Source organism: Cupriavidus cauae (assembly GCF_008632125.1).
Taxonomy (GTDB): domain Bacteria; phylum Pseudomonadota; class Gammaproteobacteria; order Burkholderiales; family Burkholderiaceae; genus Cupriavidus; species Cupriavidus cauae.
The window spans coordinates 114288-228491 of record NZ_VWRN01000034.1; the positions used below are offsets into that span (position 1 = coordinate 114288).

General features: G+C 67.3%; 98 protein-coding genes, 1 tRNA gene and 1 pseudogene (1 of these 100 cut by a window edge). 50 read left to right on the top strand and 50 right to left on the bottom strand.

Features of this window, described 5'->3' with window-relative positions:
- The first annotated feature begins 15 nt into the window (after nt 1-15).
- From F1599_RS12780 to denD, 9 genes are all read left to right on the top strand, one after another.
- Entirely contained in the window at nt 16-885 is an 870-nt protein-coding gene (locus F1599_RS12780; protein WP_150083335.1) for an NAD(P)-dependent oxidoreductase, read from the top strand.
- 145 nt (nt 886-1030) lie between these two features.
- Nucleotides 1031-1115, top strand: a tRNA-Leu gene (locus tag F1599_RS12785).
- A 270-nt stretch (nt 1116-1385) separates the two neighbouring features.
- On the top strand, nt 1386-2090 hold the full coding sequence (locus F1599_RS12790) for a FadR/GntR family transcriptional regulator (RefSeq protein WP_150083336.1): 705 nt from the start codon (nt 1386-1388) through the stop codon (nt 2088-2090).
- A 36-nt stretch (nt 2091-2126) separates the two neighbouring features.
- A complete protein-coding gene (ltnD, locus tag F1599_RS12795; protein ID WP_395895741.1) occupies nt 2127-3020 on the top strand; it encodes an L-threonate dehydrogenase in 894 nt (297 codons plus the stop codon).
- Nucleotides 3021-3088: 68 nt separating this feature from the next.
- Nucleotides 3089-4441 (top strand): 3-oxo-tetronate kinase, encoded by a 1353-nt coding sequence (otnK, locus tag F1599_RS12800; protein WP_150083338.1) that lies wholly within the window; start codon nt 3089-3091, stop codon nt 4439-4441.
- Nucleotides 4438-5076: a 3-oxo-tetronate 4-phosphate decarboxylase gene (gene otnC, locus F1599_RS12805; RefSeq protein WP_150083339.1), complete on the top strand. Its 639-nt coding sequence runs from the start codon at nt 4438-4440 to the stop codon at nt 5074-5076. Before otnK ends, otnC begins: the two co-directional genes overlap by 4 nt.
- 91 nt (nt 5077-5167) lie before the next feature.
- Complete coding sequence (locus F1599_RS12810) at nt 5168-6490, top strand: MFS transporter (RefSeq protein WP_149316756.1); 1323 nt, start codon at nt 5168-5170, stop codon at nt 6488-6490.
- Nucleotides 6491-6544: 54 nt separating this feature from the next.
- On the top strand, nt 6545-7327 hold the full coding sequence (otnI, locus tag F1599_RS12815) for a 2-oxo-tetronate isomerase (RefSeq protein WP_150083340.1): 783 nt from the start codon (nt 6545-6547) through the stop codon (nt 7325-7327).
- Nucleotides 7328-7433: 106 nt separating this feature from the next.
- Nucleotides 7434-8405, top strand: coding sequence for a D-erythronate dehydrogenase (gene denD, locus F1599_RS12820; RefSeq protein WP_150083341.1), 972 nt, complete (start codon nt 7434-7436; stop codon nt 8403-8405).
- Nucleotides 8406-8447: 42 nt separating this feature from the next.
- Here denD and F1599_RS12825 read toward each other — a convergent pair whose 3' ends face one another.
- Together F1599_RS12825 and F1599_RS12830 are read right to left on the bottom strand one after the other, a co-directional pair.
- Entirely contained in the window at nt 8448-9044 is a 597-nt protein-coding gene (locus tag F1599_RS12825) for an alpha-ketoglutarate-dependent dioxygenase AlkB (protein WP_190286349.1), read from the bottom strand.
- 182 nt (nt 9045-9226) lie between these two features.
- Nucleotides 9227-10687 (bottom strand): efflux transporter outer membrane subunit, encoded by a 1461-nt coding sequence (locus tag F1599_RS12830; RefSeq protein WP_150083342.1) that lies wholly within the window; start codon nt 10685-10687, stop codon nt 9227-9229.
- A gap of 90 nt (nt 10688-10777) precedes the next feature.
- On the opposite strand from F1599_RS12830, the gene F1599_RS12835 reads away from it, so the two are divergent.
- The 3 genes from F1599_RS12835 to F1599_RS12845 all read left to right on the top strand — a co-directional run bounded on the left by F1599_RS12835 (nt 10778) and on the right by F1599_RS12845 (nt 15719).
- Complete coding sequence (locus F1599_RS12835) at nt 10778-11395, top strand: TetR/AcrR family transcriptional regulator (protein ID WP_149316752.1); 618 nt, start codon at nt 10778-10780, stop codon at nt 11393-11395.
- A gap of 77 nt (nt 11396-11472) precedes the next feature.
- Nucleotides 11473-12576 (top strand): efflux RND transporter periplasmic adaptor subunit, encoded by a 1104-nt coding sequence (locus tag F1599_RS12840; protein WP_150083343.1) that lies wholly within the window; start codon nt 11473-11475, stop codon nt 12574-12576.
- Entirely contained in the window at nt 12573-15719 is a 3147-nt protein-coding gene (locus F1599_RS12845) for an efflux RND transporter permease subunit (RefSeq protein WP_150083344.1), read from the top strand. Before F1599_RS12840 ends, F1599_RS12845 begins: the two co-directional genes overlap by 4 nt.
- 33 nt (nt 15720-15752) lie before the next feature.
- Here the strand turns inward: F1599_RS12845 and F1599_RS12850 are convergent, their stop codons facing one another.
- The 5 genes from F1599_RS12850 to F1599_RS12870 all read right to left on the bottom strand — a co-directional run bounded on the left by F1599_RS12850 (nt 15753) and on the right by F1599_RS12870 (nt 22988).
- Complete coding sequence (locus tag F1599_RS12850) at nt 15753-16580, bottom strand: IclR family transcriptional regulator (protein ID WP_150083345.1); 828 nt, start codon at nt 16578-16580, stop codon at nt 15753-15755.
- 72 nt (nt 16581-16652) lie between these two features.
- On the bottom strand, nt 16653-18758 hold the full coding sequence (locus F1599_RS12855) for an acetate--CoA ligase family protein (RefSeq protein ID WP_150083346.1): 2106 nt from the start codon (nt 18756-18758) through the stop codon (nt 16653-16655).
- A gap of 4 nt (nt 18759-18762) precedes the next feature.
- Entirely contained in the window at nt 18763-19554 is a 792-nt protein-coding gene (locus tag F1599_RS12860) for an enoyl-CoA hydratase/isomerase family protein (protein ID WP_149316747.1), read from the bottom strand.
- A gap of 50 nt (nt 19555-19604) precedes the next feature.
- Nucleotides 19605-20624: a tripartite tricarboxylate transporter substrate binding protein gene (locus tag F1599_RS12865; protein WP_395895655.1), complete on the bottom strand. Its 1020-nt coding sequence runs from the start codon at nt 20622-20624 to the stop codon at nt 19605-19607.
- A 249-nt stretch (nt 20625-20873) separates the two neighbouring features.
- The gene (locus tag F1599_RS12870) at nt 20874-22988 is read right to left on the bottom strand and encodes a TonB-dependent siderophore receptor (RefSeq protein ID WP_150083347.1); all 2115 of its coding nucleotides are present in this window, start codon (nt 22986-22988) and stop codon (nt 20874-20876) included.
- A gap of 247 nt (nt 22989-23235) precedes the next feature.
- On the opposite strand from F1599_RS12870, the gene F1599_RS26525 reads away from it, so the two are divergent.
- The gene (locus F1599_RS26525; RefSeq protein WP_150083348.1) at nt 23236-23865 is read left to right on the top strand and encodes a response regulator transcription factor; all 630 of its coding nucleotides are present in this window, start codon (nt 23236-23238) and stop codon (nt 23863-23865) included.
- A gap of 27 nt (nt 23866-23892) precedes the next feature.
- Here the strand turns inward: F1599_RS26525 and F1599_RS12880 are convergent, their stop codons facing one another.
- A complete protein-coding gene (locus F1599_RS12880) occupies nt 23893-24336 on the bottom strand; it encodes a GNAT family N-acetyltransferase (RefSeq protein WP_149316743.1) in 444 nt (147 codons plus the stop codon).
- Between the two features lie 296 nt (nt 24337-24632).
- Nucleotides 24633-25283: a LysE family translocator gene (locus F1599_RS12885; RefSeq protein WP_150083349.1), complete on the bottom strand. Its 651-nt coding sequence runs from the start codon at nt 25281-25283 to the stop codon at nt 24633-24635.
- Nucleotides 25284-25657: 374 nt separating this feature from the next.
- Between F1599_RS12885 and F1599_RS12890 the strand changes: the two genes are divergently transcribed.
- The gene (locus F1599_RS12890; RefSeq protein WP_223819622.1) at nt 25658-26806 is read left to right on the top strand and encodes an MFS transporter; all 1149 of its coding nucleotides are present in this window, start codon (nt 25658-25660) and stop codon (nt 26804-26806) included.
- Between the two features lie 21 nt (nt 26807-26827).
- Here F1599_RS12890 and ant(3'')-Ib read toward each other — a convergent pair whose 3' ends face one another.
- On the bottom strand, nt 26828-27628 hold the full coding sequence (gene ant(3'')-Ib / locus F1599_RS12895; protein WP_150083406.1) for an aminoglycoside nucleotidyltransferase ANT(3'')-Ib: 801 nt from the start codon (nt 27626-27628) through the stop codon (nt 26828-26830).
- Nucleotides 27629-27871: 243 nt separating this feature from the next.
- Nucleotides 27872-28792 carry a LysR family transcriptional regulator gene (locus F1599_RS12900; protein ID WP_150083351.1) on the bottom strand — a complete coding sequence of 307 codons (921 nt, stop codon included), beginning with the start codon at nt 28790-28792 and terminating at the stop codon, nt 27872-27874.
- A 118-nt stretch (nt 28793-28910) separates the two neighbouring features.
- On the opposite strand from F1599_RS12900, the gene F1599_RS12905 reads away from it, so the two are divergent.
- Nucleotides 28911-29918, top strand: coding sequence for a zinc-binding alcohol dehydrogenase family protein (locus F1599_RS12905; RefSeq protein WP_150083352.1), 1008 nt, complete (start codon nt 28911-28913; stop codon nt 29916-29918).
- Between the two features lie 116 nt (nt 29919-30034).
- A complete protein-coding gene (gene loiP, locus F1599_RS12910) occupies nt 30035-30823 on the top strand; it encodes a metalloprotease LoiP (protein ID WP_190286351.1) in 789 nt (262 codons plus the stop codon).
- A 242-nt stretch (nt 30824-31065) separates the two neighbouring features.
- Here loiP and hutG read toward each other — a convergent pair whose 3' ends face one another.
- The 11 genes from hutG to F1599_RS12965 form a co-directional block, all read right to left on the bottom strand.
- The gene (hutG, locus tag F1599_RS12915) at nt 31066-31881 is read right to left on the bottom strand and encodes an N-formylglutamate deformylase (RefSeq protein WP_149316735.1); all 816 of its coding nucleotides are present in this window, start codon (nt 31879-31881) and stop codon (nt 31066-31068) included.
- A 164-nt stretch (nt 31882-32045) separates the two neighbouring features.
- Nucleotides 32046-33437 (bottom strand): formimidoylglutamate deiminase, encoded by a 1392-nt coding sequence (locus tag F1599_RS12920; protein WP_150083353.1) that lies wholly within the window; start codon nt 33435-33437, stop codon nt 32046-32048.
- A complete protein-coding gene (gene hutI / locus F1599_RS12925; protein ID WP_150083354.1) occupies nt 33427-34728 on the bottom strand; it encodes an imidazolonepropionase in 1302 nt (433 codons plus the stop codon). Before hutI ends, F1599_RS12920 begins: the two co-directional genes overlap by 11 nt.
- A complete protein-coding gene (locus tag F1599_RS12930) occupies nt 34712-35392 on the bottom strand; it encodes a HutD/Ves family protein (RefSeq protein ID WP_150083355.1) in 681 nt (226 codons plus the stop codon). The genes hutI and F1599_RS12930 overlap by 17 nt, the downstream gene beginning before the upstream one ends.
- Complete coding sequence (hutU, locus tag F1599_RS12935; RefSeq protein ID WP_150083356.1) at nt 35389-37089, bottom strand: urocanate hydratase; 1701 nt, start codon at nt 37087-37089, stop codon at nt 35389-35391. The genes F1599_RS12930 and hutU overlap by 4 nt, the downstream gene beginning before the upstream one ends.
- A gap of 112 nt (nt 37090-37201) precedes the next feature.
- A complete protein-coding gene (gene hutH / locus F1599_RS12940; protein ID WP_149316730.1) occupies nt 37202-38794 on the bottom strand; it encodes a histidine ammonia-lyase in 1593 nt (530 codons plus the stop codon).
- A gap of 137 nt (nt 38795-38931) precedes the next feature.
- On the bottom strand, nt 38932-39729 hold the full coding sequence (gene hutC, locus F1599_RS12945) for a histidine utilization repressor (RefSeq protein WP_006579256.1): 798 nt from the start codon (nt 39727-39729) through the stop codon (nt 38932-38934).
- A 76-nt stretch (nt 39730-39805) separates the two neighbouring features.
- Nucleotides 39806-40585, bottom strand: a complete 780-nt coding sequence (locus F1599_RS12950) for an ABC transporter ATP-binding protein (RefSeq protein WP_149316729.1) — start codon at nt 40583-40585, stop codon at nt 39806-39808.
- Entirely contained in the window at nt 40582-41466 is an 885-nt protein-coding gene (locus F1599_RS12955; RefSeq protein WP_150083357.1) for an ABC transporter permease, read from the bottom strand. The genes F1599_RS12950 and F1599_RS12955 overlap by 4 nt, the downstream gene beginning before the upstream one ends.
- Before the next feature lie 15 nt (nt 41467-41481).
- Nucleotides 41482-42462 (bottom strand): ABC transporter substrate-binding protein, encoded by a 981-nt coding sequence (locus F1599_RS12960; RefSeq protein ID WP_149316727.1) that lies wholly within the window; start codon nt 42460-42462, stop codon nt 41482-41484.
- A 511-nt stretch (nt 42463-42973) separates the two neighbouring features.
- Nucleotides 42974-43939, bottom strand: coding sequence for an NAD-dependent epimerase/dehydratase family protein (locus F1599_RS12965; RefSeq protein WP_150083358.1), 966 nt, complete (start codon nt 43937-43939; stop codon nt 42974-42976).
- A 9-nt stretch (nt 43940-43948) separates the two neighbouring features.
- Here F1599_RS12965 and F1599_RS12970 point away from each other — a divergent pair, with 9 nt between their 5' ends.
- The 3 genes from F1599_RS12970 to F1599_RS12980 all read left to right on the top strand — a co-directional run bounded on the left by F1599_RS12970 (nt 43949) and on the right by F1599_RS12980 (nt 47260).
- On the top strand, nt 43949-45004 hold the full coding sequence (locus F1599_RS12970; protein ID WP_149316725.1) for a CDP-6-deoxy-delta-3,4-glucoseen reductase: 1056 nt from the start codon (nt 43949-43951) through the stop codon (nt 45002-45004).
- A gap of 354 nt (nt 45005-45358) precedes the next feature.
- Nucleotides 45359-46546 (top strand): acetylornithine transaminase, encoded by a 1188-nt coding sequence (locus F1599_RS12975; RefSeq protein WP_150083359.1) that lies wholly within the window; start codon nt 45359-45361, stop codon nt 46544-46546.
- Between the two features lie 237 nt (nt 46547-46783).
- Nucleotides 46784-47260, top strand: coding sequence for a nuclear transport factor 2 family protein (locus F1599_RS12980; protein ID WP_187829095.1), 477 nt, complete (start codon nt 46784-46786; stop codon nt 47258-47260).
- Nucleotides 47261-47342: 82 nt separating this feature from the next.
- On the opposite strand, the gene F1599_RS12985 is transcribed toward F1599_RS12980, so the two are convergent.
- From F1599_RS12985 to F1599_RS13015, 7 genes are all read right to left on the bottom strand, one after another.
- Entirely contained in the window at nt 47343-48059 is a 717-nt protein-coding gene (locus F1599_RS12985; protein ID WP_149316722.1) for an ABC transporter ATP-binding protein, read from the bottom strand.
- A 13-nt stretch (nt 48060-48072) separates the two neighbouring features.
- The gene (locus F1599_RS12990; protein ID WP_149316721.1) at nt 48073-48849 is read right to left on the bottom strand and encodes an ABC transporter ATP-binding protein; all 777 of its coding nucleotides are present in this window, start codon (nt 48847-48849) and stop codon (nt 48073-48075) included.
- 14 nt (nt 48850-48863) lie between these two features.
- On the bottom strand, nt 48864-50021 hold the full coding sequence (locus F1599_RS12995; RefSeq protein WP_149316720.1) for an ABC transporter permease subunit: 1158 nt from the start codon (nt 50019-50021) through the stop codon (nt 48864-48866).
- Between the two features lie 13 nt (nt 50022-50034).
- Nucleotides 50035-50970: a branched-chain amino acid ABC transporter permease gene (locus tag F1599_RS13000; protein WP_149316719.1), complete on the bottom strand. Its 936-nt coding sequence runs from the start codon at nt 50968-50970 to the stop codon at nt 50035-50037.
- A gap of 220 nt (nt 50971-51190) precedes the next feature.
- Nucleotides 51191-52387, bottom strand: coding sequence for a branched-chain amino acid ABC transporter substrate-binding protein (locus F1599_RS13005; RefSeq protein ID WP_149316718.1), 1197 nt, complete (start codon nt 52385-52387; stop codon nt 51191-51193).
- Nucleotides 52388-52986: 599 nt separating this feature from the next.
- Nucleotides 52987-53946, bottom strand: coding sequence for a 4-hydroxy-3-methylbut-2-enyl diphosphate reductase (ispH, locus tag F1599_RS13010; protein ID WP_149316717.1), 960 nt, complete (start codon nt 53944-53946; stop codon nt 52987-52989).
- 48 nt (nt 53947-53994) lie between these two features.
- Nucleotides 53995-54480 (bottom strand): FKBP-type peptidyl-prolyl cis-trans isomerase, encoded by a 486-nt coding sequence (locus F1599_RS13015; protein ID WP_006575659.1) that lies wholly within the window; start codon nt 54478-54480, stop codon nt 53995-53997.
- Nucleotides 54481-54589: 109 nt separating this feature from the next.
- Here F1599_RS13015 and radC point away from each other — a divergent pair, with 109 nt between their 5' ends.
- The 4 genes from radC (at nt 54590) to nadB (ending at nt 57775) form a co-directional block, all read left to right on the top strand.
- The gene (gene radC / locus F1599_RS13020) at nt 54590-55264 is read left to right on the top strand and encodes a RadC family protein (protein ID WP_149316716.1); all 675 of its coding nucleotides are present in this window, start codon (nt 54590-54592) and stop codon (nt 55262-55264) included.
- A gap of 178 nt (nt 55265-55442) precedes the next feature.
- Nucleotides 55443-55676: a 50S ribosomal protein L28 gene (gene rpmB, locus F1599_RS13025; RefSeq protein ID WP_006575661.1), complete on the top strand. Its 234-nt coding sequence runs from the start codon at nt 55443-55445 to the stop codon at nt 55674-55676.
- Nucleotides 55677-55689: 13 nt separating this feature from the next.
- On the top strand, nt 55690-55860 hold the full coding sequence (gene rpmG, locus F1599_RS13030; protein ID WP_006575662.1) for a 50S ribosomal protein L33: 171 nt from the start codon (nt 55690-55692) through the stop codon (nt 55858-55860).
- A gap of 316 nt (nt 55861-56176) precedes the next feature.
- On the top strand, nt 56177-57775 hold the full coding sequence (gene nadB, locus F1599_RS13035) for an L-aspartate oxidase (RefSeq protein WP_150083408.1): 1599 nt from the start codon (nt 56177-56179) through the stop codon (nt 57773-57775).
- Between the two features lie 143 nt (nt 57776-57918).
- On the opposite strand, the gene nadC is transcribed toward nadB, so the two are convergent.
- The 6 genes from nadC to purN all read right to left on the bottom strand — a co-directional run bounded on the left by nadC (nt 57919) and on the right by purN (nt 65301).
- Nucleotides 57919-58797 carry a carboxylating nicotinate-nucleotide diphosphorylase gene (gene nadC / locus F1599_RS13040; RefSeq protein ID WP_150083409.1) on the bottom strand — a complete coding sequence of 293 codons (879 nt, stop codon included), beginning with the start codon at nt 58795-58797 and terminating at the stop codon, nt 57919-57921.
- 11 nt (nt 58798-58808) lie between these two features.
- Nucleotides 58809-59957: a quinolinate synthase NadA gene (gene nadA, locus F1599_RS13045; protein ID WP_150083361.1), complete on the bottom strand. Its 1149-nt coding sequence runs from the start codon at nt 59955-59957 to the stop codon at nt 58809-58811.
- A 176-nt stretch (nt 59958-60133) separates the two neighbouring features.
- Nucleotides 60134-61324 carry a DesA family fatty acid desaturase gene (locus F1599_RS13050; RefSeq protein WP_006575665.1) on the bottom strand — a complete coding sequence of 397 codons (1191 nt, stop codon included), beginning with the start codon at nt 61322-61324 and terminating at the stop codon, nt 60134-60136.
- 353 nt (nt 61325-61677) lie between these two features.
- A complete protein-coding gene (locus tag F1599_RS13055) occupies nt 61678-63051 on the bottom strand; it encodes a mechanosensitive ion channel family protein (protein ID WP_150083362.1) in 1374 nt (457 codons plus the stop codon).
- A 109-nt stretch (nt 63052-63160) separates the two neighbouring features.
- Nucleotides 63161-64564 carry an RsmB/NOP family class I SAM-dependent RNA methyltransferase gene (locus tag F1599_RS13060; RefSeq protein ID WP_150083363.1) on the bottom strand — a complete coding sequence of 468 codons (1404 nt, stop codon included), beginning with the start codon at nt 64562-64564 and terminating at the stop codon, nt 63161-63163.
- Entirely contained in the window at nt 64561-65301 is a 741-nt protein-coding gene (gene purN / locus F1599_RS13065) for a phosphoribosylglycinamide formyltransferase (RefSeq protein ID WP_149316711.1), read from the bottom strand. The genes F1599_RS13060 and purN overlap by 4 nt, the downstream gene beginning before the upstream one ends.
- Before the next feature lie 195 nt (nt 65302-65496).
- Here purN and F1599_RS13070 point away from each other — a divergent pair, with 195 nt between their 5' ends.
- A complete protein-coding gene (locus F1599_RS13070) occupies nt 65497-66156 on the top strand; it encodes a response regulator (protein ID WP_149316710.1) in 660 nt (219 codons plus the stop codon).
- Nucleotides 66157-66337: 181 nt separating this feature from the next.
- Here F1599_RS13070 and F1599_RS13075 read toward each other — a convergent pair whose 3' ends face one another.
- Nucleotides 66338-68185: a hybrid sensor histidine kinase/response regulator gene (locus F1599_RS13075; protein WP_395895679.1), complete on the bottom strand. Its 1848-nt coding sequence runs from the start codon at nt 68183-68185 to the stop codon at nt 66338-66340.
- Nucleotides 68186-68358: 173 nt separating this feature from the next.
- Here F1599_RS13075 and F1599_RS13080 point away from each other — a divergent pair, with 173 nt between their 5' ends.
- The 5 genes from F1599_RS13080 (at nt 68359) to dut (ending at nt 74857) form a co-directional block, all read left to right on the top strand.
- The gene (locus tag F1599_RS13080) at nt 68359-69375 is read left to right on the top strand and encodes a bifunctional riboflavin kinase/FAD synthetase (RefSeq protein ID WP_149316708.1); all 1017 of its coding nucleotides are present in this window, start codon (nt 68359-68361) and stop codon (nt 69373-69375) included.
- A 117-nt stretch (nt 69376-69492) separates the two neighbouring features.
- A complete protein-coding gene (gene ileS, locus F1599_RS13085) occupies nt 69493-72411 on the top strand; it encodes an isoleucine--tRNA ligase (protein WP_150083365.1) in 2919 nt (972 codons plus the stop codon).
- The gene (gene lspA, locus F1599_RS13090) at nt 72411-72935 is read left to right on the top strand and encodes a signal peptidase II (protein ID WP_006578057.1); all 525 of its coding nucleotides are present in this window, start codon (nt 72411-72413) and stop codon (nt 72933-72935) included. The genes ileS and lspA overlap by 1 nt, the downstream gene beginning before the upstream one ends.
- A 90-nt stretch (nt 72936-73025) precedes the next feature.
- Nucleotides 73026-74225 carry a bifunctional phosphopantothenoylcysteine decarboxylase/phosphopantothenate--cysteine ligase CoaBC gene (coaBC, locus tag F1599_RS13095; RefSeq protein WP_150083366.1) on the top strand — a complete coding sequence of 400 codons (1200 nt, stop codon included), beginning with the start codon at nt 73026-73028 and terminating at the stop codon, nt 74223-74225.
- A gap of 131 nt (nt 74226-74356) precedes the next feature.
- On the top strand, nt 74357-74857 hold the full coding sequence (dut, locus tag F1599_RS13100) for a dUTP diphosphatase (RefSeq protein ID WP_149316705.1): 501 nt from the start codon (nt 74357-74359) through the stop codon (nt 74855-74857).
- Between the two features lie 133 nt (nt 74858-74990).
- Here the strand turns inward: dut and F1599_RS13110 are convergent, their stop codons facing one another.
- From F1599_RS13110 to clpS, 4 genes are all read right to left on the bottom strand, one after another.
- Nucleotides 74991-75845: a VOC family protein gene (locus F1599_RS13110; RefSeq protein ID WP_150083368.1), complete on the bottom strand. Its 855-nt coding sequence runs from the start codon at nt 75843-75845 to the stop codon at nt 74991-74993.
- A 65-nt stretch (nt 75846-75910) separates the two neighbouring features.
- The gene (locus tag F1599_RS13115; RefSeq protein ID WP_149316703.1) at nt 75911-76903 is read right to left on the bottom strand and encodes a tripartite tricarboxylate transporter substrate-binding protein; all 993 of its coding nucleotides are present in this window, start codon (nt 76901-76903) and stop codon (nt 75911-75913) included.
- A 177-nt stretch (nt 76904-77080) separates the two neighbouring features.
- Nucleotides 77081-79378 carry an ATP-dependent Clp protease ATP-binding subunit ClpA gene (gene clpA / locus F1599_RS13120; RefSeq protein ID WP_149316702.1) on the bottom strand — a complete coding sequence of 766 codons (2298 nt, stop codon included), beginning with the start codon at nt 79376-79378 and terminating at the stop codon, nt 77081-77083.
- Complete coding sequence (gene clpS, locus F1599_RS13125; protein WP_006578051.1) at nt 79375-79701, bottom strand: ATP-dependent Clp protease adapter ClpS; 327 nt, start codon at nt 79699-79701, stop codon at nt 79375-79377. The genes clpA and clpS overlap by 4 nt, the downstream gene beginning before the upstream one ends.
- A 470-nt stretch (nt 79702-80171) precedes the next feature.
- Here clpS and F1599_RS13130 point away from each other — a divergent pair, with 470 nt between their 5' ends.
- On the top strand, nt 80172-80378 hold the full coding sequence (locus F1599_RS13130; protein ID WP_006578050.1) for a cold-shock protein: 207 nt from the start codon (nt 80172-80174) through the stop codon (nt 80376-80378).
- Nucleotides 80379-80888: 510 nt separating this feature from the next.
- On the opposite strand, the gene icd is transcribed toward F1599_RS13130, so the two are convergent.
- Nucleotides 80889-82139, bottom strand: coding sequence for an NADP-dependent isocitrate dehydrogenase (icd, locus tag F1599_RS13135; protein ID WP_149316701.1), 1251 nt, complete (start codon nt 82137-82139; stop codon nt 80889-80891).
- Between the two features lie 265 nt (nt 82140-82404).
- Here icd and F1599_RS13140 point away from each other — a divergent pair.
- A pseudogene (locus F1599_RS13140) lies at nt 82405-83019 on the top strand (pseudouridine synthase); the annotation flags it as partial.
- 275 nt (nt 83020-83294) lie between these two features.
- Complete coding sequence (locus F1599_RS13145; protein WP_223819616.1) at nt 83295-83831, top strand: DUF192 domain-containing protein; 537 nt, start codon at nt 83295-83297, stop codon at nt 83829-83831.
- 92 nt (nt 83832-83923) lie between these two features.
- On the opposite strand, the gene F1599_RS13150 is transcribed toward F1599_RS13145, so the two are convergent.
- The gene (locus tag F1599_RS13150) at nt 83924-84409 is read right to left on the bottom strand and encodes a YajQ family cyclic di-GMP-binding protein (RefSeq protein WP_149316699.1); all 486 of its coding nucleotides are present in this window, start codon (nt 84407-84409) and stop codon (nt 83924-83926) included.
- Nucleotides 84410-84576: 167 nt separating this feature from the next.
- Between F1599_RS13150 and murB the strand changes: the two genes are divergently transcribed.
- Nucleotides 84577-85587, top strand: a complete 1011-nt coding sequence (murB, locus tag F1599_RS13155; protein WP_150083370.1) for a UDP-N-acetylmuramate dehydrogenase — start codon at nt 84577-84579, stop codon at nt 85585-85587.
- A gap of 171 nt (nt 85588-85758) precedes the next feature.
- Here murB and F1599_RS13160 read toward each other — a convergent pair whose 3' ends face one another.
- The 4 genes from F1599_RS13160 to argF all read right to left on the bottom strand — a co-directional run bounded on the left by F1599_RS13160 (nt 85759) and on the right by argF (nt 89698).
- Nucleotides 85759-86799: a patatin-like phospholipase family protein gene (locus F1599_RS13160; protein WP_150083371.1), complete on the bottom strand. Its 1041-nt coding sequence runs from the start codon at nt 86797-86799 to the stop codon at nt 85759-85761.
- An 88-nt stretch (nt 86800-86887) separates the two neighbouring features.
- Entirely contained in the window at nt 86888-87199 is a 312-nt protein-coding gene (gene ppnP, locus F1599_RS13165) for a pyrimidine/purine nucleoside phosphorylase (RefSeq protein WP_149316696.1), read from the bottom strand.
- 169 nt (nt 87200-87368) lie between these two features.
- Entirely contained in the window at nt 87369-88598 is a 1230-nt protein-coding gene (locus F1599_RS13170; RefSeq protein WP_144829900.1) for an argininosuccinate synthase, read from the bottom strand.
- A gap of 176 nt (nt 88599-88774) precedes the next feature.
- Nucleotides 88775-89698, bottom strand: coding sequence for an ornithine carbamoyltransferase (gene argF / locus F1599_RS13175; RefSeq protein WP_149316695.1), 924 nt, complete (start codon nt 89696-89698; stop codon nt 88775-88777).
- A gap of 392 nt (nt 89699-90090) precedes the next feature.
- Here argF and F1599_RS13180 point away from each other — a divergent pair, with 392 nt between their 5' ends.
- Nucleotides 90091-90390, top strand: a complete 300-nt coding sequence (locus F1599_RS13180) for a DUF3579 domain-containing protein (protein WP_006579060.1) — start codon at nt 90091-90093, stop codon at nt 90388-90390.
- Nucleotides 90391-90578: 188 nt separating this feature from the next.
- On the opposite strand, the gene rpsT is transcribed toward F1599_RS13180, so the two are convergent.
- On the bottom strand, nt 90579-90845 hold the full coding sequence (gene rpsT / locus F1599_RS13185; protein ID WP_006579059.1) for a 30S ribosomal protein S20: 267 nt from the start codon (nt 90843-90845) through the stop codon (nt 90579-90581).
- Nucleotides 90846-91173: 328 nt separating this feature from the next.
- Here rpsT and murJ point away from each other — a divergent pair, with 328 nt between their 5' ends.
- The gene (gene murJ / locus F1599_RS13190; protein ID WP_149316694.1) at nt 91174-92724 is read left to right on the top strand and encodes a murein biosynthesis integral membrane protein MurJ; all 1551 of its coding nucleotides are present in this window, start codon (nt 91174-91176) and stop codon (nt 92722-92724) included.
- Nucleotides 92725-92756: 32 nt separating this feature from the next.
- Entirely contained in the window at nt 92757-93605 is an 849-nt protein-coding gene (locus F1599_RS13195; protein WP_023263957.1) for a SirB1 family protein, read from the top strand.
- Nucleotides 93606-93710: 105 nt separating this feature from the next.
- On the opposite strand, the gene F1599_RS13200 is transcribed toward F1599_RS13195, so the two are convergent.
- Nucleotides 93711-94358, bottom strand: a complete 648-nt coding sequence (locus F1599_RS13200) for a VTT domain-containing protein (protein ID WP_187829116.1) — start codon at nt 94356-94358, stop codon at nt 93711-93713.
- A gap of 217 nt (nt 94359-94575) precedes the next feature.
- Here F1599_RS13200 and mutL point away from each other — a divergent pair, with 217 nt between their 5' ends.
- From mutL to F1599_RS13215, 3 genes are all read left to right on the top strand, one after another.
- Entirely contained in the window at nt 94576-96600 is a 2025-nt protein-coding gene (mutL, locus tag F1599_RS13205) for a DNA mismatch repair endonuclease MutL (protein ID WP_150083372.1), read from the top strand.
- 45 nt (nt 96601-96645) lie between these two features.
- Nucleotides 96646-97599, top strand: coding sequence for a tRNA (adenosine(37)-N6)-dimethylallyltransferase MiaA (gene miaA / locus F1599_RS13210; protein ID WP_150083373.1), 954 nt, complete (start codon nt 96646-96648; stop codon nt 97597-97599).
- 72 nt (nt 97600-97671) lie between these two features.
- Nucleotides 97672-98178 (top strand): GNAT family N-acetyltransferase, encoded by a 507-nt coding sequence (locus F1599_RS13215; RefSeq protein ID WP_149316690.1) that lies wholly within the window; start codon nt 97672-97674, stop codon nt 98176-98178.
- Between the two features lie 168 nt (nt 98179-98346).
- Here F1599_RS13215 and purM read toward each other — a convergent pair whose 3' ends face one another.
- Complete coding sequence (gene purM / locus F1599_RS13220; protein ID WP_150083374.1) at nt 98347-99399, bottom strand: phosphoribosylformylglycinamidine cyclo-ligase; 1053 nt, start codon at nt 99397-99399, stop codon at nt 98347-98349.
- Between the two features lie 294 nt (nt 99400-99693).
- Between purM and F1599_RS13225 the strand changes: the two genes are divergently transcribed.
- The 9 genes from F1599_RS13225 (at nt 99694) to F1599_RS13265 (ending at nt 106956) form a co-directional block, all read left to right on the top strand.
- The gene (locus tag F1599_RS13225; RefSeq protein ID WP_149316688.1) at nt 99694-100764 is read left to right on the top strand and encodes an AI-2E family transporter; all 1071 of its coding nucleotides are present in this window, start codon (nt 99694-99696) and stop codon (nt 100762-100764) included.
- A 10-nt stretch (nt 100765-100774) separates the two neighbouring features.
- Nucleotides 100775-101482, top strand: a complete 708-nt coding sequence (gene hda / locus F1599_RS13230; RefSeq protein ID WP_149316687.1) for a DnaA regulatory inactivator Hda — start codon at nt 100775-100777, stop codon at nt 101480-101482.
- A 153-nt stretch (nt 101483-101635) separates the two neighbouring features.
- A complete protein-coding gene (locus tag F1599_RS13235) occupies nt 101636-102310 on the top strand; it encodes a histidinol-phosphatase (protein ID WP_006578919.1) in 675 nt (224 codons plus the stop codon).
- A gap of 1 nt (nt 102311) precedes the next feature.
- A complete protein-coding gene (gene pcnB, locus F1599_RS13240; RefSeq protein WP_149316686.1) occupies nt 102312-103817 on the top strand; it encodes a polynucleotide adenylyltransferase PcnB in 1506 nt (501 codons plus the stop codon).
- Nucleotides 103814-104332, top strand: a complete 519-nt coding sequence (folK, locus tag F1599_RS13245; RefSeq protein ID WP_149316685.1) for a 2-amino-4-hydroxy-6-hydroxymethyldihydropteridine diphosphokinase — start codon at nt 103814-103816, stop codon at nt 104330-104332. Before pcnB ends, folK begins: the two co-directional genes overlap by 4 nt.
- Nucleotides 104296-104658, top strand: coding sequence for a DMT family protein (locus tag F1599_RS13250; RefSeq protein ID WP_150083375.1), 363 nt, complete (start codon nt 104296-104298; stop codon nt 104656-104658). Before folK ends, F1599_RS13250 begins: the two co-directional genes overlap by 37 nt.
- A 49-nt stretch (nt 104659-104707) precedes the next feature.
- Entirely contained in the window at nt 104708-105529 is an 822-nt protein-coding gene (gene panB / locus F1599_RS13255) for a 3-methyl-2-oxobutanoate hydroxymethyltransferase (RefSeq protein ID WP_149316683.1), read from the top strand.
- A gap of 9 nt (nt 105530-105538) precedes the next feature.
- Complete coding sequence (locus F1599_RS13260; protein ID WP_149316682.1) at nt 105539-106237, top strand: ABC transporter permease; 699 nt, start codon at nt 105539-105541, stop codon at nt 106235-106237.
- Nucleotides 106234-106956, top strand: a complete 723-nt coding sequence (locus F1599_RS13265; protein WP_149316681.1) for an ATP-binding cassette domain-containing protein — start codon at nt 106234-106236, stop codon at nt 106954-106956. The genes F1599_RS13260 and F1599_RS13265 overlap by 4 nt, the downstream gene beginning before the upstream one ends.
- Here the strand turns inward: F1599_RS13265 and F1599_RS13270 are convergent.
- A complete protein-coding gene (locus tag F1599_RS13270; protein ID WP_150083376.1) occupies nt 106953-108869 on the bottom strand; it encodes a chorismate-binding protein in 1917 nt (638 codons plus the stop codon). The genes F1599_RS13265 and F1599_RS13270 overlap by 4 nt on opposite strands.
- Nucleotides 108870-109235: 366 nt before the next feature.
- Here F1599_RS13270 and F1599_RS13275 point away from each other — a divergent pair, with 366 nt between their 5' ends.
- Nucleotides 109236-113261 carry a hypothetical protein gene (locus F1599_RS13275; RefSeq protein ID WP_150083377.1) on the top strand — a complete coding sequence of 1342 codons (4026 nt, stop codon included), beginning with the start codon at nt 109236-109238 and terminating at the stop codon, nt 113259-113261.
- Between the two features lie 202 nt (nt 113262-113463).
- Nucleotides 113464-114204, top strand: the 5' portion of a protein-coding gene (locus F1599_RS13280) for a hypothetical protein (protein ID WP_150083378.1). It continues 87 nt past the right edge of the window; only the first 741 of its 828 coding nucleotides appear in the window; the start codon lies at nt 113464-113466; the stop codon falls past the right edge of the window.

Here is a 114204-nt window from a genome sequence, read left to right on the forward strand (position 1 = left end):
CAAGGAGTTGTCGTCATGACTACGATCGCCTTTATCGGCCTGGGCGCGATGGGCTCGCAGATGGTGCGCCATCTGCTCGCGGCCGGACACACCGTACGCGCCTCGGTGCGCCGGCCGGAAGCCGCCGACGCGGCGCGCGAACTGGGCGCCGAACCGTTCTTCAGCCCCGCCGAGGCGGCTCGCGGCGCCGAGGTCGTATTCACCAACGTGACCTCGTCGGAGGATGTCCGCATGGTGCTGCTCGGCGAAGGCGGCGCGATCGAAGGCGCGGCGCCGGGCACGATCTGCATCGACCACAGCACGATCTCGCCCGTGGTCACGCGCGGGATCGCCCAGGCGCTCGCCGAACGCGGCATCGAGGCGCTCGACTGCCCGGTGTCGGGCGGCACGGTCGCCGCCGAGGCCGGCACGCTGACCATCATGGTCGGCGGCAAGGCCGAGGTCCTCGAGCGCGTTCGGCCGCTGCTCGCGTGCTACGGCAAGACCATCACGCATATCGGCGACAACGGCGCGGGCCAGGTCGCCAAGCTGTGCAACCAGATTGCGCAGGTGGTCAATATCGAAGGGATCGCCGAGGCGATGCGCTTCGCGCAGTCGCAGCAGGTCGACATGCAGCGCGTGCTCCAGGCGATGTCGACCGGCATGGCCGGCAGCCGCATGCTGGACATGATGGGGCCGAAGATGGTCGCCCGCGATTTCGCCGCCGGCATCCAGGCGCGCCTGCACGACAAGGACTTCGGCCTCGCCGCCGACGTCGCCCGCGAAGCGGGCCTCGCCCTGCCCGCGATGCAGGCCACCGCGGCGCAGCTGCAAACCCTGATGCGCAACGGTTGGGGCAAGGACGACACCTCGTCGCTGCTGCGCGTGCTGGAGGATCAGGGCTGAGGTCTGCGGCCGGCCAATCGGCGCCCGGCCAGTCCGTGGCCGGCCCCCCCTTGGTTGTCCGGCCAGTCGATTTGCGGCATAATCCGCTGCTCAGCGCAGTGCCTCCGCCGTTTCTCCGGCGACCCTCCGGCACGATCGCGCACCCGCCCGGGTGGTGAAACAGGTAGACGCAGGGGACTCAAAATCCCCCGCCGCAAGGCGTGTCGGTTCGAGTCCGACCCCGGGCACCATCACGAATCCATTCCCTCTTGTCTACATTGCTTGGCCAGCATCCCCCTTAGGGACATGCATCGGCGTGGGTTTTTCGCGCACCTTACTGGTCGCCTTTGCTGCCCGGTATCGAGAGGTATCACGAGGTATCACGACATTTGATACCGCGTGGCACCCAGCGGGTTCGGCTCCTTAAGCCCGTTCCCAAGGGTTGACCCCAATGGAACCCCCTCCGCCGAAATTTGTATGATGACCTTATTACCTGATAAGGCATCACACCGGTCCAAGCCATGTTCGACAAGGTTTCCGCCCCCGCGATGAGCGATACGGTCGCTCAGCAACTGCTCAAGCAGATCGAGATCGGCAGTTTTGCGGCCACCGGCAAGCTGCCCACCGAGGCCGTGCTGGCGCAGCAGTTCGGCGTCAGCCGCACGGTGATTCGGGAGGCGATTTCCCGGCTCAAGAACGAAGGCGTGGTCGAGCCGCGCCAGGGCAGCGGCGTGTTCGTCAAGGAGCATGGCGCGATCCGGCCGCTGCGCATCGACTACGCCGAGGCGGTGGAGGCGAGCTCGATGCCGCATTTGCTGGCGGTGCGCCGGGCCATCGAGGCGGAGGTGGCGGCGGAGGCCGCGCGGCGCTGCACGGACCGGGATATCGCCGACATCGACGCGGCGCTGGCCAACATCGACGAGGCGGTCGCCGCCGGGCGCGATGGCGTGGCCGAGGATGTGGCCTTCCACCGCAAGATCGCCGCGGTGACCGGCAACCCCTATTTCATCAAGACACTGAATTTCCTGAACCAGTACCTCGAGGCCGGCGTCGCAGTGACCCGCCGCAACGAGGCGACACGCGACGATTTCTCGCGCCAGGTTCGCGAGGAACACGCCGCCATCGTCGACGCGATCCGCGCACGCGACCCCATGGCGGCGCGCAATGCCGCCCTCACCCACCTGTACAACGCCGAGCGCCGGCTGTCGCAAGCCGGCATCTGCTGAGCGGCCGTAGCGGCGGCACGCGCCAACCAGGAACAGATCATGTCACGACATATTGGAGTCATCGGCCTCGGTGCCATGGGCCTCGGCGTTGCGCGTTCGCTGCTGCGCGCCGGCTTTCGCGTCCACGCCTGCGACGTGCGCGACGATGTGCTGCGGGCGTTCGCTGCCGAAGGCGGCATCGCCTGCGCCACGCCGGCCGAACTGGGCGCGCAGTGCGACGTGGTGGTGACGCTGGTGGTCAATGCCGCGCAGACCGAAGCGGTACTGTTCGGCGAGCGGGGCGCGGCGGCCCGCATGAAGCCCGGCAGCGTGGTGATCGCCAGCGCCACGGTGGCCCCGGACTTCTCCGTGCAACTGGGCGAGCGCCTGGAAGCGGCGGGACTGCTGATGCTTGACGCCCCGGTGTCGGGCGGCGCGGCACGCGCGGCGTCGGGCGAGATGACGATGATGACGTCGGGACCGGCGGCCGCCTATGCCGCCTGCGAGGATGTGCTGGAGGCCATGGCCGGCAAGGTCTATCGCCTCGGCGAGCAGTACGGTGCCGGCTCCAAGGTCAAGATCATCAATCAGTTGCTGGCTGGCGTGCATATCGCGGCCGCGGCCGAGGCGATGGCCCTCGGTCTGCGCGAGGGCGTCGATCCCGACGCGTTGTACGACGTGATAACCCATAGCGCCGGCAACTCGTGGATGTTCGAGAACCGCGTGCCGCATATCCTCAATGGCGACTACACCCCACTGTCGGCGGTCGACATCTTCGTCAAGGACCTGGGCCTGGTGCTCGATACCGCGCGCCGCAGCAAGTTTCCCCTGCCGCTGTCGGCCACCGCTCACCAGATGTTCATGAGCGCGTCCAGCGCCGGCCATGGTGGCGAGGACGACTCCGCGGTGATCAAGACCTTCCCCGGCATCACGCTGCCGCCCTCACGCTGACGACAGCCACGCTGAACGTCGCTCGTCCTCCGTCGCCCGCTGCCGCTGCCCGCTCTCCCCGTTTGCCCATGTCCCAGTCCAACTCGCCCCGCCCGCTTCCGGGCCCGCTTCTTGGTTGTATCGCCGACGATTTCACCGGCGCCACCGATCTGGCCAACATGCTGGTCAAGAGCGGCATGCGCACGGTGCAGACCATCGGCGTGCCGCCGTCCGCCGCGCCGCTGCAGGCGGACGCCATCGTCGTGGCGCTCAAATCGCGCACCATCACCGCGGCCGATGCCATTGCGCAATCGCTGGGCGCGCTCGCCTGGCTGCGCGAACAGGGCTGCCGCCAGTTCTTCTTCAAGTACTGCTCGACCTTCGACTCGACCGACGCCGGCAACATCGGCCCGGTGGCGGAAGCACTGCTCGATGCCCTCGGCGACCAGCCCGGGTTCTCGATCGCCTGTCCGGCCTTCCCGGAGAACGGCCGGACCGTCTATCGCGGTCATCTGTTCGTCGGCGATGCGCTGCTCAACGAGTCCGGCATGCAGAACCACCCGCTGACGCCGATGCGCGATGCCAACCTGGTGCGCGTGCTGCAACGGCAAACCCGCGGCAAGGTCGGTCTGATCCGCTACGACACGATTGCCGCCGGCCCGGCCGCGGTGCACGACGCGATCGGGCAGCTGCGCGCCGATGGAGTACGGCTGGCGATCGCCGACGCGCTGTCCGATCGCGACCTGCATGTCCTGGGCGAGGCCTGCGCCGACCTGCCGCTGGTGACCGGCGGCTCGGGCATCGCGCTCGGCTTGCCCGCCAACTTCCGCCGCGCGGGTCTGTTGGCCGAACGCACCGATGCCGCGCAATTGCCGCGCATCGAGGGCTACGCCGCCGTGCTGGCAGGCAGCGCATCGCAGGCCACCAATGCGCAGGTGGCGGCTTGGCGCGGGGAGACAACGAACTCCGATTCCAATACGAACTCGGCAGCAGACGCCCGCCCGAGTTTCCGCATCGACCCGCTCGCGGTGGCACGCGGCGAAGCGGTGGTGGAGCAGGCGCTGGCGTTTGCCCGTTCGCATCTGCCCGAGCCGGTACTGATCTATGCCACCGCCACGCCCGACGAAGTACGCAGCGTGCAGCAGGCGCTCGGCGTGACGGAGGCCGGCCAACTGGTGGAGGCGACGCTCGCCGCCATCGCGCGCGGTTTGCGGGAGATGGGCGTGCGCAAGTTCGTCGTCGCCGGCGGCGAGACGTCGGGCGCCGTCGTGCAGGCGCTCGAGGTCAATTCGCTGCAGATCGGCGCACAGATCGATCCCGGCGTGCCGGCCACCGCCACCATCGACGCCGAGCCATTGGGGCTGGCGCTCAAGTCGGGGAATTTCGGCGCGGTGGACTTCTTTGCCAAAGCGCTGCGTCAGCTGGAAGGAGGCTCGCAATGAGAGAGGAAGCCCGACTGCGCGAGGAAATCTGCACGATTGGTGCGAGCCTGTATGCGCGCGGGCATGCGGTAGGCAGCGCCGGCAATATCAGCGCCCGACTCGATGACGGCTGGCTGATCACGCCCACCGATGCCTGCCTGGGCCGCCTGGACCCGGCGCGCATCGCCAAGGTCGATGCGAACGGCCGGCATGTCTCCGGCGACAGGCCATCGAAGACGCTGGCCCTGCATCGTGGCATCTACGCCAACGACCCCGAGGCGCGCGGCGTGGTCCATACCCACTCTACCCATCTGGTGGCGCTGACGCTGGCCGGCGTCTGGAGCGAGGACGACGTGCTGCCGCCGATCACGCCCTATTACGTGATGAAGGTCGGCCATATTCCGCTGCTGCGCTATCGGCGCCCCGGCGACCCCGAGGTGGCGGCGCAGGTCGCCGCGCTGGCCTCGCGCGTGCGTGGCGTACTGCTGGATCGGCTCGGCCCCGTGATGTGGGGCGCGTCGGTGTCGCAGGCGTCCTGGGCGCTCGAAGAACTCGAGGAAACCGCGCGCCTGTGGTTGATGACCGATCCGAAGCCGGCGCCGCTCGACGCCGCGGCCCTCGAAGAACTACGCCAGACCTTCGGCGCACGCTGGTAGCGCGCGCCAGCCCGCGGTGTGCACGGGCTTTCGTCACGCACACCGGAGCCGGCGCGACAGCCGGCCCGACACCATCCAAAGGAGACAATCCATGACAGCCTACGACGCGGCAGCGGCCGCCTACGTCGACGCACCCGGCAAAGCCGAACTCGACCTGACCTACCGCAAGGTGTTCTGGCGCATCGTGCCCTTCCTGATGCTGTGCTACGTGGTGGCCTATCTGGACCGCGTCAACGTCGGCTTCGCCAAGCTGCAGATGTCGCAGGATCTGGCGTTCAGCGAGACGGTGTTCGGCCTGGGCGCCGGCATCTTCTTCCTCGGCTACTTCCTGTTCGAGCTGCCGAGCAACATGCTGATGCACCGGCTCGGCGCCCGCATCTGGATTGCCCGCATCATGATCACCTGGGGCATCCTGTCGGCCATGTTCGCCTTCGTCACGACGCCGACGCAGTTCTACGTGCTGCGCTTCCTGCTGGGGCTGGCGGAGGCGGGTTTCTATCCCGGCGTGATCCTTTACCTCACCTACTGGTTTCCATCGCACCGCCGCGCCAAGATCATCGCGGTATTCATGTCGGCGATTCCGGTATCGGGCATCTTCGGCAATCCGCTGTCCGGCTGGATCATGGAGAGCTTCCACGGCGGCGCCGGCTTCCACGGCTGGCAGTGGATGTTCGTGCTGGAGGCCATCCCCGCGGTGCTGATCGGCATCGCGACGATCCTCTATCTGGACAACAACATCCGCAGCGCCAAATGGCTGACCGAGCGCGAGAAGCAGCTGCTGGCCGACGAGATCGCCGCGCAGCCGCAGGAGCAGCAGAAGAACGCGCATTCGCTGCGCGCGGTATTTCGCGACCCGCGCATGTGGTGGATGTCGCTGATCTACTTCGCCTTCGTGTCCGGGCAGTACGGCCTGACGTTCTGGATGCCGACCTTCGTCAAATCGACGGGCATCAAGGGCACGCTGGAAATCGGGCTGCTCAGCGCGATCCCGTTCGTGGTGGCCATCGTGGCGATGAACCTGTTCGGCCACAGCGCGGACAAGCGCCGGGAGCGGCGCTGGCATCTGATCGTACCGGCGCTGATGGGCACCATCGGCTTCACCGTCGCCGCTTCCGCGGCGGGCAACACGACGCTGTCCATCGTGGCGCTGTCCGTGGCCGCCGCCGGCGTGCTGACCTGCGCCCCGCTGTTCTGGTCGCTGCCGACCGCGTTCCTGGCCGGCAGCGCCGCCGCGGCCGGCATCGCCATCATCAATTCGATCGGCAATCTGGCCGGCTTTGCCAGCCCCTATCTGATCGGCTATCTGCGCGACGCCACCAACAGCACGGCCAGCGGCATGTATGTGCTGGCCGGCATGCTGGTGCTTGGCGCCGTCGCCGTGTGGCTGACGCCGGCCAGGCTGGTCAACCGCTAATATGGACGCGGCGCGCTTGCGCCGCCTTCTCCCAACCCATCACGACTTGCTGCCATGCCACGCTTTGCCGCCAATCTTTCGATGATGTACAACGAGCACGCGTTCCTGGACCGCTTCGCCGCGGCCGCGAACGATGGCTTCCGCGCCGTCGAATACCTGTTCCCGTACGACTTTCCGGCGGGCGAACTGAAGTCCCGGCTCGACGCGAATGGCCTGCAGCAGGCGCTGTTCAATGCGCCGCCCGGCGACTGGGCTGCCGGCGAACGCGGCATCGCTTCGCTGCCGGGACGGGAGGACGAATTCCGGCGCAGCATCGATACGGCCCTCGACTACGCGCGCGTGCTCGGCAACGACAAGCTGCACGTGATGGCGGGCCTCGCGGCGCCGGGCGTGCCGCGCGAGCAGCAACGCGCGGTCTATCTGCGCAACCTCGAGTACGCGGCTCGCGCGGCGCAAGGCGACGGCATCACGGTGCTGATCGAGCCGATCAACACGCGCGACATTCCCGGCTTCTTCCTGAATCGCCAGGACGACGCGCAAGCGATCTGCCGCGAGATCGGCGCGTCCAACCTGAAGGTGCAGTTCGACTGCTACCACTGCCAGATCGTCGAAGGCGATGTGGCCACCAAGCTGCGGCGGGACATGGCCGGCATCGGGCATATCCAGATCGCCGGCGTGCCGGAGCGGCACGAGCCGGATATCGGCGAACTGAATTATCCCTATCTGTTCGAGACGATCGACGCGCTCGGCTACCAGGGCTGGATCGGCTGCGAATATCGCCCCAGGGCAGGTACCACCCACGGGCTTGGCTGGCTGCGCGCGTGGCTGCAGCGGTAGCCCCTTCGGCAATCGAGGGCAATCGAGGCCACCGAGGCAATCCAGGGCAGTGGCGCATTCGTCCGGCGCTACCCCATTCATCGCGATTTCAACAAGGCAACCGATCATGAAAGTGCTGATCACCGGCGGCGCCGGATTCCTCGGCCAGCGTCTGGCCAAACAGCTGCTGTCGCGCGGCGAACTGAACGGCCCCGACGGCAAGCCGGCCCCCATCACGGAACTGGTGCTGGTCGATGTCGTGCGAGGCAACGATTTCGCAGACAAGCGCGTCACCACGCTGGTCGGCGATATCGCCGATGCCGCCCTGCTCGAACGCGCAATCGACCGCGATACCGCCGTGGTGTTCCATCTGGCCGCCATTGTCAGCGGCCAGGCCGAGGCCGATTTCGATCTCGGTATGCGCATCAATCTGGACGCCTCGCGCACGCTGCTGGAAGTGTGCCGGGCGAGGGGCCATCGGCCGCGCGTCGTGTTCACCAGCTCGGTGGCCGTCTACGGCGGCACGCTGCCCGAGGTGGTGCGCGACGATACCGCGCTCAATCCGCAATCGTCCTATGGCACGCAAAAGGCGATCGCAGAATTGATGCTGGCCGATTACAGCCGGCGCGGCTTTGTCGACGGCGTCGTGCTGCGGCTGCCAACCATCAGCGTGCGTCCCGGCCGGCCCAATGCCGCCGCCTCGTCGTTTGCCAGCGGCATCATTCGTGAACCGCTGAACGGCGAGGAGGCAATCTGCCCGGTGCCGGGCGACACGCGCCTGTGGCTGCTGTCGCCGCGCCGCGCCATCGAGGCGCTGATCGCCGGCAGCGAGCTGCCCGGCGAACGCCTGGGCAACCGGCGCATCGTCAATCTGCCGGGCGTTTCCGTGACCGTGGACGAAATGATCGACGCCCTGCGGGAGGTCGCCGGCGACGAAGCCGCCAACCGCATCCGCCGCGAGCCCGACAGCCGCGTGCAGCAGATCGTCGGCAGCTGGCCGGGCCGCTGGGACACGACGCGCGCCGAGCAACTGGGGCTGCGCGGCGACGCCAGCTTCGTCGATGTCGTGCGGGCCTATATCGAGGATGAGTTGCGCTAAGGCGGGTTGCGACAAGGCGAGTTGCGCTACGCCGAAGTTGCGCTAGGGCGAACGCGCCGCGTTCCGCCGCTCCCGAAACGTGATCGACCAGCGCAATTCCCGCGTCGGCTCGACGCTGTGCTGCCACCGCCAACGGGCATCCCCCTCCAGCCGATAGATCGACCTGGGTTGCACTTCAAGCGCAAGCATCTGCCGCCGTAGCGACGGGCTGTAGGGATAAGGGCGAAAGCGCAGCCGCGCGGCGCGGCCCAGCGAGACGCCGAAAACGCGCTCGAAGTCCGGCACGTCGCGGTGCCAGCCCAGCGGCGTGCCCGGCGCATACTCGGCCACCAGGGCATGCACGAGCCGCTCCGGCGGCACGCCGGCCCATTGCGCCACGCGCTCGCGCAGCGGCAGCAGCCGCTCATCCAGGGCCTGTGCCGGCCGCAATTGATTGCTGTCGAAGTCGTAACTGCCGCCGAAGCTCACCACGCGGCGCAGGGCGAGGTAGCCCTTGTATCGTGCGGCTTCCAGCGGCAGCGTGCGGATGATGCCGATGAGGGACGCCTCTTCGTCGAGGGACAGGAATTCGGGCTGGTAGACGAGACCCGGAATCGAGGCCGGCGCGGCGTCGCCCTCGAACAAGCTGAACTGTTCCATCGCGTTCCTTCTGGCTTTCGCGGCGCCTTCCGCGGGGCCCGGTTTGCCGGGCGGCAGGAAAGCCGACTGGCAATCCACCGTGTGGCGGGGGGACCCGAAGGTGCCGCCTGCACCTGCCCAGTCTACGCCGACGACGCCGTCGCGAAGCACCCTGCAGCAAACGCGATTGGCCTGCTCACGTATCAACGAATCGCCAGCGCTTCGGGCGGCAAGGGCTGCCAGCCCCCACCGAGCGCCTTGAATGCGGCGACGGCCGCTCGCGCCGATTCCGTCTGTGCCTGTGCGCGGGCATCCGCCGCCTGCAGAAGGGATTCGTCGGCGTGCAGCACGTCGATCAGGCTCGCGGCCCCCTGCTGGTAGGCCGCGAACGACGATCTTCTGGCACGGGAGAGCGAGGCCTCCCCTTGCGTCAGTACGGCGGCTTGCTCCTGGCGATGGACCAGCGCCGAGAAGGCGTTTTCCACATCCTCGGTGGCCCGCAGCACGGACTGGCGATAGGCGGCCAAGGCCTCGGCATCCCGCCCCTTCGCGAGATCGATCTGCGCATCGATGCGGCCGAAATCGAACAGGCGCCACCGCAGCCCGAGCACACCGGACGCCTGGCTTGCGCCACTGGTCAGCAGATTGCCGCTGGAAATCGCCGTGGCGCTTCCCAGAAGTGCGCTCAGCGAGAACTTCGGGTAGTACTCGGCCATTGCTTCGCCGATTCGGGCATTGGCCGCGGCGAGCCGGCGTTCGGCGGCGATCAGGTCGGGCCGGCGCTGAAGCAGCTCCGCGGGCGTACCCATCTCGGTGATCCGCGGCGTCGCGGGAATCGGTGCCGCGGCTTCGAGTTCGGCGCGATGGGTGCCGGGCGGGACACCCAACATCACGTCCAGCGCGTTCATCGCCGCATCGAGGCCCGTCTGCAGGACGGGAACGGTGGCCTGGACGCGCGCCAGCGCCCCTTCGGTCTGTCGCACTTGATACTCGGCGGCCAGTCCCTTCGCGTACAGCAACCCGACTTTCGCCAGCAGGTCCTGCTGCGTGCCGACTTGCCGCCGGGCGATGTCCAGACGCGACTGCAAGCCCCGGATGGCGATGTAGATGTCCGCCGTCTGCGCGGCCACCGCCAGCCGGGCCGCCACGGCACTGGCCTGCGTCGCTTGATAGTCGGCCAGCGCGGCTTCGCGGCCGCGTCGCAGCCCACCGAACACGTGCACCTCCCAGCTCGCTCCCACGCCCACTTCGTAGGCACTTCCCCACCTGTCGTATCCGGGCGTGGCATTGAGGACCTGTCCCAGCGGCGTTTCTATCGACTGATGCGCACGGGCGGCCGAGCCGCTCACCACGCCTGACGGCAGCAAGGCCGCGTTGGCAGCCTTGAGTCCGGCGCGCGCCCGCGTGACGCGCGCCTGCGCCTGCGCGAGGTCCAGGTTCTGTTCCAGCGCCCACGACACGAAGCGCGGCAACAGTGGATCTCCAAACGACTGCCACCAGGTCGCGAGCTCGGCGGCAGGCATGCCCCGCTCCTGTTTGACGGCCGCCTGCCCGATGTAATGGCTGGCAATGGGCGGGTCGGGCCGGCGGTAGTCGGGACCCACCGCGCAGCCAGCCATCACGCCGGCGCACAGCAGCAGAACGAGGGGACGGCGGGAAGGCATGGGCGGAACCTTGGGTGGGTGGATGAGAGTGACTATAATACAAATCGGTCACTCGTTGTCAACCCTTACCGCACGGGGTAATCTGATGGAATGACCAAGACACGTTCTCCCGCGCCCCAGCTTCGAGGGCCGTCGGACCATGATGTCCGACACCAGATCGTCGAAGCGGCGACCGAATACTTCGGCCTTTACGGCTATGAGAAGACGACCGTCTCCGACCTGGCGAAGGCCATCGGCTTTTCCAAGGCCTACATCTACAAGTTCTTCGACTCCAAGCAGGCGATCGGCGAGGTCATCTGCTCCAACCGCCTGAGCGCGATCATGGCGGCCGTCGACGAAGCCGTTGCCGACGTCTCCTCCGCGTCGGAGCGGCTGCGCCGCATGTTCGGCGCGCTGGTCGAGGCCGGCAGCCACCTCTTTTTCAACGACCGCAAGCTCTACGACATCGCCGCGACCTCGGCCAGCGAGTCCTGGCCGTCGGTTCGCGCCTACGAGGACCACCTCAGGAACCTGGTGCTGCAGATCCTGCGCGATGGCCGCGAGTCCGGCGAGTTCGAGCGCAAGACTCCGCTGGACGAGGCGGCCAACGCGATCTTCCTGGTGATGCGGCCGTACATCAATCCGCTGCTGCTGCAGCACAACCTCGACAATGCCGCCGAAGCCACACGACACCTGTCCAGCCTGATATTGCGCAGCCTGGCACCGTAAGTTTTCTCCCTGTGACCATTGACTAAATTGGTCACACGAATAAAAATGGGGATTCGACTCCGTCAGGAAGGATTCCCATGCTCCGGCGCCTTGCCTCCTTTGCCATCTGCCTGTTGCCGCTCGCGCTCGCGGCATGCGGCGACACCTCTGCCTCCGATCCGCGCACGGAGGCCCCGCTGGTCAGGGTGGGAACGGTGCAATCCGCATCCGCCCCGTCGCGGTCGTTCACGGGGATCGTGGCCGCCCGGGTGCAGAGCGACCTTGGCTTTCGCGTCTCCGGCAAGGTGCTGGAGCGCCTCGTCGATACCGGGCAGACCGTCAGGCGCGGCCAGCCGCTGATGCGCATGGACCCGCTGGACCTGGGATTGCAGGCGCGGGCGCAGCGCGAGGCGGTCGCCGCGGCGCGGGCGCGCGCCAGGCAAACGGCGGACGACGAAGCGCGCTACCGCGATCTGGTCGCCGAAGGCGCTGTGTCGGCGTCCGCATACGATCAGATCAAGGCCGCGGCCGATTCGGCCCGCGCGCAACTCAATGCCGCCGAGGCGCAGGCGGACGTCGCGCAGAATGCGTCGAGCTACGCCGTGCTGCTTGCCGATGCGGATGGCGTCGTGGTGGAGACGCTGGTCGAGCCAGGTCAGGTCGTCAGCGCCGGCCAGCCGGTGGTGCGCCTGGCGCGGGCAGGACAACGCGAAGCCGTCGTGCATCTGCCCGAGACGCTGCGGCCGGCCGTGGGGTCAGTCGCGCAGGCCAGGCTGTACGGAAACGGAGAGGCCGCCGTGCCGGCGAAGTTGCGGCAGATATCCAGTGCGGCCGATCGGCTCAGCCGTACCTTCGAGGCCCGCTACGTGCTCGAAGGCGCGCTGGCCCAGGCGCCGCTCGGTGCCACCGTCACCGTCGAGATTCCGGACGGCACGAATGCCACCCCGTCGTTGCTGGTACCGGTCGGCGCATTGTTCGATCCCGGCAAGGGGCCGGGCGTCTGGGTCATCGAAGGAAGCCCGGCGAAGGCGGTCTGGCGCTCCGTCAAGGTGCTCGCCTTGACCGACGACATGGCCCAGGTGTCGGGCAATCTCAAGCTCGGGGACCGGATCGTATCGCTGGGGGCCCATCTGCTGCGTGAGGGCGAGACCGTCAGGCCTGTCGGCGATGGCGAAGCGACGACCGCCGGAGAACGTCGATGACCGAGGGGCGTTTCAATCTTTCGGCGCTGGCAGTGCGCGAGCGCTCCATCACGCTGTTCCTGATCGTCCTGATCTCCGCCGCGGGCATTCTCGCGTTCTTCCAGCTCGGCCGCGCGGAAGACCCGCCGTTCACGGTCAAGCAGATGACCATCGTCACCGCATGGCCGGGCGCGACAGCGCAGGAAATGCAGGACCAGGTCGTCGAGCCGCTGGAGAAGCGCATGCAGGAGCTGCGGTGGTATGACCGCACCGAGACCTACACGCGCCCCGGACTGGCCTTCACCATGGTGTCGCTGCTCGACAGGACGCCGCCTTCGGAGGTCCAGGAGGAGTTCTATCAGGCCCGCAAGAAACTCGGCGACGAGGCGAAGAGGTTGCCCGCCGGTGTCATCGGACCCATGATCAACGACGAGTATGCGGACGTCACCTTTGCACTGCTGGCGCTCAAGGCCAAAGGCGAGCCGCAGCGGCTGCTGGCGCGCGAGGCGGAAGCGCTGCGTCAGCAACTGCTGCACGTGCCGGGGGTGAAGAAGGTCAACATCATCGGCGAGCAGCCCGAACGCATCTTCGTCTCCTTCTCCCACGACCGCCTCGCCACGCTGGGCGTCACGCCGCAGGGCATCTTCGCGGCGCTCAGCGCGCAGAACGTGCTGACCCCTGCCGGTTCCATCGAAACCCGGGGGCCGCAGGTCTTCATCCGCGTCGATGGCGCGTTCGACAAGCTGGAGACAATCCGCCAGACCCCGATCACCGCGCAGGGCCGAACGCTGAAGCTGTCGGATGTGGCGACCGTCGAGCGCGGCTACGAAGACCCCGCCACCTTCCTGGTCCGCAACAACGGCGAACCGGCATTGCTGCTGGGCATCGTCATGCGCGATGGCTGGAACGGGCTCGACCTGGGCAAGGCGCTCGAGGCGGAAACCACCAAAATCAACGCGGCGCTGCCGCTGGGAATGACCCTGACCAAGGTCACGGATCAGTCGGTCAATATCAGCTCGGCGGTCAACGAGTTCATGGCCAAGTTTTTCGCCGCCCTGCTCGTCGTGATGGTGGTCTGCTTCCTCAGCATGGGCTGGCGCGTCGGTCTCGTCGTCGCGGCCGCGGTGCCGCTGACGTTGGCGGCCGTGTTCGTCATCATGGTCGCCACCGGCAAGAACTTCGACCGTATCACGCTCGGCTCGCTGATCCTGGCGCTTGGGCTGCTGGTCGACGACGCCATCATTGCCATCGAAATGATGGTGGTGAAGATGGAGGAAGGCTATAGCCGTCTCGCCGCCTCGGCCTACGCCTGGAGCCACACGGCGGCGCCGATGCTGTCCGGCACGCTGGTCACCGCCATCGGCTTCATGCCCAACGGCTTCGCGCGTTCCACGGCGGGCGAATACACCAGCAACATGTTCTGGATCGTCGGCATTGCGCTGATCGCATCGTGGGTCGTGGCGGTGGCATTCACGCCCTACCTGGGCGTCAGGATGCTGCCGGACATCCGGAAGATCGAAGGGGGGCACGATGCCATCTACAACACTCGCCACTACCAACGCCTGCGCGCGGTGCTGCGGCACGTCATCGCCCGCAAATGGCTGGTGGCCGGCACCGTCGTCGCGGCATTCGTGGTGGCGATCCTCGGCATGGGGCTGGTCAAGAAGCAGTTCTTTCCGACCTCCGACCGGCCCGAGGTGCTTGTCGAAGTGCAGATGCCCTATGGCACCGCGATCGAGCAAACCGCCGCCGCGACGGCGAAGGTCGAAGCCTGGCTGGCGAAGCAGAGCGAGGCGAAGGTCGTGACGTCCTACATCGGCCAGGGCGCTCCCCGCTTCTACCTGGCCATGGCGCCGGAACTGCCCGATCCGTCATTCGCCAAGATCGTGGTGCTGACCGGCAACCAGCAGGAACGGGAAGCCCTCAAAGCCAGGCTGCGCCGGGCGGTCGCCGATGGGCTGGCCGCCGAGGCACGCGCGCGCGTGACCCAGCTCGTATTCGGTCCCTATTCGCCGTTTCCGGTGGCGTTCCGTGTCATGGGCCCGGACCCGGACAAGCTGCGCGCCATCGCCGCGCGCGTCGAGTCGGTCATGCATGCCAATCCGATGATGCGTACGGTCAATACGGATTGGGGTCCGCGTGTTCCCACCTTGCGCTTCACGCTGGACCAGGATCGTCTGCAGGCCATCGGGCTGACGTCGAGCTCGGTGGCCCTGCAGCTGCAGTTCCTGCTGAGCGGGGTGCCGCTTACCGAGGTCCGCGAGGACATTCGATCGGTACAGGTGGTGGGCCGCGCGGCCGGCGATATCCGCCTCGATCCGTCGAAGATCGCCGGCTTCACGCTGGAAGGAGCGGCCGGCCAGCGCATTCCGCTGTCGCAGGCAGGAACCGTTTCCGTCCGCATGGAGGACCCCATCCTGCGGCGCCGCGATCGCACGCCGACCATCACCGTGCGAGGCGACATCGCCGAAGACTTGCAACCTCCGGACGTATCGAGCGCCGTCATGAACGAGCTGCAGCCGATCGTCGATGCGCTTCCCGCCGGCTATCGGATCGAACAGGCGGGCTCGATCGAGGAATCCGGCAAGGCGACGGTGGCGATGCTGCCGCTGTTCCCGATCATGATCGCGCTGACGCTGCTCGTCATCATCCTGCAGGTGCGCTCGATTGCAGCGATGGTGATGGTGTTCGCGACCAGTCCGCTCGGCCTGATCGGCGTCGTGCCGACCCTGCTGATTTTCCGGGAGCCGTTCGGCATCAATGCGCTGGTCGGCCTGATCGCGCTGTCCGGCATCCTGATGCGCAATACGCTGATCCTGATCGGCCAGATCCACCATAACGAGCAACAGGGACTCAGTCCGTACCACGCCGTCGTCGAGGCCACCGTGCAGCGTGCGCGGCCGGTGATATTGACGGCCCTGGCGGCGATCCTGGCGTTCATTCCGCTGACGCATTCGGTGTTCTGGGGAACGCTCGCCTACACGCTGATCGGCGGCACGTTCGCGGGGACGGTGCTGACCCTGGTGTTCCTGCCGGCCATGTACTCCATCTGGTTCAGGATCCGTCCCGCCACGGATCGCCCTCCCCTCGATCGCGACGCCGGCGACGCGAATCGGCCGACGCGGGAGCACTGGCAGGAGCGGGAGCCGGTCACGGGCGGCTAGCCGCGTCCGGCCGAAAGCCGGGTGTGGCAGACCTCAGGCCATCTCGCTCTCGAGCCGGCGCATCCGCGCCTGTATCGTCGCGGACAGCGCCATCAATGGCCCGGCCAGGTCGGCCTCGACGGTCTCCATATCCTGTTGCGTCGATACGCTGACGTTCAGGACATGGACGCCGTAGCCACTGATCTGCAGCGGCGTCGCCATGGCAACCACCTGCGGCTGCCATGACGCCACGCAGTAGCCCTTCTCGCGCACCGAAACGACGGCCGCCTCGATTTCGCGGCACAGGCGGCTCCAGCCGCGGCCCCGGTGTTTTTCTGCCATCGCCAGCAACATCGCCTGGAACGCGTCGGGGGCGAGCGTCGCGAGGTAGGCCCGTCCCAGCGAGGTCAATGCCATCGGGATGCGCTGCCCGCTGACGACCGTTCGCAACGACTGCCGCCGGTTGTAGCGGAACGACTCGAGATAGACCATCTCGTCGCCGTCGGCGGCGGCCAGGCCGACATTGATCTTGTGCCGCACGGCGGCCTCCACCATCACCGGCGTCGCGACCTTGAGGATCTGCGAGCCGTCGCGCATGGCGTGGGCCATGCTGAGCACCGACACGCCGAGCCGATAGGCGCGCAAGCGCGGGACGTATTCGAGCATGCCGGTCTCGATCAGCGATTGCGTCAGGCGGCTGACGGTCGATCGGGACAGGCCGGTTCGCTCGGCGATCTCGCCGTTGCCCAGCATCGAGGAGCCGGCGCGGAACGCGCGCAGCACGGCGATTCCGCGTTCGAGCGAGCGATTGGGTGTTGCCTTGCCTTGGCCTGGCTTGATCCGTTCCATGCCGACAGTGTATTCGGCAGGAGCGTGCTCCATGGCGGATCGGCTCGTTCGCATGCAGGAGGGGACCGCGCCATCGATGGCTGCAAAGGGGCGGCCCCCCTTGCCTCATTCCCCCTTGCCCCCGCCGGCCAATATCGCCACCCCATCGACCGCCACGACGCCCTGACCCTGGGGCAAGACGAACACCGGGTTGATCTCGGCCTCCACCAGCCTGTCGCCGAGCGTGACTACCATCCGCGAGAAGGCGACGATGGCGTCCGCCAGCGCGTCCACGTCGGCGACCGGACGACCGCGGTAGCCTTGCAGCAGCGGCGCGGTCTTCAGCCGCTGGATCATCTCGAACGCGGCCTGCCGCGTCAGCCCCTGGCCCGGTGGCAACAGGCGCAGCGTGGTATCGCTGAACAGCTCCGCGGCAACGCCGCCCATGCCCAGCAGGATGGCGGTACCCAGCTCGTCGCGGTGCATGCCGAGGATAACCTCGACGCCGCCCCTGACCATTTCCTGCACCAGGTAACGCTCGGGCGCGATGCCCGTCGCGGACTGGACCGCCGCCGCCATCGTTGCCAGCCGTCCCGCCACCTCGTCAGCCGGAACATTGACCGCCACGCCGCCGATATCGCTCTTGTGCGCGATCTCGGCCGACAGCACCTTCAGCACGACATTGCCGCCGAAGTCCCGCGCGGCGGCGCTCGCCTCCTCGCCGTTGCCGACGATGACCTCCTTCGCCACCGGGATGCCAAAGCGCGCGAAAAACGCCTTGGCCGCGGCCTCGTCCAGCGAACCCGTAGCGACCGTACCGAGGTCAGGCAACGGCAGCGCCGGCGTGCCCTCGTCGGCGTCCGTCGCGGTCCTGCCGGCCCGCCACATGGCGTCGAGCGCCACGGTGCATGCCTCCGGCGCGGTGAAGGCCGGCACGCCGCGGCGGTTGAGCAGCGATCCCACTTCTGGCGCATGCGGGCTGACGAAGGCGATCACCGGCTTGTCGCTGTCCGGAAGACAGTCGCGGATGGCATTGGCCATCAGGTCCGGCATCGCCAGACCGGACGAGCCGACGATCACGGATACCGCGTCATAGCTCGGACTATCGAGCAGGATGCGGATCGCGGCGCGCAGCAGGTCCGGCTGCAAGCCCGCCAGCGTCACGTCGATCGGATTGCGGTCGAGCGCCGCATGGTCGCCCTTCTGCAGCGCGCGCAGCTTTGCCGCGGTGTCTTCGTCCGGTGCGGGCGTCTCGAAGCCGGCCAGCCCCAGGCTGTCCGAGACCAGGGTGCCGGCACCACCGGTCGAAGTCAGGATGGCGATGCGCTTGCCGCGCAGCTTGCGCCCGGCCGCCAGCGCCGCCGGCATGTCGAGCAGGTCCGAGAAGTTCTGCGCGCGGATCACGCCAACCTGCTCGAACAGCGCGTCGTACATGCGGTCCGCGCCGGCCAGCGCGCCGGTGTGCGACACGGCGGCCCGTGCCCCGCTCTCCGAGCGGCCGATCTTGAACGCGACGACCGGCTTGCCGGCGCGCCTCGCCTTCAGCGCGGCACGGCGGAAGGTTTCCGGATTGCGCACGCTCTCCACGTACAGCGCGATCACGCGGGTGGCCTCGTCGTCGGCCAGGTAGTCGATGAAGTCGGCGAGGTCCAGGTCCACCTCGTTGCTGGTGGAGATCAGCTTGCTCAGCCCGATGCCGCGTGCCGCGGCGCGCGACAGCAAGGCACCGAGGATGCCGCCGCTTTGCGACACCACCCCGATGCTGCCCGCCGGAAACCGGTCCATCTCGAGCGCGCCGCTGGCTGACAGCGGAATATTGTCGGTCAGATTGACCAGCCCGATGGTGTTCGGCCCGAGCAGGCGCATGCTGCCGGCCGCCTCGATCAGCTCGGCCTGGCGTCGTGCGCCTTCCGCGCCGGTCTCGGTATAGCCGCTCGCCAGCACGATCGCAGCGCCGGCACCGCGGGCCGCCAACTCGCGCACCGCCACGTGAGCACGCTCGGCGCCGAGCAGCACGATGCCGACGTCCGGCACCTCCGGCAGCGAGGCGATATCGGGATAGCAGCGCAGCCCGTCGATCGAATCGACCTTGGGGTTGACCGGGTAGATCGCCCCGCTGAAGCCGTGCTTGCGCAGGTAGGACACGGGACGGCCGGCGGTCTTGGCGGGGTCCGCCGAAGCGCCGATCACGGCGACGCTGCGCGGCTTGACCAGTCGTTGAATGGCGTTCATGGTGTCAGGCCTGGCTGGTCTTGTTGAGGAAGGCCAGCACGGACTCGCGATGCGCGGTGCTGGTGTAGCAGATGCCTTGCGCCTGGCTGCCTTGCGCGAACACCTGGTCTGCCGGCAGCTCGAACGATTGGTTCATGATGCTCTTGCCCAGCGCGATGGCGGTGGCCGAGCCCTGGCTCAGTTCCGCGGCCCAGCGCAGTGCATCGTCGAGCAGCGCTTCGGGCGTGCTGAGGCGGTCGGCGATGCCGAGCGCCTTGGCTTCCTGCGCCGGCACCTTGCGGCCGGTGAACACGAGTTCCTTTGCCATCGACAGGCCGACGCGGCGCGGCAGGAAATACATGCCGCCGCCATCGGGGATCAGGCCGCGGTGGATGTACGACCAGGAGAACGATGCCGCTTCCGACGCGAGCACGAAGTCGCAGCACAGCGCGGTGTCGGCGCCGAGGCCGGCCGCGGCGCCGTTGACCGCCGCAATGGTGGGCTTGGGCATCGTATGCAGCAGCTTGACGGTATGGTGCACGCGCTGCTGGCGGCTCCACCCGTTGAACGCCACCTCGCCCTGCGGCGCTTCCATGCGGCGCTGCATGCCGGCCACGTCGCCGCCGGCGCAGAAGCCCTTGCCATTGCCGGTCAGCACCAGCGCGCGGATCGCCTTGTCCGACGCCACACGTTCGAGCGCATCGATCAGTTCGGTGCGCATGTCGTCGCTGATGGCGTTGCGCTTGTCGGGACGGTTGAAGGCGAGCAGCGCGATGCCCGCTTCGATCTTCAGTTCGATCAGGGAGTAGTGGTCCATGTCTTGATCCGGTGCGGTGTATGGAATGGGTTCTGTGGTCGGCGCCGCGCTCAGTCGACGGTGATGTTGGCTTCCTTGATGACCTTGCTCCACCGCTCGCTCTCGCCCTTCACGTAGCGGCCGAACTCTTCCGGCGTGCCGCCACCGACGGCCAGGCCTTCCTGCTCGGCGCGCTTGCGGAACGCTTCGGTCTGCACGGCCTTCTTCGCCGCCGCGTTCAGTCGCGCGATCACGGCCGGCGGCGTACCGCCCGGCGCAAACAGGCCATACCAGCTGTCGGCCACGTAATTGGGCACGCCGCCCTCGGCGATGGTCGGCACCTTGCTCAGCGCCGGCGCCTGGGAACGCTGCGCGGTCGTGACCGCCACCGCGCGCAACTTGCCGCTCTCCAGGTGCGGCGCGACGGCAGCCGCGGTGGCGAACATCGCGTCGACCTGCCCGCCCAGCAGGTCGGTAATGGCAGGGCCGGCGCCGCGATACGGCACATGGGTGATGTCGACCTTGGCCAGCTTCTTGAAGAGTTCGCCGGCCAGATGGGCCGAGGTGCCCGGGCCTTGCGACGCGTAGTTGAGCTTGCCCGGCCGCGCCTTGGCCGCTGCGATCAGGTCCTGCACGGTCTTGATGGGGCTGTCCGGCTTGACGACCAGGACATTGGGCGAGCGCCCCACCAGCATGACCGGCGAGAACGCCTTGTCGGTATCGAACGGCAGCTTCTTGTGCAGGCTCGGATTGACGGCGTGGGCCATGGTGGCCATCACCAGCGTGTAGCCGTCGGGAGCGCTCTTGGCGACCAGGTCGGTCCCGATGATCGTGCCGCCGCCCGGCTTGTTGTCGACCAGCACGGGTTGGCCGAGATCCTCGCCCATGGTGACGCCCATCGCGCGCGCGATCAGGTCCGTTCCGCCGCCCGGGGCAAACGGCACGACCAGGCGGATCGGCTTGTCGGGGAAGGCGGCCAGCGCGGGCAGCGGCGCGGCAACGGCCATCAGCAACGGCATGGCGGCCCTGGCGAGCCGGCGGGCGAATGGAGTGAAAATCGGGCCGAAAATCGGGGTGCGGATCGATGGCATCAAGCGTCTCCTGAAAATCCTTGAAGCGCCGCCGCCTGTTCACCTGCCGGCGAGGCGCGCCTTGTTTGTGGGAGACAGCTTAGGCCTTGTCCGCTCGGCATACAGCCCCCTATTTCCATTGCATGGAAATGCCGGAAAATGCCGCCGATGCTGGATCACACGGACGAAAAAAAGCCCGGCAGCGCGAAGCACGCTGCCGGGCACGATGCCCTGTGCGGCCGGTCCGGGGATGCCGCCCGCCGGCGGCCCTCAGAACTGATATTTGACGCCCGCGACGAACTGCCGGCCCAGGCCCGGGATCACCGCGAGATTGCCCCACGATGCGGGGTAGTACTCCTTGTCGAACACGTTGTGGACGTCGAAGAAGACGCGCGTCTTGCGGTCGATCTGCCAGTACGACACCAGCTTGACCGTGGCATAGGCGGGCAGCGAATACGTGTCGGTGGCATTCCCCGAGCGCGAGCCCACGTAGACGATGCCGGTGCCGACGCCATAGCGGCCGCCGAATCGCGGCATCGCATCTTCGCGGATCGCCAGCAGACTGGCGCTGACCTTCGGGATATTGGTCACGCGGGTACCGGGCGCGATGGCATTGTCTTCGGTGACCTTGGCGTTCGTCAGCGTGAAGCTGGCGCTGACACGCCAATGCTGGTCGAGCTGGCCGAAGGCGTCCGCCTCGAAGCCGCGGCTGGTGACCTCGCCGGCCGCGACGCTGAAGTTCGGATTGGTCGGGCTGCGGGTCAGCACATTGCTCTTGCGGATGTCGAAGACCGCCAGCGTCGCGCCCAGCTTCGCATCGGCCGATTGCCATTTGACGCCCGCCTCCAGCGCGCGGCCGCTCTGCGGATCGAAGGGGTTGCCGGCCTCGTCCACGCCGCTGTTGGGCCGGAACGACTTGCCCCACGAGGCGTAGAGCGAGGTCTGTGCATTGGGCAGCCACGTCACGCCCAGGCGCGGCGACACGGCATGTTGGTCCTGGCTGGTGGACCGGCCGGTGATCAGGTTGTCCAGGCTCTGGTGATAGCTGTCGAAGCGCACGCCGGCCAGCACCTTCCATTGCTCGCTCAGCGAAATCTCGTCCTGGACGAAGGCGCCCACGTTGCGCTGGTCTTCGCGCGTCGACGTCGTCATCACCAGCGGCGGCTTGGGCTGGCCGTAGACCGGCTGGTAGATGTCGATCGCATAGGGGTTGGTGGCCAGCGTCGAGTAGGCGATGTCCATGCCCATGTGCAGGCGCGACGCGTCGACGCCGAACAGCATGCGATGTCCCAGACCGCCCGTGTCGAAGTTGCCTTCGACTTCGGCCTGCATCGAAGTGTCGCGCGACGGCAGCGTGCGCCAGCTGTGGCGGCGGGTCAGCGTGCGGCCGTCGGGCAGCACACTGCCGAGATCGGCGGCATAGCCTTCGAAGCTCGACTCCTTGTAGCTCGCCCCGATGCGGGTACGCCAGCCCGGCGCCAGCTCGCGGTCCAGCGTCAGCTGATGCGTATCGCTCGACAGATGCAGGTTCGGATCGTTGGGCTCGCCCAGATAGCGGTTGCGCGGCAGGTCGATCCTGCCGTTGACGTTGACCAGGCCGCGGTCCAGCGGCGTGCGCACGCGCATGAACTCGCCTTCGTACTGCAGCAGCGTCTTGTCGTCGAGCGCCCATGCCAGCGCCGGCGCGACGAGGTACTTGTTGTTGTCGATCAGCGAACTGCGGCTCGCGCCGTCCTCGCCCATGACGTTCAGGCGGTAGGCCAGCTTGTCGGTGATCGGACCGGTGCTGTCGACCGCGGCACGCCGAAAGCCGAGCGTGCCGACGCTGAGCTCGGCGCTCGTCGCCGGGGTGAACCTCGGCTTCTTGGTCACGATATTGATCGTGCCGCCCGGCTCGCTGCTGCCGTAGACGGCGGCGGCCGGGCCCTTGAGGAATTCGAAGCGCTCGACCGTGGCGGTGTCGCGCATCGGGTTATAGCCGCGAGAGCCGGGGAAGCCATTGACCAGGTATCCCATGTCCGTGCTGCTGAAGCCGCGGATTGCATAGTTGTCCCAGGTGCCGCCGAAATCGTTCAGGCGCGAAACGCCGCTGACGTAGTCGACCGTGTCGGCGAGGCGCGTGGCGCCGAGGTCGTCGATCAGTTCGGTGGTGACCACGCGAACGGATTGCGGTATTTCGCGCAACGGCGTGTCGGTGCGCGTCGCGCCGCGGCTTTCGGTCGGCACGTAGCCGCCGCCGGCATTCGCGCTGACGCGGACTTCGGGTAGATCGGCGGGGGCATCGTTGTTGGGCGTGTCGGCGTGGGCCATACCGAGCCCGAACCCGGACAGGACAGCCAGCGTGACCGGCCAGGCGAAGCGGCGGGTCGACAGGGTGATGGACATCGAAGGAGCGAAAAGTCGGCGGAAAACCGGCAATGATAACCGGAATCGCGAACGATTCGCATTTCGATTAGCCCTCGCCCAGGGTCGGGATGATGCCGGATCGCGGAACGGGTTCAGCGTAAGCGTCCTTGACATTTAAACCATCGTCCATCAAACCTTCCATCAGGGACCATAACGGAACGGCCTGACTCGGTCGGGCACCTTCCGGCAAATCGACAAACGGTCTCTACAGTGGCGGGGAGGACCAATGCGTGCGCTGCTGATTGTGGAAAATCCCACGCGACAAACGGCGCTCGCCGATTGGCTGCGGCGTCACCGCGATGTCGAACTGGTTTCCTGCATCGGTTTTTCCGAACTCGAAACGCTGTGCAGCCAGTTGGCCGAGCATGGGGCGCAACTTCTGATCATGGCGAAAGCCTCTTCGTACGAGCTTGCCATGGCGCAATTGGAAAAGGCGTGGCATTGCGCGAGCGAATTGCCGATCGTGCTGTTGCCGTGCCTGGAGCAAATCGATGGGAACGCCGCCGACCACAGGCAGGCTGCGTTCGAGCATGCCGTGCGCGTGATATCCGCGGGCATTCGTCCCATGCCACAGCCATCGGCGTTGGGCGACGCGTTCGCCGGCGCAGAGGAGGAAGCGCGCAAGCTCGACCTGACACTGCGTCAATACCAGATACTGGTGCTGCTTTCGATGGGGCACCAGCAAAAGGTCATCAGCCGCATGCTGGACATCTCGCTTGCGACAGTCAAAAGTCATTCGGGGCAGCTGTACCAGCGCCTGGGCGCGCGCAACAAGGCGGAAGCCATCTATGCCGCGCGCCAGCGCGGCGCGCAACTGGCGTGGCCCGATGTGCAAGCACCGGACAAGCCGGCCTGACACGTTGCATGGCCGCGCGTCGATGCGTCAATCAAGACGGCGGCACATGCAGTATGTCCTTGCGCTGAAACGCCGGTGGAAGTCCCTGGCGATCCGGATCTCTTCCGGCAATTGCTCCGGGGAACTGAGCGAAAAGCCGTATCGCGCAAAGAAGCTTGGATGCCTGTTGGTAAACAAGGCAGCGGATTTGCAGCCATTGGCGCGGGCGCGCATCAGCACGGCGCCGACGAGATGTGTCGCGATCCGTTGGTCGCGATATTCGGGAAGAACGGCGACTGCGCGGATGACGACCGTTTCGCCATGAATCTCGCCGCATACGCAGCCGATCGGCTGTTTGCCAAGCATGGCGAGGTGATACAGATGGGTCGATGCTTCGGCTACCTTGTACTTCAGACTGCAGATATCGAGCACCTCCAGGACTGCTGCCAAATCGACCGCCTTGGCGGCTCGAATTCTCACGCCCCTGATCATTCCTTGCACTCCGCTACGGGGACGCGTCTCGATGCTGCATGCATGATGCCGAGACGATGCAGCCTTGCATCCCGTCGGGCAAGGATGGCGCAATTGGCGGCGCCTAACCACTATCCATAGGAATACTTGATTTTCTCGCCGAGCCGCTTAGAGTCGGAATGTGCGAGATGAAAATCGCAGGGCCATCAAGACCATCAAGACCATCAACGCCATCAACGCCATCAACAGAGGAAGGACGCCGCGCGATATCCGGTTGTATCGACGCGGCAATTCCAATTCCATGTGGACCGCCGCCGCTATTTCTTGCCGTTCCCCGCAAACGCCGCCGTAATGCCCAGCCCGATCAGCAGCGAGCCACCGACGTAGCGCTCGAACGTCAGATAGCCGCGGCTATGCCGCAGCCAGCGGCCCGCCGCGCTCGCGGCAAACGCATAGCACGCATCGCTGACCAGACCGAGCAGCGTGAACAGCAATCCCAGAAACACGATCTGCATCGCCACGTGGCCGCGGCCGACATCGACGAATTGCGGCAGGAAGGCCAGGAAAAACAGCGCGGTCTTCGGATTGAGCAGATTGACGATGAAGCCGTCGCGGAACAGCCGCGCATAGCGGCGCTGCTGCGGTACGGCATCGACGGCGACGGGCGCCGGCCGGCCGAAGATCTTCTTCAGCCCGAGCCAGATCAGATAGGCGGCACCGGCATACTTCAGGATGCTGAACGCCACGGCCGACGAGGCCAGCAATGCGGACAGGCCCAGCGCGGCGGCCAGCACGTGCACCAGCGTGGCCGTATGGATGCCCAGATCCGATACCAGCCCGGCCTTGCGGCCCTGCTCCACCGATTGCGCAATGATGTACAGCACCGCGGGGCCCGGAATCACCAACAACACGAGCGCCGCGCTGACGAACAGAATCAGATTGCCTGTACTGGGGATAACGAATTCCATGGCTCGGTCTCCTGGTGGCGAGCATCGCTGGGAAGAAGAACCGTTACTCTACAGCAGGACCGACATCGGGGCCGGTCATGCGCTGCAGCATGCTTTACCTTGCGCCCAGGCGTTCCAATGGCGCGGTACGCGGCGAATTGCCTATCGGCAAAGGCATTCTTTCCATCATCGATATTTAATCTTGTTTGCCGGTCGAGGATAATCCTCAAAGAATCGCCGCTGTCCTCCCGTCCCGGGATTTCCACCGACCCTGCGTCACCGTTCAGAAGTGGGAACCCAATTTTCTGCCGAGGTATGTCTTGTCAAACGTCGCCCCAGCCGCATTGAGCGATTCCGTCGCCGAACTTTCCGAACGCGAGCAGCGCGGCAACATCATGCGGCTGACCGTCGCCCAGGCGCTGGCCGGGGCCAATTCGATCGTGGTCTATGCGACCGGCGCGATCGTCGGCGACATGCTCGCCCCGGACAAGACGCTGGCCACGCTGCCCATTTCGATCTTCGTCGTCGGCATGGCGGCGTGCATCCTGCCGACGGGCGCCATCGCGCGCCGTTACGGCAGGCGCGCCTCCTTCCTGGCCGGCACCGGCTGCGGCGTGCTGGTCGGCCTGCTGGCCGCCGCCGCGGTCGTCTGGAGTTCGTTCTGGCTGTTCTGCCTGGCGACCTTCTTCGGCGGCGCCTATGCGGCCGTGGTGCTGTCGTTCCGCTTCGCCGCGGCCGACGGCGTCTCGCCGGCGCTGCGCCCGCGCGCGCTCTCGTTCGTGATGGGAGGCGGCGTCGTCGCCGGGGTCGTCGGCCCGCAACTGGTCACGCACACCATGCATCTGTGGCCGCCGCACATGTTCGCGGCGACCTTCGTCATGCAGGCCGTCGTCGCGCTGGTGTCGGCGCTGGTGCTGTGGGGCGTGCGGCTGCCGATGCCGACGGCGGCGGAAGTCGCCAGGGGGCGGCCGTTGTCGACGATCGCGCGCCAGCCGCTGTTCGTTACCGCGGTCATGTGCGGGGCCGTGACCTACATGCTGATGAATTTCCTGATGACGGCGGCGCCGCTGGCGATGCATCTGTGCGGCCATTCGCAGGAGAACGCCAACCTCGGCCTGCAGTGGCACGTCATCGCGATGTACGCGCCCAGCTTCTTCACGGGACGGCTGATTACCCGCTTCGGCGCGCAGCGCGTCGTCTCGGCCGGCCTGCTGCTGACCGGGATCTCCGCGGCGATCGGCCTGACCGGCATCGACGTGGCCCACTTCTGGCTGACCTTGATCCTGCTGGGGCTCGGCTGGAACTTCGGCTTCGTCGGCGCCTCGGCGCTGGTGCTGGAGTGCCACCGGCCCGAGGAAAAGACCAAGGTCCAGTCGCTGAACGACTTCATCGTCTTCGGCACGATGGCGATCGGCTCGTTTGCCTCCGGCGGTCTATTGGCCGCGTACGACTGGGATACCGTGTTGTGGGTATCGTTCGTGCCGCTGGCCCTCGCGGTCGCGGCGCTGATCGTGATGGCCGCCCAGGTCAGGCGCACCGCCTAGCGTGGCGGCCTGGGCGATCAGTCATGCCTTGACGCTGTCGTGGAGCGTTCGCGCGATGGCCTGGCTGACCTCGCTCACCCATTCGCTGACGTCGGCCCGACATTCGTGCCAGGCTTCGTCGGCGACATGACCGCGATACGCGTCGCGCGCCGTCGCCAATAACGCGCGCCGCTCCGGCGGCAGACGCGGCAGCAGCCAATCGGCCGCCGCGTCCTTCGGCACGATGTCGCCCGTGGCAACCGTGACCCACATGCGGGCCAGCGTCAGCATGACGTTGCGTTCGTCGCCGCGGACGTTGGCCACCAGCCCCGGCAAGCTGTCCGCCATCGCGCGCCGGATATCGGCGTAAGGAATCGCGGGGAGAAATTCGGCAAGCCCCGGCCCCATCAATGCGCGGTGGCTCTGCAAGGCCGTGGCCAGCACCAGCGTCAGATCGGGATCGGCGGTCGGCGCCGGCACCACGCCCGCTGCGAAATCGTCGCGCAGCCATTCGCCGTAGACGAAGTCGCTCCGCGCCGGGTGGCGCCACGGGGCGATGTCGCCGAGCACGACGACCGTGACCTCGGCATTGCGGGCCGGCCCTCGCCCCGCGCGCGCGCCGGAGACTTCCATCAACGCGGCCACCAGATCCTCGCGGCTCTGCCGGGACATCGTTCGATGCGTCAGCACCAGCAGGTCGACATCGCTGTCCGGCCGCAGCCCGCCGGCAATGGCGGAGCCGAACAGGTACGCGCCGGCGATGTCGTCACCCAGCACGCCGACCACGACATCGAGAATGGGCTGGACTTCGGCCGGGACGGGCTCGTTCGCAGGCGGTGGCATGGTGCAGTGTTGTCGTTGGGGCGTCGGGTCGTTGTTCGCCTCGTTCAATGGCACAGCAATCCTAGCGCGCTGTCGGCGGTAACGAGGCCGCCGACGCTATCGCGACGAGCCTTCAACCGCTGCAGACCGCGCGGTGAACAGGCCGGCTAATCACCGCATAACGTGCGGCGAATCGGCCCGCCAATCACCGCATCCCTTGCGGTGACAGTCCGACCACCACCGCGGCCACCCTGGATGCCAGCGTCACGCCATCACTTCCGCATACTGCGCCGTCAACCCCGCGCATCGCTCCTTCAACAACGCCTGCAATTGCCGCACGGCCGGCGAGAACTGCTTGCGGTGCGGACAGACCAGATGCAGCGGGGTGCTTTCGCCCGGCTCGTGCGGCAGCAGCACGGTCAGGCGGCCGGCCTGCACGTCGCCGCAGACGTCCAGCCACGACTTGTAGGCGATGCCCTCGCCCTGCACCGCCCAGCGGCGGACCACGTCGGCGTCGTCGGTGTACAGGCTTCCCTTGACGGGGATCAGCCGCGGGCCGCCCACCGCCTCGAATGGCCATTTGTCGTAGACGCGGCCGCTCAGGTGGTACAGCAGGCATCGATGCGAGGCGAGTTCGTCCAGCGATTGCGGACGCCCGTGCCGGGCCAGATAGGCCGGAGAGGCGATCAGCACGCGCCGGTTCTCCGGCGCCAGCGGCAGGGCGACATAGCTGGCCTCCTCGATGCGCCCATAGCGGATGGCGACATCGATCGGATCGCGGAACACGTCGGTGACGTGGTCGGACAGATAGAGCCGCAGCGTCAGGTCGGGATGGGCGCGGCGGAATTCGGTGATCCAGGGCAGCAGCACATTGCGGCCGAGATCCGACGGCGCCGTGACGCGCAGCAGCCCGCTGAGCGCCGCGCCGTCGCCGCGCAGCCTGTCGCGGCCCTCGTTCAGCGTGGCCAGGACTTCCTGCGCGTAGGGCAGGTAGCGCTCGCCCTCGGCGGTCAGGCGCAGGCTGCGGGTCGAACGGGCGAACAGCCGGATATCGAGATCGCGCTCGAGCCGCTTGACCGCGGCGCTGACCTGCCCCGGCAGCAGATCGGCCTCGCGCGCCGCGCTGGAAAAGCTGCCGAGGGCGGCGCTGCGCACGAACAGGGTCAGGTCTTCGAGGCGGATCATTTTCACTCGCGGAGAGAAAGTGCTGGCGGATTTTACCGCTTACCGGATAGACGGGATCGGAGCAAGATGACGCCACCATCCAGGCAATACCGCCCTATCCAATTACGGAGCCTCCCATATGAAAGCCATCGCCTACCTCCAGCACGGCCTGCCGATCGACGATCCTGCCGCGCTGATCGACGTCGATCTGCCGATGCCCGAGCCCGGTCCACGAGACCTGCTGGTGCAGGTGCGGGCCATCGCCGTCAATCCTGTCGATACCAAGGTCCGCGCCTCGTCCGCCGTCGCCGCGCTGCGCGTGCTGGGCTGGGACGCTGTCGGCAAGGTCGTCCGCGCGGGCAGCGCGGTCACGCTGTTCGCGCCAGGCGACGAGGTCTACTTTGCCGGCTCGATCACGCGCTCGGGCAGCAATGCCGAGTACTGCCTCGTCGACGAACGCATCGCCGCGCGCAAGCCCGCTTCGCTGTCGGACGCCGAGGCCGCGGCGCTGCCGCTGACGACGATTACCGCTTGGGAACTGCTGTTCGACCGGCTGCGCGTTCCCGAGCACGGCGGCGCGGGCCAGCATCTGCTGATCGTCGGCGCGGGCGGCGGGGTCGGCTCGATCCTGACGCAGCTGGCCCGCCAGCTGACCGGCCTGACGGTGATCGGCACGGCCTCGCGCCCGGAGACGCGCGACTGGGTGAAGTCCCTGGGCGCCCATCATGTGATCGACCACACGAAGCCGCTGCGCGAGGAACTGGAGCGCATCGGCGTGCCGCAGGTCGAGCACGTTGCCAGCCTGACCCATACCGGTCAGCACTACCCGCAGCTGATCGACGTGCTCGCGCCGCAGGGCCAGCTTGCCGTGATCGACGATCCGGCCACGCTCGACGTCATGCCGATGAAGCGCAAGTCGCTGTCGCTGCATTGGGAATTCATGTTCGCGCGGCCGATGTACGAGACGCCCGACATGATCCGCCAGCACGAACTGCTGACCCGCGTCGCGCAACTGATCGACGCCGGCACGATCCGCACCACGCTGGGCGAACACTTCGGCACGATCAACGCGGCCAATCTGCGCCGCGCCCATGCGCTGATCGAAAGCGGCCGCGCGCGGGGCAAGGTGGTGCTGGAAGGGTTTTGAGCGCGTAGGCCGCGCTTTTGTGCCGCCCGATTCACTCGACGTCGGACATCGTCCGCTACCGGCCCGCGGCTGCGCTACGTATGCTGCTGGATTCTCCAGCACCAAGAGGAACTGCCATGACTTCAGCCATACGCCGCCGCGCCGCCTTCCGCATCAAGGCACCCCTGCTCGCGACCCTGCTCGCACCCCTGACCGCCGCCCTGCTCGCCGGCTGCGCCGGCGCCGACATGCAGGGCCTGACGCAAGCCGGCGGCAGCCTGTTCACCGCGGCCACGCTCAACGACGCCAGTATCAAGACGCTGTCGGACCAGTCCTGCGCCGAGATGGACAAGAAGAACAAGATCGCCGCGCCGACCAGCACCTATGGGCAACGGCTGACCAAGATCATGGCGGGCCTGCAGAACACCGGCCTGCCGCTCGACGCCAAGGTCTACGAGACCAAGGAGATCAATGCCTGGGCGATGGCCAACGGCTGCGTGCGGATCTACAGCGGGCTGATGGACATGATGACCGACGACGAAGTGCGCGGCGTCGTGGGGCACGAGATCGGCCACGTGGCGCTCGGTCATACCAAGGCGGCGATGCAGGTCGCCTACGCAACCGCGGCGGCGCGCGGTCTGCTCGGCTCGGCGGGCAGCGCCACGCTGACCGCGCTGTCGTCGTCGCAAGTGGGCGAGCTGGCCGAGACGCTGGTGAACTCGCAGTTCTCGCAGCGGCAGGAAACCGCGGCGGACGACTATTCCTTCGATCTGCTGACGAAGAACAAGTCCAATCGCGAGGCGCTGGTGACGGCCTTCCGCAAGATGGCGGCGCTCGACGGCGGGCAATCGAGCATGCTGAGCACGCACCCCGGTTCGCTGCAGCGCGCCCAGCATATCGAGGAGCGGCTGCGCAGCGGGAAGTAACGGCGGCCTGCGTCAAGTTGGCCTGATGCGTTGGCCGGATACGTTGGCCTGATACGTTGGCCTGATGCGTTGGCCTGATGCGTTGGCCTGATGCGTTGGCCTGATGCGTTGGCCGGATAGGTTGGCCTGATACGTTGGCCTGATGCGACGGCCCGCGATACGAAGAGCTTCGATGAGAGACGGGACACGCCGTCTCTCATCGGCACATGTCATGGCGACATCAGCGCGCCATCATCGCGCCATCAACGCGCCTCGACGAAGGCCAGCACGGCCTCCAGCATCCGCCGCAGCGTCGGCTGCAGCTTGCCGGCCAGCGCCTCGTCGTAGTCGAACGGATATTGCTCGCGCATATAGGTGCATTGCGACAGCTCGAGCTGGATCGCATGCACGCCCTGCGCGGGCTGCCCGTATTGGCGCGTGATATAGCCGCCCTTGAAGCGGCCGTTCAGCACCGAGGTATAGCCCTGGGCTTCGGCGGCGATCTTCGCCACCTGCTCGGCCAGCCCCGCATCGCAGCTCGCGCCGTTGGCGGTGCCGAGATTGAAGTCGGGCAGCTTGCCGTCGAAGAAGCGCGGCAGCACCGAGCGGATCGAATGCGCGTCCCACAGCGCGATCGTGCCGTGCTCGGCGCGCAGCCGCGCCAGTTCGCCGGCCAGCGCATCGTGATAGGGACGCCAGACCGCGTCGCGGCGCGCGAAGATCTCGGTCTCGTCGGGACCCACGCCGTTGGCATACACCGGCGTCTTGTCGAAGGTATCGACCGGACAGAGCCCGGTGGTGTCCTGGCCCGGATACAGGTTGGCGTTGTCGGGCGGGCGGTTCAGGTCGACCACATAGCGCGAGTGCGTCGCCATCAGGACCGACGCGCCGAGCTCGCGGGCGAAGCCGTAGAGCCGGTCCATGTGCCAGTCGGTGTCCGGCACGGTACGCGCCTCGTCGGTCAGCCGGTCGGCGACCGACGGCGGTAGATACGTGCCCACATGGGGCATCGAGATCAGCAGTGGGCGTGTGCCACGCTGCAGCGTGAAGGCCGGGGTATCGGTGGAGAAGGAAGTCATATTGCTGCTACGAGTGGCATCGCGACCGGCCAGTTTCGCTTTGCTTGTCGCTTGTCGCTTGTCGCGTGTCGCGTGTCGCGTGTTGCGCGGGGCCGGTGGCGATATCAGGTTTCGTGGGGAATGCGGTCCGCGGCGCGTAGGCGTCGGCGTGGGCGAGCCCGTCGTCATGGCGCCAGCAGGCTGGCGCGCGCGCTGGCGAAGGCCGCGCCCGCCTCGGCCTGCAAGGCATGGACGCCCCGGTGCACGCGGCAGCGTCCCGCGCTGCGGACTTCCGCTAGTGTCTCATGTCCGTGATTGGCGAACACGTGCACGGCCAGCGCCTGCTCGCCGCGCAGGCCCGCCAGCGTCGGATGGCTGCCGTCCAGCACGACGAAATCCGCCTGCTGTCCGATGGCCAGGCCGCCGACCGCGCGTCCCGCAGCACGCGCCCCGCCGGCGACCGCATCGAGATAGAGCCGATCGGCCACCTGCGGATGCCGGCTCGACGCGAGCACGTTGCGCTTCTGCAGCGCGAGCCGCTGCCCGTATTCGAACAGCCGCAGTTCCTCGCTGACGCTGACGCTGGCATGGCTGTCCGAGCCGATGCCCCACGCCCCGCCCTGTTCCAGATACGGCGCGGCATCGAACACGCCGTCGCCCAGGTTCGCTTCGGTGGTTGGACAGATGCCGGCCACCGCGCCGCTGTGCGCAAGCCGCCGGCGCTCGTCCCAGTCCAGATGCGTGGCATGCACCAGGCACCAGCGCTGGTCGACCGGCGCATGGTCCAGCAGCCAGTCGACGGGACGGGTGCCGCACCACGCCAGGCATTCGTCGACCTCGCGCTGCTGTTCGGCGATATGGATATGCACCGGCGCGGCCGGGTCCATCGCATGCAGGCCCGCCACCGCCGCACGCAGGCTGTCGGGCGGCACCGCGCGCAGCGAGTGCGGCGCGAGGCCGAGCCGTGCCGTGCCCGTGCACGCCGGCGCGAGCCGCTGCAGCAGCGCCAGCATCGCGTCGGTCTCGTGCAGGAAGCGGCGTTGCTCGGCCAGCGGCGGCTTGGGGCCGAAGCCCGCGCTCTGGTACAGCACCGGCAGCAGCGTGATGCCGATGCCGGCGCGCTGCGCAGCGCGCAGCAGCCGCAGCGACATCTCGGCCGGATCGGCATAGGGCGTGCCGTCGGCCTGGTGATGGACATAGTGGAATTCGCAGACGCTGGTATAGCCCGCGCGCAGCATCTCGACATAGAGCTGCGTCGCGATCGCCTCCAGCGTCTCTGGCGCGAGCCGCAGCGCAAAGCGGTACATCAGCTCGCGCCAGCTCCAGAACGAATCGTCGGCCGCCGAGCGGAATTCGGTCAGGCCGGCGAAGCCCCGCTGGAAGGCGTGCGAATGCAGATTGGTCATGCCCGGCAGCACCGGGCCGACGGCGCGCGGCGTGCCGGCCGACGGCGTGGCGTTAGGCGTCACCGCGGTCAGCCTGCCATCGGCGTCCCAGCTCAGCAGCACATTGCCGGCCCAACCGTCAGGCAGCAGCGCCTCGGCGGCGAACAGCGTGGAATCGAGGTCAGGCTTCATCGCGAAACTCCTGCGGGGCCGAAGAGGCGGGTCCGAAGAACACGCGCCCCTGGCGTACCACCGCGGCGAGCGGGTTGCGGCCGAACCAGTAGGCCAGCTCGGCCGGCGAATCGATGCGCCACAGCGCAAGATCCGCGCCGCGGCCCGCCGCCAGCAGCCCATGCCGATCGCTGGCGCCCAGCGCGCGCGCCGCGTGCGTGGTGACGCCGGCGAGCGCCTCGGGCACCGTCATGCGGAACAGCGTGCAAGCCATGTTGAGCATCAGCAGCAGCGAGGTCACCGGCGACGTGCCGGGATTGTGGTCGGTCGACAGCGCGATCGGCACGCCGTACCGGCGCAGCAGCGCGATCGGCGGCAGATGCGTGTCGCGCAGGAAATAGTAGGCACCGGGCAGCAACACCGCGACGGTCCCCGCCTCGGCCATCGCCGCGACGCCGGTCTCGTCCAGATGCTCCAGATGATCGGCCGACAGGGCGCGATAGCGGGCCGCCAGCGCGGCGCCGCCGAGATTGCTCAGCTGTTCGGCATGCAGCTTGACCGGCAGGCCATGCCGGTGCGCGGCGTCGAACACGCGCTCGGTCTGCGCCGGCGAGAAGCCGATGCCCTCGCAGAAGGCGTCGACCGCATCGACCAGGCCTTCCTGCGCCAGGGCCGGCAGCATCGTGTCGCAGACCAGCGCGATGTAGTCGTCGGCGCGGTCCGCGTATTCGGGCGGCAACGCATGCGCGCCGAGGAAGGTGGTATGCACCGCAACGCCGTAGGCCTTGCCGAGCCGCCGCGCGACGCGCAACTGCTTGCGCTCCGTATCGAGATCGAGGCCGTAGCCCGACTTGATCTCGATCGCGGTGACGCCTTCGGCCAGCAACGGCTTCAGCCGCGTCGCGGCCTGCGCGAACAGCGTGTCTTCGTCGGCCGCGCGCGTGGCCCGGACCGTCGACACGATGCCGCCGCCGGCGCGAGCGATTTCCTCGTAGCTGGCGCCGGCGAGCCGCATCGCGAACTCGTCGGCGCGCTGGCCACCGTAGACCAGATGCGTGTGGCAGTCGATCAGGCCCGGCGTGATCCACGCCCCGCCAGCATCGTGATGCGGCAGGCCGCGGTAGGCCTCGGGCAACACGGCCTGCTGGCCAAGCCATGCAATACGCCCCTGCTCGACGACCAGCGCGGCATCGCGAATGGCGTTGGCCGGATCGGCATCCGGCAGCAGATGGCAGCGATGCCAGACGCCGTCGGCCGACGGCGCGCCGGCCACGCTGGCATCGACAGCGAAGTCTTCAGCGGACTGCGTCATGACGTGGTTTCCCTATCGGAGGATGACTGCGGGAGGATGGCTGCGTCGATTGCAGCCTGACGACGAGGCAGCGGGCGCCCTCGCCCTCGTCCTGGGGCAGCCAGCGGAAGGCGCCGCCCGGCGGCAGCAGCATGCCGCTGCCGGCCGTCAGCACGCCGGCCTCGGCGTCCTGCGCATCATCGCAGTGCCAGCTGCCGGCCAGCACGTAGAGCACGACCGTCGTATCCGACTCGACCCCGGCGCTATCGATGGCCGCGCCGGTGGACGCCACGCTCGCTCGGCAGCGGCCGCGGCGCGTCATCACATTGAAGTCGCGCGTCGGCCCGCCCAGCAGCGTGGCGTCGACCGTCGCTTCGCCGGCAAAGGCGAACGGCTCGCCGACCGCCACCAAGCGATGATCGAAGCTGCCATCGCGCGCGTGCAGCCGCACGCCGTCGCCATCGAGCAGCACGATCTGGCGGTCGATGCCGGGGAACGCCGAGAACGGGCCGTCGGCCGCGATGTCGGCGATGCTCAGGCGCCAGTCGAATGCATCCAGCCCGGCGGCGGGCGGCCACGCGGCGATCTCGCGCGTGGTGCCGCCGCCGTTCTTCCACGGCATCGGCGTCAGCTCGTCCAGCGCAAAGCGCCGTGCTTGCGGGGATAGCGATGGCGCCGCGCTCATGCGCGATTGACCATCGGCAGGTTCAGCCCCTTCTCGCGCGCGCAGTCGATCGCGATGTCGTAGCCCGCGTCGGCGTGGCGCATCACGCCGGTGGCCGGGTCGTTCCACAGCACGCGCTCGATGCGGCGGGCAGCGGCATCGGTGCCGTCGCAGACGATCACCACGCCGCTATGCTGCGAGAAACCCATGCCGACGCCGCCGCCGTGGTGCAGGCTGACCCAGGTCGCGCCGCCCGCGGTATTGAGCAGCGCATTGAGCAGCGGCCAGTCGGACACGGCGTCCGAACCGTCCTTCATCGCCTCGGTCTCGCGGTTGGGCGACGCCACCGAGCCGCAGTCCAGATGGTCCCGGCCGATCACCACCGGCGCCTTCAGCTCGCCCGACTTGACCATCTCGTTGAAGGCCAGGCCCGCGCGATGGCGCTCGTCCAGTCCGACCCAGCAGATGCGTGCCGGCAGGCCCTGGAAGGCGATTCGCTCGCGCGCCATGTCGAGCCAGCGGTGCAGGTGCTTGTCCTCCGGGAACAGCTCCTTCATCTTGGCGTCGGTCTTGTAGATGTCCTCGGGATCGCCGGACAGCGCGACCCAGCGGAACGGTCCCTTGCCGCGGCAGAACAGCGGGCGGATATAAGCCGGCACGAAGCCCGGGAAGTCGAAGGCGTTCTTGACGCCCTCGTCGAAGGCGACCTGGCGGATGTTGTTGCCGTAGTCCAGCGTCGGCACGCCCATCTGCTGGAAGGCCAGCATCGCCTTGACGTGTTCGACGATCGACGGGCGCGCGGCCGCCTCGACCGATTTCGGATCGGCCTTGCGCGCGGCTTCCCACTGCTCGACGGTCCAGCCGGCCGGCAGATAGCCGTTGACCAGGTCGTGCGCCGAGGTCTGGTCGGTGACGATATCCGGGCGCATGCCGCCGGCCTGCGCGCGCTTGACCAGCTCGGGCACGATCTCGGCGGCATTGCCGAGCAGGCCGACCGAGATCGCCTGCTTGCTGGCGGTGGCCTCGGCGATCATCGCCAGCGCCTCGTCCAGCGTGGTGGCCTTCTTGTCCAGATAGCGCGTGCGCAGGCGGAAGTCGATGCGCGATTCCTGGCATTCGATCGCCAGCACGCACGCCCCGGCCAGCACGCCGGCCAGCGGCTGCGCGCCGCCCATGCCGCCCAGGCCCGCGGTCAGGATCCACTTGCCGGACAGGTCGCCGCCGTAGTGCTGGCGACCCGCCTCGACGAAGGTCTCATAGGTGCCCTGCACGATGCCCTGCGTGCCGATGTAGATCCACGAGCCGGCGGTCATCTGGCCGTACATCATCAGGCCGGCGCGATCGAGCTCGTTGAACTTGTCCCAGTTGGCCCAGTGCGGCACCAGGTTGGAGTTGGCGATCAGCACGCGCGGCGCGTCGGCATGCGTGCGGAACACGCCGACCGGCTTGCCGGACTGCACCAGCAGCGATTCGTCTTCGCCGAGGCGGCGCAGGCTGTCGAGAATCGCGTCGAAGCATTCCCAGTTGCGCGCGGCCTTGCCGATGCCGCCGTAGACCACCAGGTCCTGCGGGCGCTCGGCGACGTCCGGGTCCAGGTTGTTCTGGATCATGCGATAGGCGGCTTCGATCAGCCAGTTCTTGCAGTGCAGCTGGGTGCCGCGCGGCGCGCGGACTTCGCGCTGGCCGCGGGCGAGGAATTGCTGTTCGTTGGCGTTCATGGTGGTCTCCTGCGAGCGGTATTCGGTTGCGTGTTCGGTTGCGTGTTCGGCTACGTATTCGGTTGCGTATGCGGTTTGCGGTGCTTCGATAGGCGAGCGTCAATGGCCGCGCTTATTGCGCTTCGCCCTGCGCCGGCAGCACGGCACGCACGGCCTGGGGCCAGCCCGCGCCGGCGTCGCCCTGCAGCACCCACTGCTTCATCGCCTCGATATCGGGCGCCAGATAGCGGTCGACCTCGACGAAGTCGACGCGGGCGCGGATGCGCGCCAGTTCGGTCTCGACCAGCGGCGAGGACTTCAGCGGCCGATGGAATTCGATGCCCTGCGCGGCGGCCATCGCCTCGATGCCGACCACGACCGCGGTGTTCTCGGCCATGTCGCCGAGCCGGCGCGCGCCGTAGGTGGCCATCGACACGTGGTCCTCCTGGTTGGCCGAGGTCGGCAGGCTGTCGACGCTCGACGGATGCGCCAGCGACTTGTTCTCCGACGCCAGCGCGGCGGCGGTGACCTGCGCGATCATGAAGCCCGAATGCAGGCCGCCGTCGCGCACCAGGAAGGGCGGCAGGCCCGACAGGCCGGTGTCGAGCAGCAGCGCCAGGCGCCGCTCGGAAATCGCGCCGATCTCGGCCAGCGCCAGCGCGATGATGTCGGCGGCGAAGGCCACCGGCTCGGCGTGGAAGTTGCCGCCGGACACCACGTCGCCCTGTTCGGAGAACACCAGCGGGTTGTCCGACGCGGCATTGGCCTCGATCTGCAGCACGCGCGCGGCGTGGCGCAGATTGTCCAGGCACGCGCCCATCACCTGCGGCTGGCAACGGATCGAATACGGGTCCTGCACGCGGCCGCACTCGCGATGCGAGTCGACGATCTCGCTGCCGGCCAGCAGCTCGCGCACCGCGCCGGCGACGGCGATCTGGCCGGCCTGGCCGCGGGCGGCGTGGATGCGGGCGTCGAACGGCTTGACCGAGCCCTTGATGGCCTCGAGCGACAGCGCGCCCGCCACCAGCCCGGCGGCGAACACGTCCTCGGCGGCGAACAGGCCGGCCAGCGCCAGCGCGGTCGACACCTGCGTGCCGTTCAGCAGCGCCAGGCCTTCCTTCGGTCCGAGCTCGAACGGCTTCAGACCGGCGTGCGCCAGCGCCTCGACGGCCGGCAGACGGCGGCCGTCGACGATCGCCTCGCCGACGCCGATCAGCGTGCACGACAGATGCGCCAGCGGCGCGAGGTCGCCCGACGCGCCGACCGAGCCCTTGGCCGGAATGCACGGCGTGACGCCGTGGTTGGCCAGCGCCAGCAGCGCCTCGATCAGCTCGGGCCGCACGCCCGAATGGCCGCGCGCGAGGCTGACGGCCTTGGTCGCCAGGATCAGGCGCACCGTATCGGCGGGCAGGTCGCGGCCGGTGCCGACGCTGTGCGACAGCACCAGGTTGCGCTGCAGCTCGGCCAGCTTGTCGTGCGGGATGCGCGTGTTGGCCAGCTTGCCGAAGCCGGTGTTGATGCCGTAGACCACCGCGTCGGTGTCGACGATCTGCTGCACGGTGGCCTGCGCGGCGCGCACATCGGCCCAGGCCGAATCCGCCATCGCCAGCTGGACCTCGCCGCGGTAGATGCGGCGCAGTTCGGCGAGCGAGACCTCGCCGGGATGCAGGGTCAGCGTGGGACGGGATTGGGAAGCGGCGTGTTGCACGGAGGATTGGGTTGTCATTGTATGGTCCTGTCTATACAGCTTGGTACAACTTAAATCAGCTTAGGTCGAATCGTGGTCGAAGTCAGGTGCGGAAGCGCTCGGTTCGTTCGGTGGCGACGGCAGCGCGGCTGCGGGCCGTGCCGCGGACCGCCACGCTAGCCGAACGCCGGATTGCCATCGGCACGGAAGCGGCTGCCGAGGCGATAGCGGTTGCCGGGATGCAGGCAGCGCACGAAGGTCACCGGCGTGCCGGCGGTCCAGGTGCGCCGCGTCAGCAGCAGGCAGGGCTGGGTCACCGGCATCTCCAGCTGGCTGGCCTGCTCGGGCGTGGCCGCGACCGCGTCGACCACGTGCTCGACCTGGTCGTAGGGCACGTGCCGCAGCAGATATTCGCCCGGCTTGACGCCGCTGAAGTCCTGGTTGATGAAGTCGGGCGCCACGCGCGGATTCACGTAGCGGTCCTCCAGCTGCACCGGCACGCCGTCCTCGCGATGCACGCATACCGAATGGAAGACCGACTCGCCGGTGCGCAGGTCGAGCGCCGCCGCCACCTCGATCGAGGCCGAGGCGCGCTCGACCAGGATCACGTCGCAGGCGTAGTCGTGCCCGCGCATGCGGATCTCGTCCTGCAGATTGACCACCGACAGCAGCGTCGACTGCGGCTTGTGCTCGGCAACGAAGGTGCCGACGCCCGCCACCCGCACCACCCTGCCCTGCTCGGCCAGCTCGCGCAGCGCGCGGTTGACCGTCATGCGCGACACGGCGAAGCGGTTGACCAGCTCCTGCTCGGACGGCACGCGATCGCCCGGCTGCCAGGCGCCGCTCTGGATCTGGCGCGCGATGTACTCCTTGACCTGCTGGTACAGCGCGGTCGGCGTGGCATCGGGCGACGGGCGGTGGCCGTTGGCGTCGGGACGGGTGGCGGGGCGGCGGGTGCCGGCTTCTACGGTCATGGTCGGTGGTTGCGTGGGTCGATGCGTCGGTCGATGCGTCGGCCGATGCGCAAGTCGGTGGACTTCATTGGCCGCCTCAATGCTCGGCCGAGGCCATCGCCTCGGCACGGATCTCTTCGGTCAGCCGCGCCTTCAACGCCGAGAATTCCGGCGAGGTCTTGATCGTGTAGTGGCGCGGATGGGCGAAGTCGACCGCGATCTCGGTCTTGATCCGTCCGGGCCGCGCAGAGAATACCGCAACCCGGTTGGCCATGAAGATCGCCTCGTCGATATCGTGCGTGACGAACAGCACCGTCTTGCGCGCGCTCTCCCAGATGCCGAGCAGCAGTTCCTGCATCAGCACGCGGGTCTGGTTGTCCAGCGCGCCGAACGGCTCGTCGAGCAGCAGGATCTTCGGATCGTTGGCCAGCGCCCGCGCGATCGCGGTGCGCTGCTGCATGCCGCCCGACAGCTGCTTCGGATAGTGATGCTCGAAGCCGCGCAGGCCCACGCGGGCGATGAAGAAATCGCTGCGCTCGCGCTGCTCCGCCACGCTCATGCCGCGCTCGCGCAGGCCGAAGCGGACGTTCTGCTCGATCGTCAGCCACGGGAACAGCGTATAGGACTGGAACACCATGCCGCGGTCCGCGCCCGGTCCGGTGACCGGCTCGCCGTCGAGCAGCACGCGACCGGAGGTCGGCGCGTCGAGGCCGGCGACGATGCGCAGCAACGTCGATTTGCCGCAGCCGGACGGCCCGAGGATGGTGACGAAGTCGTTCTCGCGGACCTCGAAGTCCACCGGCAGCAAGGCCTGGGTCTGGCCACCGCGCGGATTGACGAAGGTGCGCGACACCTGCTGGATCGACAGCGCGCTCATTGGATGGTGCTCCACGGAAACAGCCGCTGGTTGGCGAGCTTGAACAGCAGGTCCGAGACCAGGCCGATGCAGCCGATCACGATGATGCCGAAGATGATCTGCCCGGTATTGAGCAGCGCCTGGCTGTCGGTGATCATGTGGCCGATGCCGGACGACGAGCCGATCAGCTCGGCGACGATCACATAGGTCCAGGCCCAGCCCAGCACGAGCCGCAGGATTTCGGCGATGCCGGGCGCGGCGCCGGGGATCAGCACGCGCTTGACGATGCCGGCGCTGTTGGCGCCCAGCGTGTAGGCGGCCTCGACCAGGTCACGGCGCGCGCCCCCTACCGTCACGGCGACCATCAGCACGATCTGGAAGAACGAGCCGATGAAGATCACCAGCAGCTTCTGCGTCTCGCCGATGCCGGCCCACAGGATCAGCAGCGGAATGAAGGCCGACGCCGGCAGGTAGCGGCAGAACGAGACGAAGGGCTCGAAGAAGGCTTCGGCGGCCTTGTAGGCGCCCATCAGGATGCCCAGCGGCACCGCCAGCACCGCGGCCAGCACGAAGCCGCCCAGCACGCGCCAGACCGTCATGCCGATGTCGCCGAGAAAGCCGTACTCGGTAAACAGCAGCCACGCCTCGCGCCCCATCGTCATCGGGTCGGCGAGGAAGGTCGGCGGCACCAGGCCGCCCAGCGTCACCGCGCCCCAGACGGCGAAGAACAGCACGAAAAAGCCCAGGCCCAGCACCCAGCGGGTGCGCGGCGCGACGGGGGTCAGCGGCGTCAGCCACGGATGGGTCCGGCGCGCACGCGGCGCGGCCGGCATCGTCCGGGCGGGCGCCGGGCTGTCGGGCGCGACGGCCCGCAGCGAATCGGCGTGCAACGGTTGTGTCATCGCTACTCCTGCCGCTTAGCGGATGAACCGCGGGTCGTACAGCGTCGTCACGTCCGGCACCTGGCGGATCACGCCGACATCGAGCAGCACCGCGGCGGCCTCCTTGCTGAACTGCGCCAGCTCGCCGGCGAAGAACTTGCGGTTGGCCTCGCGATCCTGCCAGCGCAGATACGAGGACGACTTGGCGAACTGCTCGGCGGTCTGCTTGACGGCCGCGCCCATGATCTCGTTGGACTTGGCCGGCTCCTTGCGGATCATCTCGAGCGCCTCGAAGTAGCCGTCGACCAGCGCCTGCGCGGCCTTCGGGTTCTCCTTCAACCATTTCGGCGCGCAGCCGAGCGTGTCCATCACCATCGGGTAGTCCAGCGTGGTGGCGAGGATCTTGCCCTTGTCGGGGTTCTGCCGCACGGTCGACAAGTACGGCTCGTAGGTCATCGCGGCGTCGTTCTGGCCCGAGACGAAGGCCTGCGCGGCCGCCTGCGGCGACAGCGTGGTGGTCTTGACGTCCTTGATGGTCATGCCGTTCTTCTTCAGCATCCACGCCAGTCCGAAATACGGCGCGGTGCCCGGCGCGTCGACGCCGATGGTCTTGCCCTTCAGGTCGGCGAAGGTCTTGACGTCGTTGCGCACCGCCAGCCCGTCGGCGCCGTAGGACTTGTCGAGCTGCACGATCTGCGTGATCGGCACGCCGTTGGCATTCCACGCCACGTGGGTTTCCACCGTGGTCGCGGCGCACTGGATCGCGCCCGAGGCCAGCGCCAGATGGCGGTCCTTCTGCGGAATCATCTTGATGTCGACGTCGACGCCGTGTTTTTCGAAGATGCCGGCCTTGGCGGCCAGCGTCAGCGGCGCAAAGCCGGTCCAGCCGCTCATGCCCAGCGCCACCTTGGTGGTTTGGGCCTGCGCCGCGCCGGCACCGGCGGCGAGCGCCACCGTGGCCAGCCAACCGAGCGCACGGCCGGCGCCCCCTTTACTCCCCAACTTCCGCTTCTGCATCTGCACTGTTTGGCTCCTTTGGTGTCGCGAACGGTGCCGCCGGCTGGCGGCCCGCCCGGGTCGTGCCGGCGTCCTCGGTCGGGGCGCCGGTCGGTTTCCGGGCAATGTAGCAATCCTGTATATACAAGTCAAGGCGACGAAACGTCACTACGGCACGCCGCCGAAGGGACGTCTCCAATGGCAGCCCCGGATCCCGGGCGTTGCTCGCAAACCCTGATAGGGAAAGCGATAACGGGCGATGCAAGGGATTGGCGGGGCCCGCGGCGGTCAGCCGGATCGGTATCCCGCACCAGGCTGGTGACGGCGCCGCACGGCGTGCGGGCATCGTGCCCCAATATGCTGTATAGACAGGGTGGCGGGCGTAAGCACGCAATCGCCATGCCATCGGGGGGCGGCGCTTGCCGCGGGGGTACGACGATTGCCGCGGAGGTGCCGCGCTTGCCGCGGAGGTGCGGCGCCTGCCGCGGCGGTGCGGCACTTGCTGGGGTGTGTGCGCCGCTGGCCGCGGGGGTCAGGTCTCGAAGAAGTGGTGAACCGTCGGATAACGCAGCCGCAGCCGCAGCTCGCGCTTGAGCCTCGCGTTCTCGAGCCGGCGCGATTCGCTCATGAAGCTCAGCAGCGCCGGCTCGACGGCCTGGCGGATCTGCTCGCGCGACAGCCGGGGCGGCCGCGGCAGCCCGCGCCGGTCGGCCACCAGGTCGAAATAGTCGGCCATGCGCAGTTCGCTGTCGTCGCTGGCATGGACGACGCGCTGCGGCCGGCCGCGCAGCAGCGCGGCGATCATGGCGCGGGCCAGGTCGTCGGCGTGGATGTGGTTGGTGTAGACATCATCGTCGCGCACCAGCGCCGGCGTGCCCTTGAGCAGGCGCGCCACCGGCAGCCGGTCGGCGGCGTAGATGCCGGGAATCCGCACGATGCTGGCACGCCAGCCGCTGGCGCGGCCGAAGCTCCGCACCGCCCGCTCGGCGGCCACGCGGCGGCGTGCCCGCGCGGTCTGCGGCCGTACCGGCTGCGCCTCGCCGATGCGCGCGCCGCCGCGGTCGCCATAGACGCCGCTGGTGCTGGCGTAGACCAGCGCCGGCGCGCCGCCGCGAGTGGCCACGCCGGTCCCCCGTCCGGGCCGCTCGGGTAGAATGCGGGGTTCCCGCGCGGGGCGGCGCCATGCGCTGCGCCGCAGCGCCCGCAACAGGGCAACGGTACGTGGATCGTCATCGCCGCGCGCCGGCGGCGGCGCCAGGTGCAACACGCGATCGGCCAGGCCGCCCAGGCGCTTCAGCGTCGCCGGCTCGTCCAGATTGGCCACCAACGGCACCGCGCCCGCCGCCCGCAAGGCCGCCACGCGGCCGGGCTGCGACGTCACGGCGAACACGCGCCAGCGCGGGGCAAGCATTTGCAGGCAACGCATGCCTACGTCCCCACAGCCCACGATCAGCAAGCGCGGGCGGGCCAGACGGGGTGGCGACAGATCTTTGCTCATCGAGAGATTATGGCTTATCAAGTAACCGTGCTGCCGAGCGGCCGCCAATTCGAGGCGGAAGCGAACGAAACCATCCTGTCGGCGGCGCTGCGTCAAGGCATCGGCCTGCCCTACGGGTGCAAGAACGGCGCCTGCGGTTCGTGCAAGGGCCGCGTCACCGCCGGCGACATCGTCCAGGGCGACCATGCCGCCTCCGCGCTGACCGCGCAGGAAAAGACCGAGGGCCGCGCGCTGTTCTGCTGCGCCAATGCGGCCTCGGACGTGACCATCGAATGCCGCGAGGTCCATGGCGCCGGCGATATCCCGATCAAGAAGGTGCCGTGCCGCGTGCAATCGCTGGAACGCGTGGCCGAGGACGTCATCGTGGCGAAGCTGCAGTTGCCGGCCACCGAGCGCCTGCAATACCTGGCCGGCCAGTACGTCGAATTCCTGCTGCGGGACGGCAAGCGCCGCAGCTATTCGATCGCCACGCCGCCGCACGAGGAAGGCCCGATCGAACTGCATTTCCGCCATATGCCGGGCGGCGCCTTCACCGACTATGTGTTCGGCGCGCGCGAGGGCCAGCCGGCAATGAAGGAGCGCGACATCCTGCGCTTCGAGGGTCCGCTGGGCAGCTTCTTCCTGCGCGAGGACTCGGACAAGCCGATCATCCTGCTGGCCTCGGGCACCGGCTTCGCGCCGATCAAGGCCATCGTCGAGCACGCCGCCTACACCGGCATCACGCGGCCGATGACGCTGTACTGGGGCGGCCGCCGTCCGCGCGATCTCTACATGCACGCGCTGTGCGAGCAGTGGGCGCGCGAGCTGCCGAACTTCCGGTACGTGCCGGTGGTCTCGGACGCGCTGGCCGAGGACGAGTGGGACGGCCGCACCGGCTTCGTCCACCAGGCCGTGATGGCGGACTACCCGGATCTGTCGGGCCACGAGGTCTATGCCTGCGGCGCCCCGGTGATGGTCGAATCGGCGCGGCGCGACTTCACCGCCCAGTGCGCGCTGCACGAGGATGCGTTCTTCGCCGACTCGTTCACCTCCGAGGCCGACCTGCACCCGGCCGGCGTGGCCTGAACCAGGGCTCGCGGCGCGGCCGGGCTGGCCCAGCTGGCCCGGATCGCGCCCTGCCCGGCCCGCGCCGCTTGCCGTGCCACACCCGCACACGACCGCACCATCGTTTCACGAGAACAACAATGACGACCCGGACCGCCACCGTCGTCTTTGACACTGGGGCGACTGCGTCTTATAGTTGGCCGCATGAACCACGCCAACATCCGACGCAGCTTCCGTACGTCGCATCCCGCCAGGGTGCCACGCGGCTGACCGTCGACAGCGTCTGTTCAGGTCATCAAGCCACGGGCAACCCCCGTGGCTTTTTTGTTTTGCCGCCCTTCCCTTTTCCTTGTTTGCCGATCTCTGGAGTCCGCCATGGCATTTGCTGAGTATCCCGTCCAATCGCTGATGTACATCACCAACCGGCCCGAGCTCGTCTTCACCGAGGGCAAGGGCTCGTGGCTGACGGACCATCAGGGCAAGCGCTATCTGGACTTCGTGCAGGGCTGGGCCGTCAACTGCCTGGGCCACTCGAACGAGGGCATGATCGCGGCGCTGAACGAGCAGGCCCGCAAGCTGATCAATCCGAGCCCGGCCTTCTACAACGAGCCGATGCTGCGGCTGGCCAAGACGCTGACCGACAACAGCTGCTTCGACAAGGTGTTCTTCGCCAACAGCGGCGCGGAGGCCAACGAGGGCGCGATCAAGCTGGCGCGCAAATGGGGGCGCAAGCACAAGAACGGCGCCTACGAGATCATCACGATGGACCACAGCTTCCATGGCCGCACGCTGGCGACCATGAGCGCGTCGGGCAAGGCCGGCTGGGACACGATCTTCGCGCCGCAGGTGCCGGGCTTTCCGAAGGCCCAGCTCAATGACCTGGCTTCGGTCGAGGCGCTGATCAACGACAAGACGGTCGGCATCATGCTCGAGCCGGTGCAGGGCGAGAGCGGCGTGGTGCCCGCCACGCGCGAATTCATGCAAGGGCTGCGCGCGCTGGCGGACAAGCACAAGCTGCTGTTCATCGTCGACGAGGTGCAGGCCGGCTGCGCCCGCTGCGGCACGCTGTTCGCCTACGAGCTGTCGAACGTCGAGCCGGACATCATGACGCTGGGCAAGGGCATCGGCGGCGGCGTGCCGCTGTCGGCCCTGCTGTGCAAGGCCGAGGTGGCGAGCTTCGAAGCCGGCGACCAGGGCGGCACCTACAACGGCAACCCGCTGATGTGCGCGGTGGGCAGCGCGGTGTTCGAGCAGCTGCTGGCGCCGGGCTTCCTGCAGCAGGTGCAGGAGAAGGGCGCGTATCTGCGCGAACAGCTGCTGGCGCTGTCGAACGAGTTCGGCCTGGCCGGCGAACGGGGCGAGGGCCTGCTGCGCGCGCTGATGCTCGGCAAGGACATCGGCCCGCAGCTGGTCGAGCAGGCGCGCGAGATGCAGCCGGAGGGCCTGCTGCTCAATTCGCCGCGGCCGAACTTGCTGCGCTTCATGCCGGCGCTGAACGTGACCCGCGGGGAAATCGACCAGATGATCGGCATGCTGCGGACGCTGCTGAAGTCGCTGGCCTGATCTTCTGGCGCCGGCCGTCTGCCGTCGTCCACGGCGCGATGGTCCGTGATGGTCGGCGATGGTCGGCGATGGTCGCCCGTGGTTCGGAAACGGGCCGCCCTGCTGCGATGGCACGGCGGCCTTTTTCTTTGGCTCCTCTCCGTAGCCCCCCTTCGTTCACCGCCACCCGCCGCGCGTGGGGACGACGGTAATATTCGCTTGCCTATACTGATGCCATCCAGGACCGGGAGAACAACAATGGGCGGTCGCCTCCATCCCCACAGGCGCGGGCTGGCTACCACGCTTGCCGTGGCCACCCTGGCGCTCGGCACCCTGGCCGCCACACCGGCCGCGGCCGACGAGGCCGCCGACCACGCCGCCATCCTCAAGGCCGAGCAGGACTGGCTGACCGCCACCGAGTCCGGCGATCGCGCGGCGCTGGAACGCCTGCTCCATCCGACCTTCGTCAACATCTCGCCGCTGGGAGGGATGCGCAACCGCGCCGAATCGCTGTCCGCCGGCCCCCCGCCGCCGGGCTCCAGCCAGACGCTGACCGAACTGAAGGTACGCACGTTTCGCGACAGCGCGGTGGTCACCGGCGTCAACCGTTATCGGCCCAACGCGAAAGCCAAGCCGACGGACGTCGTCTTCACCGACGTGTTCGTACGCACGCCGCATGGGTGGCAGGTGGTGTCGTCGCACAATTCGATCCGGCCGGCGCCGGCGGAACGATAAAAAAAGCCCCGTCCATGCAGGCATGGCGGGGCTGGCGACTGCACGGCGGCCCTTCGGCCGCCGTTTTCCTATCGCGACAGGCTCATTCCCCCAGATACGCGGCGCGTACCTTCGGGTCGTCGAGCATGTCGGCGGCATTGCCGCTCATCGTGATCAGGCCGGACTCCATCACATAGCCGCGGTTGGCGGCCTGCAGCGCGAGGCGGGCGTTCTGCTCGACCAGCAGCACGGTGACGCCCTGGCCGGAGATATCGCGCACGACCTCGAAGATCTTCTCGACCATGATCGGCGACAGGCCCATCGACGGTTCGTCCAGCAGCAGCAGGCGCGGCTGGCTCATCAGCGCGCGCGCCATGGCCAGCATCTGCTGCTCGCCGCCGGACATGGTGCCGGCCAGCTGGTTGGCGCGTTCCTTCAGCCGCGGGAAGATGCCGAACATGCGGTCGATGTCGTCCTTGATGCCGGCCTCGTCCTTGCGCGTGAAGGCGCCCATCAGCAGGTTCTCGGTGATGGTCATGCGCGCGAACACGCCGCGGCCTTCCGGCACCATCGCCAGGCCCTGCTTCAGCAGCTCGTAGCTCGGCACGCCCTTGATCGAGCGGCCCAGATATTCGACCTCCCCGCCGGCCCAGGGCTGCAGGCCGGTGATCGCCTTCATCGTGGTGGTCTTGCCGGCGCCATTGGCGCCGATCAGCGTCACCAGCTCGCCGTCGCGGATTTCCAGGTCGATGCCCTTGACGGCCTGGATGCCGCCGTACGCGACCTTCAGGCCGGCGATCTTCAGTAGTGTGTCTTTCATGTGCGGCTCCCCGTCAGTGGGCCGAAGTGCCGAGGTAGGCCTCGATCACCGCCGGGTTGTTCTGGACATCGTACGGCAGGCCCTGCGCGATGACCTTGCCGTAGTCGAGCACGGTCATGCGGTCGCACAGGCCCATCACCAGCTTCACGTCGTGCTCGATCAGCAGGATGGTCCGGCCATCGCTGCGGATCTTGTCGAGCAGGCCGCGCAGCTCGACCTTCTCGGTCGCGTTCATGCCGGCAGCGGGCTCGTCCAGCGCCAGCAGCTTGGGCTCGGTCGCCAGCGCGCGGGCGATCTCGAGACGGCGCTGGTGGCCGTACGACAGATTGCGCGAGGTGAAGTTGGCGTACTTGCCGATGCCGACGTACTCGAGCAGGTCATGCGCCATGTCCTCGACGCCCTCTTCTTCCTTGCGCACCGCCGGCGGACGGAAGATCGCGCCGATCACGCCGGCCTTGGTCCGCACGTGGCGGCCGACCATCACGTTCTCGAGCGCCGTCATGTCGCCGAACAGGCGGATGTTCTGGAAGGTGCGGGCGATGCCGGCCTTGGCCACTTCATGCACCGCGGTCGGCTGATAGGGCTTGCCGTCCAGCACGAACTCGCCGGAATCGGGGGTGTAGAGCCCGGTGATCACGTTGAAGAAGGTGGTCTTGCCGGCGCCGTTCGGGCCGATCAGGCCGTAGATCTCGCCGGACCGGATCTCCAGGCCCACATCCGACAGCGCCTGCAGGCCGCCGAAGCGCTTGTTCACTCCCTTGACGGACAGGAGGATGTTTTCGTTGCTCATCAGGTCCTCCCGCTTCACAGACGTCCAACGCTACCGGGGCGGCGAATCACCGGCCGGTCTTCCTTGCGCGGCGACGGCCACAGGCCCGCCGGGCGATACAGCATCACGCCGACCAGCGCCAGGCCGAACAGCAGCTGACGCAGCACCTCGGCGTCGACGATCACATGGCCGAACAGCATGTTCTGCACCGGCTCGGCCACCACGCGCAGCAGCTCCTGGAAGCCGATCAGCAGGATGCCGCCCAGGATCACGCCCGGGATATGGCCCATGCCGCCGAGCACCACGATCGCCAGCACATAGATCGATTCCCACAGCGTGAACGATTCCGGCGAGACGAAGCCCTGGAAGGCGCCGAACACCGCGCCCGAGACACCGCCGAACGACGCGCCCATGGCGAAGGCCAGCAGCTTGATGTTGCGGGTGTTGATGCCCATCGCCTTGGCCGCGATCTCGTCCTCGCGGATCGCCACCCAGGCGCGGCCGATGCGCGAGTTCTGCAGTCGCAGCGAGACGAACACGATCGCCACGACCAGCAGGATCAGCAGGTAGTAGTACATGAACACCGGCGTGAATTTCAGGCCGAAGAACTCGTGCGTCTTGGAGAAGTTGAAGCCGAAGATGGTGATCGGATCGACCGCGGTGATGCCCTTGGGACCGTTGGTGATGTTGACCGGCCGGTCCAGGTTGTTCATGAAGATGCGGATGATCTCGCCGAAGCCGAGCGTGACGATCGCCAGATAGTCGCCGCGCAGCTTCAGCGTCGGCGCACCGAGCAGCACGCCGAAGATGCCCGCCACCAATGCCGCCAATGGCAGCACCCACCAGACGCTGACATGGAAGCCGTTGGGGAACAGCTGCGCGATGGTCTCGAACTGGTTGGCCAGATGCGGCGACCCGAGCAGCGCCATCAGATAGGCGCCCACCGCATAGAAGGCGATGTAGCCCAGGTCCAGCAGGCCGGCGAAGCCGACCACGATGTTCAGGCCCAGCGCCAGCATGATGTACAGCAGCGCGAAGTCGAGCACGCGCACCCAGTAGTTGCCGCCCAGGAACTGCACGGCGAACGGCGCGCACAGGCCGATCACCAGGAAGGCCGCCAGCGCGAACATGGTCTTGGCCGGCGTCTTGGTCAGCGGCGCGGCCTGCGCCGTCGTAGAAATCGGAGTGTTCATCGTTGCGATCCCCTTACGCCCGGTCGGCCACACGTTCGCCCATGATGCCGGACGGACGGAACACCAGCACGGTGATCAGCACGATGAAGGCAAACACGTCCTGGTAGTTCGAGCCGAACACGCCGTTGGTCAGGTCGCCGATATAGCCGGCGCCCAGCGCCTCGATCAGGCCCAGCAGCATGCCGCCGACCATCGCGCCGGCGAGGTTGCCGATGCCGCCGAGCACGGCCGCGGTAAACGCCTTCAGGCCGGGGATGAAGCCCATGTAGAAGTGCGCGTTGCCATAGTTGGTCGCCATCATCACGCCGGCCAGCGCAGCCAGGGTCGCGCCGATCATGAAGGTGGCCGAGATCACGAAGTTCGGGTTCACGCCCATCAGGCCCGCCACGCGCTGATTCTCGGCGGTGGCGCGCATCGCGCGGCCGAGCTTGGTGCGGTTGACCAGCGTCAGCAGCCCGGCCATCACCATCACGGCCATGCCGATGATGACCATCTCCTTGCCGGTGATGGTGGCCCCGGTGTTGCCGATATCGATCGGGCTCGAGGGCAGCAGCTGCGGGAAGGTCAGCGGATTGCGCGACCAGATCATCATCGCGATGGTCTGCAGCATGATGGAGACGCCGATCGCGGTGATCAGCGGAGCCAGCCGGGGCGCGTTGCGCAGCGGCCGGTAGGCAATCCGTTCGATCGAATAGGACAGCATCGCGCAGACCGGCATCGCGATCAGCGTGGCGATCACCAGCGTCAGCCATTCCGGCAGGCCGGGGGCGAATTGCTGGAGTGCGAGAATTGCCGACAGTGCGGTCAGCGCGCCGATCATCAGCACATCGCCGTGGGCGAAGTTGATGATCCCGAGAATGCCGTAGACCATGGTGTAGCCGAGTGCAATCAGCGCATAGATGCTGCCGAGCACCAGACCATTCACGATCTGCTGGATAAGGATATCCATGAATACTCCTGGCTTGCCGCCCGCACTTCCGGCATGGATGGATGCCGACCGGGCAGCGGGGTGTGAGTGGTTTGGTAAGTGGTTATGTGCTGGTAAGCGGGTAAAGCAACGGCCTGCCGCGTTCCACCCATGGTAAGGGCGCTGTCACAAAAGGCGAGGCTAAAAAGAACGGCACCGCAAAGTACTCACGGTGCCGTTCGGAGGACCGGGTAGGTCCGAATTACATCTTCACGACGTCAAGCACGGACTTCTTCTTGTCCTTGTAGTCGTACAGCGTGATGGTGCCTTCCTTCATGTCGCCCTTCTCGTCGAAGGCGATGTTGCCGATCACGCCCTGGTAGTTGGTCTTGGGCATCTCCGCCAGGATCGCCGCGGGCTCGGTCGAGCCGGCGCGCTTCATCGCATCGACGATCACCATCACGGCGTCGTAGGTGAACGGCGCGTAGATCTGCACCGGTGCGTTGAAACGTTCCTGGTAGCGCTTCTGGAACTCGGCGCCCTTCTCCATCTTGGACAACGCCAGGCCGGCCTCCGAGCAGATGATGTTGCTGACCGCATCGCCCGCCAGTTCCGCCACCTTGTCGGTACAGACGCCGTCGCCGCCGACGATCTTGGCCGGGATGCCGAGTTCCTTGGCCTGCTTGGCGAACGGGCCGCCGGTGGCGTCCATGCCGCCGTACATGATGACGTCCGGCTTCTTGCCCTTGATCTTGGTCAGGATGGCCTTGAAGTCGGTGGCCTTGTCGTTGGTGGCCTCGCGCGCCACGATGTTGACGCCGGCGGCCTTGGCGGTCTTCTCGAACTCGTCGGCCAGGCCCTTGCCGTAGGCGGTGGCGTCGTCGACGATCGCCACGCTCTTGGCGTTCAGGCTCTTGGCGGCGTAGTTGGCCAGGGCCGGGCCCTGCTGGGCATCGGTGGCCACCACGCGGAAGGTCGTCTTGAAGCCCTGCTTGGTGTAGTCGGGGTTGGTCGAGGACGGCGAGATCTGCACGATGCCCGCATCGCTATAGATCTTGGAGGCAGGAATCGACACGCCCGAGTTCAGGTGGCCGACCACGGCGACGACCTTCTCGTCGACCAGCTTCTGGGCCACCGAGGTGCCGGTCTTCGGATCGGCCGCGTCGTCTTCGCCGACCAGTTCCAGGCGGACCTTCTTGCCGCCCAGTTCCAGACCGGCCTTGTTGACCTCTTCGACGGCCAGGCGCGCGCCGTTCTCGTTGTCCTTGCCAAGGTGGGCGATCCCACCGGTCAGCGGCGCCGCATGGCCGATCTTTACCACCACCTCGCCGCCAGCCGGTGCCGCCGCGGCAGGTGCCGAGGCCGTCGCACCGGGCGCCGCCTCTTCCTTCTTGCCGCAGGCAGTAACCAGTGCCACTGCCGCTGCGATCGGCAGAATCTTGGCCAACGTGATTTGCATGAGTGATCTCCTAGGATTCACAAGATCAGGGTTACGCAACGCCTCCCGTCCGTTTCCCTGCACCGCCTTGGTTTAGTTTCAATTTGAAACGCGCGCATTGTATCCCCTTTTTTTGCGGATGCAATACGCGACGCAACAACCTGAGCCTTTTACCCTTCTATTGAGCTAGGTAATTTCCCCAATGCCGTCATTGGGGCAATTCCCATTCACAACAGGGGCTCTTTGAGATACCTAACAAGATCCGTGCCCGCCACGTCACCAGGCGGCCTTCCGGACGTTCCAGCGTGGCTGACAAGGCACCTATCTTTATAGATATTAATTAGGCATTTCATAAAAGAAATATGCACCAATTTAGAATGTCGGCAATCCGCGTTCGCACCAATCGAGGGAAAACCCGTATTTAGGGGAATTACCCTAAAGTCCTTCGCAAAAGACGCGCCTTGTGCCGAGCCAATATATCGTTGTGACGATTAAGTTTCTTTCGGCGGAAGCACGACACTCGGCATGGCGCGGTGCAATGGCGCGAAAACACGCCGGCCAAAACGACAACGCCCCGCTCGAGGCGGGGCGCTGCTAAAAACCGGGAAGGTCCGCGGGACTCAGGCGGCGGTCGCCTGCAGGCCCTTGGGCAGGGGGAACGACATGTTTTCCTCGATGCCCTCCAGCGGACGCACCTGCCGCGCGCCGAGCGCGCGCAGCCGGTCGACGATCGACTGGGCCAGCGCCTCCGGCGCCGAAGCGCCGGCGGTCAGCCCGATGCGGCGCTTGCCGGCGATCCATTCGGGACGGACCTGTTCCGGCGCATCGACCATATAGGCAGGCACGCCGAGCCGCTCGGCCAGTTCGCGCAGGCGGTTCGAGTTGGAGCTGTTGGGACTGCCGACCACGATCACCACGTCGACCTGCGGCGCCATGAACTTGACGGCGTCCTGGCGGTTCTGCGTTGCATAGCAGATGTCCTGCTTCTTCGGCTCGCGGATTTCCGGGAAGCGTGCCTTCAGCGCGGCGACGATCTCCTCGGTCTCGTCGACCGACAGCGTGGTCTGCGTGACATAGGCCAGCCGCGTGGGATCGGCGACCTGCAGGGTCTGCACGTCGGCCGGCGACTCGACCAGCAGCATGCCGCCGTCTGCCTGGCCCATCGTGCCCTCGACCTCGGGGTGGCCGCGATGGCCGATCATCACGATCTCGCAGCCTTCGGCGCGCATCTTGCCGACCTCGACATGCACCTTGGTCACCAGCGGACAGGTCGCGTCGAAGACGTTCAGGCCGCGCGCCTGCGCCTCGGCGCGGACGCTGCGCGACACGCCGTGGGCGCTGAAGATCACGGTCGCGCCGGCCGGCACCTCGTCGAGGTCCTGCACGAAGACGGCGCCCTTGCGGCGCAGATCGGCCACGACATAGGCGTTGTGCACGATTTCATGGCGCACGTAGATCGGCGCGCCAAAGCGCTGGAGCGCGCGCTCCACGATCTCGATCGCGCGATCGACCCCGGCGCAGAAGCCGCGCGGCTGGGCCAGCAGGATCTCGGCGTCGGGGGCGGGAGTCATTTCGGACATGCGGGGAGGTAGCTGCGCTCCGGCTGCCGAGGCGGCCGGAGCAGGTCGTCAGAGGATGCCGATCAGCTGGACGTCGAACAGGATGGTCTGTCCGGCCAGCGGATGATTGAAGTCGAACAGCGCCGAGGTCTCGCCGATTTCCTTGAGGACGCCGGCATATTTGCCGCCGCCGGGCGCGTTGAACTCGACCAGGTCACCCGGGCTGTAGTCCTCTTCGAACGAGCTGTTCTCGCGCAGCGTGGCCAGCGACACGCGCTGCAGCAGCTCGGGATTGCGCGGCCCGAAGGCGTGCTCCGGCGCCAGACGGTAGCTGGTGCGCTCGCCCTCGGCCATGCCGAGCAGCGCCTGTTCCAGCGTGGGCGCGAACTGGCCCTGCCCCAGCAGCAGCGTGGCGGGCTTGTCGTCGAAGGTGCTGACGACCTCGGTACCGTTCTCCAGCGAGATGCGGTAATGCAAGGTCAGGAAGGAATCGGCCTGCACGGTCTTGCGCGCGGTGGCGCCGCCGGAGTCCGACGCAAAAGTTTGCGAATTCATGAATGCTCAACCAGTCGAGAACCCGTATTGTAAGCGACTGGACCCGGCGCCGCCGATCACGGCCACGGGCCCGCCCCGCCCGCCGACGCGCTTCCCGAACGAGACCGCCATGCCCATCCCCGATTGGCCCGCCAGCGAACGTCCTCGCGAAAAGCTGCTGCAAGCCGGTGCCGCCTCGTTGTCCGACGCCGAACTGCTCGCGGTATTCCTGCGCGTCGGCGTGCCGGGCAAGAGCGCAGTCGATGTGGCGCGCGAGCTGATCGCGGCATTCGGCTCGCTGACCGGGCTGCTCGCCGCCAGCCAGACCGAACTGAGTCGGGTGCGCGGCGTCGGCACCGCCAAGTACGTGCAGCTGCAGGCGGTGGTCGAGTTGACGCGGCGGGCGTTGGCCGAGCAGCTGGCGATGGCGCCGGGCCTGGAGTCGCCGCAGGCCGTACGGGACTACCTGCGGTTGTCGCTGGCGCAGCGGCCTTACGAGGTGTTCCTGTGCCTGTTCCTGGATGCGCGCAACCGGCTGCTGGCCGCCGAGGAGCTGTTCCGCGGCACGCTGACGCAAACCAGCGTCTACCCGCGCGAGGTGGCCAGGCAGGCGTTGGCGCATAATGCGGCCGCGGTGATCGTCGCCCACAACCACCCGTCGGGCAATCCGGCGCCGAGTCCCGCGGACCTGGCGATGACCAAGGCGCTGGCGCATTCGCTGGCGCTGATCGACGTCCATGTGCTCGACCACTTCATCGTCGCCGGCAATACGACCTACTCGCTGGCCGAGCACCGGCAACTGTGACGCCAAAGGCACGGGCGCGTCGCCGTGGCGACAACACACAGAAGGCATTGATCGGCGGAGGGATTTCGGTCTATAATGCCCGTTTTGCTGAAGTCTTAACCGCTGCAGTCCGGGCCCGCGCGCCTTTTGTTGATCTGTTGCGAACATTGTCCACGAATAGAAGATTTAGGAGTGCTTCATGGCACGCGTCTGTCAAGTGACCGGGAAAGCGCCGATGGTCGGCAACAACGTTTCCCACGCAAACAACAAGACCAAGCGCCGTTTTCTGCCCAACCTGCAGAACCGTCGTTTCTTTGTTGAATCGGAAAACCGCTGGGTGAGCCTGCGCGTCTCGAACGCCGGTCTGCGCCTGATCGACAAGAAAGGCATCGACTCCGTGCTCGCCGACCTGCGCGCACGCGGCGAAGTCTAATTAGGAGTTCATCATGGCCAGCAAAGGCGGACGCGACAAGATCAAACTGGAATCCACCGCGGGTACCGGTCACTTCTACACCACCGACAAGAACAAGCGCACCATGCCGGAAAAGATGTCGATCAAGAAATTTGATCCGGTCGCGCGCAAGCACGTCGAGTACAAGGAAACCAAGATCAAGTAATTGATCCTGCGTTCCAGCGAAGAACCCCGCCATGGCGGGGTTTTTTGTTGCCTGCTCGTCGCCGCTGCCCCGCTCCCCGACTCCCCGACTTCCCGACTTCCCGACTTCCCGACTTCCCGACTTCCCGACTTCCCGACTTCCCGACTTCCCGACTTCCCCGACTTCCCCGCTCCCCCACTGCCGGCTCTGCCCAACATGCCGTGGGAGCCGCAGCACGCCGCGCCACCAGCAGGGGCAAGGCGCGGCGGCTTGATCGGCGGTGTACACTTTCGAGCTTTCCCGCACCACCGGCGCCCTCGCCGCGCCACCACGCATCATGAACTTCGACGTCGCCATCGTCGGCAGCGGCCTGGCCGGCCTCACGGTCGCGCTGCAACTGGCCGACAGCCACCGGGTTGTCATCGTGAGCAAGCGCGCCATGACGCAAGGCGCCAGCGACTGGGCCCAGGGCGGCATCGCGGCGGTGCTGGACTCCGGCGACAGCCACGACGAACACACGCAGGACACGCTGATCGCCGGTGCCGGCCTGTGCGATGAAGGCGCGACCCGCTTCATCGTCGAGCACGGGCGCGAAGCGATCCAGTGGCTGATCGACCGGGGCGTGCCGTTCACGCGCGACGAACAGGCCGAGCTCGGCTATCACCTGACCCGCGAGGGCGGCCACAGCCATCGCCGCATCATCCACGCGGCCGACGCCACCGGCCATGCCGTGGTCACGACGCTGACCGAGCAGGTGCGCCGCCATCCCAATATCACGATCCTCGAAGACCATTTCGCGATCGACCTGATCACCTCGCGCAAGATGGGACTGGGCGGCAACCGTTGCCTCGGGCTGTACGTGCTCGACGACGCCAACGGCCAGGTGCATACGCTGACCGCCAGCCATACCGTGCTGGCCACCGGCGGCGCGGGCAAGGTCTATCTCTATACGACCAATCCGGACACGGCTACTGGCGACGGCATCGCGATGGCCTGGCGCGCGGGCTGCCGGGTCGCGAACATGGAATTCATCCAGTTCCATCCGACCTGCCTGTACCACCCGTATGCCAAGTCATTCCTGATTTCCGAGGCGGTGCGCGGGGAAGGCGGCCGGCTGGTGCTGCCCGACGGCACCCGCTTCATGCCGGAGCACGATGCGCGCGCCGAACTGGCGCCGCGCGACGTGGTGGCCCGCGCGATCGACTTCGAGATGAAAAAGCGCGGCCTGGACTGTGTGTACCTCGACATCACGCACCAGCCCGCGCCCTTCCTGCGCGAACACTTCCCCACCATCCACGCGCGCTGCCTGGAACTGGGCATCGACATCACGCGCCAGCCGATCCCGGTGGTGCCGGCCGCGCACTACACCTGCGGCGGCGTGGTCACCGACACGTCGGGACGCACCGATCTGGACAATCTGTACGCGGTCGGCGAGACGGCCTACACCGGCCTGCACGGCGCGAACCGGCTGGCATCGAACTCGCTGCTCGAATGCATGGTGATCGGCCGGGCGGCCGCCAACGACATCGCGTCGCGGGCCAAGGCCGGCAAACCCGATCTGGCGTTGCCGCCGTGGGACGAGAGCCGCGTGTCCGATGCCGACGAGGAGGTCGTGGTCTCGCACAACTGGGACGAGCTGCGCCGGATGATGTGGAACTACGTCGGCATCGTGCGCACCAGCAAGCGGCTGGAACGCGCGCAGCATCGGATCGCGCTGCTGCGCGAGGAGATCACCGAGTACTACGCGAATTTCCGCGTCACGCGCGATCTGCTGGAACTGCGCAATCTGGTCGAAGTGGCGGCGATGATCGTCGACAGCGCCTATGCGCGCCATGAAAGCCGCGGCCTGCATTTCAGCCGCGACTATCCCGGGACATTGCCGAAGGCGCTGCCGACCGTGCTGCAGCCGCCGAACGGTCGCCGCCGCGGCAACTGAACACCGACCGAAACGATACCGAAGCGCACCCGAAGCGCACCCGAAACGCACCCGAAGCGCGACGGAAGCGCACCCGAAGCCGAGCCGGGTCTGATCGGGCCCGGACAGACAGCAGGCTCGAGCCCGATGCGGCCCGAGCCGGCTCAGCCGATGATGCGCAACGAGTAGTCGGTTGCGCGCACGTCCTTGGTCAGCGCGCCCACCGAAATCCGGTCGACGCCGGTCTCGGCGAAACGCCGGATCGTATTCGCGTTGACGCCGCCGGACACTTCCAGCACCGCGCGGCCGCGATTGACCCGCACCGCTTCGCGCATCATCGGCTCGGTGAAGTTGTCGAGCAGGATCGAGACGGCACCGGCGGCCAGCGCCTCCTCCAGTTCGACCAGCGACTCGACCTCGACCTGCACCGGCACGCCGGCGTTCAGCGCGGCCGCGGCCTGCAGCGCCGCGGTGACGCCGCCCGCCGCGGCGATATGGTTTTCCTTGATCAGGATGCCGTCATAGAGCGCAAGCCGCTGGTTGTCGCCGCCGCCGACCTTGACCGCGTACTTCTGCGCGAGGCGCAGTCCCGGCAGCGTCTTGCGCGTGTCGAGCACGCGGGCGCGCGTACCGACGACCAGGTCGGCATAGCGCCGCGTCGCGGTGGCCACGCCCGACAGCAGTTGCAGGAAATTCAGCGATGGCCGCTCGGCGGTCAGCAGCGAACGGGCCGGGCCGTCGATCTCGCAGACCACGGAATCGGCCGCCATGAGGGCGCCTTCCCGTTGCAGCCAGCGGATTTGCAAACGCGGATCCACCGCATGCATGCAGGCATCGAACCATGGCTGCCCGCACAGCACCGCCTCCTCGCGCACGATCACACGGGCGTGCGCCTGCTTGTCGGCCGGCACCAGCTGGCCGGTCCAGTCGCCCGAGCCGACGTCCTCGGCGATCGCCGCGCGGACGTTCTCGCGCAGCGCCTCGGCCAGCGCGGGTCCGTACTGGTCGAAGACCGGATTCACTGTATCGCCTGTATCGTTCATCGCGGACTCGCTCATGCCGGACCGATCCCCTGGAACAGCGCCTGCTCCTTGGCCAGGTCGGCGGCGGGCCGTACGTTGGCCTTCTGCCGCGCGGCAAAGTCGAGCATGCGGTCGATGCAGGTATAGGCGCGACGCCCGATGTCGGGATCGACATGGATCTCGTTGCGGCCGGTCTCCAGCACCTCGGCCAGATTGGTCAGCGCATTCATCGCCATCCACGGGCAATGCGCGCAGCTCTTGCAGGTCGCGCTGTTGCCGGCGGTCGGCGCCTCGATGAAATGCTTGCCCGGCGCGGCCATCCGCATCTTGTGCAGGATGCCGTTGTCGGTGGCGACGATGAATTCGTTGGCGTCGAGTTGCTGCGCGGCGGCGATCAGCTGCGAGGTCGAGCCGACCACGTCCGCCTGGGCCACCACGTTGGCCGGCGATTCCGGATGCACCAGGATCCTGGCCTTCGGATGTTCCTTGCGCAGCAGATCGAGCTCGATGCCCTTGAACTCGTCGTGCACCAGGCACGAGCCCTGCCACAGCAGCATGTCGGCGCCGGTCTGGCGCTGGATATAGCCGCCCAGGTGCTTGTCCGGCGCCCACAGGATCTTCTCGCCGCGCGCGTGCAGATGTTCGACGATCTTCAGGCCGATGCTGGAGGTCACCATCCAGTCGGCGCGCGCCTTGACCGCGGCGCTGGTGTTCGCATAGACCACCACGGTACGGTCCGGATGCGCGTCGCAGAACGCGGCGAACTCGTCGGCCGGGCAGCCCAGGTCCAGCGAACAGGTCGCGTCCAGGTCGGGCATCAGGATGGTCTTTTCGGGACTGAGGATCTTGGCGGTCTCGCCCATGAAGCGCACGCCGGCCACCACCAGCGTCTGCGCCGGATGGTCGCGCCCGAAGCGGGCCATCTCCAGCGAATCGGACACGCAACCGCCGGTTTCCTCGGCAAGGTCCTGCAGGTCGGCGTCGACATAGTAGTGCGCGACCAGCACCGCATTGCGCGCCTTCAGCAGCGCGCGGATGCGATCCTTCAATGCCGAGCGCTCGTCCGGCGTCAGCGCGGGCGGCACCTTGGCCCAGGCGTGGGCGACGCAGCTCGCGCCACCGTCCGCCTGCATCTGCGTCGGTTTCTCGAACTCGACGGTCTTGATCGTTTGGGGGGTCATCTCCTGTACTCCTCGGGGCACCCGTGCTCGCCGCCGCATCGCCTCGCGTGGTCATTGCGGCCGGACCGGCCTCTAGATGGGGCGGCGTCGCCAAAAGAAAAGCCCCGCCAGCGACAGCATGGCGGGGCTTCGGGCGCGCCTGGCATTGTAGCAGGCGCTGTCCTTCTTATCAGGCGTTACGCGTAGCGGCGCAGGCGCAGCGAGAACTCCTGCAGCGCCTGGATGCCGCTCGCTTCGGCGCGGTGGCACCAGGCCTGCAGCTGTTGCAGCAGCTGTTCGCGCGTCAGGTTCGAACGGCCCCAGATCGCGGCCAGTTCGCGGCGCATCTCGACGAAGGTCTGCAGTGCCTTGTTGTGCTCGACGATGCTGGCCAGTTGCTGGCGCTGAGGCTCGGCCAGCTTGGTCTCGTCGCGGTGGAACCACTTGCGCGCCAGCTTGAAGCGGCGATAGTCGGCAACGCGCTTGGCCTTCAGCTGGGCCAGTTCCTCGCGGTACGCATTCTTGACGGCCTTGGCATAGCGGGCCATCACGTCATAGCGGTTGGCGATGATGGCTTCCAGCGTGTTGTGATCGACCGGACGGGCCTCGACCAGACGCGCCTTGGGCGGGGTCTTCTTGACCTTGGCCAGGCCGACCGCCTGCATCGCGCGGATGTAGCACCAGCCGATGTCGAACTCGTACCACTTGATCGAGAACTTGGCCGAGGTCGGATAGGTATGGTGGTTGTTGTGCAGTTCCTCGCCGCCGATGATGATGCCCCACGGCGACACATTGGTCGACGCGTCCTCGCAATCGTAGTTGCGATAGCCCCACCAGTGGCCCAGGCCGTTGATGATGCCGGCGGCATGAATCGGGATCCACAGCATCTGCACGCCCCAGACCGACAGGCCGACCACGCCGAACAGCGCCAGGTCGATGATCAGCATCAGGCCGACGCCCTGCCAGGTGAAGCGCGAATACAGGTTGCGCTCGATCCAGTCGTTGGGCGTGCCGTGGCCGAACTTGGCCAGCGTTTCCTTGTTCTTGGCTTCGGCCCGGTACAGCTCGGCGCCTTCGAGCAGCACCTTGCGGATGCCGCGCGTCTGCGGGCTATGCGGATCGTCTTCGGTTTCGCACTTGGCGTGGTGCTTGCGGTGGATCGCGGTCCACTCCTTGGTGACCATGCCCGTGGTCAGCCACAGCCAGAAGCGGAAGAAGTGCGCGGCGATCGGGTGCAGATCGAGCGAGCGGTGCGCCATGCACCGGTGCAGGAAAATCGTGACACCGGCGATGGTGATGTGGGTCATGACCAGGGTGAAGATCACGATCTTCCACCAGGACCAGTCGAGAAGGCCGTTGGCGGCCCACTGAAGAATTGTGTCGAACAAACTGTTCTCCGTGCTTGATAGAGGCTGGCTGCGACGTGTCGGGGTGTCGCAGCAACGCGCAGAAAAATGACTGCAAATCCAGTGATTGCGTCTAATGGCGTCAGCCAAGGCGTCTTGCGCCTTCGCGGGACCCCGGCACGCGCCGCTGCAATCTGGCGGCTGGCCCTCGGGCACGGATCGGTAGTCCGGCCGGGGGAATCCCCGGGACGACCCGCGATTTTACCGGAACGCCAGCGTCCCGGCATCCGCTTTTACCCGTGCGTGTGCTTTTCGTTTGCCGTGTTGGACGCCGAAAACGATACTTCGTTCCTTCAATGGCGATGGCGTCACATACGCGACCTGTCGCGCCCTTCTTATGCCGATTCCGCCGCATTGGCCGCGACCCGCGACACCGGCGTCGCGGTCAGCGTCCCGTCCGTGGGCAGCACACGCAACTCGCGCTGCGGATAGGGAATCGAAATGCCGCTGGCCCGGAATGCCTTCCAGATGGCGCGGTTCATTTCCGATTGCACGCCGAGCTTGCCGTTCTGCGGATCGGCGATGAAGCCCGCCACCTCGTACTCGACCCCGCTGTCGGCAAACGCCACCAGGAAGGCCGACGGCGCCGGGTCCGCCAGCAGGCGCGGAATGCCGCGCACGGCCTCGGTCAACAGTGCCAGCACCATCTCGGGATCGGCGTCGTAGTCGGCCTGCACCCGGGTCGCCACCCGTACATTGGTATTCGAGAACGAATGGTTCTGCACCGACTGCGCGACCAGCTGCTCGTTCGGCACCAGCGTCTCGCCGTCGCCGTTGCGCACCACGGTGTAACGGGTGCGGATCTGCGCCACGATGCCGGTGTACTTGTCGACCGTGATCTGGTCGCCGAGCTTGACCGAGCGGTCCAGCAGGATGATGAAGCCCGACACGTAGTTGCTGGCGATCTTCTGCAGGCCCAGGCCCAGGCCGACGCCGAGCGCTCCGCCGAACACCGACAGCACGGTCAGGTCGATGCCGACCAGCGACAGGCTGAACAGCAGCGAAACCAGCAGCAGCAGCGCCTTGGACAGCCGCGTCAGCGCCACGCGCAGGCTGGTGTCGATGGTCGCCGAGCGCATCAGCCGCTCTTCCAGCCACGAACCGAACCACAGCGCGGCCAGCACCGTCAGCAGGATCCACACGCAGGCCATCAGCAGATCGGCCACGCTGATGCGCTGCTGCCCGAGAGCGAACTGGATCGAATCGAGCCACTGCACCGCCTCGGACAGCATGCCGAGCACGTACAGCGCCATGCCGACCCAGACCAGCGTGGTCAGCACCTTCTCCACCAGGGTCAGCATGCCGTGCAGCTGGCCGTTGCCGGACAGCACGCGGCGCAGCACGTAGAAGGCGAAATAGAGGAAGGTGATGCCGAACAGCGGCACCAGCGCCAGCCGCAGCATGCTGACCGGAATCAGCGGCGCCAGCGCGAAGCGCGCCGCCAGCACCAGCAGCCAGCCGAACAGCGGAAACATCGCGCGCTCCAGGCTCGCGGCGGCAAAGCGCAGCGCGAAGCTCGAACCCGCGTAGCGGGCCTCGAGCCGCCCGGCGACATGGCGCGCCAGCGGCCAGGCCAGCAGCACGCAGCCGGCCAGCACGGCCAGTTGCCACAGGAAGCCGGGGTCGCCGGCATCCTGCATCAGGTCGCCCAGCATCTTGCCGAACACGGCATGGGATTGCGACAGATCGGTCAGGGAGTTGGAGGCCATCGATCGACGAGTTCAACCAGTAAAGAAAGCAACGACAGTGAAGAACAAAAAAATACCGGGCGGTGAGTGCCCGGTATCCGCGAAACGACAGGGGCCGGGGCCCCCATGCTCATTGGCGCGAGCGCTCCAGCACCGCCGCGAAGAATCCGTCGGTCTGGTGCAGATGGGGATAGAGCGCCAGCGTCTGCGCGTCCTCGGGCAGGTCGGCGATCGCGATCTTCTGCTCGGCCAGCACCTGTGCCACCGGCACGAGCTGGAAGTCGGCATGGCGGCTCAGGAAGTCACGCACGATCGCCTCGTTCTCGGCCTCGAGCACGCTGCAGGTGGCATAGACCACGCGGCCGCCCGGCTTGACCAGGCGCGCCGCCGATTCGAGGATGGCCGCCTGCTTGGCGGTCAGCTCCAGCACCGTCTGCGGGCTCTGGCGCCATTTGAGGTCCGGATTGCGCCGCAGCGTGCCCAGGCCGCTGCAAGGCGCGTCGACCAGCACGCGGTCGATCTTGCCGGCCAGCCGCTTGACCTTGGCGTCCTGCTCCGAGTCGATCAGCACCGGATGGACGTTCGACAGTCCGCTGCGCGCCAGGCGCGGCTTCAGGTTGGCCAGGCGCTTGTCCGACACGTCGAAGGCGTAGAGCCGCCCGGTCGAGCGCATCAGCGCGCCGAGCGCCAGCGTCTTGCCGCCGGCGCCGGCGCAGAAGTCGACCACCATCTCGCCGCGCCGCGGGGCGACCAGATGGCACAGCAGCTGGCTGCCCTCGTCCTGCACCTCGACCAGTCCGTTGATGAACAGCGGCAGCTGGTTCAGCGCCGGCTTGCCGGCCAGGCGGATGCCGGTCGGGGCGATCGGCGTCGGCTCGGCCGCAAGGCCGGCCTCCTCCAGCTCCGCCAGCGCGGCCTCGCGCGAGGTCTTGATCAGATTGGCGCGCAGATCCAGCGGCGCGGGCCGCAGCCAGGCATCGCCGAGCGCGGCGGTAAAGGCCTCGCCGTGCCGGGCGACCAGCTGTTCGTACAGCCATTCGGGCAGATTGGCGCGCACGCGCGGCGCCAGGCTGGCGCGTTCGATGGTCATCAGCCGGTCCAGCCACTGCGCCTCTTCCGGATACAGGAACGGCGTCAGCGCGTCGCGGCCCAGCGTCGCCGCCAGGCCCAGCAGGGCCAGCCGGCGCGGCGCGGCGCCCGAGCCGGACTCGGCGAACTGGGCGAATTCCACGCGCCGGCGCAGCACGGCAAACACGGCCTCGGCGATGATGCCCCGCTCGCGGTGGCCGAGCTTGGGATTCTCGCGGAAGTAGTAGCTGACCACGGCGTCAGCGGGCCGCGCGAACAGCATCACCTTGCCGAGCAACCGGTCGATATGCTGGATATGCGTGGCGTGCAGGGCGCCGTGCGGACGCGCCTGGCCGTCGTTGGCGCTCTCGCGCGGCGAGGTGGCCTTGCGCAGCGGGCTTGTCTTGCGTTTGGTGCGGGAGGGCGGACGCGCGCCGCCGCGCGGTGCCTGGGCGGGACGGGTCATTGACGGGCTCCGGTGGTATCGATGGGGGTGGCGGAGTCCGAGGGGGAGTCCGAAGTGGGGTTCGAAGCGGAATTCGGGGCGGTGGCGGCATCGTCGGACGATGCCGCCACCGCGATCAGCAATTGCGGTTCGGGCGGCTCGACATGGACCACGCTGTCCTTGACGCGCAGCCGCCCTTCGACGAACCAGCGCACCGCGCGGGGATAGATTTGATGCTCGCAGGGCAGCAGCCGCTGCGCCAGCGTGTCGGGGGTGTCACCAGGACCGACCTCGATCGCCGCCTGCAGCACGATGGGACCGTGGTCCAGCGCGGCGGTGACGAAATGCACGCTGGCGCCGTGCACCTTGACGCCGGCCTCCAGCGCCTGCTGATGGGTATGCAGGCCGGGGAAACTGGGCAGCAGCGACGGATGGATATTCATCATGCGGCCGGCATAGTGCTCGACGAACTCCGGCGTCAGGATCCGCATGAAGCCGGCCAGCACCACCAGGTCCGGCACGTGGGCGTCGATCGCGTTCGCCAGCGCCTTGTCGAAGCTGGCCCGGTCGGGATAGTGGCGATGATCGACCACGCCGACCGGAATGCCTTGCGCCGCGGCGAACTTGAGGCCGGGCGCGTCGGGGCGGTTGGACAGCACGGCGGCGATCCGTGCCGGCCAGGCCTGCTCGGCGCAGGCCCGGACGATCGCTTCCATGTTCGAACCGCGCCCCGAGATGAGGATGACGATATTTTTCATCGCGCAATTCTACCAAGCGGCGCCCCGCGACAGCGCCGTGGAAGCCTTCCGCCGCAAACTGACCGGCCCGCGCTTCCCCCGATTGCGGATTGTGACGTCCCGCTCGCTCTGCTAGAGTCGCCCTATCGCCCATCCGCCCGCTCGACGGGACGGGACCATACAACAAGGGCGAAGCTGTTTTAGACGGGAAATCGCATGTCGAATGTTGCACCGACCTTGCTGGTGGTCGACGACCACCCCATGGCGCTGTCCGGCACCACCCTGTTCCTGGCGCAGGTGATGCCCGATGTTGCGGTCCATGCCGCCGGGAGCGCCTCCGAGGCGCTGGACACCCTCCAACGCGGGCTCCGGCCCGATATCGTGCTGCTCGACATCTGGCTGAACGACGGCACCGGCTTCGATGCCATGCAGACGCTCAAGGCCATCGTGCCGGCCGCACGCTTCATCTTCATGTCGGCCGAGGCCACGCCCGAGATCGTCGAGCGGGCCCGCGCGCTGTCCGCCTTCGGCTTCGTCGGCAAGCATCTGGACGCGCCGGCCTTCGCCGCGGTGGTGCGCCGCGTGCTGGCCGGCGACACCGCCTTTCCGTCCGACGAGGCGCTGAACGGCCAGCCGCGCGCCTTCGGCCCGACGCACAGCATCCCGGTCACGCCGGCCGAACTCGGCCTGACGCCGCGCCAGGGGTCGGTGCTGGCGCTGGTGCTAGAAGGGCTGCCCAACAAGGTCATCGCGCGCGAGCTGGGCCTGACGGAGAACACCGTCAAGGAACACGTGTCGGCGATCCTGCAGCGGCTGGGCGTGCGCACGCGGATGCAGGTGATGTCCCGCATGGAGCGGTTCCGGCTGCGACAGTAGACGCGGCTCGCCGGGCAGCACGCGGCCAGCCGGCTCAGGCGAGTCAAAGCCTGTTGAAGCCCGTCAAAGTCCAGTTGCCAGCTCAATCTGGTTCAGGGCGGCTCGGGGCGCTTCAGGGCGGTTCAGGGCGGCTCGGGGCGGCCTGGGGCGGCTCAGGCAACCCAGGCGGCCGCCAACGCCTTCATGCCGTCCGCAGCCAGCGCCGCAGCAGCATCCGCAACGCCCCCGGGTCGACCGGCTTGGGCAGCACGAAATAGCCGGCCTCCTCGGCCTCGGCCAGCGCGGCCGACTTCAGGTCGCCGGTCAGCAGCGCGCTGCGCGCCTGCGGCTGGGTCTGCTGCCACCGCTCGAGCAGCGCCAGCCCGTTCTCCGTTCCCGGCAGCCGCAGGTCGCAGAAGATGATGTCGGGCCGCAGGCCGCCGGCGAACATCCGCTCGGCCTCGGCGCCATCGGCGGCGCACGACACCCGCACGCCCCAGGCCTCCATCAGCGCGATCCAGGCGTTGCGGACGTGGCTGTCGTCGTCGACCACCAGCACCTCGCCGTGCAGCCGGTCCGGCATCGCGTGCTGGGCCACCGCGTCGCGGCGCATCGCGCGGATCGTGGCCACCGACTCGGCCGGCGCCGGATTGAGCGTGAACCAGAACATCGAGCCCTTGCCCGGCACCGAGCGTACGCCGTAGGTCCCGCGCATCAGCCGCACGCATTCCTTGAAGATCGCCAGCCCCAGACCGAGCCCGTGCGAGCGGTCGCGCTGCGGGTTGTGGACCTGGAAATACGGCCCGAAGATGTCCGGCAAGTGCTCGGCCGGAATGCCGGCGCCGGTGTCCCAGACCTCGATGCGCACCTGGCTGCCGCGCATGCGGGCGCCGACCAGCACCCGGCCCTGGCGCGTGTAGCGCAGCGCGTTTTGCACCAGATTGAACAGCGCCCGGCGCAGCAGCACCGGCTCGGCCATCGCGTGCAGCTCGCCGGCCACGCGCGGCGACAGCCGCAGCCCGGCCGCCCGCGCGTCGCCGGCGAACTGGTCGCAGACCTCGCGCACCAGCTGGCCGACATCGCAGGGCTCGAGCGTCGGCAAGACCTTGCGGCCTTCCAGCTTGGACAGGTCCAGCAGCGAGCGGAACAGCAGATCGATGGTCTGCGTGCCGGCCGCGACCTGCTCGACCAGCGGCCGCAGCGCCGGCGAATCGTTGCGCGCGCGCAGCGCCTCGACCAGCATCACCAGCGCATGCACCGGCTGGCGCAGGTCGTGGCTCGCCGCCGCCAGGAAGCGGGATTTCTCCTCGCTGGCATGCAGGGCGCGCTCCTTCTCCTGCTGGAACTGCCGCGCCAGCCGGCGGCTTTCGCCCTCCAGCCGGATCGCCCGCACCAGCGAGCCGTGCAGGTTCAGCGCATGGCGCGCCAGCATCAGCGCATAGATCACCAGCAGCAGCCGGATATAGCCGCCGTGGCCGGGAAACGCGTAGCCCGCCAGCAACAGATTGGGCACCAGGATCGGAATGCCGACATAGAGCAGGTTGACCGGGGCCGGCGCCTGCGAGCTCGCGCCGCCGGCCAGCGCGCCGAGCGTCAGCACCAGCAGCACGCCGGAAAACACCGGGGACGACGACACCAGGTGCAGCAGCGCCGCGCTGCCCCAGCTCAGGCCCACCAGCACCGCCACGCCGCGCATCGGGTCGCGCCACTTGCGGGTATGGGCCGAGCGGCTCAGCGTCGGGATATCGCGCAGGTAGCCCAGATAGAACCAGGCGCAACCGGCCGCCTGCAGCAGCATCGCCGCGCACCAGGCCAGCAGCGCGCCGCGGCTGGCCTCGTGCCAGAAGGCGGCGGCCGTCAGTCCGGGCAGCAGCAGGGCCGTCACGATGCCGCTGGGCATCACACGATGCACCGCGGCCAGCAATTTGGCCTCGGTATCGGCGTCCAGCGGCGGCGCGGGCGGCGGAAGGATGCGCTTGAGCAGCGCGATCAGGTTGGCGGACGGCACCGGGAAGCGGCGTGCGTGACGGCGAGAATGTGGACGCGGCATATCATGCCGACTTTCGCCGCGGTCCGCCACCGGGCCTGGGGCCTCGACACAGCCGAGGGTGCCCCCGCCACGGCCGCCCGGCAGGCACCGGGCAGTGTTGTGCCGCAAGGCGGGGGGAAAGCGCCCATTCCCTTTATAATCCTGCCTTTATCCAACCGATTGTCGCCGTCCTCGTGAAAGTCTTCCGCGGCCTGCCCAATGCCGAGAGCCGGGCACCCTGCGCACTGACCATCGGCAATTTCGATGGCGTGCACCGGGGCCACCAGTCCCTGCTCGCGCGCGCGCGCGCGGCCGCCGACGCGCGCGGACTGCCGCTGTGCGTGATGACCTTCGAGCCGCACCCGCGCGAATTCTTCACGCCGGACCGCGCCCCGACCCGCATCGCGCTGCTGCGCGACAAGCTCGAAAGCCTGCGCCGCAACGGCGTCGACCGCGTGGTGGTCGAGCACTTCAACGCCCATTTCGCCGCCCAGTCCCCCGAAGCCTTCGTCGAGAACGTGCTGTGGCACGGGCTGCATGCGCGCTGGGTGCTGGTCGGCGACGACTTCCGCTTCGGCGCGAAGCGCGCCGGCGACTTCGCCTATCTGCAGCAGGCCGGCAAGCGCTACGGCTTCGACGTCGAGCAGATGGGTTCGGTCTCCGAGGGCGGCGTGCGGATTTCCAGTTCGGCGGTGCGCCAGGCGCTGGCCGAGGGCGACCTGGACCACGCGCGCCGGCTGCTGGGCCATGGCTATGCGATCAGCGGCCACGTCGTGCATGGCCGCAAGCTGGGCCGCGACCTCGGCTTTCCGACGCTGAACCTGCGCATTCCGCACAAGCGCCCGGCCGTCAACGGGATCTTCGTGGTACAGGTGCACGGCATCGCCGACACCCCGCTGCCCGGCGTGGCCAGCATCGGCGTGCGGCCCACGGTCGAGGACGCCGGGCGGGTGCTGCTGGAAGTCCATCTGTTCGATTTCGACCGCAGCGTCTACGGCAAGCTGGTGCGGGTCGAGTTCATCAAGAAGCTGCGCGACGAAGCGCGTTTCGACTCGCTGGAAGCGCTGACCGCGGCGATCGCCAAGGATTGCGCCGACGCGCGCGCCTTCTTCGGCATGACCGAGCCCGATGCGCAGGCCGCGGCGGACGCCGCCGGCGCTGCCGGCACGCCGGCGGAGCGCACCACCTCGGCCACGGACCGAATTAGCTAGCGGCCGGCTTTCGCCGCGCATGCGCGCGCAGCCGGGTCACCGCCGACCCAGCCCCAATTTTCGCGCCGGCCCGCACCGCCCGGGCCGGGCGCTCACCGAATCGCCCTGAGAATCGTCATGTCCGACACCAAGCAAGCCAAGGCCGGCGCCAAGCCGGAGAACAAGAGCGCCGAGAAGAGCAAATACCCGGTGAACCTGCTCGACACCCCGTTCCCGATGCGGGGGGACCTGCCCAAGCGCGAACCGCTGTGGGTCAAGCAGTGGCAGGAAAAGAAGATCTACCAGGCGATCCGCGCGGCGCGCCGCGGCGCGAAGAAGTTCGTGCTGCACGACGGCCCCCCGTATGCCAACGGCGACATCCACATCGGCCACGCCGTCAACAAGGTCCTGAAGGACATGATCATCAAGGCGCGCGGGCTGAGCGGGCTCGACGCCGTCTACGTGCCGGGCTGGGACTGCCACGGCATGCCGATCGAGATCCAGATCGAGAAGCAGTACGGCAAGGGCCTGCCGGTGCAGGAGGTCCAGGCCAAGGCGCGCGCCTACGCGACCGAGCAGATCGCGCGCCAGCGCAAGGACTTCGAACGGCTGGGCGTGCTGGGCGACTGGGACGATCCCTATCTGACGATGAACTTCAGCAACGAGGCCGACGAGATCCGGGCGCTCGGCAAGATCCTCGAGAAGGGCTACGTCTTCCGCGGCCTGAAGCCGGTCAACTGGTGCTTCGACTGCGGCTCGGCGCTGGCCGAGGCCGAGGTCGAGTACAAGGACAAGACCGACCTGTCGATCGATGTCGGCTTCCCGTTCGCCGAGACCGACAAGCTGGCGCGCGCCTTCCACGTGCCGCTGGAAACGCTGGGCGCGAAGCCCGGCTGGATCGTGATCTGGACCACCACGCCCTGGACGATCCCGTCGAACCAGGCGCTGAACCTGCATCCCGAAGTCGAATACGCGCTGGTCGACACACCGCGCGGCTTCCTGATCCTGGCCGCCGAGCGCGTCGAGGAACAGCTCAAGGTCTACGAGCTGGAAGGCAAGGTCGTGGCGACCTGCTCGGGCGCGGCGCTGACCGAGATCCGCTTCCACCATCCGCTGGCGAAGATGGACGCCGGCTACGACCGCCTGTCGCCGATCTACCTCGGCGACTACGTGACCACCGATACCGGCACCGGCATCGTGCACTCGGCGCCCGCCTACGGCATCGAGGACTTCCAGTCCTGCAAGGCGCACGGCATGCGCGACGAGGACATCCTGAGCCCGGTGATGGGCGACGGCGTCTATGCCAGCTGGCTGCCGCTGTTCGGCGGCCTGTCGATCTGGGACGCCAATCCGCGCATCGTCGAGACGCTGAAGGCCTCGGGCAACCTGTTCAACTCGCACCGCTACGAGCACAGCTACATGCACTGCTGGCGGCACAAGACGCCGATCATCTACCGCGCGACCTCGCAGTGGTTCGCCGGCATGGATGTGGTGCCCGCCGACAACGGCCCGACGCTGCGCGCGACCGCGCTGGCCGGCATCGAGGCGACCGCCTTCTACCCGTCCTGGGGCAAGCAGCGCCTGCACAACATGATCGCCAACCGGCCGGACTGGACGCTGTCGCGCCAGCGCCAGTGGGGCGTGCCGATGGCGTTCTTCGTCCACAAGGAAACCGGCGCGCTGCATCCGCGCACGCCGCAGCTGCTCGAAGCCGTGGCCAAGCGCGTCGAGCAGCATGGCATCGAGGCCTGGCAGACGCTGGACGCGACCGCCTTCCTGACCGAACTGGGCGAGGCCGACGCCGCGATGTACGAGAAGAACCGCGACACGCTGGACGTGTGGTTCGACTCGGGCACCACGCACTGGACCGTGATCCGCGGCTCGCATCGGGAAGACCTGTACGATGCGGCCGCCGATACGCCGGACGGCCGCCTGGCCGACCTCTACCTGGAAGGCTCGGACCAGCACCGCGGCTGGTTCCACTCGTCGCTGCTGACCGCCTCGATGCTGTACGGCAAGCCGCCCTACAAGGCGCTGCTGACGCACGGCTTCACCGTCGACGGCGAGGGCCGAAAGATGTCGAAGTCGGTCGGCAACACCGTGTCGCCGCAGGACATCGCCAACAAGATGGGCGCGGAGATCATCCGCCTGTGGGTGGCCTCGACCGACTACTCGGGCGAGCTGTCGATCTCCGACGAGATCCTGAAGCGCGTGGTCGAGGGCTACCGCCGCATCCGCAATACGCTGCGCTTCCTGCTGGCCAACCTGACCGACTACGACCACGCGCGCGACGCGCTGCCGCCGTCGGAATGGCTGGAAATCGACCGCTACGCCGTCGCGCTGACCGCGCAGCTGCAGAAGGAAGTGCTGTCGCACTACGACGTCTACGAGTTCCACCCGGTGGTGGCCAAGCTGCAGACGTTCTGCTCGGAGGACCTGGGCGGCTTCTACCTGGACGTGCTGAAGGACCGGCTCTATACCACCGCGCCGGACTCGAAGGCGCGCCGCGCCGCGCAGAACGCGCTGTTCCACATCACGCAGGCGATGCTGCACTGGATGGCGCCGTTCCTGTCGTTCACCGCCGAGGAAGCGTGGCAGGTGTTCGCGCACGGCACCGCGCATGCCGATACGATCTTCACCAGCACCTACTACACGGTGCCGGAGGTCGACCAGGCCGACGATCTGCTGCAGAAGTGGCACGCGGTGCGCGCGGTACGCGCGGAGGTGACGAAGCAGCTGGAGGCGGTGCGGGCCGAAGGCGGCATCGGCTCGTCGCTGCAGGCGGAGGTTTCCATCCAGGCCGGCGGTCCGGCGCTGGAGGCGCTGGCCAGCCTCGGCGACGATCTGCGCTTCGTGCTGCTGACCTCGGCCGCCACGGTGTCGCCGGCGCCCGAGGCGGGCGACCTGCTGGTGACCGTGCATCCGTCCAGCCATGCCAAGTGCGAGCGCTGCTGGCACTATCGCGAGGACGTCGGCCATGACGCCGCGCATCCGACCCTGTGCGGCCGCTGCACCAGCAATCTGTTCGGCGCCGGTGAACCGAGGAGCCACGCCTGATGGCCGCGACCACCCGTACCGCCCGCGGCCGGGCCGCGAGCAACAAGAGCCGCAGCGGCACGCCGCTGCTGTGGCTGGCCTTCGCCGCGCTGGTCGTGGTGCTGGACCAGTTCTTCAAGATCGTGATCGTGCGCAGCTTCGACTATGGAGAATCGCGCCCGGTCACCGGCTTCTTCAACCTGGTGCTGGTCTACAACAAGGGCGCCGCGTTCAGCTTCCTGGCCGACGCCGGCGGCTGGCAGCGCTGGTTCTTCACCGGGCTGGGGCTGGCGGTCGGCGCGTTCATCGTCTGGCTGCTGTTCCGCCATGCCGGCCAGAGGCTGTTCAGCCTGGCGGTGTCGCTGGTGCTCGGCGGCGCGATCGGCAACGTGATCGACCGCATCGTCTATGGGCATGTGGTCGACTTTCTCGACTTCCATCTGCGCGGCTACCACTGGCCGGCGTTCAACGTCGCCGACTGCGCGATCACGGTCGGCGCGGTGCTGCTGATCGTCGACGAATTCCGGCGGGTGCGCCGGCACTGAGCCCGCGCCGAAGCGCGCCGTGCGATGAGCCGGCGCGTCGTTCGGCGCGCCGGTATCATCGACTCCCCCCCTCGCATCGAAGGCCACTCCATGGATCTGCGCGGCAAACATCTCGTACTCGGGCTGACCGGCGGCATCGCCTGCTACAAGTCGGCCGAGCTGGTCCGGCTGCTGACCAAGGCCGGCGCCACCGTCCAGGTCGTGATGACCGAGGCGGCGACGCAGTTCATCACGCCGGTCACGATGCAGGCGCTGTCCGGGCGCCCCGTGTTCACCTCGCAATGGGACGGCCGGATCGCCAACAACATGGCGCATATCGACCTGTCGCGCGAGGCCGATGCGATCGTGATCGCGCCGGCCTCGACCGATTTCCTCGCGCGGCTGGCCAACGGCCTGTGCGACGACCTGCTGTCGACGCTGTGCATCGCGCGCGATTGCCCGCTGCTGGTGGCGCCGGCGATGAACCGGCAGATGTGGATGGCGCCCGCGACCCAGCGCAACATCGCGCAGCTGCGCGCCGACGGCGTCGCGGTGCTCGGTCCGGGCAGCGGCGACCAGGCCTGCGGCGAGGTCGGCGACGGCCGCATGCTGGAGCCCGAGGAACTGCTCGACGATATCGTGGCCCACTTCCAGCCGAAGGTGCTGGCGGGCCGCCGCATGCTGATCACCGCCGGCCCGACCTTCGAGGCGATCGATCCGGTGCGCGGCATCACCAACCGCTCGTCGGGCAAGATGGGCTTCGCGCTCGCGCGCGCGGCGCGCGAGGCCGGCGCCGACGTGCTGGTGGTGGCGGGCCCGACCGGGCTCCCGACCCCGCGCGGCGTCGCCCGCATCGACGTGCAGAGCGCTCAGCAGATGCACGACGCGGTGCTGTCGCAACTGCGCGGCACCGACGTCTTCGTCGCGGTGGCCGCGGTGGCCGACTGGCGCCCGGCCGAGGTGTCGGAGCAGAAGCTGAAGAAGGCCAACGACACCGACACGCCGACGCTGCGCTTTGTGCAGAACCCGGACATCCTGGCCACCGTGGCGGCCCGGCCGGATGCGCCCTATTGCGTGGGCTTTGCCGCCGAAAGCGAAAACCTGGAGCAGTACGGCGAGCAGAAGCGCCGCCGCAAGGGCGTGCCGCTGCTGGTCGGCAATATCGGCCACCACACCTTCGGCCTGGACGAGAACGAGATCGTGCTGTTCGACGAGCGCGGCGCCACGCGTCTGCCGCGGGCGGACAAGCTGGCGCTGGCCCGGCAGCTGGTGGCGGCGATCGCCGAGCGGCTGCCGGTCGCGCGGCCTTGACCGGCATCGCGCATATCACCGCCCCCTGCTTGTCTCCCCTCTCCACCTGAGGCGGAGAAGGGGAACACGGTCTCCCTTCGAGCCCCTGATCCCGTATTCCCGTATTCCATATTCCCGATTCGCACATTCCCATGACCGCTTCCCCGAACCCGACCGTCGAAATCAAGATCCTGGACGCGCGCCTGCATGAGTGGGGCCTGCCCAGCTACCAGAGCGACATGGCCGCCGCGATCGACCTGCACGCCTGCCTGGACGCGCCGCTGACGATCGAGCCGGGCACGCCCGCGCAACTGGTGCCGGCCGGCATCGCGGTGCATATGGGCAACCCGTATATGGCCGCGACGATCGCGCCGCGCTCGGGCCTGGGACACAAGAAGGGCCTGGTGCTGGGCAACTCGATCGGCGTGATCGACGCCGACTACCAGGGCCCGATCATGGTCAGCGTCTGGAACCGCAATGCGCCGGGCACCGAGCCGATCGTGATCCAGCCGGGCGAGCGCATCGCGCAGATGATGTTCGTGCCGGTGCTGCGCCCGGTCTTCACGACGGTGGAAGCGTTCTCGAGCGAATCGGCGCGCGGCGCCGGCGGCTTCGGTTCGACCGGCGTGCATCACGGCGGCGCGGCGGCCTGAGGGTCGCCGGCGCGGTCACCGAGGCGGTCACTGGCGCGGTCGCCAACGCAGCCACCCACGCAGTCACCAACGCAGTTGCCGCCGCAGTCGCCGGCGCGGTCCCCTGCGCAGTCACCGGCCCGGTGACCGGGCCTCAGCGCTGCTCGAACAGCAGCGCGACGCCGGCGGCCGCGTGGGCCGGGATCAGCGTCTCGGTCGCGCTCAGGTCGAGGCTGGGCACGCCGGCCTCGCGCCACAGCGCGCGCGCCTGTTCCAGCGACGCGGTGCGCAAGCGGATCGCCGCATAGCCCGGCACCGCCTGGCGGATATGGCCGGTGCCGGTCGCGGCGGCAAGGGCCTGCGGGGTCGACAACACGAGCGTCGCGTCGCCGACGGCCAGGCTGCAGACGTGCTCGCTCAGCTGGGTCAGCTCGGCGCCCATCAGTTCGGCATAGGCCCGCGCGGCGGCATCGACCAGCGACGGCGCCACCACCAGGAACATCGTCCCGATCGCCTGCGCACCGTTCGCGTGCGTCATCCATTCCGGCCGCCACAGCAGCTCGGGCGTGCGGTGCTCGCACAGGAAGAAGCGGGCGCCGGGCGCGTCGTCCATCGCGGTTACGCGGAAGGTGGCCGGGTGTTCCGATCCGTCGTCCAGGCGCACCGGACGCGAGAACTCGACCGGCTCGGCGGTATGCCAGCCGCCGCCGCGCAGGGTCGCGGCATCGGCCACCGCATCGTCGCTGCGGCACGACAGCGCGGCGCAGCCCCCGCCGTGCTGCTGGCTGTGCCAGTAGTACTGCAGCGCCTCGCTGGGGCCGTCGACATGCATCAGCTCGAGATAGTCGCGAGCCAGCATCACGCAATGGTTCTGCGAGCCCAGCGTATGGAAGCCCCGCGGCGTCAGCGTGAAGCCGAGCCGTTGCCAGGTCTGCGCGGCGGCATCCAGGTCGGGGCAAATCACGACGGCATGGTCGAACTGGCGCTGCGCTGCGATGGTCGCTGTCATTGCCGCTGTCCTTGCGTCACGGTGGGACGATTGCCCGGATCGATCGGGGATCGGTCTCGGGGCGATTATTCGAACTGAAGATTGGCATGGCGGGCAACCGCCTGCCACCTGTCGTGCTCGCGCCGGACCAGCTGGCCCAGCGCTTCGGGTGTACCGGCCACGGGTTCGAGGCCATGCGCGGCCAGCGCCGAGGCGACCCGCGGCGCGCGAATCGCGTTCGACAGGGCGCCATGCAGGCGACCGACCACGGCCGCCGGCAGTCCGGCCGGACCGAACACGCCGATCCAGCCATAGGCCTCGAAGCCCGCCAGGCCCTGCTCCGCGACGGTCGGCACCTGGGGCAGCTGTGCCAGCCGGCGCTCGCCGGTCACGGCCAGCGCCTTCAGCGTGCGCGTCTGCAGGTGGGCCTGCACGGCCGCGTAGCTCGCCAGCACCAGGTCCGCCTGGTCCGACAGCACCGCCTGCACCGCCGGCCCCGTGCCCTTGAATGCCACGTGCCGCCACGACGCCCCGCCCTCGCTCGCCAGCGCCTGCGCGGCCAGCTGACTCAGGCTGCCGGAGCCGGGCGACGCGACCCGGATCGCTTCGTCACGCTGCCGGGCCAGGCCGATCAGCGCACGAATATTGTCGACCGGCAGCGAAGGATGGACGGCGACCACCAGCGGATGACGGGCCAGCTGCGAGATCGGCGTGAAGTCACGGAAGGTGTCGTACGGCAGCTGCTTGTAGGCGATCGGCTGCAGGGCGAGGCTGTCGAAGGCCATCAGCAGCGTCTGCCCATCGGGCCGGGCGCGCGCCACCGCGGCGGCGGCCTGCAGGCCCGCGGCGCCGGGACGGTGATCGACCACCACCGGCTGGCCGAGCGCCTGCTTCAGGCCCGGCTGCAGCTGGCGGGCCACCACGTCGCCGCTGCCGCCCGGCGGGATCGGCAGCACCATCGCCACGTGGCCGCCGTACGTGCTCGCGGACTCGCCCGGCAAAGCGTGGGCGGTCAACGGGATCGGGGACGTCGCGGCCAGCGGCAGCGACTTCAGCATCAGACGACGCAGGCGAAACATCGGTGGCTCGTTCAGCTTGCCGGCAGGCTCGGCGCCGCGTCAGGCGGCGGCCCGCACCGTGCTCGGCCAAATGAATAGGGGCGGCATCGCTGCCGCCCCGTACTATTTTGCCGAAGGATAGCATGGAACGCGGGTGACGGGCCTTGTCCGCCCCGCCACCCGCTTCCTTTCCTGCGATCAGGCCTCCGCGCGTTGCTCGCTTTCCGGCGCCTCCGGCGGCTCGGTATCGATCTCGGCGAACTCCAGCTTGATCTGGTCCTTCTCGTCCAGGTCGACCACGACCTTGCCGCCCGACGCCAGCTGGCCGAACAGCAGTTCGTCGGCCAGGGCCTTGCGGATCATGTCCTGGATCAGCCGTTGCATCGGACGCGCGCCCATCAGCGGATCGAAGCCCTTGCGCGCCAGGAACTTGCGCAGCTTCTCGGTGAAGCTGGCCTCGACCTTCTTCTCGTGCAGCTGCTCTTCCAGCTGCATCAGGAACTTGTCGACCACGCGCAGGATGATTTCCTCGTCCAGCGAGCGGAAGCTGATGATCGCGTCGAGCCGGTTGCGGAACTCGGGCGTGAACATCCGCTTGATGTCCGCCATCTCGTCGCCCTGCTCGCGCGACGACGTGAAGCCGATCGTCGCCCGGTTCATGGTCTCGGCGCCGGCGTTGGTCGTCATGATGATGATCACGTTGCGGAAGTCCGCGCGCCGGCCGTTGTTGTCGGTCAGCGAACCGTGGTCCATCACCTGCAGCAGGATGTTGAAGATATCCGGATGCGCCTTTTCGATCTCGTCCAGCAGCAGCACGCAGTGCGGCTTCTTCGTCACTGCCTCGGTCAGCAGACCGCCCTGGTCGAAGCCCACGTAGCCCGGGGGCGCGCCGATCAGGCGGCTCACCGCATGGCGCTCCATGTATTCGGACATGTCGAAGCGGATCAGCTCGATGCCCATGATGAAGGCCAGCTGCTTCGCCACTTCGGTCTTGCCGACACCGGTCGGGCCGGAGAACAGGAAGGAGCCGATCGGCTTGTCGGTCTTGCCCAGGCCCGCGCGCGACATCTTGATCGCGGAGGCCAGCGCCTCGATCGCCGGATCCTGGCCGAACACCACCGACTTCAAATCGCGGTCCAGCGTCTGCAGCTTGCTGCGGTCGTCCTGGTTGACGCTCTGCGGCGGGATGCGGGCGATGCGCGAGACGATGTCCTCGATCTCGCCCTTGCCGATGGTCTTCTTCTGCTTGGACTTCGGCAGGATCCGCTGCGCTGCGCCCGCCTCATCGATCACATCGATCGCCTTGTCGGGCAGATGACGGTCGGTGATGAAGCGCGCCGACAGCTCGGCCGCCGCGGTCAGCGCCGCCGAGGCGTACTTGACGCCGTGGTGCTCCTCGAAACGCGACTTCAGGCCGCGCAGGATCTGCACGGTCTGGTCGACCGAGGGTTCGACCACGTCGATCTTCTGGAAGCGCCGCGAAAGCGCCGCATCTTTCTCGAAGATGCCGCGATATTCAGTGAACGTCGTGGCGCCGATGCACTTGAGCTGGCCCGACGACAGCGCCGGCTTCAGCAGGTTGCTGGCGTCCAGCGTGCCGCCTGACGCGGCGCCCGCGCCGATCAGCGTGTGGATCTCGTCGATGAACAGGATCGCGTTGGGGTTGTCCTTCAGCGATTTCAGCACGCCCTTGAGGCGCTGCTCGAAGTCGCCGCGGTACTTGGTGCCGGCCAGCAGCGCGCCCATGTCCAGCGAGTAGACGACCGCCTTCTCGAGGATGTCGGGCACCTCGTTCTTGGTGATCCGCCAGGCCAGGCCTTCGGCGATCGCGGTCTTGCCGACGCCGGCCTCGCCGACCAGCAGCGGATTGTTCTTGCGCCGCCGGCACAGGACCTGCACCACGCGCTCGACTTCGCTCTCGCGGCCGATCAGCGGATCGATCTTGCCGGCCTTGGCCAGCGCGTTCATGTTCTGGGTGTACTGCTCCAGCGGGCTTTCCTTGCCGTCGCCGCCCTCGCCCTCGGCCGCGCCGTCGCCATGCTTGGCGGGCTCGGACTGATCCTTGCGGATGCCGTGGCTGATGAAGTTGACGACGTCCAGGCGCGTCACGCCCTGCTGTTGCAGGTAGTAGACGGCGTGCGAGTCCTTCTCGCCGAAGATGGCCACCAGCACGTTGGCGCCGGTGACTTCCTTCTTGCCGTTGGAGGTCGACTGGACATGCATGATCGCGCGCTGAATCACGCGCTGAAAGCCGAGCGTCGGCTGCGTGTCCACCTCGTCGGTACCAGGCACGACGGGGGTGTTGTCGACGATGAAATTCTTCAGGCTGGTGCGCAGGTCCTCGATATTGGCCGCGCAGGCGCGCAGAACTTCCGCTGCGGTCGGGTTGTCCAGCAACGCCAACAGCAGGTGCTCCACGGTGATGAATTCGTGGCGTGCCTGCCTGGCCTCGACGAAGGCCATATGCAGGCTGACTTCCAGTTCTTGCGCAATCATGCTTCCTCCATCACGCACTGCAGTGGATGCCCTGCCTGCCGCGCGTGCGTTGACACCAGCTCGACCTTCGTCGCGGCGATATCCCTGGTATAGATACCGCAGACTCCCTTGCCTTCCCGATGGACGGTCAGCATGATTTGCGTCGCCGTTTCTCGGTCCCTGCTGAAATACTGTTGCAGGATCATGACGACAAACTCCATCGGAGTGTAGTCGTCGTTCAGCAGGACGACCTTGTACATGGCCGGCGGTTTGAGCGCCTGCTCTTTCCGCTCCAGTACGGTGCCTGCATCGCGTTGTGGGACATTCGCCAGCCGTGTAGCCATGGCTTTATTCTAACCCCTCCGCTCAAGTCTGCAATTTGGGCAAAAGCTGTCGGTTTCAAGGGCCAGCTACCATTTCCGGACAATCCTCGCCCCTCCAACCGCGCCGCCCGGCGCAGCGGGGAACGGCGTGCCCGAGGGCGTGCCCCAGGGCGTGCCAATGCGCGCTGCGCGAGCCGTCACAGTAGCACGGTTGCCCGCCGTCCCATTCCTGCCACATTGGCATCAGGGTCGGGAATGTGCCGGGTTGACAGTCTGATTGTTTGCCAGAAGAATCGTTCGGACATTCAGGTCCGGTCCCGCGAGCCAAAGCAACAGACCGGACCTCGAGTGCTCCGTGAGCAGGGAGGCCTACGGAGCTGGCAGCGGCGCCTCGACAGAGGCGCTGCAGTGTTTGGTGCAACGGTGCGTTGCGCCGGCGGCTGGCCTGAGCGCCCCCCTGTTTGAAATCTGTTTTTTCGTTGGGGGAGTTTATGGCAAGCGGTACGGTCAAATGGTTCAATGATGCCAAGGGCTTCGGGTTTATCACCCCGGACGACGGTAACGAAGAACTGTTTGCGCACTTTTCGGCTATCCAGATGAATGGCTTCAAAACCCTGAAAGAGGGCCAGCGCGTTTCATTCGAAATCGTGCAAGGTCCGAAGGGCAAGCAAGCCACGAACATCCAGAGCGCCGCCTGAGCGCGACATCGCGACCGCACCGGCCGACAGAGCGCGCGGCGGTCGCTACAGGCTTCGGCGGCAGGCGTCCGGCGGGGGCAATCGGATCATCGATTGCCGAGGCGCAGGTCGTTGAATCCTGGGGAAAGGGCCCGGCAATGCCGGGCCTTTTCCATTCCGGCAGCCCCGCATCGGCCGCCCACATTGGCCGCCGGCATCGGTGACCCATATCGGCCGCCCACATCGACCACCTCCCTGGGCCATAGATCCTGGCCACCCACCTTGGCCGCCGAACTTGGCCACCCGCCTTGGCGACCCACCTTGGCTGCCGACCTTGGCCGCCGGCCTTGGCTGCCCACCTTGGCCGCCGACCTTGGCCGCCCACGTTGGGCGTCCACCTTGGTCGCCTACATCGGCCCGCTTTAAACCCGGCTCAAAAAACAAACCCCCGCTACCTGACGGCAACGGGGGTTCGCGCCAACACCGCGCACCGCGCAGCCAGAGGCAGCGCGACGCGCGCGAAGCGGGCGATTACATGTTGTCGATCATCACCTGACCGAAGCCCGAGCACGAGACCTGGGTCGCGCCTTCGAGCAGGCGGGCGAAGTCGTACGTGACCTTCTTCGACAGGATCGACTTCTCCATCGACGAGATGATCAGGTCCGCCGCCTCGGTCCAGCCCATATGGCGCAGCATCATTTCGGCCGACAGGATTTCCGAACCCGGATTCACGTAGTCCTTGCCGGCGTACTTCGGCGCGGTACCGTGGGTCGCTTCGAACATCGCCACCGAATCCGACAGGTTGGCGCCCGGCGCGATGCCGATGCCGCCGACCTGCGCGGCCAGCGCGTCGGAGATGTAGTCGCCGTTCAGGTTCAGCGTGGCGATCACCGAGTACTCGGCGGGACGCAGCAGGATCTGCTGCAGGAACGCGTCAGCGATCGCGTCCTTGACGATGATGTCCTTGCCGGTCTTCGGATTCTTGAACTTGCACCACGGGCCGCCATCGATCAGCTCGGCACCGAATTCCTTCTGCGCCAGCTCGTAGCCCCAATCGCGGAAGCCGCCTTCGGTGAACTTCATGATGTTGCCCTTGTGGACCAGGGTCACCGAGGGCTTGTCGTTGTCGATCGCGTACTGGATGGCCTTGCGAACCAGGCGCTGGGTGCCCTGCTTCGACACGGGCTTGACGCCGATACCCGAGGTTTCCGGGAAGCGGATCTTCTTGACGCCCATTTCGTTCTGCAGGAAGGCGATGACCTTCTTGGCCTGCTCGCTTTCGGCTTCCCACTCGATACCGGCGTAGATGTCTTCCGAGTTCTCACGGAAGATCACCATGTCGGTCTTCTCGGGCTCGCGCACCGGCGAGGGGACGCCCTTGAAATAGCGCACCGGGCGCAGGCAGACATACAGGTCCAGCTGCTGGCGCAGCGCGACGTTCAGCGAGCGGATACCGCCGCCAACCGGCGTGGTCAGCGGGCCCTTGATCGAGACCACGTATTCACGCAGCACGTCCAGGGTTTCGTCGGGCAGCCACACATCCGGGCCATAGACCTTGGTCGACTTCTCGCCGGCGTAGATCTCCATCCAGGAGATCTTGCGCTTGCCGGCGTAGGCCTTGGCCACGGCCGCGTCCACCACCTTGATCATCACCGGGGTGATATCGAAGCCGGTACCGTCGCCTTCGATATAAGGGATGATCGGGTTGTCCGGAACATTCAGCGAGAGATCCTGGTTGACCGTGATCTTCTCACCGGCCGGGACCTTGATGTGTTGGTACATGACGTCTCCAGTACGGAACGGGGGTTTTCGAACGGCCGGCGGGTTCGTGACCAGACGGCGAAATGCGGGCCTAGCGGGAGGCATTGTAACGGCCCTCGCGACACCGGCATTGCTGCATCGCGAGACTGCGTCCTATCTGGGTCTTATATAAGACACAAGACCGGTTTCGTATTATGCAGCAATTTTTCATCATCCGCCATCCCGGACAGCCGCTTGCGTCATGCCCGCTGCGGCATACTGGCGCCTTTCCCGCACCGGTTTCCCCATGACATTGATCGCCCTGAACAAGCCGTTCGGCACCATGAGCCAGTTCTCGCCCCATCCGAGCCGGCAGACGCTCGCCGACTGGATCGCGATGCCGGACGTCTATCCCGCCGGCCGGCTCGACGCCGACAGCGAGGGGCTGCTGCTGCTGACCGATGACGGCGTGCTGCAGGCGCGCATCGCCGACCCGCGCCAGAAGCTGGCCAAGACCTATCTGGCGCAGGTCGAAGGCGTGCCGGACGAGGCCGCGCTGGCCCGGCTGCGCGCCGGCCTCGACCTTGGCGACTTCCAAACCCTGCCGGCGCAGGCCACGTTGATCGACGAGCCGGATTTCCTGTGGCCGCGCACGCCGCCGATCCGCTTTCGCGCCGCGATCCCGACGCAGTGGCTGGAGATCGTGATCCACGAGGGCAAGAACCGGCAGGTGCGCCGCATGACCGCGGCGGTCGGCTACCCGACGCTGCGGCTGGTCCGGGTCGGCATCGGCGCGCTGGACCTGCGCCAGCTGGGTCTCGCCCCGGGGCAATGGCAGGAGGTCGCGCCGCAGAGCCTGGGCATGAGCGGGCCTGCCCGTGGCGCCACGCCCGTCCGGCCTCGGCCAAGTTCCGGTGGCGCCAACTCGGGCCGCACGAAGCCGGGCCGCACGAGCCCCGGCCCCGCCAATCCGGGGCGCACCGGCACGAGCCCCGAAAACGCCGGCCCCGGCAAGGCCCGCCGTACCGACGCGGGTCGTACCAACACCGGCCGCACCAACGCCGGCCGTAACGACTCGGACCGGACTGCCGGCCCCAGCCGCCGCCGGCGGCCGGGCTAGCCGCGCTGCGCTATGCTTGCGGCTGCGTTCCGCTGCGGTTCCGCCGCGTCGCGCCGCGTTTTCCTGACTCCGCCGACATGACCCTCGCCCTTTCCGCCATGCCTGTCCGCTGTCCGTCGTCCGCCGCGCCGCTCGATTGCGCCCTCCTGTCTTCGCCCCGCCGCCGCCTGGCACGCCGGCTCGCCGCCCTCGCCTGTGGCGCGGCGCTGCTGGCACCGCTCGCGCACGGGCAAACGCAAACGCAGCAGCGGCTGCCGGTGGTGTCGCTGAGCGCGGGCATGTACGTGATCCGCGCCGAGGTCGCCGCCGATCAGCAATCCCGCCAGCAAGGGCTGATGTACCGCAAGTCGATGCCCGCCAACGCCGGCATGCTGTTCGTGTTCGAGCAGAAGGCCGGTCACTGCTTCTGGATGAAGAACACCGAGCTGCCGCTGTCGATCGCCTTCCTGGCCGACGACGGCACCATCGTCAACATCGAGGACATGCGGCCGCACAGCGAGGACAACCACTGCCCGAAGGCGGCGATCCGCTATGCGCTGGAGATGAACCAGGGCTGGTTCGCGCAGAAGGGCATCAAGGCCGGCGCGAAGATCGGCGGCCTGCCCCCGCAATAAGACGGCCCCGTAAAGAGCAGGCCGGAAGGAAGACGCGGCCTTCGGACAGGCCGCGTCGGCATCGCAGGGCCCATCAGGCCCCGATCCGGACTTCAGTCCCGGAAGTTGTTGAAGTCCAGCGGCGCCTCGGACACGTCCTTGCGCAGCATCGCAATCACGTTTTGCAGATCGTCGCGCTTCGCGCCCGACACGCGCACCGCATCGCCCTGGATGCTGGCCTGCACCTTGATCTTGCTGTCCTTGATCATGCGCACGATCTTCTTGGCCAGATCGCCGGTGACGCCCTTCTTGATCGTGATGACCTGCTTGACCTTGTCGCCGCTGATCTTCTCGGTCTTGCCATAGTCGAGGAAGCGCACGTCGACATTGCGCTTGGCCATCTTGCTGAGCAACACGTCCTTGACCTGGCCGAGTTTGAAGTCGTCATCGGCAAACGCGGTCAGTTCGCCTTCCTTCTGCTCGACACGGGAATCGGAACCCTTGAAGTCGAAGCGCGTCGAGATTTCCTTGTTGGCCTGCTCGACCGCATTCTTGACCTCGACCATATTCGCTTCGCACACCACGTCAAACGACGGCATCGCCTACTCCTTCTGTATTTCCGGTACCTCGGACCTCGGTACCCTGTTCGATCCCTGAACCTGGCCGACCCTCGCCGGCGGTTCCGTATAATCCAGCCAACCCTGCAGTCCAGGCCGTTCCGCTCCATCCCCCTATTCGGGCATCCTCGTCCGGCAACTTTTTCCGCATGGCAGATTTCCACGAATTTTATCCGCTGCGCCAGCACAACACATTGGGTTTCGACGTACGCGCGCGCTTTGCGATGGCGGTGCGCAGCGAAAGCGACCTCGTCGAGGCGCTCGCCGACCCCCGCGCCGCGCAGCGGCCGGTGGTCGTGCTGGGCGGCGGCAGCAACGTGGTGCTGACCGGCGATCTCGATGCGGTCGTGCTGCTGATGCAGATTCCGGGCTACACCGTCGCCAGCGACGACGACGCCTGGCTGGTGACGGTGGGTGCCGGCGAGAACTGGCACGCAACCGTCAATCGGACCATCGCCGACGGCATGCCGGGGCTCGAGAACCTGGCGCTAATCCCCGGCAGCGTGGGCGCCGCGCCGATCCAGAACATCGGCGCCTACGGCGTCGAGCTGCGCGAGCGCTTTGACAGCCTGCGCGCCTGGGACCGGCAAACCCGCGGCTTTGTCACGCTGAGCCTGAGCGATTGCGCCTTCGGTTATCGGGACAGCCTGTTCAAGCAGGCCGGCCGGGATCGCTACGTGATCACCGCGGTCACGCTGCGCCTGCCGCGCCGCTGGCAGCCGGCGCTCGGCTATGCCGAACTCGCCCGCGAGGTGCACGATCATCCGGCGCCCGATGCGGCCGCGATCCGCGACGCGGTCATCGCGATCCGCCAGCGCAAGCTGCCCGACCCCGCGGTGCTGGGCAATGCCGGCAGCTTCTTCAAGAATCCGGTGGTCAGCGCCGCCCAGCGCGACGCGCTGGTGGCCGCGCATCCGGACCTGGTCAGCCATCTGCAGCCGGACGGCAGCTACAAGCTTGCCGCGGGCTGGCTGATCGATCGCTGCGGATTCAAGGGCCTGCGCGAAGGCCCGGTCGGCGTGCACGAGCGGCAGGCGCTGGTGCTCGTGCACCATGGCGGCGGCGACGGCCGTGCGCTGCTGGCGCTGGCGGCGCGCATCGCCGATACGGTGCGGGAGCGCTTTGGCGTCGGGATCGAGCCCGAGCCGGTGGTGCTGTAGTCCGGACGGTAGTTCCGGCGGCAGTTCCGGCGGTATTGCCAGCGCACCCCTTTCCCTCTCCCCCGGCCCCTCTCCCGCTCGCGGGAGAGGGGAGCATGCCCACAGCGGCTCGATGGTTCCCCGCCGATGTTGGCCGCCGAGGTTGCCCGCCGGTGCTTGCGCGCTGACCGGTTACAACGGCAGATCCTGCAGGAACTCCTTGCGGATATCGACGGTGCCGCGCTTGCCGACGGCATCGTAATGCTGCTCGAGCCAGGCCTGCGCGGCGGTGCGTCCGCGCTCGCGCAGCATCAGCAGGAAATTCCAGTCGGTCACCAGCTTGGTCGACGACGACAGGTCCGCCAGCGCCTCGTCGGCGCGGATCGAATGCAGCAGGATGTATTTGAGCTTGTCGCGGTATTCGGGCTTGAGCCACTCCTCATCGAGCAGCTTCTGCACAAAGGCGATCGCGCGCATCTCGCGCAGCAGCGACGCGTTGAAGGTGATCTCGTTGAGCCGCTCCATCACTTCCTGCGGCTGCGTGGGCACGTCGGGGCGCGAGATCGGATTGATATGGACGACCAGGATGTCGCGCGTCGCGGTCTGGTAGAAGAACGGGAACAGCACCGGATTGCCCATGTAGCCGCCGTCCCAGTAGTACCGCTCGCCGATCTCGATGGCCGGATACAGGTACGGCAAACAGGCCGAGGCCAGCACCGCGTCGACGGTGAGATCGGCGGTCTGGAACACCCGCACGTTGCCGCTGTTGACGTCCGTGGCGGCGATGAACAGCTTCGTTTCCGGGCAGGCTCGCACGCGCTCGAAGTCGACCTGATCCTCGAGCAGCGAGCGCAAGGGGTTGAACGTGCTGCCCTGCGCGGTCGCGCTCCACCAGCCGGACCACATCCGCATCCAGTCCTGCAGCGGCCAGCTGTTGCCGGGCTGGCCCGACAGCCAGTCGACCGTCTGCTGGCCCAGCGTCGAGAACGGCGAGCCGGCGCGCGACACGCCGAACCAGAAGTCGTGCAGCTTCTCTCGCGCGCGCTCAGGCCCGCCTTCGAGCAGGCCGTCGATCATCACCACCGCGTTCATGGAGCCGGCGCTGGTGCCGCTGATGCCGTCGAAACGCAGGCGGCCATCCTCCAGCAGCGCGTCGAGCACGCCCCAACCGAAGGCGCCGTGCGCGCCGCCGCCCTGCAGGGCGAGATTGATCGGCTTGTGTCGATTGGCCATGCGGAACTCCGTGAAGCGGGGCGATCAAGGGGGACGATCAGGAGAGACGGCCGCGCCATGCGCGCGGCCGCGGACGCGCGGCGAGCGATCAGCCGAAGTGGCAGACGTAGTCGAGCGTCTGCTGCACCTCGATATCGAAGCTGCTGTCGCCCGGGACGTTGAACTGCTGGCCCGCGCCGTAGGTCTGCCATTCGTCGGAGCCCGCCAGCCGCACGCGGCAGACGCCGGCGTTGATCTCCATGATTTCCGGCGCGCCGGTCTTGAAGGTCAGCGAGGCGGGGAAGATCACGCCCAGCGTCTTGCGGGTGCCGTCCGGAAACAGCACGGTGTGGCTGACACATTTGCCGTCGAAATACAGATTGGCTTGCTTGACGACGGAAACATTGTCGAACTGGCTCATGGTGACTCTCCTGATAAACGATGGAAGTTGGGGGGCGGACCCACATGGACCTACGTGGGCCTGAAAGGACCTGCGCGGACATGTGCCGACCTGTGCGGACATGAAAAGAGGGGCCGCCTGGGCCCCTCTCCTTCCTTACCGATGCGCGTGGCAGCCGCTCGCTGACGGCTTACTTGCCGCGCTGGCGGCGCGCATTCTCGGCGATGCGCATGCGCAGCGCGTTCAGCTTGATGAAGCCGCCGGCGTCGGCCTGGTTGTAGGCGCCGAAGTCGTCGTCGAAGGTGGCGATGGTCTTGTCGAACAGCGTGTCCTTCGAATCGCGGGCCAGCACGATGACGTTGCCCTTGTACAGCTTGACGCGCACCCAGCCGTTGACGTTCTGCTGCGTATGGTCGATCAGCACCTGCAGCGCGCGGCGCTCCGGGCTCCACCAGTAGCCGTTGTAGATCAGGCTGGCGTAGCGCGGCATCAGGTCGTCCTTCAGGTGGGCGACTTCGCGGTCCAGCGTGATCGATTCGATCGCGCGGTGGGCGCGCAGCAGGATCGTGCCCCCCGGCGTTTCATAGCAGCCGCGGCTCTTCATGCCGACGTAGCGGTTCTCGACCAGGTCCAGACGGCCGATGCCATGCTTGCCGCCCAGGCGGTTCAGTTCGGTCAGCACTTCGGCCGGCGACATGCGCTTGCCGTTCAGCGCGACGATGTCGCCCTGCTCGAACTCGATGTCGAGGAACTCGGGCGCGTCCGGCGCCTGCTCCGGCGACACCGTCCAGCGCCACATGTCTTCCTCGGCCTCGGCCTTCGGGTCTTCCAGATGGCGGCCTTCGAACGAGATGTGCAGCAGGTTGGCGTCCATCGAGTACGGCGCGCCGCCCTTCTTGTGCTTCATGTCGATTTCGATGCCGGCCTTCTCGGCGTAGGCCAGCAGCTTCTCGCGCGACAGCAGGTCCCACTCGCGCCACGGGGCGATGACCTTGACGCCCGGCTCCAGGCCGTAATAGCCGAGCTCGAAGCGGACCTGGTCGTTGCCCTTGCCGGTGGCGCCGTGCGACACGGCGTCGGCGCCGGTGCTGCGCAGGATCTCGATCTGGCGCTTGGCGATCAGCGGACGGGCGATCGACGTGCCCAGCAGGTATTCGCCTTCGTAGACCGCATTGGCGCGGAACATCGGGAAGACGAAGTCGCGCACGAATTCTTCGCGCAGGTCGTCGATAAAGATGTTTTCGGGCTTGATGCCGAACTTGAGCGCCTTCTGGCGAGCCGGCTCCAGTTCCTCACCCTGGCCGATGTCGGCCGTGAAGGTGACCACCTCGCATTGGTAGGTGTCTTGCAGCCACTTCAGGATCACCGAAGTGTCCAGCCCGCCGGAGTAGGCGAGCACGACTTTCTTGATATCGCTCATGTTCGACTCGATGCGCAAAAGAGGCGCGGACCGGCAGGTAAGACAGTCCGCACATCGGATATGGAAAAACGGAAAGCCGCTATTTTGACATGACCGCCCGGGCTTGGGCGCCACATCGCCGGACGGCGCGGCTCGGACGCCAGGCGATCGACCGGATCATCGATCCGACGCGTCGCTCAATAGCGCCCGCACAGCAGGTACTCCATCAGCGCCTTCTGCACGTGCAGCCGGTTCTCGGCCTCGTCCCAGACCACGCTCTTCGGGCCGTCGATCACGGCGGCCTCGACTTCCTCGCCGCGGTGCGCCGGCAGGCAGTGCATGAACAGCGCGTCGGGATTGGCGCGGTCCATCATCGCGGTGGTCACCATCCAGTCCTGGAAGGCGCGCTTGCGGACCTCGTTCTCGGCCTCGAAGCCCATGCTGGTCCAGACGTCGGTGGTCACCAGATCGGCGCCCTGGCACGCGGCCAGCGGGTTGTCGAAGACCTTGACCAGGCTCGCGGCGCTGGCGGGCACCATCGCCGGATCGAGCTGGTATCCCGGCGGCGCCGAGAAATGGAAGGTGAAGCCCAGCCGTTCGGCGGCCTGGATCCAGGTATAGGCCATGTTGTTGGCATCGCCGATCCACGCCACCACCTTGCCGCGGATGCTGCCGCGATGCTCGATATAGGTGAAGACGTCGGCCAGCACCTGGCACGGATGGTATTCGTTGGTCAGCCCGTTGATCACCGGCACGCGCGAATGGGCGGCGAAACGGTCGATGATCTCCTGGCCGAAGGTGCGGATCATGATGATGTCCACCATGCGGGAGATCACCTGCGCGGCGTCCTCGATCGGCTCGCCGCGGCCCAGCTGCGAGTCGCGCGTGTTCAGGAACACCGCGTGGCCGCCCAGCTGGTGGATGCCGGCCTCGAACGACAGTCGCGTGCGGGTCGAGTTCTTCTCGAAGATCATCGCCAGCGTACGGTCGTGCAGCGGATGCCAGGTCTCGTAGTTCTTGAACTTGGTCTTCAGAATCCGGGCGCGGTCGAGCAGGTACTCGTACTCCTTCGCATCGAGGTCGCTGAATTGGAGATAGTGCTTGATCGGCGTTGGGCTCATAAAACAAAGAAGGCGGCTCGATGGGGACACGCGAGGCCATGAACGGTCATGGAACCACGCTGTCGCGGAGCCGCCTTTCGCGTCGCTTGCGCAATGTGAGTTCAGGAATCATAAGGGATTATTCCTGCTTTGGCGAGCCTGGGCGGGCGCACGGCCGGGCCGCCGGGGAGCCCTCCCGGCTTATGCGGCAGTCTTATATAAGATATAATACTCGCTGATTCACGCGGGGCCCGGCATACCCTTGCCGCCGCCCGCCGCCGGCATCAAAAGTGCCCCCGCCACGACCGACGCCCCGCCTTCCGGCCAGATTCGCGCGAACCCATCGCCGCTCGCCGCGTCAAACGGGCGCCCGTTGCGGGTTTCCCGTCGAGTCACCAGCCTCACCGCAGTCCATGAATTCCACCGTTCGCCAGTACTTCATCCAGGGCATCACCAAGGAAGGCAAGACCTTCCGTCCGAGCGATTGGGCTGAACGGCTGTGCGGCGTGATGGCGCAATTCCGCCCGCCCGGTGATACCGGCGATCCCCGCCTGACCTACTCCCCTTACGTGCGCCCGGTGATGTCCGGCGGCGTCAAATGCGTGGTGGTCGATGCGCGGCTGCGCGAGATCGAGCCCAAGGCGCTGGACTTCGTGCTGAACTTCGCGCGCGACAACCACCTGCAGCTGGTCGAGGCCTGCTCGCTGGATTGAGTGCATCGACGAATAAGCGCGGGAGCGCGCCGAGGGCGAAGGGCAAGGACGAAGCGCAATGCCGCAAATCGGAAGCGCAACGCCGAAGCGCAATGCCGAAGCGCCAAGCGGAATGCAAAAAGCCCGTCATCGGACGGGCTTTTTTACTGCGTCGACCGCGCGCCAGGCGCGGCCGGTGAACGCGGCAATCAGGCGGCCATGGCCTTGATCGCAGCCGACAGACGCGACTTGTGGCGCGCTGCCTTGTTCTTGTGAACGATCTTCTTGTCGGCGATGCTGTCGATCACGGCTTGCGAGTTCTTGAAGATCTCGGCAGCAGCGGCCTTGTCGCCGGCGTCGATCGCCTTGCGGACTGCCTTGACGGCCGTGCGCAGACGCGAGCGCAGGCTGGAGTTGTGCGCGTTCTGGGCGACGGCTTGACGCGCGCGCTTGCGAGCTTGTGCGGAATTTGCCATTTCGTAAATATCCTGAATTCAGATGCGTGCGTGGATTGCACAAGAGCGACCCGGGATGCACTGACACACGAATCCGGAACGCAACTATCTTCTCGAATCGGCGATTATACACACAAGATCGAAGCCGCCGCAAGGAAGATCCCACCCCTCGGCGAAGGCGGCGGGCCGCGCACACCAATCCGTATAATTGGCGCCACAATTGGCAGGCCCAGGCTCGCCCGGTGTGGTGGCATTGCAACTTTCGGCGCTCCGCGGCCGTCTGACTGCGATCCGCCGCCCCGGCGACGCGTCCCGGCGGCGCCACAACCGTTTCCTCTCCTCCCCGACCTTGAACCTGCTCAAATCGCTCGCCACCATCAGCGGCCTGACGATGCTGTCGCGCATCACCGGCCTGATCCGCGAGATCCTGATCGCCCGCGCGTTCGGCGCCTCCGACATGACCGACGCGTTCAATGTCGCCTTCCGCATCCCGAACATGCTGCGCCGGATCTTCGGCGAGGGCGCCTTCCAGCAGGCCTTCGTGCCGATCCTCGGCGAATACCACGGCAAGCGCGGCGACGAGCCGACCCGGCTGCTGGTCGATGCGGTCGCCACCGTGATGGCGTGGGCGCTGGCCGCGGTGTCGCTGGTCGGCGTGCTGGCCGCCCCGGTGATCATGACGATCGTCGCGACCGGCTTTCGCGGCGACAACCAGACCTACGACGCGGCCGTCTTCATGACCCGCGTGATGTTCCCCTACATCGGCCTGATCTCGATGGTCGCGCTGGCCTCGGGCGTGCTGAACACCTGGCGCAACTTCGCGGTGCCCGCCTTCACGCCGGTGCTGCTGAACCTGTCGCTGATCGGCGCCGCGCTGTTCGTCGCGCCCCATCTGCAGCAGCCGATCTACGCGCAGGCCTGGGGCGTGCTGGTCGGCGGCCTGCTGCAGCTGGCGATCCAGGTGCCCGCGCTCAAGCGCATCGGCATGCTGCCGCGCATCGGCGTGAACCTGCGCGCCGCCTGGCGCGACCCCGGCGTGCGCCGCATCCTGCGGCAGATGGGCCCGGCGCTGCTGGGCGTGTCCGTGGCGCAGATCAGCCTGATCATCAATACCAATATCGCCTCGCGCCTGGCCACCGGCAGCGTGTCCTTCCTGACCTATGCCGACCGCCTGATGGAGTTTCCGACCGCGCTGCTCGGCGTGGCGATCGGCACGATCCTGCTGCCGAGCCTGTCGAAGGCCAGCGCGCGCGAGGACAGCGTCGAATATTCCGCGCTGCTCGACTGGGGCCTGCGGCTGACCTTCCTGCTGGCGATCCCGAGCGCGATCGGCCTCTATGTCTTTGGCCGGCCGCTGACCGCGGTGCTGTTCCACTACGGCAAGTTCGACGCCCATGCGGTCGAGATGACCAGGCTCGCGGTGATGGCCTACGGCGTCGGCCTGGTCGGCCAGATCCTGGTCAAGATCCTCGCGCCCGGCTTCTACGCGCGGCAGGACATCCGCACGCCGGTCAAGATCGCGATCGCGATGCTGGTGATGACGCAGCTCGCCAACCTCGCCTTCGTGCCCTGGCTCGGGCACGCGGGGCTGGCGCTGTCGATCAGCGTCAGCGCGACGCTCAATGCCGTGCTGCTGTTCATCGGCCTGCGCCGCGTCGGCGTCTACCGGCCCGCGCCGGGCTGGTGGCTGTTCCTCGCACAGCTGTCGGCCGCGGCGACGCTGCTGGCGGGCGTGCTGCTGTGGTTCGCGCGCACCTTCGACTGGGTCGCCCTGGGTACCACCCCGCTGCTGCGGATCGCGCTGATGGCCTCGTGCCTGGTGCTTGCGGCGGTCGTCTACTTCGGTACACTGTGGCTCACGGGCCTGCGCTATGCTGCCTTCAAGCGCAAAGCAGCCTGAAGACATGGCGCCGGCCGCAACCAGGAACCGCTATGACCTCGACCAAAGTCCTGGACTATTTTGCCGCGCTGGTGGCGGACGACAGCGGTATCCCGCTGACCGAAACGGCCCTGTCGATCGCACAGGATGCCTACCCTGACCTGGATCTGCAGGCCGAACTGGCCGCCATCGACGTATTGGCCCTGCGGCTGAAACGGCGGATCGCCGACGGCACCCCGGCCATCCAGCGCCTGCGCCTGCTGAACCATTTCTTCTATCGCGACCTGGGCTTCGGGCCCAACGCGAACGACTACTACGACCCCGACAACTCGTATCTGAACGTGGTGCTGCGGCAGCGGCGCGGCATTCCGATTTCGCTGGCGGTGCTCTACATGGAGCTCGGCCAGCAGATCGGCCTGCCGCTCAAGGGTGTTTCCTTCCCCAACCACTTCCTGCTGCGGATGTCGATTCCGGCGGGCGAGGTCGTGCTCGATCCGCTGACCGGCGAGACGCTGTCCAAGGAACAGCTGCAGGACATGCTGGACCCGTACCTGGAGCGCGAGGGCATCGCCGATCCGAACGCGGTGCCGCTCGGCCTGTTCCTGCAGACCGCCAGCCATCGCGAGATCATCGCGCGGATGCTGCGCAATCTGAAGGCGATCTATCTGCAGGAGTCGCGCTGGCAGCGGCTGCTGGCGGTGCAGAACCGGCTGGTGATCCTGCTGCCCGATTCCATCGAGGAAGTGCGCGACCGGGGCCTGGCCTACGCGAATCTGGAATGCTTCCGGCCCGCGCTGGAAGACCTCGAGGCCTATGTCAGCGCCCGGCCCGATGCGGCCGATTCGACCCAGATCCGCGACCGCATGCCGGCGCTGCGGATGATGAGCCGGTCGCTGAACTGAGCGGGCGAACGCAACCGGGCAAGGAAGAAGGGAGAGACAGAGAAAGAGACAGGCCGGCATCGCGAAGATGCCGGCCTCGCAGCAAGCCGCGTCCTACGACACGTCTTACGACACGCGGCGGCGCTTGTCGCCGCGCCGCAGCAGGCGCCACAGGCCGCCCAGGATCAGCGGCACGATCGCCGCGCTGATGCCGGCCAGCACGATCAGGTTCAGGTACTGCTTGATGAATGGCAGGTTGCCGAAGAAATAGCCGGCGAACACCAGGCCGAACACCCAGATGACCGCGCCGAGCACATTGAAGAACTGGAAGCGCGCGAACGTCATCTGCGACACCCCCGCGACGAAGGGCGCAAACGTACGCACGATCGGCACGAAGCGCGCGATCACCAGCGTCTTGCCGCCGTGGCGCTCGTAGAAGTCGTGCGTCTTGCGCAGCGCCTGCTGGTCGAGGAAGCGCCATTGATGGTCGAACACCTTCGGGCCGATCCAGCTGCCGATCCAGTAGTTGACGGTATTGCCGCCGATCGCGGCGGCGAGCAGCAGCCCGATCAGCACCCACTCGTTCATCGCCCCGGTGGCGCAGAACGCGCCGGCGATAAAGAGCAGCGAATCCCCGGGCAGGAAGGGCACCACGACCAGGCCGGTCTCGGCAAAGACGATCGCGAACAGAATGGCATAGACCCAGGCGCCATATTGCTGAATCACGGTGCCGAGATACTTGTCGACGTGCAGCAGCATGTCGATGAACTGCAATACGATTTCCAAGACGTTCCCCATCTTTGTCCAGCCCGACATCATACAAGACGAACGTGGCCGCACCGGTGGCGTAAACCCCCCATCTGCGGCAGGGGTGCGAGCTTCCGCACGCAATGGGGCACATCGCTCCCGCGCCATCCCGCCCCGTCCCCGACGCGTCGCCGCCGCGTTCCGCTCCCATGCCGCAACGAGGCCGGCACGTATAATCGCTGCCATGTCCGCGCCACCCTCCTCTCCTGCCTCCGCCGCCGCATTTCCCGCATCGGGCACCACCCCGGGTGCCGACCCGCGTGCAGACCGCCCGCAGCGCCGCCTGGCCCCCTCACGCCCGATCCGCCCGCTGCCCGATCAGCTGGTCAGCCAGATCGCGGCCGGCGAGGTGGTCGAGCGCCCGGCCTCGGTGGTCAAGGAGTTGCTGGAGAACGCGCTCGACGCCGGCGCGACGCAGTTGTCGGTGCGGCTCGAGGAAGGCGGCGTACGCCGCATCGTGATCACCGACAACGGCTGCGGCATCCCGGCCGAGGAGCTCTCGGTCGCGCTGATGCGCCATGCCACCAGCAAGATCGCCTCGCTCGATGAGCTCGAATCGGTGCTGACGCTGGGCTTTCGGGGCGAGGCGCTGGCCTCGATCGCCTCGGTCTCGCAGCTGGTGCTGACCAGCCGCACGGCGAACTGCCCCCACGCCAGCCAGATCCATGCGGACACCGGCGCGCTGCAGCCCGCCTCGGGCGGGGTCGGCACCACCGTCGACGTGCAGCACCTGTATTTCAATACGCCGGCCCGCCGCAAATTCCTGAAGAGCGAACAGACCGAGCTCGGCCATTGCCTCGAGGTGATCCGGCGCATCGCACTGGCCCGGCCCGACGTCACGCTGTCGGTCCATCACAACGGCAAGCCGATGGAGCACTGGAATGCGGGCGATGTCGCCACGCGTACCGCGCAGGTGCTCGGCAGCGAATTCGCCCGGGCGCGGCTGCCGCTGGAAGAACAGGCCGGCGAGCTCGCGCTGTACGGCTTCGCCGGATTGCCGACCGCCTCGCGCGGCCGTCCCGACCAGCAGTTCTTCTTCGTCAATGGCCGCTTCGTCCGCGACAAGCTGCTGACGCACGCGGTGCGCAGCGCCTATCAGGACGTGCTGCACGGCGACCGTTTCCCTTCGTACGTGCTGTGCCTGGACCTGCCGCCCGAGCTGGTCGACGTCAACGTGCACCCGTCCAAGATCGAGGTGCGCTTCCGCGAATCGCGCGCGGTCCATCAGTTCGTCTACCACGCGGTGCAGCGCTGCCTGGCGCGCCAGGCGGGCGAAAACGGCGACAGCCTGCATACCGGCGACGACGGCATCGGTCATGGCGGCCAGGCCCCGGCGCTGCGCGTCGCCGCCACCAGCCCCGCGCAGCCGGGCGGTCGCCCCTGGGTCGATTACACCGCGGCCGCGCGCCAGACCGAGCTCGGTATCGCGCAGCCGCGGCAGGCGTATCTGGGCATGGTCCGCGATGCGCTGTCGCCGGCCGGCCAGCGCTTCACGCCATCGAGCCAGCCGCCCGCCTGGCTGGCCGATGCGCGCGCCGCCCGTGCGGACGAACCGCCGTCGCTGCTCGACCGTGCCCCGATGCAGGGCGCAGGCGCCGGCGACGGCGAGCAGGACGACGCCGGCGACCATCCGCTCGGCTATGCGATTGCCCAGCTGCACGGCATCTACGTGCTGGCGCAGAACGCGCGCGGCCTGGTGCTGGTCGACATGCACGCCGCGCACGAGCGCATCCTGTACGAGCAGATCAAGACCGCGCTCGACGCGCGCCAGATGACGGTGCAGCCGCTGCTGATTCCGGTCACGCTGCCGGCCAGCCCGGTCGAGATCGGCGCCGCCGAGGAACACCAGGACACGCTGGCGCTGCTGGGCTTCGACATCGCGCCGGTCTCGCCGACCACGCTGGCGGTGCGCGCGATTCCGGCGCTGCTGAAGCAGGCCGACGCCGAGGCGCTGGCGCGCGACGTGCTGCGCGACCTGCATGCCTATGGCGGTTCGCGCGTGCTGGCCGAGCGCCAGAACGAACTGCTGGCGACGCTGGCCTGCCACAGCGCCGTGCGCGCCAACCGCAAGCTGACCGTCGAGGAAATGAACGCGCTGCTGCGCCAGATGGAACAGACGGAGCGCGCCGACCAGTGCAACCATGGCCGGCCGACCTGGGTCCAGCTGACCGTGGCCGAGCTGGACCGACTGTTCCTGCGCGGCCAGTAAGGCCGCGCGCTGTCGTTGTCCGCCTCGTCGTTGTCCGCTTATTCCATGGCCTCCGCCTCGCCCGCTCCCATCGTCTGCCTGCTCGGCCCCACCGCCTCGGGCAAGACCGCGGCCGCCCTGGCACTGGCCGCGCGCGCGCCGATCGAGATCATCAGCATGGATTCGGCGCTGGTCTATCGCGAGATGGACATCGGCACCGCCAAGCCCTCTGCCGCCGAACTGGCCGCGGTGCCGCACCATCTGATCGACATCATCGATCCGGCCGACAGCTATTCGGCCGCGCAATTCGTCGCCGATACCAATGCGCTGATCGACGCGATCCGCGCGCGCGGCCGCGAGCCGCTGATCGTCGGCGGCACCATGCTCTATTACAAGGCGCTGACCCAGGGCCTGAACGATCTGCCGCAGGCCGATCCGCAGGTGCGCGCCGAGCTCGACAAGCTGGCCGAGCAGCGCGGCTGGCCGGCGCTGCATGCGATGCTGGCCGAAGTCGATCCGGTCACGGCGGCGCGGCTGGCGCCCAACGACGCACAGCGCATCCAGCGCGCGCTGGAGATCCACCGGCTGACCGGCCGTCCAATGTCGGCGCTGCTGGCACGCCAGGCCGATGCGCGCACCTTCGACGGCGCGGCCGGCGCGCGCTTTCGCGCGATCGCGCTGGAGCCATCGGACCGCGCGGTGCTGCACGCGCGCATCGAGGCCCGCTTCGACGCGATGCTCGCCAGCGGGCTGCTGGACGAGGTCGAACGCCTGCGGGCACGCGGCGACCTGCATCCGGGACTGCCATCGATCCGCTGCGTCGGCTACCGGCAGGTCTGGGAATATCTGGACGGCCTCTGCGACTTCGCCACGATGCGCGAGCGCGGCATCGCGGCGACGCGCCAGCTGTGCAAGCGGCAGCTGACGTGGCTGCGCTCGACGCCCGAGCGGCTGGTGGTCGATTGCCTGGCGCCGGACTATGTCGACCAGGTCGCGCGGCTGGCGCAACTGGGCCCGTAGCCGACGGCACGGCGAGCGCGCGATAATCGCGGCTTCGTCCCGTCCGGGCTACTACATTCAAATTCCGCCGCCATGACCGCCACCGCCTTCACGCTGCGCCCCGCCACCGCCGACGACTGCGACACGCTGCTGCGCCTGATCGCCGAGCTCGCCGAGTACGAGAAGCTGACCCATCTGGTCGAGGCCACCCCCGAGAAACTGCGCCGGACGCTGTTCGGCGCGCGCCCGCTGGCCGAGGCCGTGCTGGCCGAGGTGCCCACGCCCGAAGGCCCGCGCGCGATCGGCTTCGCGCTGTTCTTCCATAACTACTCGACGTTCCTGGCCAAGCCCGGCCTCTATCTCGAGGACCTGTATGTCGAGCCGGCCTGGCGCGGCCACGGCATCGGCAAGGCCCTGCTGATCCATCTGGCGGGACTGGCGGTCGAGCGCGGCTGCGGCCGTTTCGAATGGACCGTGCTGGACTGGAACACGCCGTCGATCGACTTCTATCGCGCGATGGGCGCCAGCGTGCTGCCGGACTGGCGCATCTGCCGGGTTACCGGCGAGGCGTTGACGGCGATGGCGGGGAAGTCAGCCTGACGGCGCGGGCATGAACAAGCGGGCTTGAACAAACGGGCTTGAAGAAGCGGGCCTGGACAAGCCGGCCTGCCTCGACACGGGCAGCGACGCGCCCAAACGAAAACAGGCGGATGCCAAAGCATCCGCCTGTTTTTTTGTCCCAACGCCGGGAGGATCAGACCACCGTGGTCAGACCACCACGGTCGGCGCCTGCCCCTCCTCGCGCTCGCGGATCTCGCCGATCTGCCACACCGCCTCGCCGGCGGCCTGCAGATGCCGGATCGCGCGTTCGGCGTCTTCCTTGGCCACGATCACCACCATGCCGACGCCGCAGTTGAACACGCGGTGCATCTCGTCGTCGGCGACGCGGCCCTGGGCCTGCAGCCACTGGAACAGCGGCGGCAGCGTCCAGGCATCGCGCTGCAGCACCGCGGTGACTTCCTTGGGCAGCACGCGCGGCACGTTCTCGGTCAGGCCGCCACCGGTGATGTGGGCCATGCCCTTGACCGGGAGCGTCTCGATCAGCGACAGCAGCGGCTTCACGTAGATGCGCGTCGGCGCCATGATGGCGTCCTGCAGGCGCTGGCCGTGGAAATCGGCCTCCAGGTCCGGCTTGGCGACCTCGATGATCTTGCGCACCAGCGAATAGCCGTTCGAATGCGCGCCCGACGAGGCCAGGCCCAGCACCACATCGCCCGGCACGATGGTGGTGCCGTCGATGATGCGGCTCTTCTCGACCGCGCCGACCGCGAAGCCGGCCAGATCGTATTCGCCGTCCGGGTACATGCTCGGCATTTCCGCGGTCTCGCCGCCGATCAGCGCGCAGCCGGCCAGTTCGCAGCCATGGGCGATGCCCTGGATCACGGTGGCGGCGGTATCGACGTCCAGCTTGCCGCAGGCGAAATAGTCGAGGAAGAACAGCGGCTCGGCGCCCTGCACCAGGATGTCGTTGACGCTCATCGCGACCAGATCCTGGCCCACGGTGTCGTGGCGGTTCAGCTGGAAGGCCAGCTTCAGCTTGGTGCCGACGCCGTCCGTGCCGGACACCAGCACCGGCTCCTTGAACTTGCGCGACAACTCGAACAGCGCGCCGAAGCCCCCGATGCCGGCCATCACGCCCTCGCGCATGGTGCGCTTGGCGAAGGGCTTGATACGGTCGACGAGCGCGTCGCCCGCATCGATGTCAACGCCGGCATCGCGGTACGAAAGGCCTGCCTGGCCGGAAGTGGGGGCTGCGCTCATGGAATTCTGCGGGTCCTGGATGGTGGAAATGACGACACTCGGGCGAGTCGGATCACGCGTCGGACCACGCACAAGTGAGGAATGCGGCCCTCGCGGCGCCGGTTGGCGGGTCGCGAGTCCAGTAGAATCGCGATTTTAACGGATACCGGGTGTCGGCTTCCAGTTGCATCGGCTTGTGCCGTGCAAACCCGCCGCCGCCGGGCGACGACCCGCGCTTGCCGCGCGTCCTCGGCTTTCCTTTTGCTGGTCTCTTTCAGCTGGTCTCTTTTTACCGGTCTTTCCCCCACTGTCCCGATGAACGCCCCCCTGCTGTCCCACGAGGCCAAGCGCATTCTGCTCTGGGTCGCGCTCGGCGTCGCGCTGTTCGCCACGCTGCTGGCGCTGGCGCCGGTGCTGTCGCCCTTCCTGTTCGCGTTCATCTTCGCCTACATCCTGAACCCCGGCGTCGATTGGCTGCAGCGGCACAAGGTGCCACGGGTGATTGCCGTCTCGCTGATGATCCTGCTGCTGATCGTCGTCGTGGTGTTGCTGGTGCTGCTGGTCATCGCCGTGCTCCAGCGCGAGATTCCGCAGTTGCGCGAGCAGCTGCCCGAACTGCTGAAGAAACTCAATTCGGTGGTGGCCCCGCGCTTGTCCGAACTCGGCGTGCGCGTGCGCTTCGACTTCCCGGGGCTGCGCCGCATGATGTCGGAGCGCTTCGCCGCCAGCCCGGAGGACCTGCTGGCGGTGCTGCTGACCTATGTGCGCGTCTCCGGCACCGCGCTGATCACCTATGGCGGGCTGGCGCTGCTGGTGCCGATCGTCATGTTCTATCTGCTGATGGACTGGCACATGGTGATGCGCCGCATCGAGGGCCTGGTGCCGCGCCGCTGGGTGCCCAAGGTGCGCGAGCTGACCGCCGAGACCGACGCGCTGCTGTCGCAGTATCTGCGCGGGCAGATCGTGGTGATGCTGATCCTGGCCGCCTTGTATTCGATCGGCCTGACCATCGCCGGCTTCGAGATCGCGATCCCGATCGGCGTGTTCACCGGCCTGGCGGTCTTCATCCCCTATATCGGCTTCGGCTTCGGCCTGGCGCTGGCGATCGTCGCGGCGCTGCTGCAGTTCGGCAATCTGTACGGGCTGGGCGCGGTCGCCCTCGTCTACGGCATCGGCCAGTTCGTCGAGAGCTTCTATCTGACGCCGCGCCTGGTGGGCGACCGGATCGGGCTGCATCCGCTGGTGGTGATTTTCGCGCTGCTGGCCTTCGGGCAGCTGTTCGGCTTCTTCGGCGTGCTGCTGGCGCTGCCGACCTGCGCGGTCCTGCTGGTCGGCGCCCGCCAGTTGCGGCGGCTGTATGTGACAAGCGACCTCTACCGGAAGTAATCGATACGCCATGTCTCCGCGCCCCAAGCAACTGTCGCTCGAACTGGGCAGCCCGCCGCCGTCGACCTTCGAGAACTTCTTCGTGTCGGCCAACCGCGAGCCGGTGCAGCGGCTGCGCGAACTGCCGGGCGCGGTGGCGCAGGAGCGCGCCGCCGACCGGCTGATCTATCTGTGGGGCGAGACCGGCTCGGGCCGCACCCATCTGCTGCACGCGCTGTGCGACGCCGGCCCCCATGCCGGCCTGCGCTGCCGCTATCTGAGCCCGCACCACGCGCTGGCCGATTTCATCTTCGATCCGAGCTGCCAGCTGTACACGGTCGACGACGTCGACCTGCTCGACGAGGCCCGCCAGATCGCGGTGTTTTCCCTGTATAACGAGGTCCGTGCGCACGTGCGCACCGCGCTCGTGGTGGCCGGCAGCCTGGCCCCGGTCACCATGCCGGTGCGCGAGGACCTGCGCACCCGGCTCGGCTGGGGCCTGGTCTACCAGCTCGCGCCGCTGTCGGACGACGACAAGATGGCCGCGCTGGTGCAGGCCGCGCGCGAACGCGGGCTGCAGCTGTCCCCCGAAATCCCGCACTGGCTGGTGACGCGCCACTATCGCGACATGCCCAGCCTGATGGCGCTGCTGGACGCGCTCGATACCTATTCGCTCGAACGCAAGCGGGCGGTGACGCTGCCGCTGCTGCGCGAAATGTTCGCCGAGTTGCGTGAATAGCGCGCGGGCCGGCCGGAAGCCCTACACACCGGCCCACACGCCGGCCCGCGCAGCGGCCCCAAACACCGGCTCGCACGCGGCCCGCCCCCTGGCACGCTCCCTGCAATCGGCCGCCAAGCCGGCCGTCATCCCCTTAAGGTAAAATCGCCGCCCATGAATCTGGCATTGTTCGACCTCGACCACACCCTGATCCCGACCGACAGCGACCACGAATGGGGCCGCTTTCTGGTCCGTCTTGGCGTGGTCGACGAGGAAACCTATCGTCGCAAGAACGACGAGTTCTACGGCCACTACAAGGCCGGCACCCTCGATATCCAGGCCTTCCTGAAGTTCGCGCTGGCCCCGCTGGCGGCCCATCCGCGCGAGCGCCTGAACGCCTGGCGCCAGCAGTTCATGCACGAAGTGATCGAGCCGGCCATCACGCCGCAGGCGCGCGCGCTGGTCTACAAGCATCTGGACGCCGGCGACCTGTGCGCCATCGTCACGGCGACCAACAGCTTCGTCACCGCGCCGATCGCCGCCGCCTTCGGCATCAAGCACCTGATCGCCACCGAACCCGCCACCGCCGACGGCCTGGCCGAGAGCGCCTACACCGGCGAGGTGTTCGGCATCCCGAGCTTCCGCGAAGGCAAGATCGCCCGCGTCGAGGCCTGGCTGAAGGAACAGGGCGCGCGCTGGCAGGACTTCGCCACCACCACTTTCTACAGCGATTCGATGAACGACCTGCCGCTCTTGGCCAAGGTCACCGAGCCGATCGCCACCAACCCGGACGAGCGCCTCCGCCATCATGCCGCCGCGGCCGGCTGGCGCATCATGGACCTGTTCTGACGTGATCAAGAAGCTTATCAACCGGCTGCTGGGCAAGCCCGGGCCCAAGCAGCGACGCCTCGGCCGCGCCCACACACCGCGCATCATCAGCGCCGACGAGCACCAGATCGATCCCACGCTGCTGTCGCGCAACGCGGTCAAGGTCACCAGCACGCTGCAGCAGGCCGGCTACCAGGCCTTCATCGTCGGCGGCGCGGTGCGCGACCTGCTGCTCGGCATCAAGCCCAAGGACTTCGACGTGGCGACCAACGCCACGCCCGACCAGGTGCAGGCGCTGTTCCGCCGCTCGCGCATCATCGGCCGGCGCTTCCAGATCGTGCACGTGACCTTCTACGGCGGGCGCGAGCAGGAAATCATCGAGGTGTCGACCTTTCGCGCGCTGGTCGACGCGGTGGCCAGCGAAACGCTGCCCGAAGGCCGCCGGCTCAAGCGCGCCGAACTGGACAACAAGACCCACGCGATCGACGCCTCCGGCCGGGTGCTGCGCGACAACGTCTGGGGCTCGCAGGCGGAGGACGCCGAACGGCGCGATTTCACCATCAATGCGATGTACTACGACCCGGCCGAGCAGACCGTGCACGACTACCACCACGGCATGGAAGACATGCGGGCGCGCACGCTGCGGATGATCGGCGATCCGGTCACCCGCTATCGCGAGGACCCGGTGCGGATGCTGCGCGTGGTGCGGTTCGCCGCCAAGACCGGCTTCGACATCGACGAGGCCACGCGCCAGCCGATCGCCGACCTGGCCTCGCTGATCCACAACGTGCCGAGCGCGCGCCTGTTCGACGAAATGCTCAAGCTGCTGATGTCGGGCCACGCCTGGGCCTCGCTGCAGGAGCTGCGCAAGGCCGGCCTGCACAAGGGCCTGCTGCCGCTGCTCGACGTCGCGATCGAACAGCCGCTGGGCCAGCGCTTCGTGCAGCTGGCGCTGGACAACACCGACCGCCGCGTGCAGGCCGGCAAGCCGGTTTCGCCGGGCTTCCTGTTCGCCGCGCTGCTGTGGCACCACGTGCTGCAGCGCTGGAAGTCGCTGCGCGAAGGCGGCGAGCATCCGATCGCGGCGCTCAATGCGGCGATGGACGACGTGCTCGAGCGGCAGACCGGCCAGCTGGCGATCCAGCGCCGCTTCGTCACCGACATGCGCGACATCTGGGGCATGCAGCCGCGCTTCGAGAAGCGCGTCGGCCGCATGCCGTTCCGCCTGCTGGAATCGCCGCGCTTCCGCGCCGGCTTCGACTTCCTGCAGCTGCGCTGCGAGGCCGGTGAGATGCCGGCCGAACTGGCGACCTGGTGGCTGGACTTCCAGAACGCCGACTCCGAAGGCCGCGAGAATCTGATCGAAGCGGCACGCGCCTCCGGCACCGCCGGCAGCGAGGGTCCGGCGCGCAAGAAGCGCCGTCGGCGGCCGGCGCGGAAATCGGATAAAGTTTCCCCCCGGGATGAGACGGACGCGGCAGCCGACCAGCAAGGCGGCGCGCGCGGCCAGCCGGAGGAAACCGAATGACACTGGCCTTCATCGGCATCGGCGCCAATCTGGGCGACGCAAGACAAGCCGTCAAGGATGCCATCGTCTGCCTGGCGCAGCAGGTCGGCATCCGGATCGTGGCGCGATCCTCGCTGTATCGCAGCGCGCCGGTCGATGCCGGCGGCGACGATTACTACAACGCGGTGGTCAAGCTGGAGACCAGCTTCACGGCCGCCCAGCTGCTGGTCATCTGCCACCATATCGAAGACCAGTTCGGCCGTGAGCGGCCCTTTCGCAATGCACCGCGCACGCTGGACCTGGACCTGCTGGTGTTCGGCGACGAAATGCATGACGGCGCGCAACTGACCGTGCCGCATCCGCGCGTCGCGGCGCGCGCGTTCACGCTGGTGCCGCTGCTCGAGCTCGAACCCGAGCTGGTGATTCCGGGCCTGGGCCGCGCGGCCGACCATCTGCCCGCGGTCGCGGGCCAGCGCATCGACAAAGTTTCCTTCTGCCAATGTACGCGCCAAGCAGAATCTCCCCGTTCTTCCTGACTGCCGGCCTGCTGACGCTGTCCAATGTGTTCATGACCTTCGCGTGGTACGGCCACCTGAAGGATCTGGGCAGCCGCCCCTGGTATATCGCGGCGATCGTCAGCTGGGGCATCGCGCTGTTCGAGTACCTGCTGCAGGTGCCGGCCAACCGGATCGGTTTCCAGCATGGCATCTCGCTGGCGCAACTGAAGATCCTGCAGGAAGCGATCACGCTGACGGTGTTCGTGCCGTTCTCGCTGCTGTACATGCAGCAAAGCTTCAAGTGGGACTACGTGTGGGCGGCGCTGTGCATGGTCGGTGCCGTCTATTTCATCTTCCGCAGCTGACGGCCCCGCCCGTTCCGGGCGCCGGCCAGCGGACCTCCGAGGCACAACGATGAGCTATCTCCTGGAACCCTCCCGCAAGTCCATCACGATCCCCAAGCTGCAGGCGATGCGCGCCGCCGGCGAAAAGATCGTGATGCTGACCGCGTACGACTCGAGCTTTGCCGCGCTGCTCGACCACTGCGGCGTCGAGGTGATCCTGATCGGCGATTCGCTGGGCAACGTGATGCAGGGCCAGCAGACCACGCTGCCCGTCACGCTGGAACAGATGGCGTACCACACCGAATGCGTGGCGCGCGGCAACCAGACCGCGCTGGTCGTCACCGACCTGCCCTTCGGCACCTACGGCACGCCCGAGCAGGCCTTCGCCAGCGCCGTGACGCTGATGCGCGCCGGCGCGCAGATGGTCAAGCTCGAAGGCGGCGAGTGGCTGGCGCCGACCGTCCGCTTCCTGGTCGAGCGCAGCATTCCGGTGTGCGCGCATATCGGGCTGACGCCGCAGTCGGTGCATGCCTTCGGCGGCTTCAAGGTGCAGGGCAAGACCGACGCGAGCGCGGCCCAGCTGCGCCGCGACGCCGAGGCGCTGCAAAGCGCCGGCGCCCAGCTGATCGTGATGGAAGCGGTGCCGGCCGCGCTGGCCGCCACCGTGACCAGCCAGCTGGAGATTCCGACCATCGGCATCGGCGCCGGCGTGGATTGCTCGGGCCAGGTGCTGGTGCTGCAAGACATGCTGAACATCTATCCCGGCCGCAAGGCGAAGTTCGTGCGCAACTTCATGGAAGGCCAGACCTCGATCGAGGCCGCGATCCGCGCCTATGTCGCCGCGGTCAAGGACGGCAGCTTCCCCGCGCCCGAACACACCTTCTCGGCCTGACGCCGCCCGATGGAGATCGGCGCCGCCACCGCGACCGCCTTCGCGCTGCTCGCCGGCGGCGATCCCGCGCTGTGGGAGATCGTCTGGACCTCGCTGAAGGTCGCCTTCGCCGGGCTGGCCATCGCCACCGCCCCGGCGATCGGCGCCGCCTACCTGATCGCCACCCATGACTTCCCCGGCCGGCGGCTGGTGGTGGTGCTGGCGCAGGCCTTCCTGTCGTTTCCGACCGTGCTGGTCGGCCTGATCCTCTATCTGCTGCTGACGCGCCAAGGGCCGCTGGGCAGCCTCGGGCTGCTGTTCACGCCCACCGGCATGGTGATCGGCCAGGCCGTGATCGGCTTTCCGGTGGTGCTGGCGTTCGCGCTGTCGACGCTGCAGGGCGCCGATGCGCGGCTGCGCGAGACCGCCTGGGTGCTGGGCGCCGGCGCCTGGCGCACCTTCTTCACCGTACTGCGCGAGCTGCGCTTCGGCCTGATGGCGGCGGTGGTCGCCGGCTTCGGCCGCGTGATCGCGGAAGTGGGCTCGGCGCTGATGATCGGTGGCAATATCGAAGGCTCGACCCGTACCATCACCACCGCGATCGCCCTGGAGACCAGCAAGGGCGAATTCGCCCAGGGCATCGCGCTTGGCATCGTGCTGGTGGCCCTGGCCCTGCTGGTCAACGTGCTGCTGGCGTGGTTGCAGGGCGCCGGAGGATTTCGCCGATGAATGCACCGGAGCCGGATCGGAACCGCCCCGCCGGGGACGCGCTGGCGCCGCCGCTGCTGGTGGTGCGCGGGCTGCGCCGCCGCATCGGCGCCCGTGCGTTGTTCGATATCGACGCGCTGGCCTTTCCGCGCGCTACCGCGGTGGTGCTGACCGGCGTCAACGGCGCCGGCAAGACCACGCTGCTGCGCATGATCGCCGGCCTTGAACGCGCGCCCGGCGCCACCGTCGACTGGACCGGCGCCGACGGCCGGCCGTGCAGCGCCTCGCTCGATCCCCTGCCGCTCGCGCTGCGCCAGCGCATCGCCTACATGCATCAGCATCCCTACCTGTTCCGCACCTCGGTGCGCGAGAACATCGCCTACGGGCTGCATGCGCGCGGACTGCCGGCCGACGAGGTCGCGCGCCGCGTCGGCGCCGCGCTGGGCTGGGCCGGGATCACGCATGTCCAGGACACCGCGCCCGACCGCCTGTCCGGCGGCGAAATCCAGCGCGTGGCGCTGGCCCGCGCCAAGGTGCTCGAGCCGGACCTGCTGCTGCTCGACGAGCCGACCTCCAACCTGGACGGCCACGCGCGCGAACAGGTGATCGCGCTGGTGCGCGAGCTTGCCGCCGAAGGGCGGACCGTGGTGATGATCTGCCACGACCGCGACCTGATCAATCTGCCCGGCGTGGTGCGCTGGAAGCTGACCGACGGGCGGCTCGACACCCATCACCGTTAGGGCTTTTCTGCGGGCAAGCGCAGCATGGCGGGCAGCACGCCGCGCAGCGCGTTGGCGATCGCCAGTTCGTCGGCGCGCAGCAGCATCTCGCGCGTGATCGGGCTCTCGACCACCGTTCCGCCGAGATAGCCAACGCCATCGCGCAGCACCTCGTTACGCATCACGCCCGGCAGGATGTCCGCCGACAGCGGCGGCGTCAGCCAGCGGCCGTCGACGCGCACGAAGACCGAGCTGCGTCCCCCTTCCAGCAGTTCGCCACGCGTGTTGAAGAACAGGCTGTCGAAGGCGCCGATGCGCTCGGCTTCGCGCCAACCGGCGTCGAAGGTGTCGCGCGCGCTGGTCTTGTGCCGGCGCAAGGGATCGGCGACAGGCAAGGCGACGTCGGCGACGATCAGGCCCACCGGTCCTTGCGGCAACGGGGCCAGCGCACCGGAGGTGCATCGCAGCGTTCCGGCCTTGTCCAGCGTGAGCCGTAGCCGCGCGGGACCTTGTGCGAGGGCTGCCGCCTCCCGCGCGATCGCCTCGCGCACCGCTTGCTGATCGAAACGAAAACCGAAACACGCCGCTGACGCACGCAGCCGGGCCAGATGCGCATCTAGCCGCAGGCAGCGGCCCTGCTCCACCCGCATCGTCTCGATCAACGTGAAGCCCGGATCGTGCCCCGTCAGGAAGCGCGCCTTCCAGCCGCATTCGGCGTACTCGTCGGCGGCAACGCTGTCGTGCACGATGCCGCTGCCGACACCCATTTCGCCTGCCCTCAGGCCGTCGTCGCGGCGCGGACCGAGCACCAGCGTGCGGATCGCCACGGACAAGGTCGCCTGTCCCAGCGTTTCGCCCGGTTCGGGCGCATCGACCCAGCCGATCGCGCCGGTATAGAGGCCGCGCGGGGCGCGCTCCAGCTCGGCGATGATCTCCATGGTCCGGCGCTTCGGCGCACCGGTGATCGAGCCGCACGGAAACAGCGCGGCCAGCAGGCCGGCCAGCGTGGTCCCGGCGCGAGCGGTGGCCGTCACCGTCGAAGTCATTTGCAGGACCTGGCCGAACGGCTGCACGGCGAAGCGTTCGGGCACCTGCACCGTACCCGGCTGCGCGACCCTGCCGAGATCGTTGCGCAGCAGGTCGACGATCATCACGTTCTCGGCCCGGTTCTTGTCGTCCGCCGCCAGCGCGGCCGCGGCTTCGGCATCGCGCTTCGCATCGCCGCTGCGCAAGGCGGTGCCCTTCATCGGCCGGGTCACCAGCTTGCCGCCGCCGTCATGACGGAAGAACAGCTCGGGCGATAGCGACAGCACCCAGTGATCGCCGGGCAGCCTGGCCAGCGCGCCATACGGCACCGGCTGCGCGCGGCGCAAGTCCCGATAGAAAGCGATCGGATCGCCAAAGGATGCGAAGCGCAGGCGCTGCGTGAAATTGACCTGATAGGTATCGCCAGCCTCGATCCATTCGTGGATGCGGGCGATGGCCGCGTGGAAGCTGCGTTCGTCGGTATCCGAGCGGACCTGCATCGCGCCGGCGAGCGCGGTGGTGTCGCAATGTTCATCGAGCCAGCGCCCGATCTTCGCCGCATCGCACACCGTCTTGGACGCGAACCACAGGACGCGCATCCCGCCATCGGCAAACGGATTGGCGGCACTGGGCTGCGCCAGCGTCGGCACCCGAACCAGGGGCGCGCCGAATTCGTAAGGGGCGAACAGGCAGGCATGCCAACCTTCCCTCCACCCGTCTTTCAGGCTCGGCTCCAAATGCTCCAGTGCACCCGCCGGCACGACGTCCATGCGCATGAAGCCGGTATAGAGCCGGCACGTCGCCCCCTCGCCCGTGGCCTCGTCGAGCAGGACGAACGGCGCGCCAGGGTCGATCCGAGGCAGGAAGGACGAAGCGGAATGGCCTGAGCTAGGGGACAACGCGGACATCGGGCAGCAGGGTTAGGGAACGCCTTGGGCGCGGCTTCGGGCCGGCAGACAAAAGAGAGGCCACATTATCGCCCGCGATGAACCCGCCTTCGCAATTCGCTCGCGGGACAACCACCGCTCAACGTCGCCGTCCGCGCGCCTTCCCACAAGCGCACAGTCTTTGTCGTTGCCAGCAAAAACAACTCTCCGCCGTTTTTTATAGCGAGGTCTGCCCAATGCGCGGATCGTTGCCGCCATGCCGTCCGCAGTGATGGCGAAAAAAGAAAACGGGACCGTCGCCCCGTGCATGACGCACGGGACTGAAACCGCTACGGGGGAGAGATGGGAGCCAGGACATCTACCATCAAGTGTGCGCGCCTCGAGGACTTGGCCACCGTCCCAAGGTCAGAGAAGGAACCGCTGCTCCGGGTTCGTGAAGGCGACATCGGCTATGTGAATGTACAAGTCGAGGGCCACGAATACCTGGTCACCAGAACCGGCCAGTTCGGCGTTCAGGTCTGCCGACTCGATATCGAAGATCTCCCGCTCGCCAGGCGATTCTTCCAGGCCATCAAGGAGTTCTTTACTCACCGAGTTGCCGATTTTTTTCAACTCCGCGGTGTAGGCAGCCGGTCCTATCGGATCGGCAAGGCAGTCGAAAGCTGGACGGGATTTGCGGATGGGCAGGAGAAGGCGGAGGGGCCGCCGAGCGTACTGGCGCCAACAGTCAGTATCCAGACGCCCGGTAAAAAGACGACGGAAGGCCACTCCAACTACGCCGTCGTGCATTTGGCAAACCATGGTACGCGGCCGGCGGGCAAGATCAAGATTTCGACAGCGTGCAAGCCTCTGAGCGAACGCGATTACGCGTGGCGAAATGGCTTGCTCTGTCGGCTCTTTGGGCCAGCAACGAAATTGCAGGCTGGAGCAGCGCCAGAATTGGATGACGAGGCTTGCCGAACGGAACTCACGGCAGCCTTCGACCTCGCCGGCGAAGACGCACAGCAGGCGTTTGCGCGGCTATATGAAACGATGCTCGCCATGGTTGGCGTCCAGGGGGCCGCGGTTGCCAATGCTGGCAGTGCGCACGTGCCGCTCGTTACACGCGCAAAGCTGCTGTTGCTTGGATGCGCAATCTCGACCCACGTCTGTGCCGAACAAACGCCACGGAAACGGTCACCGCAGGAAGCAGCCGAGGTGCTCGGCATGCTAGGCTCTTCGTGGCATCAGTTGAGCGACCACAGTGAGGCAGCGATTCAATGCTGGCAGGCCGCTCGTCGGCTATCTCGTTGCGAGCTTGGCCTTCAGATGCTCCTGGAGCTGATCGGCCGGCCCACGGATTTGCCGGAGCCGGTCGTGGAGCAGTGGCAAGCGGCATTGCGGATCTATCTTCAAGCGTGCGATTACTTGAGCTCCCGTAGTGATGCGGCCCGCCACGAGGACGCGCGCCGTGGATCGGCAAACGCCGACGGCAACATCGCAAGCGAACTTGATGCCCTGCGGGCCTGGACCGGACATCCCATCGGCGCCGCCGAATATGCCGCGGCCATGCTGGCCGATGCAAACCATCGACGGGAGAACCGGCTGGCGTATCGCGCGTTGATCGGTGCCGTCAAGCTGATGCAGATTCGCGCGTTGGCCGATCCTGCATGGATGAAGGCCCAGCGCCGAGCGATGGAGGGCGCAGGTTCGGTGCCATCCTTGGCGGCACCGTTGTCGAAAGACGAAGTCGTGGCGCTCGCCTTGTGGCGTAACGGCTTCCGCGACGACCTGGATGATGGCCTGCTCGCACAATTTCAGCACCTGCTCAACAAGCTGGTATTGGAGTGGCTGCCGCGCAGGCGCGTCGATCTGCTGACGGGTGTCGAGAACGAGCTGATGCCCGACGATTCACCCGTTGCCTTGGCGTTGGGTGATCCGATGACGCAGGCAGTCACCCGAAGAACCGTGACGCAGCAGAGCCAGGACTACCACACGGCAATGGGCCGGATGACACGGTTGCTGGTGTTGCATTTCAAGATGGCCGCGGGGATTCCGTTGCTTCAGCATGAGGCATTGTTGCGGGATGTTTTGGGATTCTGGGATGAAGTACGGAAACTTGGTTTATCGGTAGAAGCCGCTGCGCAGTTGGAGCTGGAACTCGAGCACGTTTTGGCTCGGCTCGACAGTGTCGCGCGCGTCATGGAAATTAATAAGGGCGTTCAGGCTTACTCCACGGACAATCTTCGAAAGCTGCGTCACGACCTTCACATCCAAGCCGACACCAAAACATGTCTGGCAGACCTTCGTCAGCATCTGAAAGCCATGCACGCACGTTTCGCGCAAGCCGACTTGGCTCTAGAGTCGCTGCACCCATTCGACGGGGTGGCGCAGGATATTGGGGCCGCGCAGCAAATAGCTTGCCTCGTTCGATATGGTCTTCTAACGCAATGGTTGTGTTCCACCGAATTCGGCATGCGTCTGCACGCGTATACCGTTACGGATGCATTCAAGAACGCCGTCATCAGCGACCTGATCGATGTTCCAGCCAATCGTCCGCATCGACTAGAAATTGAAGCGGAATTGAGCGGCATTACACGAATCGATCTAGACGTGATTGACGAATGGGCGGCGGAGGCCGGCGTGCTGAGTGCAACGTCACCGGAAGCGATCCCGGCAAGGACGGGAGTGTCTACGGAAGTGCCTGAGATATCTCGCCGCTTCCAGGAATACCGGCAGGTCGTCGCGATGCTGCGAGCCGGCCGCGACAAGGCCGATGCCGGGGTGGTACTTCCCGAAACGCCGCGCACCAGGGAAGACTTCCGACAGATCGCTAGCCATCGAATCAACACCAATCTCGGCAACGGCGCCAAGGGCAGCGTTTCGAGGACTGGGGGTGCAGGGGCGAGCGTCAGCATCGGTGCCGGCGCCTCCGCCATCCTCGCCGGCCCCGCCCCCACGATAAGCGTCTCGTTCTCGCAGGCGAGTACCACCACCCGTACGGGAAGCTTCGGCATTTTGAGTAGTTCCGTCGGTGGGCAAACGATGACCGTCAGCGAGACCACGGGAGATACCGGCCAGGTCGGGGCCGGCATCAGCGTCTCCACGACGACCGCCCTGGACGTCGGTGTGGACGCAAGCTACGTCGATCGAGACGGTACCGAGATCGGCATCGCCATACGTTCCCCGGCCACCCCCGGCTCAAGAGACTGGGTAAAGACTAGCCAGGACGCCGTCAACGTCGTATTCGGCAAGAAATTGGCGAACAAGATTGAGAAAGACCTGGCTGCTGCGCCGTATCCATCGAAAGGTGACCGCGCGCTTCGAGAGCTGTGCTACCAGTGCTTTCAGCCCCTGTTGAAGGGGGCACTCGCCCTGAATGTCTTTGACAACAAGACCTCATCAGAATCCGTCAATGCTGGCATTTCTGCCGGCGTTGGATTCAAGGTAAAAGAAGGGCTTCTTCAGGGCTCTCTCAATGCACGCCTGGGCAAGGAGACCGATCTGCTGACTCGCCAGACGCGGGTCGACCGGACCGGATCCACGCGGGTGGCGGTTCACGGCATTGGGGCCGGCTCCCGCTGCAGTGCGGCAGTGCGCGTGCTCGCTACCGTGCTGCCAAGTGAACTCACAAGCCATCTCAAGAGCGCCCTGTCATCAGGCGAGCTGGTGGGTACAACAGTAACTTTCAGGGAACGAGGCGCTCAACATTTTATTCGGCGAGAAACAAGGGATGGCCTCACCCAGCCTTCTTTCGCGTGGGACATCGTTTTTCGCAATGTCGATGACTTGATCGCACACTCGAACATTCCGGAAGTGCAAGAACAATGGGGTGCGTACAACGAATCGCTGACCCCTGACGCGATGAAACTGAAGCTCGACAAGTGCATGCAGTACCTGCGATTGCACACTCGGGACTCCAGGCAGACCTTCATGGTCCGGCGATATCTGGTGGACGACAAGCTCACCGAGCTCAACGCATGGACGGCATTGGCAGAAGGACTGAGCGGCGACATCTTTCCGTTTGGCGACCTGTGTGATCGCTACGCGGTGACGCAGCGCTGCTTGAGTTTGCTGACCAAGAACGAGCACTACAAGCTTGGCGGATTCGGCGCCTACACGGGCGACTTTCGCGAAGAAGAGATCGGCCTCCACGGTGGCTTGATGCTCACGGAGACCAGAACGGTATCCGTGTCGACGGAGCTGCTGTGGTTCAACGCTCGAATCTCTCCACGCGCACCGAAGTCTTTGGAGGAGACAGACGCATCGGGATCTGAAGGAACCAACCCCACGTTGCTTGTGCAGCCGCGAGAAAAGCCAGCCCGTGCGTCATATTTCCCCGAGTTGCGTAACCCGTCCCATTCCGAGGTCCAGGCGCAAGTCGGCTCCCCAATCCCATCCCAGGAATTAGACCATGCTCCACTCCTCCACTAGCCGCTCGTCACCTTTGAACACGTTAAACCCCATGGATCACGCGCGTCGGGCCTCGGCCTTCATTGCGCGTACCTGCATCGATGCATCGCCTTCAGATACGAAGTGCTTAGGACAATTCGCTATCGCGCCAAGCGATCACTCATCCGATGGAGTGGCGAATGCATGTAGATCAGCGAATCCAGAGACGGTGGGCAAAAGCGATATGCTGAAGACGCTAAAAGCGCGTAACCTGAGTGTCCACGGCGCGCATGTATATCATGTTGGAATCCCAGCCATCTTGCTGGTTGCATCTGCGTACGCGGCCGATCGAATAACGCGCAAGGTTTTCTTTGAGACCTTGGATCTGTTTGTCCGACATGCACAAACAGACTCGGATGACCCAGATTCGATTAAACCGCATCACCTCACGCACCTAGGCATCGCTGCGGCCAACGCTAGAAAACTTCCATTGCATGATTCCACGCACGACATCGTGCTAGTCGCTGGCCTGTTGAACGGCGTAATCGACATGGAGGATTTTGAGCTGCTATACGGTCCCGGACCCAAGGGACGATTTTTGCAACGCCACTTTCCCGGCGCCCTAATCCTGCCCCCGGCTCCTCCCTTGGTCGATCACTTCTACTGCGATCCCTACGACGTGCTGATAAAGGACACTAGCTACAGTCGTCAGGACTTGAAGGAGAAGCTCCCGCTGATCTGTGCGCGGATGGAACAAGGCCCCGACTTCTACACTTCCACAAACCACTACAAGCTCCGCCTGCTCGCCGCCGAAAGGAAGGGCGTTCCACTGAACGTCCTCGGCCCCTTCGACAACGAGGAATCGATGAGGCAAGCCTTCGCCGACATCTTCCATGTAGTTGCGCCTGACTACGAACCCAATGGCACCTGGCGTCAGGACGTCAAAACCTTCCGCTTCGTGGAGCCGAAGAGGATCGACTGGGTA

What these genes read in the sequence shown, in the direction of transcription:
- F1599_RS12780 (WP_150083335.1), top strand. Translation starts at nt 16, where the DNA reads ATGACTACGATCGCCTTTATCGGCCTGGGCGCGATGGGCTCGCAGATG.
- F1599_RS12790 (WP_150083336.1), top strand. Translation starts at nt 1,386, where the DNA reads ATGTTCGACAAGGTTTCCGCCCCCGCGATGAGCGATACGGTCGCTCAG.
- otnK (WP_150083338.1), top strand. Translation starts at nt 3,089, where the DNA reads ATGTCCCAGTCCAACTCGCCCCGCCCGCTTCCGGGCCCGCTTCTTGGT.
- otnC (WP_150083339.1), top strand. Translation starts at nt 4,438, where the DNA reads ATGAGAGAGGAAGCCCGACTGCGCGAGGAAATCTGCACGATTGGTGCG.
- F1599_RS12810 (WP_149316756.1), top strand. Translation starts at nt 5,168, where the DNA reads ATGACAGCCTACGACGCGGCAGCGGCCGCCTACGTCGACGCACCCGGC.
- otnI (WP_150083340.1), top strand. Translation starts at nt 6,545, where the DNA reads ATGCCACGCTTTGCCGCCAATCTTTCGATGATGTACAACGAGCACGCG.
- denD (WP_150083341.1), top strand. Translation starts at nt 7,434, where the DNA reads ATGAAAGTGCTGATCACCGGCGGCGCCGGATTCCTCGGCCAGCGTCTG.
- F1599_RS12825 (WP_190286349.1), bottom strand. Translation starts at nt 9,044, where the DNA reads ATGGAACAGTTCAGCTTGTTCGAGGGCGACGCCGCGCCGGCCTCGATT.
- F1599_RS12830 (WP_150083342.1), bottom strand. Translation starts at nt 10,687, where the DNA reads ATGCCTTCCCGCCGTCCCCTCGTTCTGCTGCTGTGCGCCGGCGTGATG.
- F1599_RS12835 (WP_149316752.1), top strand. Translation starts at nt 10,778, where the DNA reads ATGACCAAGACACGTTCTCCCGCGCCCCAGCTTCGAGGGCCGTCGGAC.
- F1599_RS12840 (WP_150083343.1), top strand. Translation starts at nt 11,473, where the DNA reads ATGCTCCGGCGCCTTGCCTCCTTTGCCATCTGCCTGTTGCCGCTCGCG.
- F1599_RS12845 (WP_150083344.1), top strand. Translation starts at nt 12,573, where the DNA reads ATGACCGAGGGGCGTTTCAATCTTTCGGCGCTGGCAGTGCGCGAGCGC.
- F1599_RS12850 (WP_150083345.1), bottom strand. Translation starts at nt 16,580, where the DNA reads ATGGAGCACGCTCCTGCCGAATACACTGTCGGCATGGAACGGATCAAG.
- F1599_RS12855 (WP_150083346.1), bottom strand. Translation starts at nt 18,758, where the DNA reads ATGAACGCCATTCAACGACTGGTCAAGCCGCGCAGCGTCGCCGTGATC.
- F1599_RS12860 (WP_149316747.1), bottom strand. Translation starts at nt 19,554, where the DNA reads ATGGACCACTACTCCCTGATCGAACTGAAGATCGAAGCGGGCATCGCG.
- F1599_RS12865 (WP_395895655.1), bottom strand. Translation starts at nt 20,624, where the DNA reads ATGCCATCGATCCGCACCCCGATTTTCGGCCCGATTTTCACTCCATTC.
- F1599_RS12870 (WP_150083347.1), bottom strand. Translation starts at nt 22,988, where the DNA reads ATGTCCATCACCCTGTCGACCCGCCGCTTCGCCTGGCCGGTCACGCTG.
- F1599_RS26525 (WP_150083348.1), top strand. Translation starts at nt 23,236, where the DNA reads ATGCGTGCGCTGCTGATTGTGGAAAATCCCACGCGACAAACGGCGCTC.
- F1599_RS12880 (WP_149316743.1), bottom strand. Translation starts at nt 24,336, where the DNA reads ATGATCAGGGGCGTGAGAATTCGAGCCGCCAAGGCGGTCGATTTGGCA.
- F1599_RS12885 (WP_150083349.1), bottom strand. Translation starts at nt 25,283, where the DNA reads ATGGAATTCGTTATCCCCAGTACAGGCAATCTGATTCTGTTCGTCAGC.
- F1599_RS12890 (WP_223819622.1), top strand. Translation starts at nt 25,658, where the DNA reads ATGCGGCTGACCGTCGCCCAGGCGCTGGCCGGGGCCAATTCGATCGTG.
- F1599_RS12900 (WP_150083351.1), bottom strand. Translation starts at nt 28,792, where the DNA reads ATGATCCGCCTCGAAGACCTGACCCTGTTCGTGCGCAGCGCCGCCCTC.
- F1599_RS12905 (WP_150083352.1), top strand. Translation starts at nt 28,911, where the DNA reads ATGAAAGCCATCGCCTACCTCCAGCACGGCCTGCCGATCGACGATCCT.
- loiP (WP_190286351.1), top strand. Translation starts at nt 30,035, where the DNA reads ATGACTTCAGCCATACGCCGCCGCGCCGCCTTCCGCATCAAGGCACCC.
- hutG (WP_149316735.1), bottom strand. Translation starts at nt 31,881, where the DNA reads ATGACTTCCTTCTCCACCGATACCCCGGCCTTCACGCTGCAGCGTGGC.
- F1599_RS12920 (WP_150083353.1), bottom strand. Translation starts at nt 33,437, where the DNA reads ATGAAGCCTGACCTCGATTCCACGCTGTTCGCCGCCGAGGCGCTGCTG.
- hutI (WP_150083354.1), bottom strand. Translation starts at nt 34,728, where the DNA reads ATGACGCAGTCCGCTGAAGACTTCGCTGTCGATGCCAGCGTGGCCGGC.
- F1599_RS12930 (WP_150083355.1), bottom strand. Translation starts at nt 35,392, where the DNA reads ATGAGCGCGGCGCCATCGCTATCCCCGCAAGCACGGCGCTTTGCGCTG.
- hutU (WP_150083356.1), bottom strand. Translation starts at nt 37,089, where the DNA reads ATGAACGCCAACGAACAGCAATTCCTCGCCCGCGGCCAGCGCGAAGTC.
- hutH (WP_149316730.1), bottom strand. Translation starts at nt 38,794, where the DNA reads ATGACAACCCAATCCTCCGTGCAACACGCCGCTTCCCAATCCCGTCCC.
- hutC (WP_006579256.1), bottom strand. Translation starts at nt 39,729, where the DNA reads ATGACCGTAGAAGCCGGCACCCGCCGCCCCGCCACCCGTCCCGACGCC.
- F1599_RS12950 (WP_149316729.1), bottom strand. Translation starts at nt 40,585, where the DNA reads ATGAGCGCGCTGTCGATCCAGCAGGTGTCGCGCACCTTCGTCAATCCG.
- F1599_RS12955 (WP_150083357.1), bottom strand. Translation starts at nt 41,466, where the DNA reads ATGACACAACCGTTGCACGCCGATTCGCTGCGGGCCGTCGCGCCCGAC.
- F1599_RS12960 (WP_149316727.1), bottom strand. Translation starts at nt 42,462, where the DNA reads ATGCAGAAGCGGAAGTTGGGGAGTAAAGGGGGCGCCGGCCGTGCGCTC.
- F1599_RS12965 (WP_150083358.1), bottom strand. Translation starts at nt 43,939, where the DNA reads ATGAGCAAAGATCTGTCGCCACCCCGTCTGGCCCGCCCGCGCTTGCTG.
- F1599_RS12970 (WP_149316725.1), top strand. Translation starts at nt 43,949, where the DNA reads ATGGCTTATCAAGTAACCGTGCTGCCGAGCGGCCGCCAATTCGAGGCG.
- F1599_RS12975 (WP_150083359.1), top strand. Translation starts at nt 45,359, where the DNA reads ATGGCATTTGCTGAGTATCCCGTCCAATCGCTGATGTACATCACCAAC.
- F1599_RS12980 (WP_187829095.1), top strand. Translation starts at nt 46,784, where the DNA reads ATGGGCGGTCGCCTCCATCCCCACAGGCGCGGGCTGGCTACCACGCTT.
- F1599_RS12985 (WP_149316722.1), bottom strand. Translation starts at nt 48,059, where the DNA reads ATGAAAGACACACTACTGAAGATCGCCGGCCTGAAGGTCGCGTACGGC.
- F1599_RS12990 (WP_149316721.1), bottom strand. Translation starts at nt 48,849, where the DNA reads ATGAGCAACGAAAACATCCTCCTGTCCGTCAAGGGAGTGAACAAGCGC.
- F1599_RS12995 (WP_149316720.1), bottom strand. Translation starts at nt 50,021, where the DNA reads ATGAACACTCCGATTTCTACGACGGCGCAGGCCGCGCCGCTGACCAAG.
- F1599_RS13000 (WP_149316719.1), bottom strand. Translation starts at nt 50,970, where the DNA reads ATGGATATCCTTATCCAGCAGATCGTGAATGGTCTGGTGCTCGGCAGC.
- F1599_RS13005 (WP_149316718.1), bottom strand. Translation starts at nt 52,387, where the DNA reads ATGCAAATCACGTTGGCCAAGATTCTGCCGATCGCAGCGGCAGTGGCA.
- ispH (WP_149316717.1), bottom strand. Translation starts at nt 53,946, where the DNA reads ATGTCCGAAATGACTCCCGCCCCCGACGCCGAGATCCTGCTGGCCCAG.
- F1599_RS13015 (WP_006575659.1), bottom strand. Translation starts at nt 54,480, where the DNA reads ATGAATTCGCAAACTTTTGCGTCGGACTCCGGCGGCGCCACCGCGCGC.
- radC (WP_149316716.1), top strand. Translation starts at nt 54,590, where the DNA reads ATGCCCATCCCCGATTGGCCCGCCAGCGAACGTCCTCGCGAAAAGCTG.
- rpmB (WP_006575661.1), top strand. Translation starts at nt 55,443, where the DNA reads ATGGCACGCGTCTGTCAAGTGACCGGGAAAGCGCCGATGGTCGGCAAC.
- rpmG (WP_006575662.1), top strand. Translation starts at nt 55,690, where the DNA reads ATGGCCAGCAAAGGCGGACGCGACAAGATCAAACTGGAATCCACCGCG.
- nadB (WP_150083408.1), top strand. Translation starts at nt 56,177, where the DNA reads ATGAACTTCGACGTCGCCATCGTCGGCAGCGGCCTGGCCGGCCTCACG.
- nadC (WP_150083409.1), bottom strand. Translation starts at nt 58,797, where the DNA reads ATGAACGATACAGGCGATACAGTGAATCCGGTCTTCGACCAGTACGGA.
- nadA (WP_150083361.1), bottom strand. Translation starts at nt 59,957, where the DNA reads ATGACCCCCCAAACGATCAAGACCGTCGAGTTCGAGAAACCGACGCAG.
- F1599_RS13055 (WP_150083362.1), bottom strand. Translation starts at nt 63,051, where the DNA reads ATGGCCTCCAACTCCCTGACCGATCTGTCGCAATCCCATGCCGTGTTC.
- F1599_RS13060 (WP_150083363.1), bottom strand. Translation starts at nt 64,564, where the DNA reads ATGACCCGTCCCGCCCAGGCACCGCGCGGCGGCGCGCGTCCGCCCTCC.
- purN (WP_149316711.1), bottom strand. Translation starts at nt 65,301, where the DNA reads ATGAAAAATATCGTCATCCTCATCTCGGGGCGCGGTTCGAACATGGAA.
- F1599_RS13070 (WP_149316710.1), top strand. Translation starts at nt 65,497, where the DNA reads ATGTCGAATGTTGCACCGACCTTGCTGGTGGTCGACGACCACCCCATG.
- F1599_RS13075 (WP_395895679.1), bottom strand. Translation starts at nt 68,185, where the DNA reads ATGCCGCGTCCACATTCTCGCCGTCACGCACGCCGCTTCCCGGTGCCG.
- ileS (WP_150083365.1), top strand. Translation starts at nt 69,493, where the DNA reads ATGTCCGACACCAAGCAAGCCAAGGCCGGCGCCAAGCCGGAGAACAAG.
- lspA (WP_006578057.1), top strand. Translation starts at nt 72,411, where the DNA reads ATGGCCGCGACCACCCGTACCGCCCGCGGCCGGGCCGCGAGCAACAAG.
- coaBC (WP_150083366.1), top strand. Translation starts at nt 73,026, where the DNA reads ATGGATCTGCGCGGCAAACATCTCGTACTCGGGCTGACCGGCGGCATC.
- dut (WP_149316705.1), top strand. Translation starts at nt 74,357, where the DNA reads ATGACCGCTTCCCCGAACCCGACCGTCGAAATCAAGATCCTGGACGCG.
- F1599_RS13110 (WP_150083368.1), bottom strand. Translation starts at nt 75,845, where the DNA reads ATGACAGCGACCATCGCAGCGCAGCGCCAGTTCGACCATGCCGTCGTG.
- F1599_RS13115 (WP_149316703.1), bottom strand. Translation starts at nt 76,903, where the DNA reads ATGTTTCGCCTGCGTCGTCTGATGCTGAAGTCGCTGCCGCTGGCCGCG.
- clpA (WP_149316702.1), bottom strand. Translation starts at nt 79,378, where the DNA reads ATGATTGCGCAAGAACTGGAAGTCAGCCTGCATATGGCCTTCGTCGAG.
- clpS (WP_006578051.1), bottom strand. Translation starts at nt 79,701, where the DNA reads ATGGCTACACGGCTGGCGAATGTCCCACAACGCGATGCAGGCACCGTA.
- F1599_RS13130 (WP_006578050.1), top strand. Translation starts at nt 80,172, where the DNA reads ATGGCAAGCGGTACGGTCAAATGGTTCAATGATGCCAAGGGCTTCGGG.
- icd (WP_149316701.1), bottom strand. Translation starts at nt 82,139, where the DNA reads ATGTACCAACACATCAAGGTCCCGGCCGGTGAGAAGATCACGGTCAAC.
- F1599_RS13145 (WP_223819616.1), top strand. Translation starts at nt 83,295, where the DNA reads ATGACCCTCGCCCTTTCCGCCATGCCTGTCCGCTGTCCGTCGTCCGCC.
- F1599_RS13150 (WP_149316699.1), bottom strand. Translation starts at nt 84,409, where the DNA reads ATGCCGTCGTTTGACGTGGTGTGCGAAGCGAATATGGTCGAGGTCAAG.
- murB (WP_150083370.1), top strand. Translation starts at nt 84,577, where the DNA reads ATGGCAGATTTCCACGAATTTTATCCGCTGCGCCAGCACAACACATTG.
- F1599_RS13160 (WP_150083371.1), bottom strand. Translation starts at nt 86,799, where the DNA reads ATGGCCAATCGACACAAGCCGATCAATCTCGCCCTGCAGGGCGGCGGC.
- ppnP (WP_149316696.1), bottom strand. Translation starts at nt 87,199, where the DNA reads ATGAGCCAGTTCGACAATGTTTCCGTCGTCAAGCAAGCCAATCTGTAT.
- F1599_RS13170 (WP_144829900.1), bottom strand. Translation starts at nt 88,598, where the DNA reads ATGAGCGATATCAAGAAAGTCGTGCTCGCCTACTCCGGCGGGCTGGAC.
- argF (WP_149316695.1), bottom strand. Translation starts at nt 89,698, where the DNA reads ATGAGCCCAACGCCGATCAAGCACTATCTCCAATTCAGCGACCTCGAT.
- F1599_RS13180 (WP_006579060.1), top strand. Translation starts at nt 90,091, where the DNA reads ATGAATTCCACCGTTCGCCAGTACTTCATCCAGGGCATCACCAAGGAA.
- rpsT (WP_006579059.1), bottom strand. Translation starts at nt 90,845, where the DNA reads ATGGCAAATTCCGCACAAGCTCGCAAGCGCGCGCGTCAAGCCGTCGCC.
- F1599_RS13195 (WP_023263957.1), top strand. Translation starts at nt 92,757, where the DNA reads ATGACCTCGACCAAAGTCCTGGACTATTTTGCCGCGCTGGTGGCGGAC.
- mutL (WP_150083372.1), top strand. Translation starts at nt 94,576, where the DNA reads ATGTCCGCGCCACCCTCCTCTCCTGCCTCCGCCGCCGCATTTCCCGCA.
- miaA (WP_150083373.1), top strand. Translation starts at nt 96,646, where the DNA reads ATGGCCTCCGCCTCGCCCGCTCCCATCGTCTGCCTGCTCGGCCCCACC.
- F1599_RS13215 (WP_149316690.1), top strand. Translation starts at nt 97,672, where the DNA reads ATGACCGCCACCGCCTTCACGCTGCGCCCCGCCACCGCCGACGACTGC.
- purM (WP_150083374.1), bottom strand. Translation starts at nt 99,399, where the DNA reads ATGAGCGCAGCCCCCACTTCCGGCCAGGCAGGCCTTTCGTACCGCGAT.
- F1599_RS13225 (WP_149316688.1), top strand. Translation starts at nt 99,694, where the DNA reads ATGAACGCCCCCCTGCTGTCCCACGAGGCCAAGCGCATTCTGCTCTGG.
- hda (WP_149316687.1), top strand. Translation starts at nt 100,775, where the DNA reads ATGTCTCCGCGCCCCAAGCAACTGTCGCTCGAACTGGGCAGCCCGCCG.
- F1599_RS13235 (WP_006578919.1), top strand. Translation starts at nt 101,636, where the DNA reads ATGAATCTGGCATTGTTCGACCTCGACCACACCCTGATCCCGACCGAC.
- folK (WP_149316685.1), top strand. Translation starts at nt 103,814, where the DNA reads ATGACACTGGCCTTCATCGGCATCGGCGCCAATCTGGGCGACGCAAGA.
- F1599_RS13250 (WP_150083375.1), top strand. Translation starts at nt 104,296, where the DNA reads ATGTACGCGCCAAGCAGAATCTCCCCGTTCTTCCTGACTGCCGGCCTG.
- panB (WP_149316683.1), top strand. Translation starts at nt 104,708, where the DNA reads ATGAGCTATCTCCTGGAACCCTCCCGCAAGTCCATCACGATCCCCAAG.
- F1599_RS13260 (WP_149316682.1), top strand. Translation starts at nt 105,539, where the DNA reads ATGGAGATCGGCGCCGCCACCGCGACCGCCTTCGCGCTGCTCGCCGGC.
- F1599_RS13265 (WP_149316681.1), top strand. Translation starts at nt 106,234, where the DNA reads ATGAATGCACCGGAGCCGGATCGGAACCGCCCCGCCGGGGACGCGCTG.
- F1599_RS13270 (WP_150083376.1), bottom strand. Translation starts at nt 108,869, where the DNA reads ATGTCCGCGTTGTCCCCTAGCTCAGGCCATTCCGCTTCGTCCTTCCTG.